The organism is Arthrobacter sp. NtRootA1, assembly GCF_019976975.1.
GTDB classification, from domain to species: domain Bacteria; phylum Actinomycetota; class Actinomycetes; order Actinomycetales; family Micrococcaceae; genus Arthrobacter; species Arthrobacter aromaticivorans.
This window is the reverse complement of the sequence record NZ_AP024630.1, coordinates 4,931,302-5,043,665: the sequence shown is the minus strand read 5'-3', so window position 1 is coordinate 5,043,665 and position 112,364 is coordinate 4,931,302. Positions and strand designations below refer to the sequence as shown.

The window sequence follows — 112,364 nt, the reverse complement described above, 5'->3', positions numbered from 1 at the left end:
TCCAGATGGTGCCGTCTGGAGCCTGGAGGACTCCGCCGTACCCCCACAGGGATTTGGCGGCAGGCTTAATGACCGTCGCGCCGGCGTCGCGTGCCTTGTCCATAAGGCCGTTGACACTCGACGGCTGGGAGACGACAAGCGACATCGTAAATGCGCGAAAGCCCGTGGACGGCGTCTCGGATGGACGTACCTGGACCCTGCCGCCCATGTTGAAAACGTCAGTGTAGAAGGCCTCCGCCACCTGCGTGGTGGGAACGACCTCGATGATTACGGATTCGATGGCTGCCATGTCAGTCATCCTAGTGAACAAACAGTGGGGGCGGCTGAACACCACGTAGGCTGCTGGCATGGAGAAGTCATTCGATGTAGAACTCGTAAATCAGGATGAATACTTGGTGCGCTGGGCATCCGAAGGACAGGCCGGGGAATCCGTCTTCCGGATCACCCCTGAATTCCTGGCCGAGGCTGGGCTGGACGGCCAGGATGGGCAGTTCATTACTGAAGAGACGGCCAACTTTCTGGCGGAGCACCAGCCCGTGATCGACTTTCCCCAAACAGTGGATCTGGAAGAGATTGCCGCAGCCTACCCCGACTTCGCACAGCAACTGCGGAGCCGGCTTGAGGCCCGCTAGCCCAACTCCGCTGACCTAACCCACTGACTCGTCCACAGGCAGGTCGTACTGCAGATGCGCCCCGTGCACCCTCACCCCGGCCGTAGGAACGTGGGGGACGAGCTTGGCTCCCGGCATGAGATGGCTGACCGGCTGTAAGTCCAGCAGGACGCAATGATCTGCGATGAGGCGGCGGTGGCAACGCCACCAGAGCGTTTCGCTGCACATGATTGCGGTCTTTTGGGCACTCGCGTCCGCCAAAAGCTGGCTCAGGGCTGCCGTGAACCCAGTTGTGCGCATGTACGCCGCGTAGGCCCTGAAAGAATCGCTGCGCAGGGATGTGTCGGGGGAGTCGGGTGGCAGCTTCCGGAAACCACCGAGCCGCTGTTCCCATCGATAAGCGATTCCGGCAGCGGGCAGCCACTCCTCCATGTGGTTTCTTCCGAAGTGAGGATATTTCCGGCTTCCCGGGGCAATCCGAACATCCACCAAGGACTTCACGCCGGCCGTGCGCAAAAGCTCTTCAAAGTCGGCCTGGGGCGTGGCGCCATGCCCAACCGTCAACAGGTTTTGTTCGTTCGATATCGGTGTGCTCAGCATTGGAACTGGACGTCAAAATCTTCCGGCTTCCGCCCGCTTGAGGCAGTTGCGGCGTCGAGCACAGTTTGTGCCGCCTGTTCAAGCCGGGAAACGTGGAGCACTAGCCCCGGTATTTGAACGACGCGAAGTTCAAACCAGCCGTCGGTGGCCAGAGTTACCCTTGCCGTCAGTGTGATGGCGTTGGCCCGGCAGGTTTCGGTGGTCACGAGTCGGGAGCCAACAAGTGTGAGGGCCAAGCTGACCTCCAGTGAACCGGAGCGAATGGCGCCAACTGCTTGACTCTCTTGAGCATACAGAAACTGGCATGCGCAATGTCAATAAGATGCGCTGAGTTTCGCGGTTGTGTCAGCTGTCCACGTCGGCCGTTAGAAGCTCACCGTTGAAGTACTCCAGCTTCCAGCCATCGGAGGCGTGGTGATGGGCGAGGTTCAGCACGGCATTGTGGACACTGTCCAGTGTGCGGCCGATCGCGCGGCTCAGCGCCAGGCGGATCAACGTGCCGTGGGTTACCACCAGGACGCGCTGTCCTGAAAATTCCTGCGCCAACTGTTCCAGGGCATCCATGCCGCGGCTGGCTGCGTCCTCATCGCTCTCGCCGCCGCGGAAACCGCCCGGGACGCGAAGTGCTTCGAGCTCCGGGCCGGCTTGCAGACCTTCGGCCGGACCGAAGCTTCGCTCAATGAGCTCGGGAATCCGCCGGGCGACGGTAAGGCCCAGGCCCTCTGCGATCAGGTCCGCTGTTTCTGCTGCACGGCTCAAGGGTGAGGAAACGATTGCGTCCCACTGGTAATTCGCCAAGGTGGCAACGGCTTCACGCGCCTGTTCGCGGCCGACGTCGTTCAGTGGAATGTCGGTGGCCCCCTGCAACCGGCGCTCCGCGTTCCAGTCGGTCTGGCCATGGCGGACGAGGGCGAAGGTAGTAAGGGTCATGCCTTCCATTGTGCCTTCCGGCCGCCCGGGCCGCAGTTCCGTGCGTCACGTAAGGAAAACGTCCGACGGCGGGAGGTCGCCGTCGGACGCTTGTTGCGGTTGGTGTCAGGCGGCGTCGTGGATGGTGATCCGGTAGCCGTCCGGATCTGCGAAGGTGAACGTGCGCCCGAAGGGCCCGTCGATGGGTGCTGCCGTGATCTGCGTGCCATGGGCGGAGAGAGCGTCGTGAAGTTCCTGGGCGTCGGTTGCCCGCAGCCACAAGGCAATTCCTTCGCCGGGTTGCGGGAGCGAATCCAACTCGGTTTCCGGCAGTGGCTCCCGGACGGCGAAAGGGACCGGGTTGGTATCAAAAACGACAGCATGTGGCGGACCGGCCATGGAGCGCCTCAGGCCGAGTTGGTGCTCGTAAAACAGTGCCGAACGTTCAAGGTCGCGGACCTGCAGGGAAATGAAATCTGGACCGATTGTAGCCATGCTTGTTCTCCTCAATATGTCAGTATGTTGACATTCGTAAGGTATGTCAGAATATTGACATGAGTCAAGACGGCAGCGGCGTGGATCTGGACACCTCCCTGGGCTATCTCCTGAAGCAAGTGCATACTGCGTTGCGGAGCGCAATGGACGCAGCCCTGCGACCCCTCGGAATGACAGTGCCGCAGTACGCGTGCCTTGAGCTCCTGGCGCAGCGTCCCGGCCTCTCCAATTCCGAGCTCGCCCGCGGAGTCTTCGTGTCCCGGCAGTCAATGAACGTGCTTCTGCAGGCGCTGGAGCGGGACGGGCTGGTTTCCCGGCCGGAGCGGCCTGTTGCCGGGCGGGCGCTCCCCGTGAAGTTAACCCCGCTTGGCAGTAAACGATTGAAGGCAGCCAGTGAGGCCGCCAATGCAGTGGAAGGGCGATTACGGCGGGGCCTGGCCATGGATGAGGAGCAGCACTTGCGGGCCTTGCTGGGCTCGCGGCTGGCGGAACTCCGAGGAGAGTAAGACGACCCGTGGGTGGCCCGTTTCCCTTCCGGGCCAATACTAAGTATCCTGATGACTTATCTGGTGAATCCGGATGATGCTGTTTGACGCAGGACTGCTCAAGCCGTAGCGGTTTCGCCGAACAGGGCGGCCGCACGGCTCTCGTGAAATTTTGATCGGCGGCGTTGCCTGGTAGTAACGGACACTGTTAAGGTCCGGAGCACACAGGCGGGCCTGAAGGGCGTGACAATTCGTGGGCAACAATGACGAGGCCGTGGAGTTCCACGTGACCGATTCCAGTGTGGCTGCTATCGATGGCCGCTATGAGCTGGGACCTGTTTTGGGCCGAGGAGCCATGTCCACGGTGTACCGGGCCACGGACTTGCTCCTTGGCCGGGACGTGGCAATCAAGATCTTCCTGCCTGGTTCTGGCGACGACTCGTTCAGGAGCCGCCAGGAAACCGAGATGCGGCTGCTCGCAAGCTTTGACCATCCAGGCCTGGTGGCAGCCTTCGATGCCGGTGTTGATACGCGCAATGACGAAGAACGCGCGTACCTTGTCATGGAGCTTGCCGAGGGACGTGACCTGAAAGCCGTATTGTCCGATGGGCCTCTGACGCATTCCGAAACCACCCGCATCGGCGTGCGACTGGCCGGCGCCCTTGCGCAGGTGCATGCCCAGGGCGTCATCCACCGCGACATTAAGCCGGCGAATATCGTCGTCTCGGAGGGGACAGATGGCGCCGACTCCGTGAAGCTGGCAGACTTCGGCGTCGCCTTGGTCATGGACGATCACCGCCTCACCGCAACGGGCTTCACCGTCGGTACAGCCCAATACCTCAGCCCGGAGCAGGCACAAGGGCTGCATCTGACGCCTGCCAGCGACATCTACTCCTTGGGTTTGGTGCTCCTGGAGTGCCTCACTGGCAAGCCCGAATACCCTGGAACCCCGGTGGAGACGGCCTCGGCGCGCCTTCACCGGGCACCCGAGATCCCGGAAGACCTACCCAATGGACTGCGCGGACTCCTCCAGGCAATGACCGACATGGATCCAGAACGACGCCCGACCGCGGGCGACGTTGAAGAAGTCCTGGCGGGCCGGCGTCGAAAGCTGCCACCCATGGCAACGGCAATCCTGCCGTCAGTTCCAGCGGCGCCTGCAGTCCCATCGAAGCCGGCTTTGCCGTCGCGGCCGCCGCAGGTGGCGACCTCAAGCCCCGGGCCAGCTGCTTCAGCTGCGGGAAGACGTGCCTCCGCTACGGGTCCAAGGGTTTTTGGAAAGAAGTCCAAGGTGCTCGCCGGGCTGGTTGCGGCTGCCCTCGCGGTTCCCGTCGCTTTGGCGTTGCTCACCAATGGCGTCTTTGCCCCGGAATCTTCAGCCGAACCGACGCGGCAGGTCGATCCGCGTGTCACCGTCATCGAATCACAACCCAGCGGGCTGGCGACTCCCGTGGAAACGGCGCCGCCAGCGGTGGAGCCCGCAACCGAAGTTGTGGATGTTCAAGATCAGCAGCCCGTTCCGGCGCCAGCGGTACAAACCAACGTGTCTGCCCAGGATGGTGCAGGCGCCGGCTCCCAAGATCCCGCGGACGCCAAGAGCGGCGGCAAGAATGACACGAAGCCCGACAAAGGGAAGGGGAACGGCCGCGGGTAACGCCTGAGGGGCAAAACGCACGACGGCGGTAGGTCGGCGTCGCGCGTTTCTTGTGTTGCGCGCCGCTAAAGATCGGCCGGAAAGCTCACTGCCACCGTGGTTCCACCGCCAGCAGTCTCCGAGAGGGTGAGTTCGCCGCCGTGGGCCTTGGCGATGCTGCTGCAGGTGGCAAGCCCCAAGCCGGAGCCGGGCCCGTCGCCTTGGCGGCGCAGGCGCACCAACGGTTCCAGGACCCTGGCCCGGTCCTCCGCGTTGATGCCCTTTCCATTATCGGCCACGAAGATGGTGGCGCCGTGGTAATTGGAGACACCGCTGATCCGGACCTGCAGATCCCTTACGGGGCTGCGGTAGTTCATGGCGTTGGACAACAGGTTCTGCAGCAAAGTGCGCAGTTGGCCTTTGTCCGCCTGGAGGTTCAGGTCCTGCACTTCAAGGATGTCGTCCTCGATGCCGAGGTCCCGGGCCACCTCGCCCGCTGCCTCCTTGAGTGAGACCTGTTGTGGCTGTATGCCGCCGCCCACCCTCGAGTAGCTCAGGACGTCTTCCAGCATCCCCAGCATCCGGCGGCCACTCGCCCCGATGCGGCTGAGGTATTCGGCTGCCGCGCTGTCCGCTTGGACGTCTGGATCGTCCTCCACCAACTCTACGTAGCCCAGGATGGTGGTGAGCGGAATCCGGAGATCGTGGCTGACGCGGCCCGCGAAACCAGCCAGCTTGGCGTTGCTCTCCTTCAACTCTGCATACGTGCGGTCCAGTTGGATTGTGCGGTGCTGCAACTCCAACAGCTCCACCACCTGCTTGGCCAGCACTTCCAGCATGCTGACTTGCTCGGGCCGGATCTCTTTGGGTTTGTCGGAAAAGACGCACAAGGTGCCGGGAACGAATCCTGATTCTGTTTGCAGCGGAACCGAAGCGTAGAACCGAACCCGGCCCAATTCACCGGTGACGAACGGGTTGTCAGCTGACCGCGGATCCAGCGAAGCGTCAGGGATAACCGTGATCTCGCGGGAGAGGAACACCTTGGCACACATGGAATCTTCGCGCGAGCACATGCCCGGTTCCACACCCCATGCGCCAATTTGGTATTGGTATTCGGCGCTGATGATATTGACCACCCCAAAAGGGGCCTCGCAAAGCTCAGTGGCAAGGCGCACGAGGTTCTGCAGCGCACTCATGACGGCGGCGTTGGGAAGCAGGGTGGAATCCTCTGCGGGGTCCAGGCCGTACTCCCGCAACTCCAGATCCCGGCTAACGTCATCGGTGAAGGCGAGCTGGCCCTTTGCACCTTTCATCAAGAATTTCCCCCAGGCTTCTTTAGGATTCCTTGCCGATCCTACCGGGAGGTTGGCGGGGTTTGATTGTCATAAGGACCGGGTTGTCGCTGGGCCTTATCTGCGGCAATTGGTGTCAGTACACTGGAACGCATGACCGAGCAGGAACCGGCTGGGGTAACTGACGTTATCGACCTCTCCCTGCGCACTCCGGCAGAGCGATCCCGCACATTTATGGGGATCCTGGTGAACACTGCCCTCGCAAACATCACCACAAGCTATCTCTGGTTCGCCCTGACATTCTGGGTTTATCTGGAAACGCGCAACGTTATTGCCACGGGAGTGGTCGGGGGCGCTTACATGCTGCTGATTGCACTCTCCAGCATCAGTTTCGGCACCTTCGTGGACAGGTATCGGAAGCTTGCCGTGATGCGCTTCGCTGCTGGGTTCACCCTGGTGATGTTCGTGCTATCAGGAGTGCTGTTTCTCCTGATCCCTACTAGGCAGCTGTTGGACCTCACGCAGCCGTGGTTCTGGCTTTTCACTCTGATCATCCTCGTGGGTGCAGTGGTGGAAAATCTGCGCAATATTGCCCTCTCCACCACCGTCACCATCCTCATCGAGCCTGATCGCCGGGCCAATGCCAACGGAATGGTGGGGATGGTGCAGGGACTGATGTTCGTTGTTACCTCGGTCCTCTCCGGGCTCTCAGTAGGCCTGCTGGGCATGGGCTGGACCATTGTGGCCGCCCTGATTCTTAGCGCGTTGGCGTTCGCCCATCTACTTACCTTGCGAATGCCCGAAGAGGTGCAGGCCGCCGCTACTGACGCGCATGGCGGCTTCGACTTCCGGGGCTCGCTTGCCGCTGTCCTGGCAATTTCCGGGCTGTTTGCGCTGATCGTGTTTTCCACGTTCAACAACTTCGTGGGCGGTGTGTACATGGCCTTGATGGATCCTTATGGATTGGAAATGTTCTCCGTTGAGATGTGGGGAACGTTCTTCGCCCTGGGCTGCACTGGAATACTGGTGGGCGGTGCCCTGGTGGGAAAGTTCGGGCTCGGCTCCAATCCGTTGCGGACCATGCTCATCGTTGTCGCCGTGATGGGGCTGCTTGGTGCAGTGTTCACCCTGCGTGAATGGGCATGGCTGTATGTAGCCGGTATCTGGCTCTATCTGACCTTGGTTCCCATCGTGGAAGCTGCCGAGCAAACAGTCATCCAGCAGGTGGTTCCCCTGAACCGGCAGGGCAGGGTGTTCGGATTCGCCATGGCTTTCGAGTCCGCAGCAGCGCCCATTACAGCGTTCCTCATCGCCCCGATCGCCCAGTTCTGGATCATCCCCTACGCCCGCTCCGCCGAGGGCGCCGCCCAACTCGAACCGCTGTTGGGTCAGGGCGCGTCCCGCGGGATCGCCCTGGTGTTCCTGATTGCCGGATTCATTCTCATTGCCGCGGCACTGATTGCCTTCCTGACACCCGTTTACCGGAGCGTCTCGGCGTCGTATATGCAGAAGGCAGCGGGCAGAGGCGATGGTGGGGGTGCGGGCGCTGACGGGAGCCTGGCTACCGGGGGTGCTGAGGCAGCATCTTCCGGGTGAGCGCCGTGGTCATCTGTCGGCAAACTCGGGAACAGCATCCCAGTCGATGTGATGGCCGTACAGCCAATCGAAGTTGTCCGCGGCCTTCCGGGCAAGTCCCCTGAAAATGGCACGCATGGCCAGATCCTGGAGTACCCGGGTGAACTGGTTCCTGACCTTGGGTTCAGAATTCCGGCGACCCCAGGCAACCACCGTCTCTGCACGGGGGCGGCGCTCCGCTTCGTAGGCCGCAAACCGGGCAGCGAGGCTAGCTTCTTTGTCGTCGCTTGTGGCTCCCCGAAGGGCACGGCCCAGCGTGACGGCGTCCTCGATTGCCATCGATGCGCCCTGCCCGGACGATGGAGAGGCAGCATGGGCGGCATCGCCCACCAGGACCATCTTGCCGCTGTGCCAGCGGGGGACGCTCGGGAAATCGAACGTGGAATACGGCTTGATGATGTCTTCCGTGGCGCGAATCAGGGCCGCCATTGGTGTTCGGTCTCCAGCCACCAGCCCGGTCAGCCAAGACTTGAGTTCCTCCTGGCCAAGCAAAGCCGGATCAGCACTGGAGCGCTGCAAAGGATTTGCGAACCACCAGATCCTGCTGTCGGGGCTGGGCATGTAGCAGTAGAAGCAGCGCTTGCCGAACACCATCTTCATGCGCCCCGGGGACACGCCGAGATCTACGTCTTTTAGCGCCAAGGCGGCGGTGTTGGCAGGAATGATGCCGCCCGTGTTGAGCAGTGGGATGGTGCGCGGTGCGGGGGAGGCGGGGTCGATCAGCGGCCGCACCGCCGAGCGCAGCCCGTCGGCCCCAACCAGCAGGTCACCGCGGGCGGATGTGCCGTCGTCGAAAACGGCCGTGACGCCGTCGGGCAGTTCCTCGACCTTTATCAAACGCCTGCCATGCTCGATCCTGATCCCACGGCGGAGTGCTTCCTCCCGCAAGAGGGTGTAAAGCTCCGAGCGGGTCATGGTCCGGGCCGTGGTGCCATCAGGGAGGGTGCCGCCGAAATCGAAATCGATCAGGTGGCGACCCGTGCTGCCCAGGTACATGGACATAAGGGGAGTGCTGAAGCCCAGCTGCGCGGCTTGCTCCTTGAGTCCCAGCGTGTCCAGGGCATCGAAACCGTTGACCGCGAGGGTGAGGAAGGCGCCGACTCCGTCAGAAGGCCCATTGTGGGCCTCAAAAACAGTGGCGGAGTGGCCGGCTTTCTGAAGTGAGAGAGCCGTGGAAAGGCCGGCTACGCCGGATCCGATGACAAGACAGTTCAGCATGGGAGCTCCTCGGGAATTTATTTCGTTCGGTTAAAAGAAATATAATCCTGAGCTCAGCCCTGGTCAATCGTTTCGGGCAAGCGAAAGACTTTGCTAGCCTCGGAGCATGACGAATCAGGGGCAACGCGAGGCTCTGCTGGAAGCTGTTTATGCGTCGGGCCGGGAGCTGTCCACTGCCGCGATCATGTTCCACACCGCACTATCGGAACTCCGGGGCCTTTCGGCGACGGAGGGCAAGGCCATCGACATCCTGCTGCGGCACGGCCCCATGACGGCGGGTGAGTTCGGGGAACATTCGGGGCTGGCCCCCGCATCCGTCACCGGACTCATGCAGCGACTCGAAAGCAAAGGCGTGGCCCGGCGGGTCAAGCATGGCGAGGACAAGCGGAAGGTCCTGATCGAGCTCGTCGGTGACCAGGTTGCCGCAGCGGCACCCTACTTCACCGATTTCATGGGCGGCATGGCCGCGCTGCTGGAGGGCTACAGCGACGACGAACTCCGGATCATCGCGGACTACTCAAGCAAGGCCGCGCGCGTCCAGCAGGAGGCGGCCGTTCGGCTGAGTCAGGGAGCAACCTAGGCGCCGCTACCCCGCCAAGGCGTCAGCCGCGGCCACCACCCCGGAACGTTGCGCCGGTACTCGAGGTACTGCTCGCCGTACGTGTCGGTGAGGGTGGGCTCCTCGTAACCCTTCACGAAAGTGACCACGGCGATGAGGGCTATCGCAGCGTAGATCACGAGCCACCAGCTGCCGCAGAGCAGCGCTTGGCCGAGGATGATCGTGAGCACCGCAATGTACATGGGATTGCGCACGAATCGATAAACCCCGGTGACAACCAGCGACTGGGTCGGCGCAACCGGCGCCGGGGTTCCCCGGTGAAGGGCGAACAGCGCAAATGCGTGGAGCAGGAAAGCTACCCCTAGGGCGATCGCGATCCAGGCGACGGGCGCCACGATCCACGTCGCGCCGTCCCAGTCGTAGAGCCGCCATCCGGAGATGAGCCATGGGATGAGACCCGCCACGATGCCAGGCGCGAGGAAGAGGAAAACAATGGTCCCGATCCACGCGCGCGCTGACTGAGTCATGTCAGTCAGGTTAGTCCTCGGTTTGAGGGCTGGCGCAACTCACGCCGCCAGCCCAGCCCCTGCCAACGCTGGGGCAGGATCTACCCGAACCGGCAATTCGTGCAGCATCGCGTAGCCCTGCAGTTGTTCAAGAGCATCCGGTTCGATCAAGGCGCCCGTAAGGTCCATCTCGACGTCCCTGCCGTCGGCCAGGCTGTTGGTGCGTTGAACGATTGGATATAGCGCGTGGAGATTGGAGGTGGTCACGTGACCGGTTGCTGCGATCTGGATCTGTGCTCCGTCGAGGTCGACTCGAACAACTACAGAGAGCTTCTCGCTGGTCAATATGCTGCCTTTCATCCGTTCGCTGCCACGCTGCAGCCACCCCAGCGTAGGCATCAGATGTGATCTGCGCAACATTGCGACGGCGCGAGTTCGCTACGCGTTCCCCTCACCGGTCATTGTCAGCAGCTTGTGACGTCGCCCCGACAGGGTGGCTGGTACGGGTCCATCCACCCTGTCGGGAGGCGTTAGCTAATGCGCGCGACCAGGCGGGAGGCCAGGTCTTGCATGGCGGCGTAGGTAGCCGGGTCGAGGTTCTGCTGCGAGCTGGCAATCCGGGCTTTGAAGGCATCGAGGTATTCTTGGCTTTCCCGGCTTTTCCTGTCGGCGTGGGCGAGTTTCTTCAGCCATTTGTCGAGGTCATCGTAGAGCGGTTTGGTGAGTTTGCCGGCGTCGTAATCGCGTAAGAGCCGTTCCCTCACGATGGTGGGGGACAGCACGTATTTGATGCGGGCGGATCGGCTGCTGCCTGCGGCGTTGGCAACGTCTACGGAGATGCGTGTTGCGCTTCCGTTTTTGGTGATGGTGACGCCGTCGTCGGCCGATACCGTTTCTGCCCCGGTGATGTCCAGATCGAGGACGACGGTGCTGGCCAGCTGGGTTGGGTCGCTGACGGAAAGGCGCAATTCCGTGTCCGTTTCTTCAACGATGACCGCGCACGGCTGCTGCGCGGTGATGAATGACGTGGTGCCCGCGGTGAAGAAGGCTACTCCGAGCTTTCCAAAGGTTTCATGGCGTGCGGCGTGCACGGTCGCGGACCGCTCAACCACCCGGATGGGCAATTTTTGGGCGTAGGCACGGGTTTGTTCGGCCGTTGCCTTGGGCAGGAGGACGTAGCCATAGTGGTCTGCTCCTGCCGTTCCGTGTTCGAGCCAGAAGGTGGCGAACGTGTTGGTGAATGATGCGGAGGTTCGGTTGGGGCTGATATCGGAGAGTTTGCCGGTTCGTTCTTCCCGCAGGACGTTTAGCGTGGTGGGCTCGGTGAGGACGTAGCCCGCTGCATTGCCCAGGTGCGCCCACGTGGCGCTCGTCTGTTTGATGGGACCGTTGGTGGTGAGTGCTTGCCCGTCGATGGTGATGGTTGCGCTGGAGCCGGTTCGACGGTTTTCGATGATTGTCTCGAGTGTCCGGCCTGGGTCCCCGGTGATACCGTCGCCCAGGCAAAGGATCTCGTCGCCGAAGAAGAACCAGGATTTCCGGCATTGCAGTGTGGAGGGGGATTCTGCCTTCAGCCGTAAACCGGCGAGGCCCCAGTTTGAGTCTGCAACGCCTCCGGCCCAGTAATCAGGGTTGTGATATTCGGCGCGCCACGGAACCGTGACCCGTGTGCGGGTTACGGTGTCGATCGTGGTTCCGGGGATCCGGTAGGGGTCCACCGTGAACCAGTATCCGTTGCCGAATTGAGTGGGGTCGTCAGTGTAAAGGTAGAGGGCGCCGTCGGCGGTGTACCAGCCGGCCAGATTTTCATTGTTGCCGGTTTCGTAGTTGGAGATGCGAGGGGAGTTCATGGCTACGGCGGCTGCGAACGTTTCGTTGCGGTGCAGGACCCTGTCCATGGATCCGAAAACATGGGTGGTGACCAGTGGTCCGCGGGGTGCCACGGCCGCGTCGTTGACGAGTGCCCGTGCCATGCTGAAGGCCGCCAGGGTGAAGCCAGCCATTGGGTCATCGCCCTTGTCGCCGGTGAGTTCCTGCTTGAGCACGGCAGCGAGCCGACTGCGTTGGTCTCCTGTAGTCGTGTCCAGCAGCGGCAGTGCAGCGGCCAGGACGCCGTGTCCGGCACCGTGGTCGCCGTCGGGAGAGAAAGCGACGTTCCGGCCCCGGACGGTGTCCATCATGAGTCCGTTCCACATGAAGGGTTCAAAGGAATCGTGGATCCAGTCATAAATGATGTTCGTATCAATGGAGGCACCCAAGGGAACGGTTCTGAGGATGGTGGCCACCATGGACGTCAGAAGGCTCGCCCCGTAGCCTCCGACGTAGGGGAACTGGCCGTGTTGGATGAATGAACCGTCCGGATAGAAGCCGTCATAGCTGAAGAAGGCTGCTTCATCCTTGTTGCCGTCGATCGTGCCCACCGCGACGCCCGCTGGCTTTGCGTAGGTCATGAGTGAAGACAGGCTGTGCAGCGCTGCCGTGACCGTGGGCATGTCACCGGATAGTACGCCACGGCCGCTGAATCCATCTGCGACCAAGGCCAGGTTGGCGGCGGCGGCCTCTGTGCCGGTAGTCGGCATTTGGGGTACGTAGTGCGCCTCTGCGGCCACGTAGGAGCTGATCTGTTCGGGCGAGAGTTGATCGAAGAGCAGGACCACGGCGTCATTGATGGCTTGGGGCGTGGCGATCTTCCACTCGTACCAGTTGTCGTATGCGGTTCCGCTGGTGGTGTAGGCATTGGTGCACAGCCAATCAAGACCGTTCACGATTGTCGCGGCCAGCCCGGTGTCGTGATACGTAGAGGATCCGGTTGCTGCCCAGGCCATGGCCATATCGCGGAGTCGGCGGGCGGTGTTGGTGACGTTCGAGGATTTGATACCCAGAGGCAGGTCCGCCCACAAGGATGTGCGGCCCGATGCGGTATTCATGGAGGTCTGCCATTTCCGGCCGGTGGTAGCTATAGCCGTCAGCCGGGATGCGAAGGCTGGATCGGCGGGGTCGTAGCCACCGCCCATCAGGGCCTTTTGCCAGGCTTGGCGGGCGGCAATGAAGAGGTCATCCGCCGCGGATGCGCGTGGTGCTGTCAGTGGGAGAGTTCCGAGCACAGCCGCAGCGACGGCGCCGAACTGCAGCAAGGTCCTACGGTTCAGGACTATCGGGGTTGCCCGGCGGGTGTTCTTAGGGGCGGTTGAATTCGTGGTGTGTTCCATTGATTCGCCTTCGATGTAATGGGGAATGACACATGTCACGGACTTGGTATGTGGTGAGGCGGCCTACGCCGTGATTGCGAGATCTTCGGCTTTCAGTTGGTAGGCGAGGGGCACGCCGCGGGATAGCCGGAGTGCTTCCTGCACGGCGCTCGCTGCCATGCGTTCGAGCTCGGTGCCCAGCGACCCCGCCACGTGTGGGGTGAGCAGCACGTTGGGGTGTGAGTAAAACCGGGACTCTGCCGGTAACACCCAGGGCGTGGTGACGTCCAGGATGGCATAAAGGTCACCCTTTTCCACTCGCGCAAGAAGTGCTTCCTGGTCCACCAGCTCACCTCGCGAGGTGTTGATGAACGTGGCTCCCGGCCGCATCCGTTCGATCAGTCCTGCATCAATGAGGTTCTTCGTGGAGGGGAGCGACGGCGCGTGGAGGCTCACGACGTCGCTACTCGCCACGAGCTCGTCCAGGCTGAGGAGCCCGACGCCGAGTGCAGAGGCCTCCGAGGCGCTGAGGTATGGGTCGGCGACCACCACTTCCAGCTCGTAGCCAGCCAAGAGGCGAATGACGTGCCGGCCAATCTTTGAGGCTCCAATGATGCCGACCCGCTTGCGGTAGTTGCCCATGTCTGGAAAGAGCTGCTCCGCAGGTACTGCCGTCCGGGTGGAGTGCAGGGCCTGGGCGATTTGGAGCACTTTCTTGTTGGCCAGGACGATCATTGCAACTGTGTACTCGGCAACGGGGATGGCGTTGGCATCAGCGGCGGAGCTGATCTGGATGCCGCGTTCCCAGCAGGCGTCTCCAATGTGGTGTTTCACGGTGCCTGCAGCGTGAAGGACATAGCGGAGGCGGGGTGCGGCATCCAGGACCGCGTCGTCGATCATCGGACATCCCCAGCCAGTAATGAGGACGTCCGCTTCCACCAGGACAGCCCGGCCTTCCGGTGAGTGGAAGTCCTCAATCGGGTCATGACTGAGAAGGTTCAACGAACGCTCCAACGGATCAAGGCTGGTCGGCGGAAAGACAGTGCGTGCTGTGCTGGCGGGCATCGCCAGGGCCACGTTCAGGGAGTTGGTGCTCATTTGACGCTTCCCGCGCTGAGTCCTGACTTCCAGAACCGCTGCAACATAACGAAGGCAAGCAGGAGCGGGACAATCGAGAGCAGCGACCCCGTGATGACCATGGGCGTAAATTCCGGCTGTGGCACGGAGTAGCCCTGCCAGATCGAGATACCGACACTGACGGGCAGCAATTTCTGGTCTTGGAGCATCACCAAGGGGAGCATGAAGTTGTTCCACACTCCCACGAACTGGAACAGGGCAATGGTTACGTAGCCGGGCATCATCATCGGCAGCCCGAGGGAGAAGAATGAACGGATCGGACCCGCGCCGTCCACACGGGCGGCTTCCAGGGTCTCGCCAGGGACGTAGGCGGCCGAGTACACCCGGGCCAGATACACCCCGAACGGGTTGCAGAGCACCGGGATGAGGATGGCCCAAACGGTGTTGGTGATGCCGAACACCGAAGCCAACAAATACATGGGCAAAACGGTGGCGGTGTTGGGGATAAGGACGCCTACCAGGACCACTCCGAAGAAGGAATCCTTGCCGCGGAACTGGAACTTGTCGAACGCGTAGCCTGCCATGACGGAGATGAGCCCGCCGAAGACCGCCCCGAACGCGGCGTAGAACATCGAGTTCGCCATCCAGCGCAGGAACACGCCGCCGTCCTGCCCCAGAACGGCAGCTACGTTGTCAAGGAAGGCGGGTTGGCCGAACGCGTACGCTCCGGTGCCATACAGGTCAGCGGTGTTCTTGGTTGAGGCGATGAAGAGCCACAGGACGGGCAGGACCATGTACGCGCAGCCAATGACCAGCAGTGCGTTGACGGTGAAGGTGCCGGTGAACCTGCGGCTGCGTTTGGCGTTCCGGCGTTCTGATGCCGTTGTCTGCGGTGGCGTGGCGTGTTGTCTGGGCATGGTACTGGTGCTCATGCTTTGTTCATCCTTGAGCTGAAGCGGGTCACGGCCCAGGACAGCACGGCGGCCAGGAGCGCGATAATGATGGACGCTGCCGCGGCCTGGTTGAGGTTATGCCTGTTGAATGCGGCGTCGTAGGCCCACATGTTCGGAACCCAGGTGCTGGTGACGGAGGCGGTGGCTTTGCCGATAATGGATGGTTCGGTGAAGAGCTGAAGTGTGCCGATAACCGTGAAGAGCATGATGACGCTCAGGGCCGGAAGTATCAGCGGCAGCTTGATGCTGATGGCGGCACGGATTTCGCCGGCGCCGTCTACCCGTGCTGCTTCCAAAACCTCGCGGGACACAGCCTGCAGCGCCGTGAAGAGAATGATGACGTTGTAGCCGGTCCACTCCCACACGGAGATGTTGACGATGGAGGGAAGGATCATGTGGTTGTCCAGGAAATTCAGCGAGATCCCGCCTGATTCCAGGACCGACACGATCGGGCTAACCCCCGGCGTGTAGAGGTAGGCCCAGATCAGGGCCGCGATGACACCGGGCACTGCGTGGGGGAGAAAGACAAGGAGCTGGAAGAGCTTCCTGGCACGAGCGACGCCGGCGTCCAGCAAGAGCGCGAACGCCAAGGCGCCGCCCATCATGCAAGGTATATAAATCAGACAGTAGAGGGCGAGTCTGCCGATGCCGCCCACGAAGCTTTCGGATTGCAGGACCTGCAGGTAGTTCTCCAGACCGACGAACGAGGTCTTGGCCTCGCCGAAGCCAAGACCGGACTTCTGCTGGGCGAAGAAGCTCAGCACAATTGAGTAAACGACGGGCGCCACCATTGCGAGGGTGAAGACTGCGAAGAAGGGCGTGAGGAACAGCGCCGCCGTGCGGCCGCCCGTTCCGGACATTGAGCGTTGCTTGCGGGCACTTTGGCGGGCCCCGGCGTTTGCGGTGGTTTCTTGGGTGACCATGATTCATCTCCTCGGGCGGGGTGGCTCCGGGATCCCCGAAACCACCCCGTCGTAGGGCCCTACTCCTTGACGGAGAGGCCGTTCTGCTTGAGTCCGGCCACTGTTGCGGTTTGTGCTGTGTCAACGGCCTCCGTGATCTTGCCGCCGGTGGTCAGCTTGCCGTATGCGTCCTTGAGGGCCGTGTTGGTAATGTCCCAGTTCGGTCCCCACTGCCAACCGGGCGTGATGGTGGAGTAGGCCTTATCAAAGACCGAGTAGATGTCGTTACCGAAGTAGCTCGCGTCGTAGGCCTGCTGGGCTACAGGTGTGAGCCCGGGGAAGGCCAGGAACGCGGACCCGGTGTTGCCGCGTGCCTTGATGGCATCGGAATTGGTGGCGAGGTATTCGATGAACTTGGCCGCCGCGGCGGGGTTCTTGCTGCTCTTGGTGATATTGAACGTGGAACCGCCGTAGAAAGCGTCCGAAGGCGTTCCCCAGTTGGGAACCTCAGCCGCGATCCACTGGCCCTTTTGCCCGCTGGCTTCGGTACGCTTCTGAATTCCTGTTGCGCTCCAGTTCGCGCCCAGGACACCGACGACGGCGCCACTGGCCAAATCTGCGCTCCATTCGTCGCTGAAGGATTGCTGGACCTTGACGATCTTCTGGTCAATCAGCTTCTGCCAGTAGCTGGCGACCTTCTGGGTTGGGTCGTCGTTCACTCCGATCTTCCAGCTCTCCCCGTCGGTGCCGAACCACTTGGCCCCTGCCTGCCACGCCAAGGCGCCGGTCAGCGAAGCTTCGTTAGGGTTGAAGCTGGTCAGGAAGGAATCCGGAGCGATCGCCTTGAACTTCTTGCCCGCCTGTTCGAACTCATCCCATGTCTTCGGAACGCCTACACCGGCCTTGTCCAGCATGTCCTTGCGGTACCACATGATCATCGGGGCAGCATCGTAAGGCAGGGCGAAGGTCTTATCGCCGAACTGCACCAGGGACTTGGTTTCGTCCTTGAGCTTGTCCACTGTGGCGGACTTGTTGATCAAACCATCAAGTGGCTGGAGCTGGCCGTTGCTGACAAATTGCGGCAATTGCGGATATTCAATCGTTGCGACATCCGGTCCATTGCCTGCCGTGACGGCGGTGGAGAGCTTGGCGTAACCGCCTCCGGAACCGTTGGGCACCGTCTCGAAGTTGACCTTGATCTTGCTCTGGCTGGCATTGAACGCGGCAGCAACCTTGTCCATCCCGGCCAACGGGGACCAGAACGTGATGGTCCCTGAAGGGTCTTCAGTCGGCGTTGGCGTGGCTGCCGTCGTGCTGCCACAGCCGGTAACGAGGGCAGCGCTGGCCATCAGGCTTACCGCTCCAAGCAGAAGCTTGCGACGCTTCATTCTGTTCTCCTTTGAAGTTCACGATGCGAAGTCGGGGTGTGCTCTACGGCACATTTGACTAATCACCATTGAAATCGCCACATATGAACAAATTCAACGAAGTGAACAGGAGTGAACATTCAGGTTTGGGTCGAGTCCCGGACCATCAGCGTCGGAGACAAGTTCACGCGCTGCAGCGCAGAGGTGCTCCCGCGTCTTGCGCCAATCCGATTCAGGCACATCACCATCGCCTGATGCCCGACGTCGTACTTCGGAGGCGCCACGGCCGTCAACGGAACGGCCCCCAGGGCGGCGATTTCGTCGTCGTACGCAATGATCGCAAAGTCCTCAGGGACGCGAAGCTGCCGCTCTTGGCAAGCGCTGGCAAACTGGAGGGCGTCCTCATCGCTGTGGACTATCGCGGCCGTGATCCGGGTTTCGGTGCACCAGTCCAGGATTCCGTCAACCACCAGCCGGTGGGCCTTCGGATCGTTCTGCGCCCGGGACATCGTGCGAACCATGGAGTCCCGGTTAGGATCCGAGGCGCCGTGAGTATGCGCGGCCCGCTCCATGGCTCGACGGTAGCCGTCAATCAGCTGCGACGCCGTCGGGCTGTTCTCGCGCAGGCACAACGCGATCTTCCGGTGGCCGAGACCCAGCAGATGCTTAACGGCGATCTCTGCCCCGCGCGCATGATCACTCCGCACGGCTTCGAGCGTTCCGTGATCCAGGGCGTTATCAATGGAGCGCTCGACGACGATCACCGGCACCTCAGCTGCGGCCAGCAGGTCCAGCGTTTCTGTGCCAGCCAACGACTCCTCGCTCGGCGTGACCAGGATCCCGTCCACCCCATGTTCATAAAGGCGGCGGAGCTGACGGCGTTCCTCCTCGCCCGAGTAGTTGGATACACCAAGTACCAATCGCACACCCGCTTCTTGGGCGGCGGCCTCGGCGCCGCGGATCACTCCCGGGAAGTAGTACGACGCCGACGGAACGATCATCCCGATCGTCGCCCAAGGCCGCCTCCCGCCCGGTTGCCAGGAGGCGGAATGCTGTACAGTCGCGCCGCTTCCGGTTGTTCGGCCCCCGGCAGGAACGGCTCCCCCATGCACCCGTTCGAGCAACCCCCGCTCAGCAAGTATCGCGAGATCCCGCCGTACTGTCATGCCGGAGGCTCCAAGCTTGGCCGCAAATTCGGCAGCATTCAGGGAACCGTGAAGGGCTAATTCCCTCAGGATGAGCTGTTGACGATCCTCGGACAGCATGTAGGTCCCCGCCTATCAAGTTCATTTGTGTTCAGTTTGTTCATTATGAACTATAGGCACTGGAACATTTCGGCGGAGTTCCTTCAGGGGGCCATGGATGACATCTTGGCGCGCTTTCAGGCCGCACGGCCCAAGCTCTGCTCGACGTCGTGCGCGGAGTAGCTGGCCGTACCGCGCCGCTCAACGGGCGGCGCTTCTGACCGTCCTTCGTACCGTCAACACAAGCGTTAGGGGTTGTTCGGCCCGGTGCTCACATCGCCGTCGGCCTGTTCGGGCGGTTCTCGTGGGCCGCCTGGGCGGCTTCGTAGCTGCTGTCGAACGGGAGCGTATCCATCTCCAGCAGCGGGTTGTGATCCTGCGTCTTTACCAGCTCGCGGGCGGCTGCCTCGGAGTCCACGCTGGGCATTGAGCCGGGAAGGTGCCGTTTGGCGGACTCCGGCAGGAAGTAGATAGCAACGGCCGCGATGACCGACGTCGCCATGAGGTAGAACGCCGGCATCAGGTCGTTGCCTGTCGCCTGGATGAGCGAGGCAATGATGAACGGTGCGGTGCCGCCGAAAATCGCCACGGCGAAGTTGTAGGCGATGCCCATGGCAGAGTAGCGGTGCGCAGTGGGGAACAGTGCCGGCAGCGCCGACGCGAGGATGGAAACGAAGAACGCCACCGGAAACGCGACCATGGCCAGGCCCGCGAGCGTGGCAGGAACGGTTCCGATCGATATGAGCAGGAAAGCGGGAAGCGCCAGGACAACGGTGCTGATGGCCCCGATCCAGAGCACTGGGCGGCGGCCAATCCTGTCCGAGAGGCGTCCCGTAAGCGGGATGCACAGCGACATGACCACCAACACAGGAACGGTCAGCAGCGTTCCGTGGATCTCGTCGTACCCCTTGTTGGTGGTCAGGTAGGTGGGCATGTAGGACGTGAGCGCATAACCCACAGTGTTGCCCGCGGCCACGAGGATCATGGCCAGCACGATGTGGCGCCAGTGATCGCGGAAGATCCCCACCGGTCCGACGGGGCGGAGCTCGTCGCCGGTCTCGTGATGCTGGGCAGCCACGGCCTCTGCCTCCTGTGTGGCCTTGAAAGCGGGCGACTCCTCGATCTTCATGCGGAAGTAGATGGCCACGATGCCCAGCGGCCCTGCGATCAGGAACGGGATGCGCCAGCCCCATGCCTCCATCTGTCCCTGACCCAGGATCAGCTGGAGCGCGGACACCAGTGCGGCGCCCAGTGCGAATCCCAGGTAGCTGCCCATGTCCAGGAAGCTGACGAAGAAGCCGCGGCGGCGGTCCGGTGCGTGCTCGCATACGAACGTGGTGGCGCCGGAATACTCGCCCCCCGTGGAGAAGCCCTGGACCAGCTTCGTGACCACGAGCAGGACCGCGGCCCAGATGCCCAGCACCGCGTACCCAGGAAGCAGGCCGACGACGAACGTCGCGCCGGCCATCATCATCAGGGTCATGGCCAGGACCTTCTGCCGGCCGATCTTGTCGCCCAGCCAGCCGAAGAAGATCCCGCCCAGCGGCCGGGCGATAAACGTAGCACCGAAGGTTCCCAGCAGGAACAGGTTCTGCACAGCCCTGTCCGCCTCCGGCAGGAACACCGGCCCCATTGTGGTGATCAAATAGCCGAACACGCCAACGTCGTACCACTCCATCGTGTTACCCACGATGGTGCCCCCAAGCGCCTTCCGCAGAGTGCGGTGATCGACGACGTTGACGTCGGACACCCGCAACCTCCGCTGCAGATTGTGCTCTGTCATGGCTCGGTCACCGCCTGTTTTGGGTGGGCACGCGCCGCCAGTTCGCCGGCATCCCCGTGTGGTGGAGGCCCAACTCTTCGATCATCTTCCCACTGGCCAACTGGTACAACAACGAAAATCGCAGCCGACTCAAACGCCACGGGCTGCTGTTGCCCAGCCTGCGTTCAGTTTTGTTCGCCTTGCCCCACGGCGGTATTCAATGGCTTACGGTTAGGGCTCTTGGAGACAGCACACCCGCAGGAGACCCATGGCCACCGGCTTCACCATGCCCGCCCCGGATTACGAGCTCAGCCCCATCACCGGATGGACGCGGGATCACTGGGTCGCTTTCGCGGATCAGCAGCTTCTCGCGGTGCGCCCCTACTTCTCCGCGCAGAAGGCGCTGATCCGGCTGAGCGGCCGCCCGTCGTCGTCGGGTGTTTTGTCCGACGGCATGGAGGGGTTCGCGCGCACCTTCATGCTGGCCGCCTTCCGTGTGGCGGGGGAGCAGGGCAACGATCCGCACGGCCATCTTGACCTGTACAGGACGGGCCTCCTTGAGGGTACGCGGCCGGGTAGTCCTGAAGCGTGGCTGCCCATTCGCGACCGCTCCCAGCCCATGGTGGAAGCCGCATCCATTGCGCTGGGCCTGCAGCTGACCAAACCTTGGCTGTGGGACACACTGTCCGGGGACGAGCGGGCCCAGGTGGCCGAGTGGCTGCAGGGTTCCTCGCGGAGCACCTGCGTGGACAACAATTGGGTGCTCTTCCAGGTCCTGATCGCCGAGTTCCTGGCTGGCGCCGGGTTCGAGCACAACGCAGCCCAGATCGAACATGGACTGAAGCGGCTTGACGACTGGTACGTCGGCGATGGGTGGTACCGGGACGGGGACAATGACGGCACGGGCGATTTCTTCGACTACTACTGCGGCTGGGCGCTTCATCTTTATCCCGTGTTGTGGTGTGGGTTCGCGGCCAACCGGCACCCTGAAGCCCAAGCCAGGTCCAAGGTCTACCGGGCCCGTCTCGCCGCGTTCATGGACGATCATGTGCGTTTCTTCGGCGGGAACGGCGCCCCGGTTTTCCAGGGCCGCTCGCTGATTTACCGCTACGCCGCTGTGGCTCCGGTGTTCCTAGGGGAGGCAATCGGAGCGACGCCCCTCAGCCCCGGACAGAGCCGCCGGATCGCCAGCGGTGCCGCAAAGTACTTCCTCGACGGCGGCGCTTACGACGACGGCCTGCCGTCACTTGGGTGGCTTAGCGCTTTTGAGCCGATGACCCAGGGATACTCCGGCCCGGCGTCGCCGTACTGGACCTCCAAGGCGTTCGTGGGACTTCTCCTCCCCGCCGACCATCCGGTGTGGACCGCCGTCGAACAGCCTTCGCCCCGGGAGTGCATGGACGCCGTGCAACACGCAGAAGGCCCGAACTACCTGCTCCACTCCACCTCTGTGGACGGTATCGCCCGCGTGCTCAACCACGGCAGTGACAAGTACTACGCGCCTGGACCGGACGACCCCCATTACCGCCGCCTGGCCTATTCGAGCCACACCGCGCCGCTCTTCACCGAGGACCCCGTGGACAACCACTTCGCCGTCGTGGATGCGCAGGGAACGCCCAGCCGTCGCGCGAGGATTCACCGGCTCGAGTCCGGGCAGCTTAAAGCCGGGCAACACCAGGCAGCTAGCTGGCATGCGCCGGTCTGGAACGACGTGGAGGATCCCGCCGATTCACGCTGGCGGGTGGCAACAGCGACAGCTGCTGCCAGTGGATATGAGCTCAGGGTCCACGTGGTTGAGACGCCTAACATGGGCGAGGCCGACCCAGGGCTGGTACCGTCCAGGCTGCGCGTCCGCGACGGCGGATATGCGCTCGCAGATACCCGGCCGCCTGAGCTGCATGACGATGTTCTTGGAGTCGGCGGACTTCACACAGGCATCTGGCCGTTGTACGGCTACTCCGGAAGCGGGACTTTCCGCGCCGAGGGTGTATCGCCCTTCGGCCAGCACGCTGCTTGTGGATGCTTGGAAGGCCGTTTGGCAGGAGGGCGCAGCATCTTCGCCTCCTTGGTGTACCTGGGAGGCGAGGCGCCCGCAGCGGTTCCTACCGCCGTCGTGATTGACGACGACGGGGCCCGTGTAAGGGGGCACGTTACCCTGTCGACGGGCCAACAACTGGAGGTCATTTTCGACTTCTGAACCTGCCTTCCCAGCCGCGTGGATTCTTGAGCGAATCTTGAGATGACCCGGCGTCCTTCTTGAGGGCCCCGTCCCATGGTTGAACTATCAGCCAATGGAGTTGATGGGAACTCTCCGGAAGGACCACCGAAATGCCTGACCAGATCGCAGCTACGTCACTGAATACCGGAGCGGCCCACGTGAAGTCCGAGCCCCTTGCGGGTACCGGGGAGGCTGGCGGCCATGGGGGCGAAATCCCCGGCCAGGCCCATGCCGTCACCACCGTCCGCGAGCACTTCAACCCTTTGGGTGTGGGGCTTCGGAGTATCTGGCCGCAGTCGGTGTGTGGTTTCTAGCAAGCCACCTGCGCCCCGTGGTCTTGTACTCGTTCGAGTGGCACCATGGTGACAAGTCACAAAACAATAAGGAGGCTTGTCATCAAAGAGGAGATGAAGAAGGCCGCTGATGCGGCCGAGGAAGCCTCAAACTCACCCGCCCTGGCTGTTTTTGCGAGGGCTGGATACGCCGTCAGCGGGCTCCTGCACATACTCATCGGGGTCATTGCGTTTCAGCTCGCCTTTGGGCGCGGTGGTGAAGCCGACGTCAGTGGCGCTGTTGCCCAACTGGCCGCACAACCGGTGGGTCCCATCCTGCTCTGGGCGTGCTTCGGCGCATGCGCTGCCTTGGCCTTGTGGCAATTGGGCAACGCAACCTTCGGCTACCGCAAGGCCTCAGACAACAAGCTTTCCAAGCGGCTTTCCGCCGTGGGCCAGGCAATAGTGTTTGCCGGGCTGGCTGCCACCATCCTGTCCTTCACCATGGGTCGGGGGAAAAACAGTCGGGAATCTGCCAGCGATGTAACTGTGACGCTCATGAAAGCGCCGTTCGGGATAGTCCTGCTTGTTGCACTTGGCGCAGGCATCATGATCACCGGCGTGGTGTTCGTCGTCCGGGGCGTGATGCGGACCTTCGAAAAGGACCTCGCGCTGTCCTACAAGGAACCAACACGGAAGTTCCAATCGGGTGTTGGCGTCGTGGGCTATATCACCAAGGGCATAGCACTGTTGCTCGTAGGCCTGTTGGTGGTCATCGCGGCGGTTCGCGTTCAGCCCGAGCAATCCACAGGTCTTGATGGAAGCCTGCGTGCTTTGCGGGAGCAACCGTATGGTCCGTACCTTCTAGCGGCCGTTGCCGTGGGCCTGATCGCCTACGGACTGTTCCTCATGGTGAAGGCCAAAACGCTCCGGACCTAGCCCGTGCGTTTAGAGTCCAATGTGCCTGGGTACAGCCAACGGTAGCGTCGCAAGCCGGGAATCAGACATCTGAGAAAGGCCAGAACCATGACTCAATCCGACCCAAACCACAATGGCCAGCAAGCAAACGGCGATCATCGCCTCACCTCGGCCCCCAAGGATCCCCGCAGCGGATATCACTCCGACGAATTTCCCCAGCAGGAACAAGAACAGCCCGGCCTGACCAAACCGTTGAACCCCCAGCCCGATCATGGCGAATCCAGCTATGTGGGGCACGGCCGCCTGCAGGGCAAGAAAGCCTTGATCACCGGCGGTGATTCGGGCATCGGTGCCGCTGTAGCGATCGCGTATGCCCGCGAAGGTGCGGATGTGGCCATTAGCTATCTTCCGGAGGAAGAAGAAGACGCGAAGTCGACGGCGGAATGGATCCGTGAGTGCGGGGCCCAGGCACTGTTGCTGCCCGGCGACGCGCGCGACGAAAAGTTTGCGGCTGAGATTGTGGAGCGAACCGTGCAGGAGCTCGGCGGCCTCAACGTGGTGGTCCTGAACGCCGCGTATCAAAAGAATCGCGAGGGTTTGGAGACCATTCCTACAGAGGAATTCGATCGGGTCTTCAAGACCAACCTGTACTCGTTGATCTGGACAGCACAAGCTGCGATTCCGCACCTTCGCCCGGGGGCGTCGATCATCGTCACGGCATCTATCCAGGCCTTTAATCCTTCCGCCCAACTTGTGGACTATGCCATGACCAAGGCCGCGCAAGTGGCGTTCACCAAAGCCATGGCAGAGGAACTGGGGCCCAAAGGAATCCGTGTCAACGCCGTGGCCCCCGGCCCGATCTGGACGCCGTTGATCCCGGCCACCGAGTGGCCGGACAAGCTTCCCACATTCGGCCAGGACACTCCGCTGGGCCGTGCCGGACAACCTGCTGAGCTGGCACCGGCGTATGTGCTCCTCGCATCTGACGAAGGCTCCTATATCTCGGGCGCTGTACTTCCGGTGACCGGCGGCAAGGGTCTCTGAGCCAGGACAGGAAAGGGGATGCGCGCATGATTGCTGTGCTGGTAATCGACATGCAGAACGCCTTTTTTGAGGAACCGGCCCTGAAGCGGCGTCAGGAAGAAGTTGTTGCTGCCTGCAATTCATTGACCAGCGCGGCGCGGGAGGCAGGGGCAAACGTGCTCCTGGTTGGTACCCAGCATGAGCGGGATAAGTCCACGTGGAGCCTGAACATGCTGGACGATGACCAAGGCTTCATCTTCAGGGGAAGCGAACAGGCCAACTTCGTTCCTGGCCTGGTGACCGCCGACTTCCCGCAGATGGTCAAAACCCGCGACAGCGCGTTCTTTGGCACGGACTTGGGGATGCGCCTCAGGAACTGGGATGTGGAAACTGTCATTCTGGCCGGAGTCTCGGCCCACAACTGCGTTGCCCAGACTGCTGCTGATGCTTTCGCCCATAACATCCGGGTCATTTATGCAGCTGAAGCCCTGGCAACGGAGAACCCGGAGTCTGCCGAGGCAGTCCTCCGGGTTCTTACCCGTGAATATCGTCAGAGGGTCTTGCCGCTTGACGAGGTGCTGAAACTCTTGAAGGGCCCCTGACTGGACTCAATGGGGATCCAGAGTTGCCCGCTCCCGTGGGTGCCATCCGCGTCCGGCCTGACGCTAAGGAGTTCGGGGCCGCGTGCCCAAAAGTAAGGGTTGGCCGGGAACCATTCAGTAGCCGCGTCCGCCCACATGCGCTGCAGGGCATCCGGGAATTTTCCTTCGGTTTCGAACACCACCCATTGGCCGGCGGGAATGTCCAGGCTCTCGAAACCTTCTGGAGCGGGCTGGGTTGAGGCCACCGCGTGCCAATAGTCCAGTTCACTGCCCTCCCTGCGCTCTTCGTCGATCTTGTCCGTTACGGACAGGAGCCCGGATGGCTCGGTGTCCACCAGCGCCATCAGCCGCTTCGTGGCATCCGGGTCAATGCTGCGATGAAACTCGATGATTGCAGGGTTCGGACCTTCGTGAACCAGCGGAACGCGGACTTTGAGGCCAATCAGGCGGAAAGCCTCCTTGTTGACTATTCGGTGCTTCATGACGGTATTCCCTTCAATGCGGAGGTGGAACCTCAACTGAGGCTGGGAATGGAGGACTGCGCCAGGTTGCCGAGCTTCTGAGGGGGTCAGCCCATGCATCGCCTTAAAAGCACGCGCGAACGCCTCTGGGGATCCATATCCGTAGCGGAGGGCAACATCCAGCACCGTTGCGCCGGCGATGATTTCCGCGGTGGCGGACGTAAGGCGGCGTCGACGGATGTACTCCGAAATCGGAATGCCGGCCAAGGAGGCAAACATCCTCCTGAAGTGGTATTCCGACGTCAATGCCGTTCGAGCCAACGTGCTGACCTCGACCGCTTCAGTAAGGTCTTGTTCGATGAGCTCAAGCGCCCGCGTCCATTCCTGCACTGTTCCTCCCTTCATTCCCGACCATCACGCTACGGTGACGGCTCAGCCGCTGCCCCGACTATCCATGCCTGAAAATATCAGCCCCGTGAATTCCCGCCCCGCGCCAATGCATTTCGCAACCCCAAGAGTGGGGCAAAGCAAGAACCCGGAGGCTGCAACTGCAGTCTCCGGGTTCTTGTGTGTTCAGGACCCTGCGGATACCTGACTGTTAAGGGTGTCCTGAGCCGGAAGCTTCGTCATCCGGCTCGGACGAGAACGGCCTGTCCGCGGGCGTGTCCTCCGTATTGTGCTCGTCGAGCTCCGCGTCCGCAGAGGGGACCGTCTTCTCGGCGTAGTCGCCTGCGGTGTAATCCCCGCCGGCGTCTTCTTTCAAGGCCTCGGGCGATGCCCCGGCAGCGCCGTAATCACCTTCTGCGTACTGACCCTCAAGGTCGTCCTGGTTGGTGTTGGGTGTGGTTTCGTTAGCCATGGTGGGCCCGGCGTCCTCCTGTGGCCAGGCCGTAAATCAGCAGAACGATGATGGATCCGCCGATGGCCAGGAGCCACGTTCGAATGGCGAAGAATTCTGTCAGGCCCTCGCCGAAGATCAGGCCGCCGATCCAGCCACCCAACAGGGCGCCAACGACGCCCAGCAGCAAGGTAACAAACCAGCCGCCTCCCTGGCGTCCCGGAAGAATAAGCTTTGCGATAGCCCCAGCCAAAAGGCCGAGCAAAAGAAAACCAAAGAAACCCATTTTTGCTCCTACTTTCTTGTTGATGGAAATTCCATGAACTCGGTGAAGCGGTTCCGTTCATCGGTTGTCAGTTCCAGCGGCTAAGCGCTGTAACGGGGCCGTTCGAGGCCCAGTGGAATATGGGTCGGGATGTTTATTTTGCAAACGCCGACGAATTATTAAATGCAGCCAAAAGCACTCCTGTCCAAGGGGCCGGACCGTAGTACTACAACAGCAACGCTAGCTGGTCCCGGGAACAACAGCAAGTAACCTTGCTATTTTTGCCGGTCGGGGCCCTTGCCCCTCGGGCGGGGTCGTATGGCCTGAAATCCGGCTACTTGTCGCCGAAAGCGTCCTTCGCAGCGTCCTTGACCTTCTCGCCAGCCTGCTTCACATTGGCCGCAGCTTGCTCGCCCGCGCCCTCGGCTTGGAGGTCCCGATCACCAGTGGCTTCGCCGGTCTTTTCCTTGATCTTGCCCGTTGCTTCTTCCGTGGCATTCTTGATCTTGTCATCCAGTCCCATGGTTTTCACTCCTCGGGTTGCCTGTGGTTGTAGCCTGCGGGTTTTCCGCTGGTTGGCATTAAAGTTTAGTCCTGTTTCTCAATTCAGCAAATGTCCGTTAACCATCCGCCCTTGAAAGCACGCGTGACAGTGGGTGAAGGCCGGACTAGTGTCGTAGGAATAGCACCTCGAAAGGAGTGGGTCCTGTGAAAGGGAAAGCATTGTTCGCCGCCGGCATCGCTGTTGGCTATGTGTGGGGGTCCAAGTCTTGGCCGGAGGTGTATCGGCGCGTTCGCGGAGGCGCCGAAAAGGTCTGGAAGAATCCGGAGGTCCAGGAGAACGTCCATCAGGCCACTGAGACCGTCCAGGAATCAGTCCCGGACATCCTGGACAATCTGTACGCCGCGGGCAAGAAGCTCCTGGAGAAGGCGGAGACCATGTTTCCGGGCATCCTGGACGCGAAGTCCGGGCACCATGACAACTCCAGCACCGGTTCCTCTGCTTCGGCTTCTACCTCAACGCCTCCAGTCAGGTCGGACGTAGTATCCGATCCTGCGCTCGATGATCAGACGGGAAGCGATTGGACGGACGAAGGCGGCGCAGCGCCGGAAGGGCCCGCGACCAACACCCCGGCCAAGCCCTGACTTGCAGGGGCGAGCCTTCACGTAGATCGTCCGACGGGATGTCCCCGTTCGTCAGGTTCCCGTGCGGGCTATGGCGCGTACCGCCGTCGAGCGTTAGTTGGTGCGCTCGACGGCGGCCAGTATGGCTTCTCCCAGTTCACGTGGCTTGGTGAATTGTGGCCAGTGTCCGGTGGGTAGGTCGATGAAATCGACTTCGCGGACGCGTGCGAGTTCTTCTGTGAAGGGGTGCCCTGCGTCCATCATTTCGTTGAGCATGGACGAGGGGAACTCGCAGGCGATGATCGTGGCTGGTACGTCGTAGCGCCGGACGTCATGCAGGTGCTGTTGGTCGTAGGCTACGCCCTTGGGTTCGGGAATGGCGCGTGCGCGGAAGGCTTCCTTGAGCTCATCGGTCAGATCGACGAGGTCCGCGTCCTCAAAGCCTTCCCAAGGGGGCAGCGGAACTTCGTCGCCATCATCGGGCAGTTCATCATTGATCACGCCGCCTTCACCGAGTGGCCCGCTATCCACATAGACGGCCCGGTCCACTCGATCCGGACGGGCGTCAACAACGCCGTGGATGATTGCGCCACCGCCTGAATGGCCCACCAAGACCACATTGCCGCCAAAAGAATCCACCTTGTCCACCACGGCGTCGATGTGTGTGCGAAGGCCAATCCCGGCGCGTGGCGCGTCAACGGACTCCAGCCCGGGAAGTGTGAGTGGGTGAACCGAGTGCCCAGCTGCCACAAGCGGCGGCGTCACCTCCTCCCACGACGAAGCGTCCAACCAGAAACCGGGTACCAGGATGATGTCCATGCGGGTACCCTACGGGAGTCCGCAGGGGGTATGCACTCATTTTTGCTGGATCATTTGGCAGACCACCTCGTCATGTGGGCTGAAAAAAGGGGGTTGACGACTGGCGCTTCAAGAGTGATAGTTATCGTATACGATTTCGTACTCGATAGATGTTGAATCAGGAGGAGGCGCCGTGACATTGGAGTTTCGGACCGAGGAAGTCAGCCAAGACATGCTGGCCCGTACGCGCAAAGTCATTGCCGTCCACATCAATTACCCTAGCCGCGCGGCCCAGCGTGGGCGCACCCCGGGGCAACCGTCGTACTTCTTGAAGCCGCCGTCTTCCCTGGCGCTCGGTTCCGCCGACGCTCCTGGCATCGTTGAGCGCCCTGCCGGCTGCGAACTGCTCGGCTACGAGGGCGAGATCGCGTTGGTGATTGGCAAGTCGGCCCGCCGCGTTGGCCTCGAGGACGCCTGGAGCCACGTCGAGTGGGTGACCGCTTCCAACGATCTGGGTGTCTACGATCTTCGCTACGCAGACAAGGGCTCCAATGTTCGCTCCAAGGGCGGCGATGGCTTCACACCTGTGGGCCCTTTATTGATTCCAGGCGACGCCGTTGATCCAGCCCAGCTGCGGATCCGCACCTGGCACAACGGCGACCTCGTCCAGGACGACACCACCGAGGACCTGCTCTTTCCGTTCACGCAACTGGTGGCGGACCTGTCCCAGCTGCTCACGCTCGAAGAGGGCGACATTATCCTGACCGGCACCCCAGCGGGTGCGTCGGTCGCCAAACCAGGTGACGTCGTCGAGGTTGAGGTCACCGGGGCTAGATTCAGCAGCGGCCGCCTGACCACCAAAGTAGCGGAAGGTACGACGCCGTTCGCGGACTTTGGTGCCAAGCCCAAGGCTGATGACACACAGCGGGAAGAGGCGTACGGATCGCGTGAAGCGGCGGGCCTGCCTGCTGATGTCTCCGTCCTGACGCCCGAGCTGAAGGCCAAGCTGGAAAGCGTCGCAACCGCCACGCTTTCTTCGCAGCTCCGCAAGCGCGGACTGAACAACGTCAGCATCGACGGCTTGCAGGCCACGCGGCCGGACCGCAAGGTAGTCGGCCTTGCCCGGACCCTGCGGTACGTACCCAACCGCGAGGACCTGTTCAAGACCCACGGCGGGGGATTCAATGCACAGAAGCGCGCTATCGATTCCGTGAATGAAGGCGAAATCCTCGTGATGGAAGCCCGCGGCGAGAAGGGCACGGGCACTGTTGGAGACATCCTTGCCCTGCGCGCCCAGATCCGTGGAGCCGCTGCGATCATTACCGATGGTGGCGTCCGCGATTACTCCGCAGTGGCCGATCTGGAGATGCCAACCTACTTCGCGAACCCGCACCCGGCAGTCCTGGGGCGCCGGCACATTCCGTGGGATACGGACATCACCATCGCGTGCGGTGGCGCAACAGTCCAGCCGGGAGACATCATTGTTGCCGACTCGGATGGCATCCTGGTGATCCCGCCGGCCCTCGCTGAGGAATTGGCGGACGACTGCATTCAGCAGGAGAAGGAAGAGACGTTCATCTTCCAGATGGTCAAGGAAGGCAACAGCGTGGACGGGCTTTACCCGATGAACAAGGAATGGCAGGCCAGGTTTGCGGACTGGCAGAGCCGGCAAGGGAGCCAAAAGTGACTGAAACCGCCGTCGAAAGCGCCGCTGCCCAAAGCAAGTCCCAACAGGCTTATACCGCCGTCAAGGCCAGGATCGTGGAAGGCATCTACACGCCGGGTTACCGGCTGGTACTCGCAAAGATTGCCGAGGACCTGGGCTTCAGCGTGGTCCCCGTGCGGGAAGCGATCCGCCGCTTGGAAGCCGAAGGTCTGGTGAAGTTCGAGCGGAACGTCGGCGCCACGGTCTCCGGGATTGACCCCACCGAATACCTGTACACCATGCAGACCCTGAGCATCGTGGAAGGTGCCGCCACCGCGTTGTCCGCACCGTTGATTGATTCAGTTGCGATTGCCCGGGCCCGCGCCGTGAACGAGGAAATGCGGGAATGCCTGGAGCACTTCGACCCGGTTCGTTTCACTGCATTGAACCAGGACTTCCACAGTGTCTTGTTTGAGCACTGCCCCAATCCGCACATTCTGGACCTGGTCCATCGTGGATGGAACCGGCTGGCATCGCTCCGATCGTCTACGTTCCGCTTCGTTCCCGGCCGTGCGCAGGAATCGGTGCAAGAACACGAAGCGTTGCTGCAGCTCATCGAGTCTGGAGCGGACGCCGACACGATCGAACACGCCGCCCGCCGCCACCGCGCCGCAACACTGGACGCGTACCTCGCCACCACCAACTAAAAGCAACCCGGGGTCACTTACGGCCCATAAACGCACCCAACATGGGCCGTAACTGACCCCGCGTTGGATGAAAAAGGAAGACAACGATGACGACCCCTGTAGAAACATCAGCAAAGCATCACGTGCCAGAGAACCTGCCCACGCACATCCAGCACTTCATCAACGGTGAGTTCGTAGACTCCGTTTCCGGGAAGACCTTTGATGTCCTGGATCCGGTATCCAACGGAAATTACGCAACGGCAGCGGCCGGCCAGAAGGAAGACATCGACCTCGCTGTGGCCGCAGCCCGTGAAGCGTTCGTCAATGGCCCGTGGCCGAAGATGAAGCCGCGCGAACGTGCCCGTGTGCTGAACAAGATCGCCGACGCCGTGGAGGCCCAGGAAGAGCGCCTCGCCGAGCTGGAGACCTTTGATACCGGCCTGCCGATCACGCAGTCCAAGGGCCAGGCGTTGCGCTCAGCCGAGAACTTCCGGTTCTTCGCTGACCTGATCGTGGCACAGTTCGATGACGCCATGAAGGTCCCCGGCTCACAGATCAACTACGTGAACCGCAAGCCGATCGGCGTCGCCGGCTTGATCACGCCGTGGAACACCCCGTTCATGCTTGAGTCCTGGAAACTCGCTCCGGCGCTGGCTACCGGCAACACCGTGGTCCTCAAGCCCGCCGAGTTCACGCCGCTCTCGGCCTCGCTCTGGGCTCAGATCTTCAAGGATGCCGGACTGCCCGACGGCGTGTTCAACCTGGTCAACGGCTTGGGCGAAGAGGCCGGCGACGCCCTGGTGAAGCACCCGGACGTACCGTTGATCTCCTTCACCGGTGAGACCACTACCGGCCAGACGATTTTCCGCAACGCAGCAGCCAACCTCAAGGGCCTGTCCATGGAGCTGGGCGGAAAGTCCCCGTGCGTTGTCTTTGCCGACGCTGATCTTGATGCCGCTATCGACTCGGCCTTGTTCGGGGTGTTCTCGTTGAACGGCGAGCGCTGCACCGCCGGTTCCCGCATCCTGGTGGAACGGGCCATTTACGACGAATTCTGCGAAAAGTACGCCGCCCGCGCCAAGAACATCGTGGTGGGCGATCCCCACGATCCCAAGACCCAGGTAGGTGCGCTGGTCCACCCGGAGCATTACGAAAAAGTGGCGTCCTACGTGGAGATCGGCAAGTCCGAAGGCAGGCTCCTGGCTGGCGGCGGCCGACCCGACCACCTGCCCGAAGGCAACTACATCGCACCGACCGTGTTTGCCGACGTCGCGCCTGATGCGCGGATCTTCCAGGAAGAAATCTTCGGTCCGGTTGTGGCCATCACGCCGTTCGAGAACGACGACGAAGCCCTCGCCTTGGCGAACAACACCAAGTACGGCCTGGCGGCCTACATCTGGACCCAGAACCTGACCCGGGCGCACAACTTCTCCCAGAACGTCGAAGCCGGCATGGTGTGGCTTAACAGCCACAACGTCCGCGACCTCCGCACCCCGTTCGGGGGCGTCAAAGCTTCCGGCCTGGGCCACGAGGGCGGCTACCGGTCCATCGATTTCTACACCGATCAGCAGGCCGTGCACATCACCCTCGGCTCCGTGCACACCCCCAAGTTCGGCGCCTAAACCCAACTAGGTCGCAATAGTGCGCGTTTTGAGCCCCCAAAACGGCATCTACTGCTACTCAGTTGGGTTCCCACAACCACCCTTTCAACGAAGAGAGACCATCATGAGCAACCCCTTCACCGGCCCCATCCCGACGCCCACGGTTCCGGCCCCGGATATCGTCCGCTGCGCTTACTTGGAACTCGTGGTCACGGACCTCGCCAAGTCCCGCGCCTTCTACGTGGACCTGCTGGGCCTGCACGTCACCGAGGAAGACGAGAACACCATCTACCTGCGCTCCTTCGAGGAGTTCATCCACCACAACCTGGTCCTCCGGAAGGGCCCGGTAGCCGCAGCCGCCGCCTTCGCGTACCGGGTGAAGTCCCCGGCCGAAGTAGACGCCGCCGAGGCCTACTACCGTGAACTGGGCTGCAGGGTGGAGCGCCGCAAGGAAGGCTTCACCAAGGGCGTGGGCGACTCCGTCCGCGTCGAGGACCCGCTGGGTTTCCCGTACGAATTCTTCTACGACGTGGAGCACGTGGAACGCCTCACCCAGCGCTATGACCTCTACTCCGCCGGCGAGCTCGTCCGTCTGGACCACTTCAACCAGGTCACCCCGGATGTCCCGCGTGGCCGCAAGTACCTCGAAGACCTCGGCTTCCGCGTCTCCGAAGACATCAAGGACTCCGACGGCGTCACTTACGCCGCGTGGATGCATCGCAAGCAGACCGTGCACGACACCGCCTTGACAGGCGGGAACGGACCCCGCCTGCACCACATCGCGTTCTCCACGCACGAGAAGCACAACATCATCCAGATCTGCGACAAGATGGGCGCCCTGCGCATCTCCGACCGCATCGAACGAGGCCCCGGACGCCACGGCGTGTCCAACGCGTTCTACCTCTACATCCTGGACCCGGACGGCCACCGAGTGGAGATCTACACCCAGGACTACTACACCGGCGACCCGGACAACCCCACCGTCACCTGGGACGTCCACGACAACCAGCGCCGCGACTGGTGGGGCAACCCCGTAGTCCCGTCCTGGTACACCGAAGCCTCCCTGGTCCTGGACTTGGACGGTAACCCCCAGCCCGTCATCGAACGCGAAGAGAAATCCGAAATGGCCGTCACCGTAGGTGCCGACGGCTTCTCCTACACCCGTCCCGAAGGCGCCTCCGGTGGGGCTACTGAAGGATTCAAACTGGGGGCGCAGGTCTAAACCATGATGGACGCGAAGACGATCGAAGCAATTGCCGACGAACTGCTCGACGCCGGCCGGAACCGCAAGCCGGTCCCGCGCCTCACCGCCCGCTACCCTGACATGACGGTGGAGGATTCCTATGCCGTCCAGCAGTTGTGGCGGCGACGGAACGAGGAAGCCGGGCGCACGTTGGTGGGGCGCAAGATCGGCCTCACGTCCAAGGCCATGCAGGCCGCAACCGGCATCACCGAACCGGACTACGGGGCGATCTTCGATGACATGGTCCTGGAAACCGGCTGCTCCGTGCAATGGGACCAGTACACGCACCCGCGCGTTGAAGTGGAGCTCGCGTTCGTGCTGAAGGACGCACTCAAAGGGCCTGGCTGTACCATTTTCGATGTCCTCAACGCCACCGATTACGTGGTTCCGGCCCTCGAAATCCTGGACTCCAGGATCGAAATGGAGGGCCGGACCATCGTGGACACTATCTCGGACAATGCCGCGATGGGGGCCATGGTGATAGGCGGCCGGCCAGTACGTCCCGACGCCGTCGACCTCCGCTGGGTCTCCGCGATCCTGTACAAAAACCAGACCGTGGAAGAGACCGGAGTGGCAGCCGGAGTGCTTGATCACCCGGCCAACGGCGTGCACTGGCTGGCCAATAAAATCGCCGCGCACGGGGACTCGATGAAAGCCGGAGATATTATTCTTGCGGGCTCGTTTACCCGGCCCTTGTGGGTGTACAAAGGTGATACCGTGCACGCGGACTACGGACCGTTGGGAGTCGTGACATGCAACTTCGACTGAGCCCCACCTTCTATTCGGCCCTCTCAGAGGCTGGCCGTCCGTTGGCTGGAATGTGGGTTTGTTCCGGTAGCCCCTTGGTGGCTGAGGTGTGTGCGGGATCCGGGCTGGACTGGCTGTTGATCGACGCCGAGCACAGTCCCAATGGCCTCGAATCGATCCTTGCACAGCTCCACGCCGTGAGTGGCTACCCCATTCAGGCCATGGTCCGGCCGCCGGTCAACGACACCGTGGTCATCAAGCAATACCTTGACCTCGGAGTACAGAATCTCCTGATTCCCATGGTGAATTCTGCGTTCGACGCCGCGTCTGCGGTGGCCGCCGTCCGGTACCCTCCCCTGGGCGTACGTGGTGTGGGTTCTGCTTTGGCCAGGGCTTCGCGCTGGAACCGAGTTCCTAACTACCTTGCTGCTGCTTCGGAATCGATCAGCCTCACAGTTCAGATTGAATCCGAGGCAGCGGCTTCGGCTGTGGAGGAAATCCTGGCAGTCGATGGCGTGGACGGCATCTTCCTTGGCCCCTCGGACCTCGCAGCTTCCATGGGTTTGCTGGGACAGCAGGAAAATCCCTTGGTGAGGGCCGTCGTCGAGCATTGCCTTGAAGCTGCCAAAGCGGCCGGCAAGCCAGCCGGCGTGAACGCCTTCAATGAGTCCACCGCGCGCGCCTATCTCGACGCCGGTGCCTCCTTTGTGCTGGTAGGCGCCGATGTTGCGGTGCTCGCCCGGGCCTCGGAAGGGTTCGCCTCGACGTTCATTCCTGTGTCGGAATCGGCGGAGCGCGACAGCTACTGAGCCATTTCCTCGGTTGTAGTGTCGGGCGTGGATTCCTTCCTGGCCATGTACCACTCGGTGAATTCGCGCGCACGGCCGTCCTCGGCAAAGCGGATGACCCAAAGGTTGTCGTAGGTGGGCTCGCCGTTGAGGTATGTAGTCACGGCCTGGACGAAAGCCGTGTCACCATCCTGGCCAAGGAGCGTCCACTCGAAGGTCCAATCATCAGGCTTGTCGCCAGCGTCCGACCATGATTTGACGATTTCTTCATGGCCGTTCCATGGTGATTCAGTGTTCGGCCTGTCGTGGTAGATGGCGTCCTCAGTGAACAAGGCCCGGATGTCATCGGGCTCATTCGAGGTCCACGCACGTATGTATTGGCTCATCCAGGAGTTCACGTCGGTCATGCCTCCGTTCTACCCTCCAGGACCCTGGGGTTCAACGGTATAAACGCCCGACGGCGCGTGGTTCAGTCCTCGTGCAGGGTTTCAGTCAGGTGATGGGTTGGGATGCGGTCCCGGTCGTACGTGATTTCCGTGTAGCCGTGGGGCTGCGGGCGGCCATCAGCGCCCAAGTTCACGAACACGATTTCCTCGATGGTCAGGATGCTCTCCCGGGTGATCATGTTCCGGACCTCGGCGCGCATGGTCAAGGACGTGCGGCCGAAGCGTTTGGCCGTCAGCCCCATTTCGATGAGGTCGCCCTGAACGGCTGAGCTCACGAAGTTGATTTCGGAGATGTACTTGGTGACCGCGCGGCCATTGCCCAACTGGAGGATGGCGTAGATCGCGGCCTCTTCATCGATCCACTTCAGCAGGCTTCCACCGAAGAGTGTGCCGTTGGCATTGAGGTCCTCGGGCCGCACCCATTTGCGCGTGCGGAAGGTGATGTCTGCTTTTTCCATTTTCCGAGATTATCTGACTACCGAAGCGCGTGCTTGATGTTGCGCGACGCTGGTTGCTGCCGGAGCACAGGTGTTTAGGCCATCGCAGTGTGGGAGGCGCTATGGGAGTTGATTCGCTTGGAGTAGCAGTAAGACCCATTTACGCCGACGTACGGCGCAAAATTAGGAACTTCGGCGAATCCGGCGCTTACATAGAAGCTCCGTCCATCAGACTGCGCTGATCCTGCCTCAGCTGCGATGATGCTGAAGCCGTGTGAGTGGGCCTGCGCTTCGAGTGCCGCCAGGATGGAGCTTGCAACTCCTGATCCCCGCGCGTAGGGAACCACGTACAGTCGCTTGATTTCAGCTGTGTTCTCGTCCAACATCCTCAGGCCGCCGCATCCGAGCGGCTGTCCGGAGCATTTCTCGTAAGCCACAACAAAAACCGCCGTGTCAGCTTCCGAGGGCGGGGGACCGGGCTCATGATCCGTGGTTCCGAAACGGGCGTCCAGTTCAGCCTGTTGCGCGGCGCGGAGGTCAGCGCCTACCGGGTTCGCCCAGGTGACCTGCCGGATGTTGAGCCGGGGGTTGGTCTGCATCGATGCCTCATTTCGCTTGGTTTCGCTGAGGTGTTTATGCGTCTTAAGCCTAGGAAGCCGTGGTTACCGCCGTGTTTCCTGCGCGTAAGCTTCGGGAGAATTGCTGATTTTTCTCGCGTTGCGGGGCCTGCTCTGCGCCTTCGCGCGGGATTTTGGCGCGCAGAGCAGGCCTCACAACGCCTCGCCTGTTGGGTCCTCTGCCGTCTGGTCCGCCAAGGCGAGTCCACCCACGGGAATCTGGTCCCAATGAAGCACGCGCCACCCTGATTCCGGATCACCTTCGAGTGCCACAATTCCGGTATTGGGCAATTGATGGGTCTCAGCGAAGAGTGTGTCGATATCCTCTGCCCTGCGGCCTGCCCAGCAGCGGATTGCTGCACCGTGGCTGACGATGGCCGCCGTCGAATGTCCTGCCGCCGCAACCTTCTCCACAGAGGCATCGAAGCGGGCAAAGAAGTCATGGCCGTTGAAGGCGCCCGGCATGCGGACGTCGAGGTCGCCGTCAGACCAGGCGAACACCGTGCTCATGTAGCGCATATGCGACTCATGATCGGTCTTCTTCTCCAGAGCACCCGCCTCGATCTCGTGGACGCCGTCCAGGATTTCCGGTTCCAGTCCTGTGGCAGCGGCGAGCGGTATCACCGTCCGCTGGGTCCGGAGAAGCGTGGAAGTGTAGAGCGCCTGAATGGACTCGTCTGCAAGAGCCTCCGGGAGCGCCTCCGCTTGCCGCTCGCCGAGTTCCGTCAGCCCCGGGCCAGGAAAAGCAGTATCCAGTTGGCCCGCCACATTGCCGGGGGTCTGTCCGTGCCTGATCAGTAGGAGCTTCATGGGTGCTCCGCTCCTTACTTCGTAGCTGTCTGGTTGCGCTGGTGGGTTCCATCAGCTTAAAGGCAGCGTTGAATGGCTGTGCTGATTTAGTAAAACGTCGGCGGGTTAACGAGGACAGCGGGTAGGGCAGTGGGCTACTCGACGACAGCGCCTTAAGGCCTTAAACGCGAACGGCGGGCCGAGGCATCCAGCCCTGGTCCGCCGTCGTCAAGCGTTTGTTGCTACTTCAGGTGGTCCACCAATTTGTCGGCGATGCCGGTGTACTTGCCCGGGGTGAGGGCGAGCAGACGGGCTTCGGCGTCGGCGGACAGGCCGAGCCCCTGCACGAATTCCTGCATCCGGGCGCCATCCACGCGCTGGCCGCGGGTGAGATCCTTCAGGCGCTCGTAGGGGTTCTCCATGCCTTCCACACCGGCAATGGCCTCAGCACGCATGACCATTTGGATCGCTTCGCCCAGGACCTCCCAGTTGGTGTCGAGGTCGCCCGCAAGCACTTCCTCGGCGACGTCAAGCGCCTTGAGGCCCTTGGCTACATTGGAGATCGCCAGCAGGGAGTGGCCAAAGGCTACGCCGATGTTGCGCTGTGAGGAGGAGTCCGTGAGGTCACGCTGCCAGCGGGAAGTAACCAGCGTTGCGCCCAGGGTGTCCAGCAGGCCGTTCGAGATCTCCAGGTTGGCCTCGGCGTTTTCGAAGCGGATTGGGTTGACCTTGTGCGGCATAGTGGAGGATCCGGTGGCACCGGCAACGGGAATCTGCCGGAAGTATCCGATGGAGATGTAGCTCCAGATGTCCGTGCAGACGTTGTGCAAGATGCGGTTGAAGCGGGCAATATCGGCGTAGAGCTCTGCCTGCCAATCATGGCTTTCGATCTGCGTGGTGAGCGGGTTCCAGGTGAGGCCCAGTCCCTCTACGAAGGTCTTGGCAACAGCTTCCCAGTCGGCGCTAGGGACGGAAGCAACGTGTGCCGCGTATGTGCCCGTGGCACCGTTGATCTTGCCGAGGTATTCGGTCTTGGAGATCCGTGCCAGCTGGCGGCTCAGGCGGTGCGCGATGACCGCCAGTTCCTTGCCGAGCGTGGTGGGCGTGGCGGGCTGGCCATGTGTGCGGGACAGCATGGGCACGGAGCGGTTCGCTTCGGCCATGGCCTCGATCTGCTGGACCAGTGCGGTGGCGTTGGGCAGCCAAACATCCTCGACGGCGCCCTTGATACCAACAGCGTAAGAGAGGTTGTTGATGTCCTCTGACGTGCAGCCGAAGTGGACCATGGCTGTCAGGTTTTCGATGCCAATCGCGGGCAGGCGGCGGCCGATGTAGTACTCCACTGCCTTGACGTCGTGGACAGTGACGGCCTCGATCTCGGCGAGTTCGTTGACCGAGGCGGCGTTGAATTCGGTGACGATGGCACGGAGCTGTGAAACCTGCTCGTCCGTCAGGGGACCCGCGCCGGGCAGCACCGACTGGCTGGTCAGGTGGATCAGCCACTCAACCTCAACGTGAACGCGATCGCGGTTCAATGCGGCCTCGGACAAGTAGTCGACGAGGGGCGCGACGGCGGCACGGTACCGGCCATCGAGGGCGCCAAGAGCGAGGGGTTCAGAAGCGAGGGACACGCGAGGGGATTCAGCCATGGTGCCTATTCTTTCATGATCCGTGGAGGCGCCCGAGTTGGTGACTGCGCTATGTGGACAGCCGCCCGCGTTATCCACATAGCCGACGGCGGCGCTTCCGCCCGGTTCCGCGGCTCCGTAGCGTCATACCAACCGATCAGCAGAACAATCAATGGAGTACACGGACATGAGCGTCGGCTTGATGCCTGCAGCCACCCCACCCACCTTCGATCCCTTGGAGTGTGCCTCGCGCAGTCACGAGGTCCAACGGCTCGCTTGGCGAATTAAGTCGTGCGTGGATCAGACGGATGCCGTGCTGGCATCCTTGCGGCGGACCCAGTTGGAAGAGTGGCAGTCTCCCGCCGGAAGTGCATACAGGACAACCATTGCGCTTCACGCTTCGGCGCTAATGCGTGCACGGGCATCATTGGAAGACGCTGCTGCCTCAGTACTCCGTCATTCCCAGAACGTCGCCGTCTCCGGCGGGAGGGGCTACTGATGGCTGATGTTGCTCCTGTTGGCGCGGGTTCAGCCCCTCAACCTACGGCCCCCGCCCCCGATGGGATCCTCAGCATTCGTGGCGGAGTGGGCGGAATATCCTGCCAGTTGGAAGAGCTCCTGCGTGGAGCGGCGCTGCTTGACGAGTTGATCCAACAATTAATTGGTGTGGAAGCAGAAACCCGCAGGGTGAAGGCTGATTTGGGGCCTTACCTCTTCGACTCGTACGCCTCGGGGTGCGCCGCGATCGATGCGGTGGCTGAAAGCGGTCAGGAGGTAGGCAGGGTGCGTCAGGAATTGGTTGGTGTCACCGCGAGTGTGCGGTCCAGCCATCACGATTACGTGCAAACAGAGGTCCGGAACCTGTACCCGCGGATATTGAGGCTTGATGAGATGAAGATGTCAGGTGCACCGTGGCTACCTGGCCGGGACATCATGCACAACGTGGCCACAAGCATCATTCCCCCGGGGATGGAGGCTCGGAGCATCATGCGTGGACTTCTGCAATCACCCCTCGTTCCCGGACTGAGGCCGCGCCCGGTGAGCATCGAGAAGATCGACGAGTCGATCGAGCAAGTGGATCCGTCCATGGCGGAAAGCCTCCGGCGACTCGAGCAACTTCATGCCCGGGGCGATGGAGAAATTGAGATCATCCAGCTCGACCAGAATGGCTCGTCCTCTTGGATGGTGTTGATTCCGGGAACACAACCTAAAGCACCAGATACCAATCCTTTCGACATACCGGGCGTTGGTGAAGCCCTCGGTTACAACTCTGAAGAAGTGGTGCCGGCTATTGGTCAGGCATTGCGGGAAGCGGGCGCTGAAGCCGGCGAGCAGGTGGTGGCAGTCGGTCATAGCCAAGGAGGCGCTCACGCCATGAACCTCAGCCAGAACAAGGCATTCCTCAGCGAATTCGATCTCCGGTACGTCCTAACGGCTGGAGCCCCCGTTGGCGGTATTAGCCCGGAACCAGGAATTGCTGCGTTGCATCTGGAGCATGTCCAGGATTGGGTCCCGAGTTCGGATGGCCGGTTAAACCCGGATACCAAGGACAGGGTCACTGTCACGCTGAACAATGACGTCAAAACGCCCGAGGGGGAAGGCCATGGCTTGGGACCCGGTCACAGCCTGGATAACTACGCAGCAGGCGCCGAACTGGTCACGGCGAGTCAGGATGCCTCGCTTGCGGCTTCTACCGCGGCGTTCGCGGGTGTTGTTGGTGTAGGCGGGGCGGCAAAGGTGACGCATTTCAAACTGCAACGGGCACCCGTGCCGGACAAAAAGCCGGGCCTGCGGAACCCCAATCTTCCAGAGACGCGATCCGTGGCCGGGGCGCGGTAAGTACGGGGCGCGGTAAGTACGGGGCGCGGTAAGTACAGGGCGCCGTCAGTACAGCGCCGTTAGTACAGGGCACCGCAAATGCGCGGCACGGTAAGTACGTTACGCGGTAATACAGCCCGATGGTGGGTGCAGCCCAAGCGGTACGTGGGTCGCCAGCTGCGGGAACTGCATCTAGCGTTTGCGGGCCCCTGGGATGAGGCCGGCAACCAAGCTGATGATGCTGATGATGACCGAGGCGAGGATGGCTGTCCAGAAGAATGAGTCAATGGTGAGGTGCACAGGCGTAAAGCTGCTCAGCCACGCTGTCAGGTACAGCATGGCTGCGTTGATGATGATCGTAAACAGCCCCAGGGTCAGGATCGTCACGGGGAGGGACAGGATCTTCACCAGCGGGCGCACGAACGCGTTGACCACCCCAAAAATCAGGCCGATAAAGAGGTAAGCCAAGACGATGCCTGCTGCGTCCGCGCCCTCTGTGATCCCCGCGTTGGCTGCCGCCTTCTCAGTGGCAGAGGAGGAGATCTCCAGTCCCTCCAACAGCCAGCTGGCGATCCACAGAGCTAGACCATTGATCAGGACGCGAACGATGAATGAACCCATGCGCCCATGCTTTCACACTCGTCTGTGGCTCGGCTGGGACATCACTAAAGGAGAGGTAGCTTGATGAGGATGAACGTTGGCGGCCGAACACCCCAAACGCCGCAGGCGTGCAAGTAGGCTTGAATCCATGACTACTACTGACAACGCACCGGAGGGCGTACTCCCTCGACCGGTCGTGGACAGGCTCCCCAAGTACGCGGCTGGTAAACCCCCCGCTGCGATCGAGGGCCTCACCAGCTACAAATTGTCGTCCAATGAGAACCCGCTGCCTCCGATCCCTGCAGTGTTGCAGGCCATCGCAGATCAGACCGACATCAACCGCTACCCAGACCCCCTTGCAACCAAATTGCGCAATGCTTTGGCTCACTTCCTTGATGTCCCAGCTGACGACGTCGTCACCGGTGCAGGAAGCCTCGGCGCACTCAACCAGATTCTTGCCACCTTTGCGGGGCAGAATGACGACGGCAAGTCGGATGAGGTGATCTACGCCTGGCGCTCCTTCGAGGCCTATCCCATTTGTGTGGGCCTTGCCGGAGCGGCCAGCGTGCAGATTCCGTTGCTTCCGGATGGCCGTCACGATCTCGAAACCATGGCTGCAGCGGTTACTGTGCGCACCAAGGTGATCCTGCTCTGCACCCCGAACAACCCCACCGGGCCCATCCTTACGGCTGAGGAAACGGAGCGGTTCATCCAGTCGGTGCCGCCCAACGTGGTGGTGGTGATTGATGAGGCCTACCAGGAATTCGTCCGCGACCAAGCTGCTGTAGACGGGATCAAGCTCTACCGGAAATACCCCAATGTTGTGGTGCTGAGGACTTTCTCCAAAGCCCACGGGTTGGCAGGACTGCGCGTTGGATACAGTGTTTCCGGCCCACAGCTCACCCAGCACCTTCGCGTCACGGCTACACCCTTCGCCGTTTCGCAAATTGCAGAACGCGCCGCGATTACATCCCTCGAGAATTTCGACCAGGTTGTCGAAAGGGTACAAAGCCTGGTGGACGAGAGAGACCGCGTCACCTCGGGTCTCCGCGATCTCGGATGGTTCGTGCCGGAAGCCCAAGGGAACTTCGTTTGGTTGAACCTAGGCGCGAACAGCGGCGAGTTTGCGGCGTTGGCAGCCGAGCAGGCCTTGTCTGTCCGGGCCTTCGGCAATGAGGGAGTGCGGGTCAGCATTGGTGAAGTGGAAGCCAATACACGGTTCCTGAAACTCTGTGCAGGTTATACAAAGGCTCCGCACAGTTCCTAGCGGTTAACAAATGCGCCTACGCTACTTACTGCCGATAAAGTAAGGACGAAAGTCAAAATATATGCCCATTCCGGAATGCATTCCGGAATGGGCATATATCCCAGCGACAGACATTGCCCGGCACTAGCTGCGGCAAGCAAGGAGACGGAATGGGCTCGACACAACTGCCCCCCGGGACCGACGAAACTCTGGCGGCAACCTCAGCGGCTGTAGCTGCCTCGGGTGAACCCGTAGAGATGGTCCAGTTGCTCGGCCCTGACGGAAAGCTAGGCACCGATCCCGTCTTCTCTGACTATGCCAAGCGCATAGATCCTGAAAAGCTCCGCGTCTTTTATGCCGACATGGCCAGGATCCGCCGTTTTGACCAGGAAGCCACCGCTCTGCAGCGTCAAGGCGAGCTCGCATTGTGGGTGCCCCTGACCGGTCAAGAGGCCGCCCAGATCGGCTCGGCACACGCCAGCCAGCCCCAGGACTACATTTTCCCCACTTACCGTGAACACGGTGTCGCCCTGGTGCGAAACGTGGACCTTGCTGAATTGTTGAAACAGTTCCGCGGAGTCTCCAACGGAGGCTGGGACCCGCGCGGGAACAACTTCCACCTCTACACCTTGGTCCTGGCCGCCCAAACGCTTCACGCCGTGGGCTACGCCATGGGCATCCAGCGGGACCAGAAGCTCGCGGTTGCCGGTGAGTCCAATGATCCCAAGGCTGCCGTGATTGCCTACTTCGGTGACGGCGCCAGCTCCGAAGGCGACGTCCACGAATCAATGGTTTTCGCTGCCTCGTACGATGCCCCGGTTGTTTTCTTCTGCCAGAACAACCACTGGGCCATCTCCGTGCCCACCGAAGTCCAGACCAAGGTCCCGTTGGCCAACCGTGCCAAGGGCTACGGTTTCCCGGGAATCCGCGTGGACGGCAACGACGTCATTGCCGTCCATGCCGTCACTGAATGGGCCCTTGAGCATGCCCGTGAAGGCCGGGGCCCTGTGCTCATCGAGGCTTACACCTACCGGGTTGGCGCACACACTACAGCTGACGACCCCACCAAGTACCGCGAACTGGCTGAAGAAGCCGCGTGGCGTGAGAAGGATCCGCTGGAGCGTTTGGAGAAATACCTGAGGACTGAAGGGCTCGCCGATGAAGCCTTCTTCGATCAGGTGCAGGCCGACGGCGATGAGCTGGCCAAGTATGTCCGCAGCACCACGCATGGCCTTGAGGTGCCGGACATCCGCGATTCTTTCGCCAACGTCTACGCCGAAGCACACCCGCTGATTGCGGAGGAACAGGCGTGGTTCGAAGAATACTCGGCAGGCTTCGAAACCGAACAGGAGGCAGCTAACTGATGGCAACAATGACCATTGCAAAGGCCATCAACGAAGGTCTCCGCGCATCGCTGAAGAGCAACCCGAAGTCCCTCTTGATGGGCGAGGACATCGGGCACCTCGGTGGCGTTTACCGGGTGACGGACGGCCTGATCAAGGAATTCGGTGCGGACCGTATCGTCGATAGCCCTCTGGCCGAGTCCGGCATCGTTGGTACTGCGATTGGGCTCGCTTTGCGTGGATACTCGCCTGTGTGCGAAATCCAGTTCGATGGCTTCGTCTATCCGGCCTTCAACCAGATCACCACGCAGTTGGCCAAGATCCATGCCCGCAGCCATGGCCGGCTGACTGTTCCTGTGGTTATTCGGATCCCGTACGGTGGCGGCATCGGTTCGATCGAGCACCACTCCGAATCCCCGGAAGCGTTGTTCGCGCACACCGCTGGCCTCCGTATCATTTCGCCGTCCAACGCGCACGATGCTTACTGGATGATCCAGAAGGCCATTGAGTGCCAGGACCCCGTGATCTTCTTCGAGCCCAAGCGCCGCTACTGGCTCAAAGGCGAAGTGGATGTTGAGAATGCAGGCCTGTCAGAAGACCCCTTCAAAGCACACGTGGTCCGTGAAGGTACGGACGCCACGATTGTGGCCTACGGCCCGTTGGTTCCGGTTGCCCTGGCTGCAGCAAACGCCGCAATCGAGGATGGACGCAGCATCGAGGTCATTGATCTCCGCTCCATCTCGCCTTTGGACTTCGACACCGTTGAGGCGTCGGTCAAGAAGACCGGCCGCCTGATCGTCGCCCACGAAGCACCCACGTTCGGGGGCATCGGCGGCGAAATTGCCGCCCGGATCAGCGAACGGGCGTTCCTGCACCTTGAAGCACCTGTGATCCGCGTTGGCGGTTTCCACATGCCGTATCCCGTGGCCAAGGTTGAAGAGGACTACTTGCCGGACATCGACAAGATCCTCGAAGCGCTCGACCGCTCTCTGGCTTACTAAACCGCCCTGATCCAGTCCGGCTTCATAGCCGGGCAGACGGAAATCGAGGACCACCGTGACTGTAAAGAAATTCAACCTGCCGGACGTCGGCGAAGGCCTTACCGAGGCCGAGGTAGTGGCTTGGAAGGTCAAGCCCGGCGACACCGTTGCCATCAACGATGTCCTGTGCGAGATCGAGACAGCGAAGTCGCTCGTTGAGCTCCCGTCGCCCTTCGCCGGAACGGTCACCGAGTTGTTGGTCGAGGAAGGCATCACGGTTGAGGTCGGTACGGCAATAATCGCCGTTTCAGACAACCAGCCCGGGGATGCAGCGCCTGTGACGCAGGCTCCGGCGGCGGCTCCCGCCGTCGAGGCCCCTCTCTACGGCAAGCTTCCCGCTGATACTGACAGTGGCGAAAACGGCCCGGCAGGCGGCCCGTTGGTGGGTTCCGGCCCCAAGGCCGACGCCGTGAAGCGCCGTGCGCGCAAGCGTCCAGCCAGCGCTGGCGAGGCAACTACGGTCGCCGAAAACGCCGAAGGTACAGTCCAGGACCACCAAGCGGTTCTCGCTGCCCAAGCAGCACAGACGCCGGTGCCTCAACGCCCGACGGCGGCACGCGCCGTCGTCGGGCCGGTCAACCAAGCGCCCGTAAAGCAAGCGCCCGTTACCCAAGCGCCAGAAGTCACGACGCCAGAAGTAGCAGCGACGGGAGCGTCAACGGCCCAGACCGCCGCATCACGCGGTGCCGCCATCAGCGGCACCATCAGCGGGCTCGTCAACAAGGTCTTGGCGAAGCCGCCGGTGCGCAAGTTCGCCCGCGATCTCGGCATTGACCTTGCCGACGTCGTAGCGACGGGACAGCGGGGAGAGGTGACCCGCGAGGACCTGGTCAGCTATCAGGCGCAGCGTGACGCTGAGCTTGATCAGGCGGAGTCGTTCTGGGGTGCTTCCAAGAAGCCGCAGGACCAGAGGATCGAGCGCGTACCTGTTAAGGGTGTGCGTAAGGCGACCGCCAAGGCCATGGTGGAGTCCGCGTTCACGGCACCGCACGTCAGCATCTTTGTTGACGTCGACGCGAGCCGGACCATGGAGTTCGTCAAGCGGCTCAAGGTTTCGCGGGACTTCGAGGGCATCAAGGTATCTCCGCTGCTTATTTTGGCAAAGGCAGTCATTTGGGCCGCCGCGCGGAACCCCAGTGTCAACGCCACGTGGGTGGAGAATGCCGATGGCAATGGTGGTGCGGAGATCCAGATCAAGCACTTCATGAACCTGGGTATTGCTGCTGCGACACCGCGTGGCTTGATGGTGCCCAATATCAAGGACGCCCAGGACCTCTCCCTGAAGGAGCTGGCCCTCGCCCTCAACGATCTCGCCACCAAGGCCCGTGCGGGCAAGACGCAGCCTGCCGAGATGCAGGGTGGCAGCCTGACCATCACCAACATCGGTGCGCTTGGCATTGATACGGGTACGCCCATCATCAATCCCGGTGAGGTTGCCATCATTGCGTTTGGAACCATCAAGCAGAAGCCGTGGGTCTTGGACGGGGAAGTGATTCCGCGGTGGATCACCACGCTGGGTGGGTCCTTTGACCACCGCGTTGTGGACGGCGATCTCTCGGCCCGCTTTATGGCCGACGTAGCTGCCATTCTTGAAGAACCGGCGCTGTTGCTTGACTGATCCGGGTTGCTTAACTGATCGCCCATCCGCCACCAATGCGGCTGCAGAGCCGGACTCCGCTGCGGCCGCTGGCAAGTCTGGTCATGTGCCTGCCCAGTTGCTGTCAGGACCTTGGCGCACTGTCGCCCGCGTTCTGACGGAGGCCTTCCAGCCGCCCATTGTAGTGACGGCGCTACTGCTGATCAGTCCGGCTATCGAACCCGGGTTTCCCGGCACCATGGGCTTTGGGTTGCTGGGAGCCCTCTTCGTCTGTGTTCTGCCGTTGGCGTACGTGCTGGTGATGATCAGGCTGGGCAGAATCACCGATCATCATGTCAGCGACCGCCGGCAGCGGCCCCCGTTGCTGTGGCTTGCCTTGATTTCCGTGCTTGCGGGCGTTGGGGTGCTTCAGCTGATCGGGGGTCCGATGAGCGTTTCAGTGATGATCATCGCCCTGCTCGGAGGCATCGCCGTTCTGGCGGTGGTGAGTGCTTTTTGGAAGATGAGTGGACACGCTTCGGCCATCGCCGCCGCTGCCGTCATTACAGTTTTGATGTTTGGGCCCGCTTGGCTGCCCCTGTTGGTCATTGTTCCGGCCGTGGGGTGGTCGCGGGTGGTGCTTCGCGCCCATACGCTCGGCCAAGTCGTCGCCGGTTCTTTGTTCGGCGGCACCGTCATCGCAGGTTTGTGGTGGCTGCTACGGGAGTGGATGCTCTGAGGGCAGCCCTCCGGACACCTGCTGTTAGGGACCCGCTTTAGAACGCGGGGTAGTTGACCAGCAACGCCTGAAGTTCGGTGGTGGACATGTGGTTTGCCATCTCCACGCTGATGCCCATAGCGATGGCTGCGACGGTGATCATTGCGGCGCATGCGAGGGAGAGGAATCGCCAGTCCCTGCGCATGATGGTGCCGAAAGTTTCCGGCATGTTCAGGCTGGGTGAAATCATGTTGGGGGCGCTGTCCCAGGAGCCGTCGTCGAGCATCGCGATGATGCGGTCATTCGCGCGGTCAAAACGCATCGTGCTGATGCTGTTGCCGTGGCGGGCAAGCAGGATGTCGTGTCCAACGCGCTGGCGCGGCTGCAAAGTAAGCAAGTGAAGTCCCCTGAAGTCAGTTGATGGAGGATGGCTCACGCCATTGGGGGCATCTCAATTTTATAACGATGACTTCGGGGGGCAGGCCAAAATCAGGCCAAAAGCCGGGTGAGGCTCCCCACCCGGCGGCGTGATTCAGCTCGCTTTACGGCTGGTCCGTCTTGGCGATGTAGACATCGCAAGGAGCATTGTGGGCAACCGTGTTGGCCACGCTGCCGAGGACGCGACCCAGGCCTTGCATGCGCCGGTTACCCACCACGATCAACTGCGCTTCGAGCATTTCTGCTTCTTTGACCAAGGCTTCACCGGGCTTGCCGCGGGCAGCCGAGTACGTTACCTCGAGACGTTCGTCAGCCAGGCGCTCCGCCACGGTGCGGGCGACGGCTTCGGCTTCGGCAGCGTCTGACACGATCCATTTGTCGGTCCCGATCTCAACTACCTCGGTCTTGTTGCTGTCAAAAGCGCTCACGACGCGAAGACTGGCGCCAAGCCCGATGGCCAGTTGCTGGGCAGCCTTGGCCGCCCTCATCGCCGTCTCGCTACCGTCTACTCCTACAATGACAACCCCGGTCATAGTGCTGCTCCTTCAGTGGTGGCTTTGATGGCCTCTGCGAGAACAGGGGCCAGACGACGTACGCCTTCGGCAATCGTATCCGGCGGCACAGCACTGAACGCCAGACGGAGTTTGTTGGAGGGGCCATCTGCCGGTGAGAAAGCTGCGCCGGGAATGAAAACAACCCCCGCGTCGATGGCCTTCTTCAACAAAGGGTAGGTGTCCACGGCTTCAGGCAACGTGACCCAGACGAAGAATCCACCGTCAGGGCGTGTCCACGAGACTCCGGCTGGCATGTATTCATCCAAGGCGCTGAGAAGAGCATTGCAGCGTTCCGCGTACAGGCCCCGGTAGGTTTCGACTTGCCCCTGCCAGTCGTAGTCACGCAAATATGCGGATACAAGCATTTGGTTCAGGGGCGGCGGGCAAAGCGTGACTGCTTCGGAGGCGAGGTAGAAGCGACGCTGCAGGTGGGCGGGCACCAAGGCCCAACCAATGCGAAGACCCGGTGCGAAGATCTTGGAGAAGGACCCCAGGTAAATGACGTCGTCTGGATTTGCAGCCCGCATCGGTGCGATGGGGTGACCGTCAAAGCGCAGCAGGCCGTAGGGGTTGTCCTCCAGGACGATAATATTCGCTTTACGGCATATATCGACGATCTGCTGCCTGCGCGCTTCCGCCAAGGTGATGCCCGAGGGGTTGTTGAAGTTGGGGATTGTATAGAGGAACTTGATGCTCTTGCCCTCTGACTGGAGCGCGGCGATCCTGGCCTCAAGCAGTTCAGGTACCAACCCGTCGTCGTCCATTTCTATTGGCTCCACCTGCACTTGGTAAGCCTCGAAAGTATTCAGGGCCCCAACGTAGGTGGGGTTCTCGACGAGGACCACGTCTCCGGGATTGCAGAAGACCTTGGTAGCCACATCCTGCGCTGACTGGGAACCTGCAGTAATCACGATGTTCTCAGGCTGCGCGTCCACGATGCCTTCTGCTGCCATGATCGCGCAGACTTGTTCGCGCAATTCCGCGGTTCCTTGGCCTCCGCCGTATTGCAGGGCGGTCATCCCGTCTTCGGCGATGATCCTGGCAGCGGTCTGGCCGAGCTTTTCCAGGGGCAGCGATTGGAGGTATGGGTTCCCGCCTGCGAGCGAGACAAGGCCGGGCCGCATGGAGATATCGAAGACGTCGCGGACAGCGGACTGCTTGATGTTGGCGGCCCGCGCGGAGAACAGCTGCTCGTGCGGGTGGGCGGCGGCCGTGGCGGCGCGCTCGATGGCGTCGATGGCTTCAGCGGGCAGCTTGGTGCCGGCGTCCAATGTTTCGTGGGTCACAGTGACAGGATACCCCTGAAGGTTGCTAATTAGACAACATATGTTTTCAAGAACGCGCCGGTTTACAGGGTTTCCTTTACGCCGGGAACGCTAGGGGCTGGAATGTAGCTATGACACTGCACCGGGGATCCGTAACCAAGGCCGAACTCTTCCACAAGCTTCACGACGCCGGACCCACGCCGCTGGTTCTGGTGAATGTTTGGGATGCGGCTTCGGCCCGCGTGGTGCAGGAGGCTGGTGCGACGGCGATAGCCACCTCAAGTTCGGCGGTTTCCTGGAGCCTGGGTTTCCGGGACGGTGACCACGTGCCGTGGGGATTGGCCATGGCGGCGCTGGGGCGGGTGGTAGGGGCAACCAAACTGCCGGTTACTGCCGACATCGAAACTGGATACGGGCGAACAGATGACGAACTGCGTGCCACCGTGCACGGCGTGCTGGATGCAGGCGCGATTGGCATCAACATCGAGGACTCGGCCGCGGAGCCACTGACGGACATCAAGGAACAATCGTGGCGTATCGCTTTGATCCGTGCCGTAGCGGACGAGCGCGGAATCCCGTTGTTCATCAATGCCCGAACGGACACATACCTCTCCGGAGAGTATCCGGATAACGCCTACGAAGAGACCTTGCGCCGTGCTGAGTCCTACCTCACGGCGGGGGCGGACGGCATCTTCGTTCCCGGAGTGGTGGACCTTCACGTCCTCCATGAACTCTCCAGCAAGATCCCCGCGCCACTCAATGCATTGGCTGGAGTAGGCGCGCCATCGCCGCTGGAACTTCACGACGCCGGCATACGGCGGGTCAGCATCGGCGGAAATACGGCTAAAGCTGCCTACGCAAAAGTCGCGCGGGTGGCCAAGGAGATTCTGGGCGACGGTAACTGGGCAGGCTTGGCGGGCACCCGCAGCCACGACGAGATGGATGCGCTCTTTGCCCAGGGGCCCAAGTACCGGCCCTAAGCAGCGCGGTTTGCGGCAGAGGAAAGCGCACGACGGCGGAACCCGGCTTTAATGTCTTACCCCGCCATTAGCTTGGAATCAGTAGCAAAGACCGCGGGCCGGGGAGGGCGGATGGCAAGACGCAGTGTGCAGTTCTGGCGCATTGACCAACTGAATGGCGAGGATCTGCGCGCTCCGTTTCCGGCGCGCCGCGTGGCCGAGGTACTCAAGAAGGCACAAGAGGCTGGGACGGACAGGCATTTCATCGGCATGGACGGCACGGTGCTGGTCGCTCAGACTGCATCCTTCTCACCGCATCCGGTGATCCTCCTGGATCGGGTCCGCAGCAGCAACCTGCCCAGCGTTGGAGATGCGCTCGGACGCCGCAAGCCCCTCCCCTTGGCGCCGGGCGACCATCTTCTGGAAACCACCTACTTTGCCTTCCTCAAACGCAACGTCATCGCCGTGCTCACCAGCGGCAATGGCCCGCGGGCTTCCAGGATGGGGGAGTACCTCGAAGGCATGTTGGGGCTCGAGCCTGGGTTGGTTCCGGTGGTCTGCGAGGATATCGAGGAGATCCTCACCAGGCTTGAGGTGAGTCGCTTCGAGTTCGCTCTTCCTGCTGAACGCCTCTCGGGAAAGTTGATGGAGGGAGAATGGGCTGACGTTCTGGAGAGTGCCTCGCGCCTGGTGACCGAGGGAACCTTCCGGATTTCCCTGAGCGTGGGCCGTTCGGGAAGGGCCGAGGACAAGCAGCGGATCCGGGACCGCATCCAGCAACTGATTGACCTGTTCCGGAGGGCAGGCTCGGTAGAGCACTTCGACTACGTGGTAGCCGAGGGCAAAGACTCCCTGACCGGCGACCGCGAGGTGGTCGATCTCCTGAAGGAGCGTTTCATCTCCCACATCGAAGTGGATCCCGACGTTTTCAACGACCCCCGGAAGTCCGCTGCTGAGGCAGTCGCAATTCTCAACAGACAGGCCAGGGATAACGAAGCATTCTTCGCCCTCACACTGCCGGAAATCAGAGGCTCTGCAGATTCGGTCCCTGTGCCGGACATCGTCGCAGGTGGGATGGCCGCAGTGCGGGAAGCCCTGGCTGCGGTCACAAAGGAGGAACCCGCCGAGGCGAAACCTGGGGACGCGAAACCAGCGGAGGGATCAGAAGGCGGCGCGGACCATGAGCTTGTACGACGTTGACGTAGAGCACGCCGGGCGCCGCCGGACGGTCTGGAGGTGGTTTCTGCTCCATCCGCCAGCAGACTATGCATGGGCGGTTCTGGCTGTGCTGATGTGGCTGGGCTTGGCATGGCTGTTGAAGCAGCCGTTGATGCTGGAGGGCGTCGATCCCGGTGCGCGTCGAACCCTGTTCCAGACCCTCGCTACGTTGGCTGGAGCTACCGCTGGCCTCACGCTTACCAGCGTCTCCATGCTCATCAACGTGCTCGGCAAAAAGGCGGCGCCCGGGCAGCGCGAGCTTCCCCTGGAGAAACTCACCGCCTTGCATCGCCGCCAAATCGGAGAAGTGTTCCTGTTCGCCATACCGGGCCTTGGCCTGCTGGTGGTGGCTGCCCTTGTCGCCGTGGTACTGGAGGGAGATGGTCCCAGGGGACTCTGGATTCCGGAGTCAGTTGTCTTCGTCCTCACCTTCGCGTCCGTATTGGCGCTGCTCCGTGTGGCGTGGGCACTACGGCGCGTGCTGGCTATCGCAACAGCTTGAGAGCTTGCGGCCAGAAGCCCTCAACAAATCCGGAGGGTCCCCGTGCTAGCGCAGGCTCAGCGCCTCAGACAAAGTCTTGCCATTGACATAGATTTCGGCTCGGGATGCCCCGCTGGCGGAGACTATGGTGTGGGTCAACTGGGCTTCAATGCGCGGGATGTCGCAGACCCCACCGGGTCGCAGCGTTCCACTCAGATTCACCACAACTGTTGCCCCGCTGATGTAGCCGGACACGAAGTGCAACGAGGAATTAGCCAACGAATCATAGAGGCCCGCGCCGGTGTCCATGGGCATGCCAGCTTCCAGCAGGCGGCTCAGCGCCAGCGTCAAGGGGTCACCGGGCACCAGGGCGCCGCGGACAGGCACCAGGCTGTCGTTGCATCCGAACCGAACACCTCTTGCGCCCCCGTCGTCAACGGCAACGTAGTACACCGCCGGCCCCAAATTCAGGTCTTGGGGTACGGTCGCAGCCCGGGCAACGGGTGCAACAGCCGTCGGTGAAGGGCTTGGCGTAGCGACGGGTAAAGGCGCGACGGCGGCACTCGGCCCAGGCGTTGGGTCCACCCCAGAGCCAGAGCCAGAGCCAGAGCCAGACCCCGAGCCGGAACCAGAACCAGAGCCAGCACCACTGGAGCCCGAAGGGGTTGAGGGAGTGGCGAGTGCATCCGGACGAGTCCCAGTGCCGCTTCCCGTTGCGGTGGATGTTGCAGACGGGGCGTCGGAAGCCTCATCCACCGCAGCATCTCGCGAGGAACCCGATGGCCCCACCACAGGAGCAGATGAAGTATCATCGGCGGAGGGCGCGGTCCTTGGGTCCGAAGTACAGCCAGCCAGCCACAGACTCAACACAAGGCAGGCAGCCGCGATCGCCGTCGTGCTTTTTGGTCTCCGCCCGGCACCCATGACAGCCCCACGCTCCTGTCCGTCCGCCTGTAGTTCAACGTTAAGCCGGTGGGACCCGGAGCAAAATGCCGCTACGGTGACGGTTCGGACAAGAGTTGATCACGCTGCATCCTGTAGACACCCGGAAACGCACCTGCCCCCGCCCCACACTGCGAAGTGGCAGGCGCGGGAGCAGGGGCAGGGAGAGCGAAGAAACTAGGCTGCGGCTTCTTCTTCCTGAACGGCGGTCAGGGGCTCGAAGATACCCTTGATCTGCTCAACAACCTCGGCGTCGTCCTTCGGGTGGAGCTCAGCGAAGCGGATCATGGAACCCGGGACGGCGAGCTTGACGTCCTCGAGGACCTTGGCGCCGGCAATGCCTGCGGCCTTGCGGGCTTCGTCCTGCGCCCATACGCCACCGAACTGACCGAAAGCGGTTCCGACGACGGCGGTCGGCTTGCCACTGAGTGCGCCGGCGCCGTAGGGGCGGGACAGCCAGTCGATGGCGTTCTTCAGCGATGCAGGCATGGTGCCGTTGTGCTCGGGGGTGACGAGGAGAAGGGCGTCGGCGTTTGCTGCCGCAGCGCGAAGGGCCGCAGCTTCGGCGGGAACCTGGCCTTCGACGTCGATGTCTTCGTTGTAGAACGGGATGGTGCCGAGGGAATCGTGGATCTGGACTTCGACGTTTTCCGGTGCGTTCAGCTGGATGGCTTCGGCGAGCTTCTTGTTGTGGGAATCAGCGCGGAGGCTGCCGACGAGGGTAAGAACGGTGCTCTTTGACATGGTGTCTCCTTAGTAAGTGTTTGGACCTTCACTGATACTAAACGGACCGCGGTCCGTTTTCTATTCCCGGGTCTAGAATGTTTCTTGTGAGCTCGATCCCAATCCAGCCGGACGTGCCCTTCGGTCCGCCGCATGAGCGCAGCGATGCCGCCCGGAATCGCGAGCGACTCCTTTGCGCTGCCCGCGAGTTGGTTGACGAGTTCGGCGTGGAAGCACTCACCATGGACGCGCTCGCCTGCAAGGCCCAGGTTGGCAAGGGAACCGTGTTCCGTCGCTTCGGTAGCAGGGCCGGCCTGATGATGACCCTTCTGAGTGACTCTGAATCTGAATTCCAGCGCGGCTTCATGTTTGGTCCACCACCCTTGGGTCCGGGCGGGACCCCCAGCGAACGGCTGATGGCCTTCGGCGAGGGCCGCATCTACTTCGTCCTGGAAAATGGTGAGCTCCTGAAAGCGGCCGCAACCAATGCCCGGAATCGCTTTGATGTCCCGGCTACGGTCCTTGCCCACCGGCACATCGAGGTCCTGCTGCGGGAGGCGGATATCGCGGATCCGTGGGTCATGGCGATGTCGCTGCTTTCCGCGCTGGACCCGGAACGAATCGTCAACGACGTGAGGGTTCACGGCATCTCGCCGAAGAGGCTCACGGAATCCTGGCGCGAACTCGTCGCGCGCCTCATGCGATCTTCCTAGCTCAAGTTCGTCTTCGTTAGCGCCCGCTGAGGCCTCACAACGCGAGTGGGGCAGTACGCGCCATAGTGTCGCCGACGTCCAAATCGTGACGCGGGCCCAGATAACAATCTGGCTGCAGGCACGAAACGGGCCCTCATTGAACGAAACGTGAAGCAGTTATTGTGGTAGTTTCCTCTTGAATGTGACCCATGCCATACATGGCTCGGTGATCACGGAAGGGGCGCTGGGGGACCCAAACTGCCCGCTGCGCCAATTCGTAGCTGACGCCGGCCACAGCCGGGAACCGCGGAAGGACGAGCATTGAGCTTTGCCACGATCCAGGGCAGCCGCCCGACATGCTGAAATATCTGACAAAGCGGTCGGGCATCTACCTGATCATGATCTTCCTGACCACGAGCGCGGGCTATTTCCTGGCAGTATCAACGCTCAAACCGGCGGTCCTGGAACAGGAGAAGATCCCCCGGCCAACCCCGGAACAAGTAGCCGCCTCTTTCCGTGGACTCGGCCTGGACCCTGACGCCACTCCTTGGGAACGCTACATTGGTTGGCTCGGCGGCATCATCACCCGCTGGGATTGGGGCCGCAGCCCAAACGGGGCATTCGTCAACGCCGAATTCGCTGACCGGGTACTTGTTTCAACCAGGCTGTTTATCGCCTCCATCATCCTGACGCTGATCATCGGCGTCGCGCTCGGCGTTTATTCAGCGGCGCGGCAATACAAGTACCAGGACCGCGTCATCACGTCCTACAGCTACCTGGTGCACATCCTTCCAGCGCCGATCGCCTACTTCCTGGTCCAGTTGGGCGCCATCAGCGTCAACGAAACCGTAGGCCAGCGCATCTTTTTCGTCACGGGCATCTCGACGCCGGGGATCGAGCCGGGCTGGCCGGCTTTCGTTGACCTCGTTGCCCACTACGCCGTGCCCACCTTCGCAATGACCATCTTCGGTTGGGCCGGTTACCAGATCGCCCAGAGGCAGTATCTCCTGGACAACGTGAATGCCGACTTCGTCCGCACCGCCAGGGCAAAAGGACTTACCCGCAACCAAGCCATCCGCAGGCATGCCCTGCGGGTGTCCTTCATTCCCGTGGCACAGAGCATCGCCTTCACCATCCCCGCGATCTTCACCGGCGGCTTCTTTGCCGAGGCGATCTTCGCCTGGCCCGGCATTGGCCTGTGGAGTATCCAGTCAATCGGGCTTCAAGACGTCAACGTCGCCACGGCCACACTGGCCTACGGGTCGGTGATCTTCGCGATCGGCGCCATCCTTGCCGACTTCGCGACGACGCTGGTGGATCCACGAGTGAGGGTCCAGTAATGACGAACATCATTGATCCCATTGCGGAAATCGACGAGTCAAGGGCTGCCGACCAGGACGTCGTGATTGGGAAGTCCCGCATCATCTTCCGCCGTTTCATGCGGAACCGTACCGCCGTCGCCGGTTTGTTCATCTTCCTGGCGCTGTTCCTCTTCTCCCTGTTCGGCGGGTTCCTGACACCCTGGGACAAGGACACGATTGATCCCCTCAACATCGGAATGGGACCGTCACCCGATCACTTCCTAGGCACGTCCCAAGCGGGTATCGACCTCATGGCGCTCATCGTTGAAGGCACGCGGATCTCGATCTTCATCGGCCTGATCGTGGGCGGCGTATCTGTCCTCATTTCCGCCGTCTACGGCTGCACCATGGCGTTCTTCGGCGGCAAAGTGGACGCCGTGATGTTGTTCATCCTTGAAGCCCTCATCATGATGCCGGCCATTCTGGTGGTCGCAGTGGCCACCAGTGGGGGCGGCGGACTGAAGAACCTTCCCAGTTGGCTCCTGCTGATCATTGTTTTGCTGTTCTTCAGCTGGATGGGCACCGCCCGACTGGTGCGTTCTTTGTCGATGTCACTCATGCAGCGGGACTACGTCAAAGCCGCCAAGTATATGGGTGTTCCCTCCCGAAAAATCGTGTGGCGTCACCTCGTTCCGAACATCGGCTCACTCCTGGTCCTCGATTTCACCCGCGGTATCACCGGGGCAGTGCTGGCCGAAGTGGCGTTCTCCTTCATCGGCATCGGCATCAAGCTCCCCGACGTCAGCCTGGGAGTCCTCATCGGCCAAGCCACCGGCCAGGTGTCCTCGTTCCCATGGATGTTCTGGGTTCCGCTGACCGTCATGTTCCTCCTGACCGGTTCGCTGGCCATGATGAACGACGGCCTCCGCGACGCCTTCGATCCCAGTTCAAGTTCCATCGGCCGCGCGAAGACCAAGACCGCAAAGAAGACCATCAAATGAGCACCAACATCTCCCACACTCCCGCGGAGCGTCTTCGTGACGCCGGCCTCTACGCCCCCGGCGACGCCGTCCTGAGCGTCCGGGACCTCAACGTCCGCTTCAATTCTGAAAACGGCGTTGTCCACGCCGTGCGCGGTGTGGACTTCGACCTCATGCCCGGAAAAACCCTGGGCATCGTGGGCGAATCGGGCTCGGGAAAGTCTGTGACGTCCATGGCCATCATGGGACTCCTCCCCGAGACCGCGGACATCTCCGGCTCCGTGCGTTACAAGGGCAAGGAACTCCTCGGCCTCAGCGACAAAGCGATGTGCAAGCACCGTGGCAGCGATATCGCCATGGTGTTCCAGGACCCGCTGTCGTCGCTGACCCCCGTCTACACCGTGGGGAACCAGATCATCGAGGCCCTCACCGTCCACAACCCCACCATGAGCAAACAGGCTAAAGAAGCCCGCGCCGTCGAACTTCTGCGGATGGTGGGCATCCCGAGCCCCAAGGACCGGCTGAAGGCATTCCCGCACGAATTCTCCGGGGGCATGCGCCAGCGCGTGATGATCGCCATTGCGATTGCCAACGATCCGCGGGTCCTCATCGCGGATGAACCGACGACGGCGCTGGACGTCACCATCCAGGCGCAGGTGTTGGAAGTCCTTCACACCGCGCAAGAGGAGACCGGGGCCGCCGTCGTCATGATTACGCACGACCTCGGCGTCGTAGCGGGCATGGCGGACGACATCATGGTCATGTACGCAGGCAAGCCGGTGGAAACCGGGACCGTGGAGGACATCTATTACAACCCCCGCATGCCGTACAGCATGGGTCTCCTCGGCGCCGTGCCACGCGTCGACACTGCCAATAAACAGTCACTGGTTCCGATCGAAGGCACGCCGCCCAACCTGGCACTGCCCGTAACCGGCTGCTCCTTCGCACCGCGCTGCCCGCTCGCCAGCGATGCCTGCCTGCACGGTGAGCCCGAACCCGTTTCGGTGCCAGGCTCCGAAGGCCACAGGGCTGCCTGCATCAAAACGGACGAACTCTCCGGCGAAGCTAATGCCCACGCGATTTTCCAGGCGCCGGCCAAGCCCGTTTCAAAGTTCGACGGCGTTGCCCGGCTTGAGCGCGAGAAGGTCCTTGAGCTCAAGGACGTCAAGAAACACTTCCCACTGCTCAAGGGCGCGCTCATCAAGCGCCGCATCGGCACAGTGAAAGCCGTTGACGGGCTCAGCTTCGACATCCGTGAAGGTGAATGCCTCTCAATCGTGGGCGAGTCCGGCTGCGGCAAGACCACCACACTGCTGGAGATCATGGAGTTCCACCCGGACCAAGTGGGCGAAGTGGTCATTGGCGGCGTCAGCAATAAGGTGGCCACCGACTCCAAGACCAAAATGGCCATGCGCAAGGAAATGCAGATGGTGTTCCAGGACCCCACGGGTGCGCTGGATCCGCGCTTCACGGTGTACGAGGTCCTGGCTGAGCCGCTGGAAAACCTCGGCATGCCAAGGGCCGCCGTCCGGAAGCGCATCATGGAACTCATGCGGCTCGTGGGCCTGCAGGCGGACCACGTGAACCGTTTCCCCAACCAGTTCTCCGGGGGGCAGCGCCAGCGCATCGGCATTGCGCGGGCGCTCGCAGTGAATCCGAAACTGGTGGTGCTGGATGAGCCAGTCTCCGCTTTGGATGTTTCGGTCCAGGCTGGTGTCATCAACCTGCTTGACCAACTTCGCGCCGAGCTGGGCCTGAGCTACCTCATGGTTGCCCATGATCTCTCCGTGGTCCGCCACATCTCGGACCGCGTGGCTGTGATGTACCTAGGCAAGATCGTGGAGACCGGCGATGTGGACGAAGTGTTCGACAATCCGCGGCATCCCTACACCAGGGCCCTGCTCTCTGCGATCCCGGTACCCGATCCCAATCTGGAACGCACGCGTGAACGGATCATTCTGCAGGGCGACCTGCCCAGCCCGCTTGACGCGCCGAAGGGTTGCAATTTCGCAACGCGTTGCCCCGTATTCGCCGCACTACCTGCCGCCAAGCAGGAGAAGTGCCTTACTCTGGAGCCGCCACTTGCTTCAGAAGGTCAACAGGAGTTTGCATGCTTCTTCCCGGACGGGGAAATAGATGCCGACATGCTGGTGGTGCATGCCTGACGACAAATGACTCATTGATTGAACCCTGTATTCAATTCGTAAAGAATTCCAGTCGTAAAACATGAAGGGCAAACCATGAAGAAGTACACGACGATCGGCGGCGTGGCAGTTGCAGCGGCACTGCTGCTGACCGCTTGCGGCGGGGGAACGCCGTCGGGTCCGGCCTCCCAGAAGGCCGAAGAAGCTGGCGGTGACATCAGCAAGCTCATTAGCGTTAATGCCAAGGAAACCAAGGACCTGGAGCAGGGCGGCACTGTCACCCTTGCCATAGGCAGCATTGGCCCGGACTTTAACGGCTTCTCCAATGTGGGCAACAGCGCAGACAACTCTGCGCTGATGACTCCGGTTAATACGGCCTCCATCAACAGCGGCGGCATCGGCGGCTGCTGGAAGCTGGACTTCGACGGCAAAGCAGAGCCCAACAAGGACTTCTGCGAAGACGTCAAGAGCGAAGTCAAGGATGGGAAGCAGACCATCACCATCAAGGTCAATGACAAGGCGACCTGGAACGACGGAACGCCGATCGACGTCAAGACCTTCGAAAACACGTGGAAGATGCTGAAGGGCGACGATAAGTCCATCGACATCGTTTCCGCCGGCGCTTACGCTTTCGTGGACTCGGTAAAGGCCGGCGCCAACGACAAAGAAGTCATTGTTACCACCACCCAGCCGGTCTTCCCCCTGGAGGGCCTTTTCTTCGGCCTGATCCACCCGGCAATCAACACGCCTGAAATTTTCAACACGGGCTTCGCAGGCAACATGCACCCCGAGTGGATGGCCGGCCCGTTCAAGATTGAAAACTACGACACCACCGCAAAAACGGTGACCATGGTGCCCAACGACAAGTGGTGGGGACAGAAGCCGGTCCTTGACAAGGTGGTTTGGCGCCAGATGGAGCCGAGCGCCACGATTGCCGCCTTCAAGAATGGTGAAATCGACGCAGCCAACGGCCGTACCCTTGGCCGGTACAAGCAGCTCGAAGGTACCAAGGATTCCGATATCCGCCGCGGCCAGCGCCTGTTCGCAGGTGGCCTCAACCTGAACGCCAAGCGCCCGGCCCTTACCGATGTGGCCGTACGCAAGGCAATCTTCACCGCAGTGGACCGCAAGGCCATCCGCGATGTCCGCTTCAACGGCTTGAACTGGTCCGAAGAGAGCTCGGGTTCCATGATGCTCATGCCGTTCTCCGAGTACTACCAGGACAACTACCCCGTGAAGGACACCGGCGCTGAGGCTGCCAAGAAGGTCCTGACCGATGCCGGCTACGCCCCGAACGACAAGGGCATCATGGCGAAGGACGGTGTTCCTGTTTCCTTCAAGATCACCAACTTCGGCGACGACCCCACCACGGCCGCAACCTCGCAGACGCTGCAGAAGCAGCTCCAGGCTGCGGGAATGGATGTTGCCATCGATCAGCGCGGAGACGCCGACTTCGGCAAGGTCATTGGTGGCCGCGAGTTCGACGTAACCATCTCCGGTTACACCGTGGGCGCAGACGCTACCGACGCCGTAAAGCAGTTCTACGACTCCACCACCAACGAGAACGGCCTGGGCGACGCTGAGCTGGATGCCGAGATCAAGCGCCTGGCAACCATCGCAGATGACAAGGAGCGCAACAAGGCGGCCATGGACGTAGAGAAGAAGCACATGGAGAAGTACTTCTCCATGGGCACCGTCCTCAACGGCCCGGAGATCCAGTTCGTCCGCACGGGCCTGGCCAATTACGGCCCGTCACTGTTCAAGAGCCTGTCCAATGTTCCGGACTGGACCACTCTCGGCTGGGAAAAGGGCGCCAAGAAGTAACGCTCCGCAGTAAAGCTTGAAACACACGAAGGCCGGGATCTTCCTCTGAACCTGTAAATGGTTTGGGAGGTCCCGGCCTTTGCCGTGCCATCCTCTCTCACATCCTGAGGTCTTTTCCCGAACGTTCTCTCACATCCTGCGGCCTTTTCGCGAACGTTCTCTCACATCCTGATCCTGGGAACAGCGCACCGGCGGGACACTTACTGAATTAGCCTTGGGGCATGACTTCCAGGCCGATCCGTACCGCCATCGCAGGTTTTGGGTTGTCGGGCAGCGTGTTCCATGCGCCCTTCATTGCAAGCAACCCTTCGTATGACCTTGCCGTCATTGCTACATCCGACGCTCAAAGGCAGAAAAACGCGGCTGAGCGATACCCGCAGGCAAAGATAGTCGACAGGCCGGAGGACATCCTGGCGCTGGCCAACGAACTGGACCTCGTGGTCCTTGGTACACCGCCAGCGACCCACTATCCGCTGGCGAAAGCCGCGCTGGAAGCCGGGCTCGACGTCGTCGTCGATAAGCCGTTTGTTGTGCACAGTGCGCAAGGTGAGGAACTGATTCAACTCGCCGCGCGAGCGGGCCGCGTCCTCACTGTCTACCAAAACCGCCGCTGGGACGGGGACGCGCTCACCCTCAAGAAACTGCTCGACGCCGGGACGCTGGGTACCGTGACCAGGTTTGAAGCGGGGATGGAGCGCTGGGCGCCGGAGATCGCCAAAGCGTGGAAGGCAAGCGCTACTGCCGAGGACGGCGGTGGGGTGCTGTTCGACCTTGGTGCACACGTACTGGACTTGGCCGTCCAGTTCTTCGGCCCCGCGTACGTCACCTATGCGGAGATCATTGCACGACGTCCGCAGGAGAAGGCCGACGATGACGTCTTCATCGTGCTCCAGCACCAATCCGGCGTCGTCAGCCACCTGACCCTGAACCTCAACAGCCACCTCCACGGACCACGTTTCCGTGTGCTGGGAACGAAGGGTGGATTTGTAAAGTTCGGCACCGATCCGCAGGAGCCCTTTGTTCTGGGCGGTGGATTGCCGACGGACGCGGAGTACGGCGTCGAACCTGCCGAAAATTACGGGACCCTTGAGTCGGACGGCCAGCGCCGAACCATCACCACCGAGCGCGGAGCCTACCCGGAGTTCTATCGCCTCCTCGCCGAAAAGATCGACGACGGCGGTGCGGCATCCGCACGTCCCGCACCAGTGGATCCGGCTGACTCGGTGGAAGTGCTGAAGCTGATCGAACAGGCGCGTGCCCTGAGTTCCTAAACCGGACCTGCTCAGGCAGGCCCGGCAGTCACGTCCGCACTCGCCACCAAGGAATAGATTGCTTTCAGGTCCTGGTCTCCCTCAAGCGGCTGGCAGCTACCGGTCAACTGCACGACGTCGGCGGCTACTTCGTGGTGGAACACCGTCACCGCCGTGAATTGTGCCAGGGAGCCGGCTTGCGGGTGCGTATAACGGGCCTCCCGGACATGCCATGGGCGGCCATTGATGGCCACCGGCTCGGTCCCCAGAAGTACGGCGTCAGGCAAGTCAGCCAGGAAGGCGTCCACGGAAGCAGCGATGTCCTGCAGTTGGTAGCCAGGCAGGCGGCGGGATACGGAAATCACCACATTCGGCGTGTAGCCGCCCTCGGAGGCGGGTCCCATCAGCGCACCCACGGCGTCGGGGACCACCTGCTCCGTCCAACCTGCCGGCGGGTTGACGCGGATAGTGGGGTAGGCGGGGAATGCCTTTGACGGGAAAACTTGCTGTGCGGTCATCGTGAGAGCCCTTCCGGCGCTGTTTTAGGGAAGTTCAGGGAACGGGAATGCTTATTTGTTGAGAAAATCGACAAAGCCGGTGACGGAATCCACAAATGCGGACGGACTGAGCGTGACCTGCACGCCAGCGCCAAGTCCCAACTCCGCCGTGATCTTGGCACCAACGCCCAAGGTGAGTCCGTCCTCGTCCAGGGAAGCGTTGAAGAAGTGTCCCTCGCCCGCACCGGCGGCAACTGTTTCCGACGTCGCGAGTTTTTGGCCGAGGACTTCCACGTACTGGGATGCGGTCAGTTCGGCGCCGACACCTGCACTGGCGCCTGCACCCGTCACATCACCGGTTTTGTTGACGTTGATTTCGCTTTCTCCAGCGCTTGCCCAGGCGCCGCCACGGATTTCCGTGCCCTGCCCGAATCCGAACAGGCCGCCGGCGATTTCTGTCTCGTTGCCGACGGTCATTTTCTGGCCCGCAAAAGCTTCGCCGCCGGGGGAGAAGAGGAACGGGCTTTGTCCGGTGATGTGGGCGCTTGCTTCCGCACCAGTCATGACCCTGGTAGTGACGGTGTTGTTGATCCAGCCATCGAAGAAGTCGCTCTTCGCAGTGGTGATGTTCTCCACGCCCACGAACGCTTCACCGTTTGCTTCAAGGTGTGCCGGGCCGAAGCCAATGGGAATTTTTCCGTCAAACTTGCCGTCGGCGCGCCACCCGGCGAACGTCTCGTTGGTTACGGTGGTTTTGGCAGGTCCCCGTTCCCCCTCGGCGGTGAACGTTACTCGAGCGCCGGATGAGACCTTCCCCGAGGCGTCAATGCTGATTCCATCAGGACCAACCGATACGTGGGCCTCTGACGTGCCCTCAGTGCCGACGGTTCCGCTGCCCTGGACAGTGATGGGCCCATAGGTCCGGGGGCTCATGGTGAAACCGGGCAGGCCAGACGGGTCCTTGCCCTCTGAAGCACCTGAAATACCTGAACCACCCCCGCCCCCGGGGAGACCAAGGGACGCCTGTTCCTGCTGCTCCGCGTTGAGGCGAAGGGTGCGCGCGTTGGTCTTCAAGCACAGTGCTGCTGCTGCGAGCCTTCCATGGAGGTCGCTGTTCCATTGGCTACGGAATTGCTCGGCATCGTTTCCCCGCCAGTAATGGCCGTTCTGGATCATCGTGCTGAGCTGCCGCTGAAGATTGCTGATCTTCTCTGCTTCGGAATCCATGACGGCCGATAGTCGCCGCAGGTCTTCGACGTCGGCGCCAACCAGTCCCTGTCCCATAACGCTCCCCCTGTACGCCGTGGCGTGTCGATCGCCGACGGGCATGAAGTGCTGCGCCGGGCATCCCATGAGCATAATCGCCTGCCCGATGAAGCTGCCATGGGGAGAACTATCGGATGTGGAAAACCAGCACCTCCATTGCGGCGCCGAAAAAATTCTTGAGGAAGGCGTAACCTCAACCGCTTCCGGAACGATGTAGAGGGTGTGCGGGCCACGTCCGCACGATGATCATCCGGCAGCGACCCAAACGCTGCCGGGGCAATCCCCACATCGTTTGTCGGAGGCTTTTATGTCCTTGTTCACTGTCCTTGCCACTAGCAAAGTCGCCGCCGGCGTCCTGGCTGCCGGAGCTGTAGCTGCTGGCGGAACCGGTGTCGCTGCCTTCAATGGCGCGCTTCCCACCGAAATCCAGCAGAGCGCCCACGACCTCGTCGGTGCTCCTGCGCCCCTCGCCACGAAGGCAGCAGACGCAGCCGAAGCCGGGCAGACCAAGGCGACTGACGCCGTCGAGACCGCACAGGCCAAGGCAACTGACGCTGCCAAGGCTGGCGAAGACAAGGCAACGGACGCTGTTGACGCTGCGAAGTCCAAGGCCGAAGACGCCGTCGCTGCAACGCCTGAAGCTTTCGGTCTCTGCACTGCCTTCATCAATGGCGGACTCAAGGCTGACACCAAGGTCCCCGGTTTCAAGTCCCTGGTTGTGGCCGCAGGCGGCGAAGCCAACGTTGAATCGCACTGCCAGGCCGTAGTCGACGCCGGCAAGGCTGCCGGTCTCAAGGCTGACGGTTCCGCTGACGCTGACGCTTCCGTTGCAGCCAAGGTGCCGGCCGTTCCTGCTGTCCCGGCCGTACCGGGAACGGACGGTGCCCCTGCTGTCCCCGCTGTCCCGGCTGTCCCTGCAGCACCGACCGCCCCCGCGCTGCCGGCGCAGGTGCCCACCGATGTTCCTGCCGCTCCCGGTGCAGGCCTCGATTCGGTCCGCTAAGCACTCAGCGGTTACGGTTTAAGGGTGGGGCTCCTTCGTTTAGTACGGGGAGCCCCACCACTTTACGGACGGTGGCGTACGTAACAGACGGCAGTGGCAACGGATGTCCTGAGCCCGGGAAACAACCGGGGAGGGTGCTCCAGAGAGGCCGCTGCGCTGCGCGGGATGGAGGCATCCACGGGTGCTAAACCCATTAGCTGATGAATATGTGCAGACGGACGATGACGATCCCGCTCTGCTCTTCACTGATGCCTACAACCAGTTCTCTGGACCCGTCTTCGGCTACCTCCGCGCCCGCGGCGTGGATGATCCCGAAGCCGTGACGCAGGACGTCTTCCTTGCCCTGTATCCGAAGCTGGCGAACCTGCAGGGCGGTCTCCAGGGCGCCAGGACCCTGCTTTTCTCGATCGCCCACGCGCGCATGGTGGACCATTATCGCAAGCGTGAACGGACCCCGGATTCAGCTCCGTATGAGGCTGAGCTGGATGCGCGGAGGGCGCCCTCGGCGGAGGAGCAGGCCTTTGGCCGCGGCAGCCTGGGTGTCACGGAACTTCTGGAGGACCTCGCTGCAGATCATCGCGAAGTCCTGGCATTGAGGGTGGTGGCTGACCTCTCCGTGGAAGAAACGGCGGCCATCATGGGCAAGTCCCAAGGGGCAATAAAACAACTGCAGCGCAGGGCATTGAGTGCACTAAGGAAAAGTGCACTACGAAGGAATGGCACACCATGAGTGAAGACAGCACCCCGGCCGGACGGCGGACGGCTCGCACCGAGGGTTATACGGGCGAGCAGGCAATTGACCGCCTGTTGGCCGATTCCGGACTCGACGATGCCCGCGACATCCGTGCCGAACTTCTTGAACTGCGCTCCCTCGCCAGCACCGCTCCGCCGCCCTCTGCGGCCGTCCGTGCGCTGATGATCACTGACCTGGCTGCCGGCAGCAGAAGCACGACGGCGGAGCTCGCCTCCACCGTGGCAGGTGCACCGACGGCGGTACTTACCTCGGTCCAAGGATCCACTGACCTGACCTCTAGTGACGAACTCGCGGCCCGCCGTCGTCGTAAGCGCCGCACCGCGATCGCCGGGCTCGCTGTGGCAGTGTCATTGGCAGGCGGTGCTACAGCCGCGGCCGCCTCCGAGGGTGGCATCCCTGGCGCTTTCCAACATCTGGGCTCGACAATCGGTTCAGTAGTTTCGCAGCTCACGCCGGGATCAGGCAATGGATCGCGGCAGAATCCTGGTTCCCCCTCCGATCAGGAGCGAGGCCGCACTGTGACTCCGGCCACCCCATACCCGTCCGGCCGCAATCCTGCCGGCAGTGGCACTTCGGGAAATGGCGCCTACCCAAGCCAGGAGCCACAAGGCGGCACCAATGGCGCGTCCGGACACTCCAATTCGCCCAAGGCTCCCAACGGGGGAACGCCCGAAACACCCAAGATCCCCGGGAATGGCCAGCCCGGAAACATCAGCATCCCGACTCCCGCAGCACCCATCACGCCGCCGGGCATCGAGGCGCCTAATTTAACCCCGCCGACCCTTCGGCAATCGGATATCCCCGTGCCGGTACCCACCCACGTTGTCCCTGAGGAACCAGTTACCCCCGGCAACGGCTAGGCACGGGTCTGCCCGCCCCAGCACGGGTTTGCCGCCCCAACACGTGCAAAGCCCGCTATCCCGTTGCTGGGCAGCAACGGGATAGCGGGCCAGCGACTTGTCACCGCCGCAAGGGCAAAGCCTACGCGGTAACCACGCTGTGCCAGTCGGCGACGAGGGGCAGGTTGTGCGCCTCCGACACCGAGTGGTGTGCCACGTGGCCTGCAGCGATATTGAGGCCTGCGGCGAGGGCGGGGTCGCGGTCGAATGCGGCCTTGACGCCCAGGTTGGCCAGTGCCACGGCGTAGCGCAGGGTGACGTTGGTCAGTGCGTACGTGGACGTGTTCGGAACAGCGCCAGGCATGTTGGCAACGCAGTAGAAGATCGAGTTGTGGACCTTGTACGTCGGTTCCTGGTGGGTGGTGGGGTGTGTGTCCTCGAAGCAGCCACCCTGGTCCACGGCGATGTCCACCAGAACCGAACCCGGCTTCATTCGGGACACGAGTTCGTTGGTGACCAGCTTGGGAGCCTTGGCGCCCGGGATCAGGACGGAGCCGATCACGAGATCTGCGTCGACAACTGACTTCTCGATCTCGTAGGCGTTGGATGCCACGGTCTTCAAGCGGCCCTGGTAAAGAGCGTCGAGTTCCCGCAGGCGGTTGATGTTGATGTCCATGATGGTGACATCAGCACCGAGGCCCAGCGCCATGGCGGCAGCGTTGGTTCCGGCAACACCGGCACCGAGGACAACAACTTTGGCGGGACGGACACCCGGCACACCGCCGAGGAGGATGCCCTTGCCGCCAGCCGGAGCCATCAGCGAGGAAGCGCCGACCACCACGGACAGGCGGCCCGCGACCTCGGACATCGGGGCGAGCAGCGGGAGGGTGCGTCCTTCCTGGACCGTCTCGTAGGCGATGGCCGTGACGCCGGAGTTGATGAGCTCGGCGGTGAGTTCGGGCTCTGCGGCGAGGTGCAGGTATGTGAAGAGGATGAGGCCCTTGCGGAAGCGGTGGTACTCGGCCTTGATGGGTTCCTTGACCTTCATGACCATGTCGGCCCGGCCCCAGACGTCGTCCGCGTCGGCAACGATTTCGGCGCCCGCGATCGAGTATTCCTCGTCCGTGATTCCCGAGCCCAGGCCCGCGCCCCGCTCAACCAGAACGGTGTGTCCGTGAGTGCGGAACTCGTGGACACCTGCGGCCGTGATGGCTACGCGGAACTCGTTGTTCTTGATTTCTTTGGGGACGCCGATGATCATTTGCTGGCTCCATCGTTAGCGGCTTTTCGGCCGGATATTTGCTGCGGGCTGTGATTCCAGAATAAATCCGGCTGTGAGGCAGGCGACATGGACCTCCCAGCTCGGCGCAAGTGAAAACCCCGTAAAGTCAAGGAGCAGCTCAAATCAAGCTCGACATTTGTCGAGGACTGGGGCGTCAGGTGTCGCCTTGTGTTGGTACGCTTTCTGGATGCAGCAGGACGTCGAGGAGATCGTTGAACGCGTGGCGCTCAAGCTTGGCAGGGGGTTGTCCCTGGAGGACCTCGACGGCGTCCTCCTCGCCTACAGTTCCAACCAATCCCACGCCGACCGCGTCCGCGTGAACTTCCTGTTGAGCAAACGCGTGCCGAGCGATGTCAGTGCTTGGCAGCTCTCCCACGGCATCGCGACGGCGGTGCGCCCGGTTGTTGTTCCGGCGAACGACGAGCTGGGCATGCTCGGCCGCGTTTGCGTCCCGTTGCTGGTGCGCGGTTTTCGGGTTGGCTACTTATGGGTGCAGCAGGACCTTGAGGAGCAAACCGCGACGGCGATACTCGCCGAATTGCCCGGCGTGCGTGACGAACTGGACCTGTTGGCTGGTTTGCTGCTCGATTCCAACACGGCCGAGTCAGAGTTTCGCAGGAGGCGGGAGCAGGAGTTTCTGACGGCCTGCACTGGCGAGTCGAACGCAGTGGCAGCGGTGGCCGGCTGGAAGGAGATCCAAGGCCGCGGTCCGTGGCAACTGGTGACCATCCTGGACGCGGACGGCGGCGGAACCGACGTCGACCCCATCGCCGCGACGCTAACGCACCGAACAGCTGCGCTGCAGTCCACCATCGGTGTCAACGCCGCGCTGTTCAGCGCCGGGACGGAGACGCATTCCGTTGTCCTGTTCCGCGAATCCGGTGGCAGGGCGGATCACGCCCAGGTCCTGGTGCACTATCAATTGGAGCTCGCAAAGCGGGCGGGCCGCAAAGTGGACCGGGTGATCCTGGGCATCAGTGAGCCGTTCCAGGTTATCCGGCAACTGGCAGGCGCCTACAGGCAATCGAAAGTGGCAGCACAGGCCGCCGCCGTGGATCCGCCCCTCGGGGAACTGGTGGAGAGTCGGGCGGTGGGCGTTTATCAACTCTTCGATCGTCTTCAGGCGCCGGGTGGCTGGGATGATACGGGCTCCGTTCATTTCAGGACTTTGGAGGACCAGGATAAGAACGGCGAACTCCTGCCCGTGTTGGAACTGCTCTATGACAACGACAGCTCAGTGCAGGACGTTGCCGCGAAACTTCACCTGCACAGGAGCAGCATCTACAATCGCCTCGGCCGGATCCGCCAACTCATTGGAGCTGATCCGTTGAGCGGTGGGATCAGGCTCGAGTTGCACGCCGCACTGAAGGCCCAGAGGTGGGCCTCGCGGCCCCGGATCTAGGGCCCCGGATCAGGTGCGTAAGGGAGCACAAGGGGCAGGCACCCTGGTAGGTGCCTGCCCCATCTTGTCGCTGCTATTCCTATTGCGATGATTCCTGGTGCCGTGAGTCCTTAGGCTCGGCGCAACCGCTGGCAGCTCCAGCGGCCCATCCGACTGCGGAACGTGGCAGTGCGGCTGCTGCTGCAGTACCTGCCGTGCCATCCGACGTGCGCGCTGGTCCTGGGAAGCCGCGTGCTCATTTCAAAATCCCTGTGGCGCCGTCAAGTACGGAGTCCAGATCCAAGGGTGAATCAGTGGACGGTGTGGTGGTGCTGGGGCTGCCGGTCGGCTTTGGCTTTGGCGCCGGAGTCTGTGTTGGAGTGGGCGCCGGAGTCCCCGTTGGAGTCGGGGTGGTCGCGGCCGGTGGGGTGGTAACCGTGTCCGACGGGACCGGGCTCGGGGCCGGCTGGGTTGGGACAGGAGTGGTCACGCCCGGCACAGGAACAACAGCCGACGGGACTGCCGAAGGAACCCAAACAGGATCCGCAAGTGAAACCTGCGGAGTCGGAAGGGACGACGGCGACTGAGCGGGTGCCTCTTCTGACGACTGCGTTGCAACAGTCGCCGGCAGTCCGGCCTCGCTGGTGGCCGACGAAGCGGACGCGGTGGAGGTGGACGAGGTGGGTGCAGGGGCGGCCGAAGTTGACTGCCTGCTGTCGCCACCCGTCTTTGCGTCACTGGCTTCCTTCGTCGGCGTTTCCTGCCCGAAGAAGGGAAGCTCGAAGGCCTGGCTCATGGTGCCAACAGTCAACACCAAGCCCAAGGCTCCAGCCACAACTGCCATGCGCTGGCCCATCGTTTTGACCGAGGCCGCCTTGGTGAGCACGGAGTGTGGTTCGTGGCTGAAGGACGACCCACCCCGAGATGACCCGCCCAAGGATGAAGCTCCGAAGGTAGGGGCGCCTGCTGGGGTTTCGGCAGCAGGTGCCGCCTTACGGGCAGTACTGCTCTCGGTTTCCTGGGCGCGAAGGGCCTTCCGGCTTGCGAGACCAGCAGCGGCGGTCGCGGCCGCGGCGAGCTGGGCAGAGCTCTTTACCTGCACGATCGGGATGGCAGCGGTGGCGGGTTCCGGTTCGTGCGCGCCCGGGGTGGGTGCAGCAGCGGACGTGGCCGCCTGCACGATCGGGATGGCAGCGGTGGCGGGTTCCGGTTCCGGCGCAGCGGGGGTGGGTGCAGCAGCGGGCGTGGGCGCTTGAACGATCGGGATCGCAGCGGTGGCCGGCTCGGGATTCGCAGGCGGTTCGGACGCGACCGGTTCGGGCGCCTGAACAGTTGAAATCGCAGCAGTTGACGGCTCAAAGAGGGCAGAATCCGTGGGAGCAGAGTCCGCCGGTGCTGTTTCTGCTGGAGCAGTTTCAGCGGGAGCTGTCTCAGCAGAAATAACTGCCTGGGCTGCCCGTGCACGCTCTGCCGCGCGAGCGGCCGCGCGCGTGGTGGGTGCCGCAGGGGTGGGAGTGGAAGCAGTGGCGGGTTCCGGCGTCGTGCCTTCTAAACCTTCTGCTGGCGCGCTGGTGGAGGATCCGCTGGGTTGGGCCCGACGGCGTCCGGTTGGCTGGGTGCGCTCGCGCGCTATTTGGGCGCGGCGCGGCTGATCCATGGTTGGGGACATGGTGGTTGCCTCTCAACGCCTGCGAGGTTAGCTGTCGGGTTCGGACGAGGCCGTCCGGCCGCACATGGCGGCTTCACCCCAAGGGCCTATGGAAAATCAGGCCCGGGAACTCTGGGTCCCCCGTCTCTGCCGCGAGTCTGGCGGATCCCGGTTTGCGGCAGAGCTCGGCGTCAACCCGGAAGCGGCCCAGCGGAGATACGGGTCGCTCTTAGACCGTACATGAGCGCCATACTAAAGTCACATTAATGTAACGGGCGGGACGCCTTCCAGTGAGAAGGTCCCTTAGGACTTAGGCTCCGGTGCCGGAGCAGGGGCTGGCAGCTCGTGCTGGATCCTTTGGACCTGGTGTGCGTAATGAGTCTCGGGTCGGAAAATTTCGTCCGCCACACCCAGCATCCCACCCGTGGCGCCGCGCCGGACTTTCCCCTTGCTGTTCTGGCGCGAGACCCAGAACCAAAGGCCAGCAACGAGGGCAGGTGCTGCCAGCACTGCCACGAGAACGGCCAACATATCCATGGCCCAAGACTAGCTTCAGCCGCGGGCGGCAGGTAGAACATAGTCGTATGGACCTCCCAGTGATGCCGCCCATTTCGCCCATGCTTGCCAAGTCCGTGCCTTCGATCCCTGATGTGGGCCATTTTGAGCCAAAGTGGGACGGGTTCAGGACCATCGTTTTCAAAGACGGGGATGAGATCATCCTGGGCAGCCGCAACGAACGTCCAATGACACGGTATTTCCCTGAGCTCGTGGAAGCCCTCCAGAAGAATCTTCCGGACAAATGCGTGATCGACGGCGAGATCGTCCTCATAGCTGGGAACAGGCTCGACTTCGAAGGCCTTCAGCAGCGAATCCACCCCGCAGATAGCCGTGTACGGATGCTTGCCGGGAGCACCCCGTCCTCCTTCATCGGATTCGACATCCTCGCGCTGGGAGACGAGAACCTCATGGACAAGCCGTTTTCCGAGCGTCGGGCCGCCTTGGAGAAGGCGCTGGCCAAGGCTGAGGCCCCCGTGTACGTAACGCCGGCGGTGACGGAACTCGACCAAGCACAGGAGTGGTTCGTGCAGCTGGAAGGTGCTGGGCTCGACGGCATACTTTCCAAGCCGCTCGAGGGGACGTACCAGCCGAATAAGCGTGTCATGTTCAAAACCAAGCATGAACGCACCGCGGACTGCGTGGTGGCTGGATTCCGCTGGCACAAAACGGGAAAGGTTGTCGGGTCGATGCTGCTTGGGCTCTATAACGACGCCGGTCAGCTGCAGCACGTGGGGGTGGTGGCTTCATTTCCTATGGCCAAGCGCGAAAGCCTGGTGGCCGAACTTGAGCCATACCAGACGGAGTTCAGCGAACATCCTTGGGGTCAGTGGGCCGATCAAGGAGATGCCGCAGCTACAGGTTCCCGAATGCCGGGCGCGCAGAGCAGGTGGAGCGCCGGTAAGGACTTCTCCTTTGTTCCCCTCCGGCCCGAGCTCGTCATCGAGGTTGCCTATGACTACATGGAAGGCGACCGGTTCCGGCACACCACCCAATTTCGACGATGGCGGCCGGACCGGACTCCGGAGAGCTGCACCTACTCCCAACTGGAGGAGCCTGCTGACTATGACCTCGGGGAGATTCTGAGGCTGCCATAGGCCGGGGCGTCCGTCGGTTATCACGTTGTTGAGCCGCTATCCCGTTGTTGAGCAACGACGGGATAGCGGCTTGGCGACGAGCTACTCTTCGTGCCCTTGGTCGCTGCTCATACTGCCCTCGGCCGGTGGGGTTTCGCCCGGGGGAACTCCACCGCCGGGCTCAAGTCCCGTGACGTTGCCATCCAAGGGATCGGGATTGGCGGAGGCAGCGGGGTCGTCGTCTTCGTCCTGGTGCATATCCGGATCGGTGTGCACATCGCCTGTCGTGTCGGCTGGCTCGGGGGCGTCGGAAACTCCGAAGGTCCGGGGATCGTCCTCAGGGTCATAGCTGGTCATGGTCACCCTTCCTAAGCAAACTTACTATTGTGCCTGCCCGGCCAGCCTAGTCTCCGGATCGCAAACCCAACAAGGGGCATCCAGGCTGGCGCCGCCGTCGTACGAATACGCCTAGTTGGAGCGGGACGTTGCCGAAACGAAGCTCATGATGGCATCCGCCACGGCCTTCGGCCGCATGTGCTGGGCGACGTGCCCTACTCCGGGGATTTCAACGAGGCGCCCCTGGGGTACCGCCCGGGAGAGCCTAAGCGACCACTCCGGCCCTGCCACATGATCGCGGCTGCCGCGGAGCACCAGCACGGGAATCCGGACTTTGGCCAGCTGCTTCTCCGTTGGGTAGCTCATCATCACGGGCAGCTCCGTCATGTACCAGCGCGGACCGCATTGAAGGTAGTCCGTGATCACGATCCAGTTGGACGATGGGCTTTCGCGGAGTACTCCGTCCAGGAACAATGCGAGCGACTGCTGTGCCACGTTCTTGTGGCGTGAGTCCACCACGGGACCCATGAGGACAAGGTGCAAGGCGCGTTCGGGCGTGTGGAGGGCCGCTTCAATGGCGAACTGCACGCCCATCGAGTGGCCTACCAGGATGTACGACTCGATGCCGCAGGCCTTCAGTGCTTCTGCGATGAACGCGCCGTAGTCTTCCACAGACAGTTGTCGCCCGGGCTTGGGAGTACCCGCAAAGCCTGGGAGGTCCAGCGAGTAGGTGGGCGCGCCCGCTGCCAGGGCGCCGTGAAGGCGCGCAAGGTAGCGATGCGAGACGCCGATTCCGTGGATAAGGATGTAGGCCGGCTGCGTGCTCCCGCGCGTCCCCGGAGGAGGTGTTCCCTCCGTCCAGAGAATCCGACCCCCTAGGCCGCAAGCCTCGACGTCGGCAGACAGTAGCGTGGTCCGCGTCCCTCGGCGCCCCGTCAAGGCCGGGCCTGTTCCAGGAACACCGGAGCTCCGGGACCGGTTAGCTCGTCCTCAGACACTGGCCGTCCTGAAACAGCGAGAAGCAGGGAAATGGCTGGTCCTTGAACCTCCGGGCCGTCGCCGTGCTGGAAATCGGTGTCCGTGGCAACCAGTCGCCAGCCTGCGGCTATCTCCTTGCCGCCGCCCATCCTTGTTGTTGTCTTGACCTGGTAGCCAAGGGCCAACGCGACCTGCTCCGCCGGGTAGTTGCGCGTCATGCCCAGGGGGCGCCGGATGTCTTCGCCATGGACGAATGCTTCCACCAATCGCGTGGCATTCCCCGCCGGCGGCCCAGATGTCCGGGACACTACAGCGCGTAGCGCGGTCAGCGTCCGGCCGGGATCCTTGGCCTTTTCGCGTTCCACCCCCACGGCGTTGTCGCGGTCGAAGTCGAAGCGGGCTTCAATCATTCGCTTGATGAAGCCCAAGCGGGTGGTCTTTGCGCTGTCCACAACGTGCGCCAGGACGTCATGGATGTCCCAGCCCGGGCAGAGTGAAGGCGTCTCCCAGAGTGGCTCGGGAAGGGGTTCCAGATCGTGGATCAGTGCACGACGCTCATCGTGCACAACGGGCCAAATGACGGAGCGGGGACTCGAAGCCATACCGCTATTGAAACAGCCCTGGGTCGGATTTGGGGCTGTTCGACCCGCCCGCGCGCTAATCCCGGGTGGCGTCGTCCGATTCGGCGGGGTCGCTTGTGGGACGTGAAACGTCAGGGGTGCCTGTAGCATCGGCCGCTTCCCGGCGTCGGGCGATTTTGGATTCTGTCCACATGGCGACGGCCACGAACACTACACACGCAAACATGAACGTGGCAACGAAGTTCAATCCCATGGCCGATCCCAAGGGTGCGGCAAGGGCCATTGCGGCCACCCCGGCCACGATATGCCACCCTTTGAAATTGCCCACCAAACAAGCGTAACCCCGGGCTAATCAGGTGCTGGCCCGTTGGCTGGGATCGTTGCTTGATCCTTATCACTCCGACGCTTTTAGCCGCCGGGCGCGTCATTTCCGGGGCCATCCCGGCTGTCATCTTCGATGGTGGCTTCGGCCTGCTTGCGCTTCTGGGTTTCCAGCCACGCGATGATCGCAGCCTGACGGATCCGCCGATGCGTGCCGCGGTATTCCACGGGGATCTCTCCGCGGTCGGTCATATTGCGCAGGTAGGTGTGGGAAATGCCTGCGAGCTCCGCGGCCTGGGACGTCGTGAGCATTTCCTCCACGCTGCTGACCGTGACGGTTTCGCCGCGGCTCAGCCTTGCAAGAAGATCGACGACGGCGTCCCTCGCCTGATTGGGGAGGCGGTGGACCGTGCCATCGACGAACACGGTGATGTCGTCGCTGTCTTGGAGGGAGCGTGCGAGATTCCGGGCGTCGTCGGCGGGGAGGCCAGCTGTAACGCGGGGAGCTATCAATGCCATGGCAGAAGCCTAGCGCGGTGCTGGCTGGTGGCTGCGCTGGGCAGGGCTGGTGGCTGCGCCGGCCGAGGGAGATTGCCCGATTCGATGCTTCGCTGCGTGCAAGACGGGAGGAGCCGTCTTGTGCACAGCGCGTCGTCGAGTCGGGCGGGGGTGGGTCAAAAGAAGACGTTGACAGGAAACAGGTAACGCGCGTAACCTGAATCACACGTTCCAAGTAACGCGCGTTATCAAATTCCGTTCTAACAATAAGCATCACCAACCCGAACCAACACCGGAGCATTCAATGGCGAAAAGCACCACCCCCAACAAAGCCGCGGCTGTGCGGCAGCGGGGAGTCACCATGAATGACGTCGCCAAGCACGCCGGCGTCTCCCGGACCGCAGTCTCGTTCGTGCTGAGCAACCGCGAAAACGCCAGCATCTCCGAGGAAACCCGGACCCGTATCAACGACGCCGTGCAGGCACTGGGCTACCGCCCGAACGCCGGAGCACGTGCGCTGGCATCCCAGCGCAGTGATTGGTACGGGCTTGTCACCGAGATCGTGACGGCACCGTTCGCCGTCGACATCATCAAAGGTGCCCAGGACCAAGCCTGGCTTGATCGTCGGTTCCTGCTCATCGCGCCCTCCGACCAGGCCGATGCCGTAGGACCCAACAAAGGCTTGGAAGATGCCGCCATTGAAAAGCTGCTGGAACAACGCGTGGAAGGACTGCTCTACGCAGCCACCTTTCACCGGGGCGTGCACGTTCCGCAGAGTGCCAACGAAGTACCAACCGTCTTGATCAACTGCTTCGACGCGGACGGAAAGCTGCCCTCGATCGTCCCTGACGAGCGTGCGGGTGGCAGGGTCGCCGTCGAGCGCTTGCTTCAAGCCGGCCACACCCGGATCGGAATCATCAACCTTGACCCGGTCATTCCCGCAGCAGTCGGGCGATTGGAGGGTGCCCGCGAAGCACTGGCCGTCGCAGGACTTGAGCTGGATCCGGAACTGGTGGTGTCCGGATACGCAACGGCCGACGGCGGCTACGAAGCCGCATGCCGGATTCTGGACCGCTATCCCCAACAGGACAGGCCAACCGCGCTGTTCTGCCTCAACGACCGCATGGCGATGGGCGCCTACGACGCCATCAAAGAACGGGGCCTGACCATCCCCGGAGACATCGCAGTGATCGGCTTCGATAACCAGGAGCTGATTGCGGCCTACCTGAGGCCAAAGCTGACCACCGTTGCGTTGCCGTTCCAAAAAATGGGAGCCCTGGGAGTCCAGACGCTCGCCGCTCTTACAGCAGGACAGCCGATCATTGCCGACCAGCAATTGGTCGACTGTCCGCTGCTAGAACGCTCTTCGGTCTGACCGCGAAATCAACCTCGAAGAGCAAACCCCTTACCCACCCCTTCACCTTGGACGATGAAGATAGGAAAGAGATAACCATCATGACACAACCCCGATTCCTGAGGTCTGCCCGCATCACGGCGGCCGGACTGGCGGTGGGCGCTATGCTGCTGACCGGCTGTGCCGCCACCGTCAACAAGACCGCCGGCACGGACGCCGCAGCAAACGCGAGCGCGTTCCTCACCATCCCGCGTGAGGACATGGGCACGTTCGTGCAGAACTTCAACCCGTTCGCACCCACCGTCAACCCGATGGTCCAGCAGTCCATCTACGAGTCCTTGCTGATCTTCAACCCGGCAAAGGGAGACACGGTGCCGTGGCTCGCAACTGAGTGGAAGGCGGCCGACGACGGCAAATCGATCACCTTCACGTTGCGGGACGGCGTGAAGTGGTCCGACGGCCAGCCCTTCGTCGCTGACGACGTGGCTTACACGTTTGAGCTGCAGAAGAAGATCAAGGGCGGCTACGAGTACCTGGACAGCGTAACGGCTGATGGCACTAACAAGGTCACGTTCAACTTCAATAAGCCGTGGTCGCCGGCGCTTTACGACGTCGGTCAGCTCAGCATCCTGCCCAAGCACATCTGGTCCGCGCTGGCCGACCCGGAGAAGGATGCCAACGCCAAGCCTGTGGGCACCGGCCCCTACACGGAAGTGGACAGCTTCCAGGCCCAGTCCTTCGTACTGAAGAAGAACCCCAATTACTGGCAGCCGGAAAAGCAGAAGATCGCCGGCATCAAGATGCTCGCCTTCGCAGGGAACGACGGCGCCAACCTCGCCGCTGCGAACGGGGACGTCGACTGGGCCCCGCAATATATCCCGAACATCGAAAAGACGTTCGTCTCCAAGGACAAGGAGCACCGCCAGTACTGGTTCCCGGCCACGGGCGCCATGATCAACTGGCAGCTCAACACCACCAAGGCTCCCTTCAACGACGTTGATGTTCGCAAGGCACTGAGCATGGCTGTTGACCGTGACCAAGTCACCAAGATCGGCATGAGCGGCTACGCCAAGCCCGCGGACTGCACTGGCCTTTCCGGGAACTACGAGAAGTGGAAGAACTCCGAGGTCAAGGACAACTGCACCTGGACCAAGCTGGATGTGCAGAAGGCCAACGAGCTGCTGGACAAGGCTGGCTACGCCAAGGGTGCTGATGGCAAGCGCAAACTGAAGGATGGCTCGCCGTTCGAGTTCAAGATCTCCGTGGGCGCTTCGTCTTCTGACTGGCTTTCAGTAGCCAACGTGATTTCGCAGAACCTCGCCGAGGTTGGCGTCACGGCAAAGGTTGACTCCCCGGACTGGGCAGCCGTGGTTGCGGGTTACGAGACGGGCGACTTCGATTCCGGCATCGTATGGAGCGCCAACGACCCCAGCCCTTACAAGTACTTCAACACCTCCATGGGCACGGCAACCGTGAAGCCGGTGGGAACCAAGACGTTCGACAACTACCACCGCTTCGGTGACACCAAGGCTGATGCCCTGCTGGCCGACTTCGCAGCAGAGGCCGACGAGTCCAAGCAGAAGGACATCGCGAACAAGCTCCAGGAAGAGTACAACGACGCCGCACCGCTGGTGCCGCTGTTCTCCGGCCCGGAGTGGGGTGCCTTCAATGACACCCGCTTCACCGGCTGGCCCACCGAAGGCAACCCGTACGCAACCCTCTCGGTACGGTCTCCCACCACAGTCCTGGTGCTGACCACGCTGGAACCGCGTAAGTAATCCTTCACACTGCACGCCCGGCGGCGAGCCGCCACCTGATAGCCCCCGCCGGGCGTGCCCCAAACTTTCCGCAATTCCCGAATGGAGGGAAACCGTGCGCTTTATCCTGCGCCGCCTGGGTTTCTACCTGATCGCCTTCTGGGCATCCATCACCCTGAATTTCCTGCTCCCGCGCTTCATGCCCGGCGACCCCGTCTCCCGCATGTTTGCCCGCTCCCAGGACAGAATGCAGCCCGAACAGATCGAGGCCCTGCGCAAGCTTCTTGGCGTGGACGATCGGCCCATTTGGGAGCAATACGTCGACTACATGCACAACATCTTCACCGGCCAGATGGGCGTCTCCATCTCCCGTTTTCCAACACCGGTCACGGAGGTTATCTCTGCCCAGATCGGGTGGACCCTCCTGCTGGGCGGAACCGCACTGGTGATCGCCGCCGTCGTGGGTAACCTGCTTGGCATCCTGGCCGCTTGGCGGCGGGGTGGCGCGATCGACTCGGCACTGCCGCCGGTGCTCGTTTTCATCGGCTCGTTCCCCTACTTCTGGCTCGCGATGGGTGCCCTGTACCTGTTCGGTGTGGTTCTGGGTTGGTTCCCGATCCGCCACGCGTTCACGGACGGTTTGGAACCCGGGTTTACGTGGGAGTTCATCGGCGACGTCGGTGCGCACCTCGTGCTGCCGGCGCTGACGATCGTGCTGGTTTCCATTGGTGGCTGGATGTTGGGCATGCGCAACACCATGATCGCCACGAACTCCGAGGACTACATCACCATGGCCGAGGCCAAGGGTCTTAGGCCGGGCCGCATCATGCTCCGTTATGCAGCCCGAAATGCGATGCTGCCGTCCGTCACGAGCTTCGGCATGGGACTGGGTTTCGTGGTGGGAGGTGCGCTGCTCACCGAGGTGGTGTTCGCATATCCCGGCGTGGGCTACCAACTCCTCAACGCCGTCCAAGGCCTGGACTACCCCCTCATGCAGGGCCTCTTCCTGACCATCACCGCCGCCGTGCTGCTGGCGAACTTCCTGGTGGACATCCTCTACGTCCGCCTCGATCCGCGCGTGCGCAGCAACTAGAGGACTGATCATGACAACCGCACTTCTGAAGCAGCCAACTCCAACCGCTGTCCGCAAGCCCAACCGCAGCTTCGTCCACGGGCTCCTCACCAATAAGAAGGCCATGCTGGGCATGTCCGTGATGCTCGTGTTCATCGCACTTGCGTTGCTGGCACCCGTGCTCTTCCCTGGCGACCCGTCGCGGATCACCGGGATGGCCTCGCTGGAACCCTCCCCCGAGCACTGGCTGGGCACCACCGCCAAGGGACAGGACGTGCTCGCCCTGACCGTCCACGGCTCACGAAGTTCACTGTTCGTCGGGCTGACCGTAGGCTTCGCGTCCACGTTCATCGGCATCCTGGTGGGCCTTGCTTCCGCCTACTTCGGCAAGTTCATCGACGAAGCACTCTCATTGGTGACCAACGTCTTCCTGCTCCTTCCCGGCCTGCCGTTGCTGGTCATTCTGGCCGCATTCCTGCCACCGGGCCTTGGCACCGTGATCCTGGTCCTCGTGGTCACAGGATGGGCCGGTTCGGCACGTGTGCTGCGCTCGCAGGCATTGTCCATCCGTTCAAAGGACTTCGTGGCAGCGGCGGTGGTGTCCGGCGAGCGGGCGGGCCGGATCATGTTCCGCGAGATCCTGCCGAACATGGCCTCGATCGTCATGGGTACGCTGCTGGCTTGCGTCATTTACGGCATCGGTGCGCAGGCTGGTCTCGAGTTCCTGGGCCTGGGAGATGTCAGCACCGTCTCGTGGGGCAACAACCTCTTCTGGGCCGGAAATGAAGGCGCCCTGCTGACAGGTAGCTGGTGGGTCTTTGTTCCCTCCGGCGTTTGCATCGCCTTGGTCGCCTTCGCCCTGGCACTTATCAACTACGCCGTGGACGAGGTTACCAATCCGCGGCTGCGGAAGATCAAGACACCCAAGACCCCTGCAACCACAGAAAGGAGGGCCGCCAAGTGACTGTCTCCCAAGTCTCCTTCGGCTCCCATGAGCCCGTCCTGGACGTCAAGGACCTCACCGTGAAGTACGTGGGCGATACCCGCTCAACCACCGCCGTCGATCGCGTTTCCTTCAGCATCGGCACCGGTGAGGTGTTCGGGCTGGCTGGTGAATCGGGTTGTGGGAAATCGACCATTGCCAACTCGATCATGCGGCTCCTGAAGGACCCGGCCAAGATCGCCCGGGGCAGCATCTCCTTTGGCGGCAAGGATGTCCTGGCCATGAGCCCTGAGGAACTGCGGCGTTTCCGGTGGCAGGACGTGGCCATGGTGTTCCAGTCGGCCATGAATTCGCTCAACCCGGTGCTGACCATCGGCGAACAGATCGTGGACATCTTCACCACGCACGCCGGTTACTCGCGCAAGGAATCCCTCCGCCGGGCGGCCGATCTGCTGGAGCTCGTCAGGATCGACCCCTCGCGCCTGAAGTCCTACCCCCACCAGCTCTCAGGTGGCATGAGGCAACGGGCAGTGATTGCCATGGCCGTTGCCCTCAAGCCGTCGCTGCTGATCCTGGACGAACCAACTACCGCACTGGATGTGGTGGTGCAGCAGGAAATCATGGCCCAAATCAAGGAACTCCAGCGCGAACTCGGGTTCTCCGTCCTCTTCATTACCCACGACATGTCCCTCATGGTGGAGCTCTCGCACCGCATGGCCGTCATGTACGGCGGCCGAATCGTGGAGACGGCCAAGGCCCAGGACGTCTACGCCAACCCGCGCCACCCCTATACACAGGCGCTCATGGGTGCGTTCCCGCCGCTCACCGGTCCTCGCGTTCCGCTCACGGGACTGCCCGACGGCGTGAAGTTCCGGAACATCCCCGATCTCACCGAGGTGGCGCCAGGCCATCTGGTGGCCCCCTTTGGTGCCGACGCTGAAGCACTTGTTCTGGAAGGAGCAGCACGATGAGCCACTCTGCACTATCTCCTACACGGCCGGACGTTTCCACCCAGACCCCAGCTCTCGAAGTCCGCGGCCTGGGCAAATCGTTCCCCATCGGCGGCCTGTTCTCCCGGCAATCCGTCCGGGCCCTGCACTGCGTGGACCTCACCATTGGCCGCGGTGAAATCGTGGCGCTCGTTGGGGAGTCCGGTTCCGGCAAGAGCACCCTGGCCCGCTGTGTTGCCCGGCTCGAAAAGCCAAGCGCCGGCGCGATCCTGGTTGACGGCGTCGACGTCCTCAAGCGCGACCGATTCCAAGCGTCCCGTGCCTTCCGGTCACGGCTGCAGATGGTCTTCCAGGATCCATTCGGCTCGCTGAATCCGGCGCACAGGATTGAGCACTTCCTGCGGAGGTCGCTGACCATCCATGGGAAGGGCGGTCCTGAGTCCGAAACCCAGCGTCGTCTTGAGGAACTCATGACAACCGTCGGCCTGCAGGCCGACATGCTGAACTCCTACCCGCACGAACTCTCCGGCGGTCAGCGCCAACGCGTAGCGATCGCCCGGGCGCTCGCCGTGGAGCCGCAGGTCATCCTTGCCGACGAACCGACGTCCATGCTGGACGTGTCAGTGCGGATCGGCGTGCTGAATCTCATGCGGAAACTCCGCGATGAGCAAGGCATTTCCATGCTCTACATCACCCACGACCTCGCCTCGGCACGCTACCTGGCCGACCGGACTGCGGTGATGTTTGCCGGCGAACTCGTGGAAGAAGGGGAGTCCCTGGACCTGCTGGCCAACCCGGCCCACCCCTACACACAACTGTTGGTGTCAGCCGTTCCGGACCCGGCGCGCGCAGGTTCCTACGATCCTGTCCGTCGCGCTGAACTGCGGCAGGCTGTCATGGCTTCCACGGGCTGCGCTTTCGACGGCGATCCCAATCAAGCCTGCTCCGCCTCCGAGCCTGTACGCCATCAGGTGGGCGATGCTGCAAACCGCCACTGGGTGCGCTGCCATCTGTACCGGCCGCGGGCTGGAGCGGGCGGACACGCGCTGGCTACTGAACCCGTGGCTACTGAACCCGTGGCGACTGAACATACAGACAAGAAGGCTTCCGCATGACTGAACTGACCCACCCGCTCGCCACCGTTCCGCGTGACGAGCTGGTTGCCCGCGCTGAAGCCGATCCTCTCCGGCCGCGATTCCACTTTGTTTCCCCGGCTGGCTGGCTCAACGATCCCAATGGCGTCAGCCAGTGGAACGGCGTCTACCACCTCTTCTACCAGTACAACCCGGAGGGCGCGTTCCACCACCGTATCCAGTGGGGCCACGCCACGAGCACCGACCTCATCACCTGGACGGACCAGCCAATTGCCCTGGAGCCGTCGGCGGGTCCGGACGCGGACGGGTGCTGGTCCGGTGTGTTGGTGAACGACGGCGGCACGCCCACCTTGGTGTACTCGGGACGACTCGACGAGCGTGAGCTGCCCTGCGTTGCCACAGGATCTGCTGACCTCATGACCTGGACCAAAGTGCCCGAAAACCCCGTGATCGCGGCCCCTCCGGCGGGCGTCGACATCACCGCATACCGGGACCACTGCGTGTGGCGGGAGGGCACGGTGTGGCGGCAGTTGGTTGGCTCGGGAATTCGGGGGCGCGGTGGGACGGCGTTCCTGTACGAGTCCGCGGACCTACGGACCTGGACGTACATCGGCCCCCTCTTCATCGGCGACGCTTCGCAGGGCGACCCTGCAGATACCGACTGGACCGGGACCATGTGGGAATGCGTGGACCTGTTCAGGGCGGGGGAGGGTGCTTTGGGTGCTGCCTCGCTCGGTTCTGTTCAGCCGGACGAGGATCCTGATGTGCTGGTTTTCTCTGCCTGGGACGACGGCGATACCCGCCACCCGTTGTATTGGACCGGACGCTACTCCGGGGACACGTTCGAGCCCGCTGCGCTGCACCGGCTCGACTACGGCGGACGCTTCTTTTACGCCCCGCAGTCGTTTCAGGATGAATCAGGCCGGCGCATCATGTTCGGTTGGATGCAGGAAGGCCGCAGTGATGCCGCCATGGTGGAGGCAGGATGGTCTGGCGTCATGAGCCTGCCACGGGTCACCACCTTGGCCGATGACGGAACCCTGGACTTTGCGCCGGTTCCTGAGGTTGAGAAGCTCCGGCGGAACCACGTGAGCGTACCGGGCAAGAGGCTTGTCGGGGGCGGTACGCCTGTGGAGACCGGTGTGTCCGGGAACCAGCTGGACCTTGAGTTGGACGTTCAGCTGGCACCGGGTTCTGTGCTGCAACTGGGCGTCCTCGGATCAGGAGACGGTGCTGAGGAGACGGTCATCGAACTCAGCTGCTCCCTTGAGGGCGACAACGGCATCCTCCGGCTCGACCGCACCCGGAGCAGCCTTGATCCTGGCGTGGATGTGGAGGACCAGTCCGGCCCCGTCCCGATGCCTGACGGACGTGTACGCCTCCGCGTCCTGGTGGACCGGTCCGCCGTCGAGATTTTCGCGAATGGCAAGCCACTCACTGCCCGGGTATATCCGACTCTCGGCGGCGAGCGCGTGACCCTGACAGTGGAAGAGGGCACCGTCACCTTGGCGAGCTTTGATGCCTGGACCATGGCCGACTCCTGGGGAGGCCCGCGTCCCCTCTTCCCCTAGCACCACCCGCCCAAACCATCCTTCTCTCACATCCCGAGCGCTTTTCGCCGATCTTCTCTCACATCAGGGGAGGTTTTGGCGAACGCTCTCTCACCCCTGAGATCAAAGGCGATCTGAATGCATAAGAGAATAGTTGCCGGCCTCACGGCCGCGGTCCTTGGTGTTGGCTTGGCGGGGACGGGGGTCACTGCTCCGGCGGTGGCCCTCGACCCCGCGCCTGTCACCCTCAACAGCACCACGAGCCCCATTCCGGATGTCGTCGGAGTCAGCGGTTCGTGGACCCGGACAGCGCACGGCGGGTACACCGCCGTCGCGCCTTCCGGCCAGAATGCGGCGGCCACCAGCGAGCAAGTGGTTGCAGGAACCGCCCGATATACCGCCTCGGTGACGGTCGACGCCGGGAGTCCCTACGGTGTGGGGGCGCTCCTCTTCCGGGCAACTCCCGACGCCGGTGCCGGTTACGCCGTGACGATCGACCCCAACCTGGACCGCGTGAGGTTGTTCGACCTCGCCACCGGAGACGATGTTGTAAGCCCCGTGTCCCTCCCGCTGAATTCGGGGCAGGCCTACACCGTGGATGTCCATGTGGATGGACCTCGCATTTACGTCGCCGTGGATGGCATCAAGAGGATTGACGCCACGGACTACCGTTACGAGTCGGGGAGGGTGGGCCTGCACGCGTTCAACGGGAGCGTGGCTTTCGGAACTCCCGGTGTACGGACCATAGATACCAACCTGAGCGGATGGGCTGTCACCGCCAACGGCTGGCAGGCCTCGGCCACCGGTTTCCGCGGTGATGCGCCGTCGAACAGCAACATCCGGGCCATCGCGACAGGACAGTCACCCACTGACGTCGACTTCTCTGCCGACATTCAGGTCGGCTCGCAATACGGCGTGGGCACATTGTTGTTCCGCACCAACGCCGCGGGCACAGCGGGTTACGCCGCGGAGGTGGACCCGAACGCCGGACGTTTGCGCCTTTACCGGGTCTCGGACAATGCCACACTGGGGACCTTCACCACTGCCATAACCCTCAACCAGGTCTATCGCCTGCGGGTCACGGCACTGGGCAACCAGTTGGCCGTCTACTGGCAGACCGACTTCCTGGACCCGAACGGCGCCACACCCGCTATCACCGCCACGGATTCCGCCCAGGCGTCGGGTCACGTCGGGCTGGGTTCCTTCAACGGCACCGCTGTGTTCCAGAGCATGATCCTTCGAGGACTTGAGACTTCGTTGCAGGGTTGGCGTCCGGCCGCCGGCTCCTGGGAGCCCGATGCCAAGGGGCTCCGAGCGGACGCGGCGGGTGCCACCGCGGCGCGGTTCATCCCGGCGGTGGCTTCCGACGTCGTTGCCTCCTTGGACCTGACCGTCACCTCGCCGGCCACCGCCTCAGTCGTGGTCCGCAGCGCTACCGACGGCACCGGCGGCCTGGAACTGAGGATCGACCCCGGGGCGGGCACGGCGACGCTGTGCAACCGGGCCACCTCGGCGTTGCTGCACTCCGGATCGTTACCCCCAACCAGCTTCAAAGCCGGCCAACTCAACCGCGTCCAGCTCACTGTCCAAGGCAGCGAAGCGTCCGTATTGATTAATGGCACGCCTGTGCTAAATGGGGCGGTTCCGACCTTATCCGGGCAAGGTTTCGCCCTGCTGACCACCGGAACGGCCCGGTTCCAGAACGTCCGTGCAGACGATGTGGATCAGTACATGAACGGCCTCTACCAGCCCGGCTACCACTACAGCCAGAACTCGGGTACCAGTTCTGATCCCAACGGACTGGTCTATTTCGACGGTGAGTACCACCTCTTCCATCAGGACCGCGGGCGCTGGGCACACGCCGTCAGTGCAGACCTGATGCACTGGAAGCAACTGCCCATCGCCCTCCCGCACATGGCAGCGGGGGAGTCTTGGTCCGGTTCGGCGGTGGTGGACGCCTCCGACTCCAGTGGCCTCTTCGACGGCGGGTCCGGGCTTATCGCCTACTACACCAGCTTCAACCACGATGCCTGGAACGGAAACCAGTCCATCCGCGCCGCCTACAGCAAGGACAAGGGGCGAACCTGGCAAACAATCCAGGCCGATCCTGTAGTAGAGAACCCGGGAGGCCCCGACGGCGGGTGGGACTTCCGCGACCCCAAGGTCACGTGGGACGCGGCTTCCAGTAAATGGGTCATGGTGGTGGCCGCCGGCGACCACATCCGCTTCTACTCCTCCACAGATCTCTTCCACTGGACCTTCTCCAGCAGCTTCGGCTACGGCGACTGGGTACGTGGTGGCGTCTGGGAATGCCCGGACTTCTTCGAGATGCCTGTGGAGGGACAGCCGGGCGTGAAGCGGTGGGTCCTGTGGTGGAGTACTGGGGCGGTCCGGGCCACGAACGGTTCCGCAGCCCAATATGTGACGGGTACATGGAACGGCGCAGCGTTTACCCCGGACACCGCCGCTTCGCAGGTCCTTCAAGCCGATCACGGCCGGGACTACTACGCAGCCATGAGCTTTTTCGGCGCGCCCGACGGCAGGCGCATCATGATCGGTTGGATGAGCAACTGGGACTACGCGTTCAGCCCGCCCACAGGCCGCTGGAATGGCCAATTGTCCATCCCCCGCGAGCTCAAACTCGCTGACGTTCCCGGCGCCGGGCTCCGACTGACGCAGACTCCCGTTGTGGAGGAAGAGTCCCTGCGGACGTCCACCTGGCAGGCCTCTGATGTGACCATCACGCCAACGTCAGCCAATGCGCTCGCCGGTGCGGCTGGGAGATCTTTCGAACTCGAGGCGGAGGTAGGGATTCCTTCTTCCAGAGGGGCAACCTCCTTCGCGTTCGGGCTAAGGAAGGGCAATGGCGACTCGGGCGCCCAGGAGGCAACGGTGAAGTACGACGCCGGTGCTGCCGCACTCACCGTGGACCGCGGCACTGCCGGGCGGGAGGACTTCACCCGGTACTTCGCGGGTTCGACGGCCGACAATTCCTCGGCCCCCTGGAGCTCCACCGTGGTGGGATCCGAGCGCCGCGTGAAACTTCGAATCCTGGTGGACGCGTCCTCCGTGGAAGTCTTCGGTGGGGATGGCACCGCGGCCATCACGTCGCTGATCTTCCCTGACCCTTCCTCCGCAGGCTTGTCCTTCACAGCCACCGGAGGGAATGCGCGGCTGGTGTCCGTCAAAGTACACCAACTCAGCGACACGGCCCGCCTGACTGCCGCCCCGCCGTCGAGCATTTTGCCTAGTGCAGGTGGGACGGCCCGGCATAACCTCGGCGCCTATTCAGTGGTCCCCGGCGGAAAATGGGAGAGCACAGGCGCGGGCTTGGCAGGTACGTTCGACAAGGATTCGACGGCCATGAGCGCAGCCGCGTTCGCCAACGTGAGAGTGCAGGCAACAGTGCGGTTCGGCGGCGAACCGTTCAACGGCGAGCTCCTCAACCGGGACCTGGCTCCGGAGAAAGGGTACGGCGGTGCAGGCTCGGTGTTGCTGAGATCCTCCGCCGACGGATCTAGCGCCTATTACGTGAACCTGGACCCCAACCTGCGCGAGGTACGTGTGTTCAAGCTGGTCGACGGCGTATTCACCGTCATTGCGAGCACGCCCGCAGCCTTGGGCCATGGAGTGAGCTATGGCCTGGACACGTTTGCTGTCGGCAACAGGATCACGGTCTCCGTGGACGGCGCGCAGGTAATCGACGTGACGGACTCCGCGTTGGCTTCAGGCAAGGTTGGCGTCAACGTGTTTGATGGACGGGCCGCGTATCAGGATGTGGTGGTGACAGCGCTCCCTTAGGCCCGGCATTCAAGCTGGTGAGCCCGATTCGATGACTCCCTGCAGGCCAGACGACTCCTACCGTCTAGTGCGCAGCGGACCATCGAATCGGGCAGCCAAGCCCACAGGCCAAAGCTACACCGCGTCCAAATCCGTCTCCAGCAACGCCACCAGTGCGTCCAAGGCAGCGTCGGCCCCGTCGCCCTCCGCCCGCAGCACCACGACGTCGCCCTTGGCGGCACCGAGCGTCATGAGCGAGAGGATGCTGGCGGCGTCGAGGGCTTCATCGGCGGGTTCGCCTTGCATGGCAATGGTGACCTCCACCGGCTGCTCACCTGCGGCTTCGGCGAACAGTGCGGCGGGCCGGGCGTGCAGGCCGGAGCGGCTGGCGATGGTGGCTGTGCGTTCAGGCATGGGTTTCTCCTTTGATGGAAATTGGCAGGGTTTAGAGGCCGAGTTCTTCGAGCACGGGGAGCTTGGCCCGGACCCACTCGCGCGCCTCGGTAGCGCTGGGCGCGGTGAGGGCCAGCCGGGCGAGTTCCTGCGCCTGCTCCAGTGTGACGGTCTTCAGCACAGTCCCGACGGCGGCCAATGAGCGCGCGGTCATGGACAGTGTGCTGACGCCGAGTCCGGTAAGTACGACGGCGAGGGCAGGGTCCGCGGCTGCCTCGCCACAGACTCCCACGGGTTTGCTGCCGCCTTCCCGGCCGGATGCTTCCTGCTCTGCACCCTCCACTGTGAGCTGCACCAGCCTCAGGACGGCGGGCTGCCATGGAGTGTTCAGCTCCGCGAGGGGCCCGAGTTGGCGGTCGGCGGCCATGGCGTACTGGGTGAGGTCGTTGGTGCCCAGTGAAGCGAAGCCAACTTCGCGGAGCACGGAGGCGGCAGTCAAGGCAGCCGAGGGGACTTCCACCATGACACCAGGGGTTTGGATGCCGGCAGCAGCGCACAATGAGGCGAACCGTCCGGCTTCGGCGGCCGTGGAGATCATCGGGGCCATGACCCAGACGTCGGCCTCGGATTGAGAAGCTGCCCGGGCAATGGCTTCCAGCTGACGTTCCAAAACGCCGGGCGTGGTGAAGTCTGTCCGGTAGCCGCGAACACCAAGGGCGGGGTTGGGCTCGGTGGCGTCGGTGAGGAAGGGGAGGGGCTTGTCTGCGCCGGCGTCGAGGGTTCGCAGCACTACTTTCTTGCCGGGGAACGCGTCAAACACAGCCTTGTACGCTGCGGCTTGTTCGTCGACGGAGGGCTCGGTATCGCGCTCGAGGAAGCAGAACTCGGTGCGGAACAGGCCAACCCCCTGGGCGCCGAGGCCGGCTGCTGCCACGGCATCCTTGGCCCCACCCACGTTGGCGAGGAGCGGGACCAAGTGGCCGTCCGCCGTCGTGCCGTTTCCGTCGAAGGCGGCCAGCGTTGCCGAGGTTTCCGCCCAGGCGGTCGCTGCAGCGCGCTGCTCGTCCGAGGGGGAAACTGCCACAAACCCTGCAGCTCCGTCCACGAAGACTTCGGAGCCGTCAGGAATCAGGTCAACGCCGTGGGCGGCAACCACCGCTGGCAGGCCGAGCGAGCGCGCGATGATCGCCGTGTGCGATTGCGGCCCGCCGCCCGAGGTCACCAGGGCAAGCACCTTCTCGGCGTCAAGAGTGGCGGTGTCCGCGGGAGCGAGGTCCTCGGCCATCAAAATGAAAGGAGTCTCCGAAGCCGGGATGCCGGGGGCGGGGACGCCCCGCAGCTCAGCCACAATGCGGGCGCGCACGTCCAGCACGTCCGTTGCGCGTTCGGCCATGTAGCCGCCCAGGTTGTGCAGCATTTCGGAAACGGAGGCGCCGGCTTCCCAGATGGCGCGTTCCGCGGATGAACCTGCGTTGATGAGCTTGGCCGCGGATTTCAGGAGCATGGTGTCCTTCGCCATGAGCGCCGTGGCTTCCAGGACGGCCTTGCCATCGCCGGAGGCAGAATCGGCCCGGCCCTTGAGCTCGTCATGGACAGCTTGGGCTGCGGTTTTCAAGCCCGCGACGGCGTCCTCCGGACTCACGTCTGCGGCCAACCGTTCACCCGACGGCGGTTCACTCACCGGTTTGGGCATCTGGCGGACGGTGCCAATGATGCGGCCAGGGCTTACCCCTACTCCTTGGAAATTCTGCACTGAATCCTCTGTTCCTTGGTGTTGGTTCAGACCCACCGGCGACGGCACCACGAGCCTGTGAAATTAGCCTACAAAATTCTGTTGTGAGCCACTTCATATAGCAACGCTATAGGTGCTAGGGTAGCGGTTATGAGTTTCGATGACCAGCTTCCGCCAAAAATTCGGTTGCTCCGTGCAGCTGCTGAATTGCTGGCAAGTTCGGAGGGGTCAGCGGTCTCTACACGCCAGATCACAGCCTTGGCCGGGGTTACGGCCCCAACGCTCTACCACCACTTTGGAGACAAAGAAGGACTGTTCGACGCCGTCGTTTCCGCTGGCTTTGAAGAGTACGTGGCAGGGGAGCGGGACTTTGCACCGTCCGGGGAGCCTTTGGAAGATGTCCGACGGATGTGGGACAACCACGTCCAGTTCGGGCTGAGCCAGCCCCACCTGTATTTGGTGATGTTCGGCAATATCAGGCCGGAAAGCCGCCCAGCCATCGTGGCCGATGCTGAAGCGCTTCTGGAAGAAATGCTGAACAAGGCCGCCATCGCCGGTCAGATCAATGTGCCGCCCCGCGAAGCGGCACGAAGCATCCTCGCGGCCAACGTGGGTGTAACGCTCATGCTCATCGCCGAACCGGTGGAAGAAAGGAACCTCGAGCTCTCAACGATGACCCGGGATTCCATGATTTTCGCCGTCTCCACGGATACCGCCCGTGGCGCCGCAGCGGAGGACTCCGGTAAGTCCTCCGTGGTTGTTGCGGCAATCGCCCTGAATGCGGCACTGCAGGCCTCGCATTCAGACCAACTTTCCAGCTCTGAATTGAAGCTCTTCCTTGAGTGGCTTCACCGCATTTCCAGCAGCTCCTAAGGCTGTTCTCTCTCGATCTATATCGACTGACCCCGCGCCGCTGCGGGACACACGTTAGGAATTCACATGGCAACAGAGACCGTTGCGAAGCCCCGCACCAGCCTGCGCGTTGGCGTCCAAAAGTTCGGAACATTCCTCTCCGGCATGATCATGCCCAACATTGGCGCCTTCATCGCCTGGGGCCTCATCACGGCCCTGTTCATCAAAGAAGGGTGGATTCCAGTCGCGGAACTTGGCGGTTTCGGGACCAACGCTGAGGGAGTAACCAACCCCGGCCTCGTTGGCCCCATGGTCAAGTACCTGCTGCCACTGCTGATTGCCTATACCGGCGGCCGGATGGTCTACGACGTCCGCGGCGGCGTGGTGGGTGCTATTGCCACCATGGGTGTCATCGCCGGTACAAGTTCCCCGATGTTCATCGGCGCCATGATCATGGGTCCGCTGGGTGGCTGGACCATCAAGCAACTCGACCGCCTTTGGGATGGCAAGATCCGTCCCGGCTTCGAGATGCTGGTGAACAACTTCTCCGCAGGCATCTGGGGCGCAGCCTTGGCCTTGGGTGGCTTCTACGGACTTTCGTGGCTCGTCAAGATTTTCACCGATGGCGCTGGACAGGTTGTCCAGTTCCTGGTCAACAATGGCCTGCTCCCGCTGACCAGCATCTTCATTGAGCCGGCAAAGGTCCTCTTCCTCAACAACGCCATCAACCACGGCGTGCTGACTCCCCTGGGAATCCAGCAGTCCCTGGACCACGGCAAGTCCATCCTGTTCCTCCTTGAGGCCAACCCCGGCCCGGGCATGGGTATCCTGCTGGCCTACATGTTCTTCGGCCGCGGCGCAGCAAAAGCTTCGGCACCGGGCGCAGCGATCATCCACTTCTTCGGCGGCATCCACGAGATCTACTTCCCGTACGTGCTCATGAAGCCGATCCTGATCCTCGCTGCCATCGGTGGCGGCATGACGGGTATCGCAACACTGGCCATCACCAACTCCGGCCTAGTGGCTCCGGCAGCGCCAGGTTCCATCCTTGCAGTTATCGCCCAGACGTCGCGTGACAGCTACGTCGGCGTGATTCTGGCTGTACTCCTGGCGACTACCGTTTCCTTCCTGATAGCTTCAGTGATCCTGCGCACCTCCAAGAACAAGGGCGAGGACGATCTTTCCGAAGCCACATCCCGCATGGAAGCCATGAAGGGCAAGAAGAGCTCTGTCTCCTCGGCCCTGGTGGGTGACCGTGGTGGCCGCAGCGACGTTGCCGTGCTGACCCGGCCGGTGCAGAACATCGTGTTCGCTTGCGACGCCGGGATGGGCTCCAGTGCCATGGGCGCCTCGGTGCTGCGCAACAAGATCAAGGCAGCCGGCTTCCCGGACGTCAAGGTCACCAACTCGGCTATCGCCAACCTGAGTGACACCTACGATGTTGTGGTCACCCATCAGGACCTTACGGAACGTGCCCAGCCGCGAACTTCCAGCGCGGTGCACTATTCCGTGGACAACTTCATGAACAGCCCCAAGTACGACGAAATCGTGGACTTGGTCAAGACGAGCAACACGGAAGGCCCTGCGGCAGCCCACGCCGACGGAGCGGTCGAAGCTGAAGCAGCCGCGACGCACGGTGCGCACGCAGCTGAGCCAGCCGCCGTCGTCGGGGGTAAAGCAGTCCTGCTCCCCGAAAGCGTTGTGCTGAATGGAACGGCACGCGACCGCGATACCGCGATCGACGAAGCGGGGCAGCTCCTGCTTGACCGCGGTGCCGTGGATGTCAGCTACGTGCACGCCATGCACGAACGCGAGGAATCCGTATCCACGTACATGGGCAGCTTTCTGGCAATCCCGCACGGCACCAACGATGCCAAAGAACACATCATGCACTCGGCAGTTTCCATCATTCGGTACCCCGAGGGCATCGACTGGGGTGGCAAACAAGTGAAGTTCGTGGTCGGCGTCGCTGGCCTCAACAATGAGCACCTCCACATCCTGTCCTCGATCGCCAAAATCTTCACCAACAAAGCCCAGGTAGCCCAGTTGGAGGAAGCAACCACGGTTGAGGAAGTGCTGGAGCTGTTCGGAAAGGTCAACGCATAGTGAAGGCAGTCCATTTTGGGGCAGGCAACATCGGACGCGGCTTTGTGGGGTTGCTGCTCCACGAGGCCGGCTATGAGGTGGTGTTCGCGGATGTTGCGGACGCCCTGATCAGCCAGCTCGCTTCCGCGAGCAGCTACGACGTCCATGAGGTGGGGGAGAACCCGGCGGTTAAAACCGTTGACCGGTTCCGTGCACTGAACTCGAGCACGCAGGAAGCCGCCGTTGTTGAGGAAATCTCGACGGCGGACCTGGTCACCACCGCGGTGGGCCCACACATCCTGAAGTTCGTGGCACCCGTGATCGCTCGAGGGCTCGCTGCGCGGGAGCCCTCACTCCCGCCCCTGCAGATAATGGCCTGCGAGAACGCCATCAACGCGACGCACCTCCTTCAAGTGGAAGTCCGGGCGGCTTGGGACGATTCCGCGGCTGATTTGGATTCAGTCGCTGTCTTTGCCAACACCGCCGTGGACCGAATTGTCCCGAATCAGGAGCCGGGCCAGGGCCTGGATGTCACTGTGGAGACGTTCTACGAATGGGTCATCGACCGCACACCGTTTGGTGACCACGTCCCCGACATTCCTGGTGCTACCTTTGTGGATGATCTTGGCCCGTACATCGAGCGGAAGCTGTTCACCGTGAACACCGGGCATGCATCTGCTGCGTATTTCGGCTATGCGGCGGGCCTGGAGAAGATCTCCGAGGCCATGGCTGATCCGTCCGTGGCGGCGAAGGTTCGGGCGGTGCTGGAGGAGACCAAGGAACTCTTGGTGGCCAAGCACGGATTCGTGGAGGCCGAGCAGGAAGCGTACGTGCAGAAGATCCTGTCCCGCTTCACCAACCCGTACCTGCCCGATACCGTGGTTCGCGTCGGCCGGGCACCGCTGCGGAAGCTTGGCCGGCACGAGCGGTTTGTGGGCCCCGCGGCTGAGCTCGCCGAGCGTGGTGTCACGCCGGTAGCACTGTTGGAGGCGATGTCGGCCGCCCTTCGTTTCGATGACGGATCTGACGACGAAGCCGTGGAACTCGCAAACATGCTCTCTGAGCTGGACGCTGCTGCCGCCGTCGAGCGCATTACCGAACTTCCGCCGTCGCACCCGCTGTTCCCGGCGATCCAGAAGCTCATAGAGGACCGCAAAGCCGAAGCCTAGTTCTTCTCTCACATCCTGCGGCTTCTCGGGCGATCTTCTCTCACATCCTGTGGGCGATCTTCTCTCACATAAGAAACGTTCGACGTCGGCACCCAGCCTTGGGTGCCGACGTCGACGGCTATACCGCTCTACCGAGAAGATCAGCAGCCGTATCTTCTTCTCTGAACCAGTTCAGTGGGATGTGAAAAAGCGTCTATGGGGCTGCGGCGTGGTGGGCATCGCGAAGCGGGCACAGCCCCATAGACGTTCGGCTACTTTCTCACTGCCGCCGTTTCGGCTTCCGCCATCGCCTTCCACTCGGCCACGCGCGCCTGATGCAGCGGGGATTTGCGGACCACGGCGTAGGCGATGCCAAGGATCGCGAACCAGATGGGCGTCACCAGCAGGGCCGTGAGCGTGTCCGGCTGTGTGGTGAGAGCCCAGACCAGGAAGGCGAAGAATGCGAAAACAACCCACACCATCGGAATGCCGCCGGGCATCTTGAACGGGGAAGCCGCGTGTTGCTCGGGGCGGCGCTTGCGGTACACGAGGTAGCTGGCAAGGATGATGGACCAGACGAACATGAAGCAGACCGCGGACACCGTGGTGACCATGTCGAACGCCGCGCCGACGTCCTTGCCCGCGTAGAGGAGTACGACGCCGGCCAGCAGCAGGACGCAGGACAGGAACAGCGCGTTCTGGGGTACTTTGCGGCTGGAGAGCCGGCCGAAGACCTTGGGTGCGTCGCCGTCGTTGGCCAGGCCGAACACCATGCGCGATGTCGAGTAGATGCCCGAGTTGGCCGAAGACATGGCAGAGGTGAGCACCACGAGATTGACCACGGTTGCCGCCATGCCCAGGCCTGCCAGGGAAAACATGGCGATGAACGGACTGTGTCCTGCCTTGAACTCGGTCCACGGGGTGACGGACATCAGGATGATGAGGGCGCCTACGTAGAAGAGCATGACGCGCAGGGGGATGGCGTTGATGGCGCGGGGAAGGTTGTGCTCGGGGTTCTTGGTTTCGGCTGCGGCGGTGCCCACCAGCTCGATGCCCACGAATGCGAAGACGGCGATCTGGAAGCCGGCAACGAAGCCCATGAATTCCTTGGGGAAGAACCCGCCATGGCTCCACAGGTTGGTGAAGCTGGCTGTGCCGGCGTTGGACTGGAAGCCGGTGAAGATCATGACCAGGCCAACGACGATCAACGCGACGATTGCAACGATCTTGATGAGTGCGAACCAGAACTCGGTCTCGCCGAATGCCTTCACGGTGGGGAGGTTCAGGAGCAGCAGGATGACGATGGTCGCAATTCCCGGGACCCACAGTTGAACACCTGGCCACAGCTCATTGGCATAGCCGGCAATGGCGATAACATCCGCAACACCCGTGACTACCCAGCAGAACCAGTAGGTCCAGCCCGTGAAAAAGCCTGCCCACGGGCCAAGGAGGTCGCCCGCGAAGGCGCTGAAGGACTTGTAGTTCAGGTTGGACAACAGGAGTTGACCCATGGCCCGCATGACGAAGAACAGCATGAAGCCGATGATCATGTAAACAAAGATCACGGAGGGCCCGGCAACCGAGATGGTTTTGCCGGAGCCCATAAAGAGGCCTGTGCCGATGGCTCCGCCAATGGCGAGGAGCTGGATGTGCCGGTTGCTGAGCGAGCGTGATAGGTGGGGCTCGCTGTCCCGGCTGGAGGCGTGGAGTTGCGCCTTTGTCGTCTGGTCGGACATTAGTTCAAGAACCCTTCGAAGAGCCCACCAAAATGGTGACGGCCGTTACAAATCTGCTTCGATAAAGCTATAGCTAATGTCTGACAAATGGCCAATCGGTCTGCATGCGCTGGATCCACCCATCATCCATGTGAGGAGGTCGGGCGCAATGAACCACCACGCCGGGGGTGTCCAGAGGTCCGGGGTCATCTGAGCAAAGGCCTGCAAGCGTGTCCCACCGGCATAGCGGACCGGTGGGACACACATGCACGAGCGTCAAGGTAGACCCACAAGCGACGAGTACCCTTATAGCGATAAAACTTATCAGCTTTCATTTAGAAGTAGATTAAAAATAACTACCGCCTGCAGGTGCACGGGAATTAATCACCCAACAGAGAATCGGCTAATTTGCATTGGTTAGCATCCGCCAATGTAATACGCAAAGTTGAGGCCACCCAAGTTCGGGTTCGCATAGAGGCGGGTCTCTCCGGGGGTCACGCACAGGTCGCGTTCGGCGTAGTAGTACTGGACTCTGATCTTGACGTTACCTGGACCGCAGTGGTTATAGATCGCTTCTTCCCATGGGGCTACGTTGCCGCCGATGTTCGGAGTGACAACACCCTGAAAACCGCACACAGCTGCAGATGCCGGCGCGGCGGTGACTACCAGCCCGGTGAGTACAAGCGCTGCCCCAGTCGTTATCGCGGCGCAAATGCGCTTGAAACCGTTGACCTTGATCATGGGAGCTGTCCTTTAGCAGAGGCCGACGTAGTAGGCGCCAGTGATCCTGTCACCCTGGTTCACGAATCCCAGCCAGCTGTCACCCGGGGGCACGCACACGTAGCGGTTGCCGTTGGGTGATTCGGTGACGATCTTTACGTTTGTGGGACCGCAATGACCGTAGACAGACACGACCTTTTGGCCGCCAAACGGGTCCAGGGTCTGACCGAGCAGGCTCAGGCTGAGGATGGAATTGTAGGAGCGGACCTCTTGTGAGTAACCACACACCGACGCCTTCGCTTCTTCCGGCGCCACTAGTGAGGCCCCGGCGATACCACCGGCAACAAGAAGCCCCGCCGACAGGATTCCAGTAATTTTTCGAGCTTTCATACAATTTCCCCCATGTTGTTTACAAACCTGTCAATTTAGGTTTGATCGACACGATAGAATATATCCATGGCTACTTCAAATAGATCGCCGATGACTCGCGAGGATCGCAGGCAGAAAGTACTGGGCCTGGCGTTTTGCGTGTCGATGGCGGGCCTATTGGCATCAATCTTCCTTACCGGCGGGAACCCGCTTTTTCCCGGGATGTCAGGTCCGCTTCTGGTGCTGTTCTTCTTCTTGGCCGCAGCGGGCAGCGTCCTCGGACTGGCTGTTATCAGATTGCGGCGAACGGCGAAGGAAATCTCGGGCAAAGGATAAGTGAGCAGTCTTCGCCCCTGTGGACGTGACGTACGGCTACAGGACGTCCCGTCAGGACGGAGAAGAACTCTCGTAGCCGAGCTTAGGCCCTGCATGGCGAAAGCTCCCTTGCGGAAAGGGAGCTTAAGCCGGTGATGTGGGAAGGCGCGACTAGGCGATCTTCCGCCGGTATGCGGTCATGGCGAAGGCGAACGCCAGGACCAAGATGCCGAAGCACCAGGCCAGCGCAATCCAAATGTCGCTGCCCACCGGCTGCTGCGCGAACAGCGCGCGGATGGAGTTCACGATCGAGGTCACTGGCTGGTTCTCGGCGAACCAGGCCACCGGGCCCGGCATCGTCGCGGTCGGCACGAAGGCCGAACTGATGAACGGCAGGAAGATCAGCGGGTAGCTGAACGCGCTGGCGCCGTCGACGGTTTTCGCGGAGAGCCCGGCGATCACGGCCAGCCAGGTCAGGGCGAGCGTGAACAGGACCAGGATGCCGGCGATTGCAAGCCAGGTGCCCACGGATGCTCCGGTGCGGAACCCCATAAGGAGGGCCACTCCGACGACGATCGCGACCGAGACGAGGTTGGCCACGAGCGAGGTGAGCACGTGCGCCCATAGCACGCTCGACCGCGCGATCGGCATGGACTGGAAGCGCTCGAAGATGCCGCCCTGCATATCCAGGAACAGGCGGTAGGCGGTGTAGGCGATGCCGGAGGCAATCGTGATCAGCAGGATGCCGGGGAGCATGTAGTTGATGTATGACTCGTCGGATCCGGTATTGATCGCGCCGCCAAGCACGTACACGAACAGCAGCATCAGCGCGATCGGCGTGACCGCGGTGGTGATGATCGTATCGGGGCTGCGAAGGATGTGGCGCAGCGAGCGGCCGGTGAGGACGCGGGTATCGCCGAGGACGTGGGTGCTCATCGGGATGCCTCCTGTTCTTTCTGCTCTTCAGCCGTTTCGCCGACTAGCGCCAGGAAGACATCTTCGAGTGAGGGCTGCTTCTCGACGTACTCGATCTCGGCTGGCGGCAGCAGCCGCTTGAGCTCGTCGAGCGTGCCGTTCTGGATGATCGTGCCCTTGTGCAGGATCGCGATGCGGTCGGCGAGATGTTCGGCCTCGTCGAGGTATTGGGTGGTGAGCAGCACTGTTGTGCCGTTCCGGGCGAGATCCTTGATGGTCTGCCAGACGTCGATGCGCGCCTGTGGGTCCAGGCCGGTGGTCGGTTCGTCCAGGAAGATCACCTTCGGGTTGCCGACCAGGCTCATGGCGATATCCAGGCGGCGACGCATGCCGCCGGAGTAGGTGGCTACCTTACGGGACCCGGCATCGCTGAGGTTGAACTGCGCCAGCAGCTCATCTGCGATCCCGCCAGGGTTCTCCAGATGGCGCAGTTTGGCCACAAGGACCAAGTTCTCCTTGCCGGACAGCACCTCGTCCACTGCCGCAAACTGCCCGGTTAGGCTGATGGACTGTCTTACCTGGAGCGACTCGATGGCAACATCAAAACCCTCGACGGCGGCAGTGCCGGCGTCCGCTTTCAGCAGGGAGGACAGGATCTTCACCATGGTGGTCTTGCCAGCTCCATTGGAACCGAGGAGGGCGAAAATGCTGCCCGACGCTACTTCAAAGTCGACGCCCCGGAGCACGTGGAGGTCCTTGTAGGACTTTTCGATGCCCTGGACGCGGATGGCTGTTGCAGTCATGATTCCGCCTCCTTTGCCTTATCTACTGCCTTGGTGAGGCGTTCCCTTTCCTTGTCGATCCAGCGCTTTCCGCCGTAGGCCTGGGCAAAAGCCTCGGCGAACTCGATCGGATCTTCGCCCACGATCCCGCTCACGGGCGTTCCGTCGATGGCGGCCCGTTCCCAAAGATCTGCGAGATCCGTGAACATCTGCACCATGGTGTCCCCTTCGGTAACCCCGCCGTAGTACATGAGGTACCGGTTGAAGGCCGTGGCCACGGTGAGATAGGGCTCGGGCAGGGCATCCAGCCGTGCCTTGGCCTGCTTGTACTGCTTCTTCTGCTCGAGTGATCCGGTGACCATTTCGATCCATTTTGCTGCCATGTCAGTTTCCTTCCTTGCGGAGCTGTTCAAGCCGTTCCGACAAGAAGCTCCAGGTGTTCCAGAATTCGTCCAGTTCGTTTTTGCCCTGCACGTTGAGCGTGTACACCTTCCGGGGTGGTCCTTTTTCCGATGGGCGCTTTTCGACGTCCACCAGCCCCTTTTGTTCGATCCTGACGAGCAGTGCGTACACAGTGCCCTCGGCGATCTCGGTAAATCCCTGCGCCCGGAGCAGCGTGGTGATCTCATACCCGTAGGCCGCTTTTCCGGTGAGGAGGGCCAGTACGATGCCCTCCAATGTGCCTTTGAGCATCTCCGTCATTTGCTTGCCCATCGAACACCTCCTTCACTACTCAGTATCACTAGCTACCACTACATAGTAGAACTAGGTACCGGTACTTAGCAATACTGAGTTCCAGTCCAAGTGGCATGCTGGGGTGGTGACCACAGACCCTGCCGCCGCGCCCGCTTTGATGACTGCCGCCGTCGACTCTGGAACCTTCAGTCTTCGGCGCGCTACCAAGGCTGATTTGCCGCGAATCCTTGCGCTGCTGATGGATGACCAGTTGGGCGCTACCCGCGAAAATCTGGACGACCTTGCGCCGTACGAGCGTGCTTTTGAAATGATCGACGGCGACCCCGCCCACCTTTTGGTGGTGGGCGAACTCGACGGGGAGGTTGTTGCCACTTTCCAGCTCAGCTATCTCCCGGGCCTGTCGCGCAGGGGATCCTTGCGCGCCCAGATCGAAGCCGTCCGCGTGGACGATGCGCTCCGCGGGCAGGGGGTGGGTGCGCTCATGATCCAGTGGGCCATCGACCAGGCGCGTGGGCGGGGATGCTCCCTGGTGCAGTTGACCACCGACAAGTCCCGCGCGGCCGCCCATCGCTTCTATGAGCGATTGGGCTTTGTTGCAAGCCATGAGGGTATGAAGCTCACGCTTTAACCCAACTGAGTCGCATTTGTGCGCGTTTTCAGGGCTCTAAACGCGCTCACATGCGACTTACTTGGGTGCTGCATCGCTTGACACTTAGGTACCCTAACTATTAGGCTACCTAAATATGAATCGTGCATCCGATCCCAACCTCACCGAGCTCGCGCAGCAATTCCGCGAGTCATTGCGCTTGGGCGTATACATGTTCCGCCGCCTGGACCCGGAAGGTGAACTCACCGCAGCGCAGCTCAGCCTGCTCTCCATGATTTCCGACGGCGGACTCCGCGTGGGTGACATCGCCAAGAACCTGGGGATCAAGGTGCCGAGCGCCACCGAGCAAATCATCAAGCTCGAGCGCGCCGGCCTGGTCACCCGGCAGGCTGACCCCGACGATTCGCGCGCAGTCCAGGTGGTCATCACCAAAGCCGGGACCGCCGCCGTCGAATCTGCCAACCAGCGGCGCAACGCCATGGTGGCCGGGATGCTCCAAGAGCTGAGCACCGCCGAAATCGAGCAACTCGCCGCGGCTCTCCCCATCATCAGCAAGATCAACAGCTCATTCCAGAACTAACCAAAACCAAACGCACCGACAAGGAGCCCTTGAATGTCACGCCAGCTGGCTGACGCTTCAGAAAGCGCCGAAACAAGCATCGAAACCACCCTCGAAGCCGAGAAGGCTTCATTCCTCAAGCAGCCGAAGGCCGTGTGGGCCACGGCGCTCGCAGCCGTGTTCGCGTTCATGGGCATCGGGCTCGTGGATCCCATTCTTCCTGCGATCGCCAAGAACCTGGACGCGTCCACCAGCGAAGTTTCCCTGCTCTTCACCAGCTACTTCCTGGTGACGGCGATCGCCATGCTGATCAGCGGCTTCGTGTCCTCGCGCATCGGTGGCAAGAAGACGCTGCTGATCGGGCTGGCCGTAATCGTGGTGTTCGCATCCTTGTCCGGCCTGTCCGGCAGCGTTGAGCAGTTGGTTGGTTTCCGTGCTGGTTGGGGATTGGGTAACGCCCTGTTTGTCGCCACCGCGCTTGCCGTGATCGTTGGTGTGGCCAGTGGTGGTACCGGAACGGCCATCATTCTCTACGAAGCGGCGCTCGGCCTGGGTATCTCGCTGGGCCCGCTCCTTGGGGCATTGTTGGGTGGGTGGCAGTGGCGCGCACCGTTCTTTGGGACCGCGGTCCTCATGGCTGCCGCTTTTATCGCCCTGCTGGCCCTGCTTCCCAAAACACCCGCCCCGGCAAAGAAGTCCCGCCTGCGGGATCCGCTTCTCGCGCTGGGACACAAGGGCCTCAGCACAACCGCAGCAAGCGCCCTTTTCTACAACTACGGCTTCTTCACCATCCTCGCCTTCACGCCGTTCATCCTCGGCATGGACGCATACGGTATCGGGGGAGTGTTCTTCGGTTGGGGCGTTGCCGTGGCCGTGTTCTCGGTGTTCGTAGCTCCCGTGCTGCAGAAGCGTTTCGGCGCTGTAAAGGTCCTGACCGGAACGCTGCTCGTGCTCATGTTGGATCTGGTTGGACTGGGACTTGCCGCGGGGCACTCGGTGACTGCCGTCGTCGTGCTTGTGATCGTGGCCGGTGCCCTGCTGGGCATCAACAACACGATTTACACCGAACTGGCCATGGGCGTCTCCGATTCACCGCGACCCGTCGCATCCGCAGGCTATAACTTTGTGCGGTGGATGGGTGGTGCGCTGGCCCCGTTCGCCGCCGCGCAGCTGGGTGAGCACTTTGGGCCGCAGGTGCCTTTCTTTGCCGGTGCTGTTGCCATGGTGATCGCGATTCTCGTTGCCTTCGGTGGCCGTGGGTACCTGAAGTCGCACGAACCGCACCTGGTGTAGGCACCCAACTACGTAGCAGCAGTGCGCGTTTTGAGCGTTCAAAACGCGCACTAATGCGACTTACTTGGGCTGAGGTGACAGCGGTGCCACCGGCGCGCCCTTGGGAACGAAGAGTGTCTCAGCCTGCTCCAGCGACATGCCGTTCGTCTCGGGAACCTTGAACATCACAAAGAAGAACGACGCCGCAGCAAACGCCGCGTACAAGGCGTACGTCAGGGGCAGCGAACCCGCCGCCATGATGGGGAAGCTGAGCGTGATGGCAAAGTTGGCGATCCACTGCGCAGCTGCCGCCAGTCCGAGCGCGCGGGCCCGGATGCGGGATGGGAAGATCTCGCCAAGCAGCACCCAGACGAGTGGACCCCAAGAAGCACCGAAGCTGATCACGAAGACGTTGGCCGCAACCAAGGCAACTGGCCCCCAAGCGCCCGGGAGACTGATCTCGGAGCCCGCGCCAACAGCGGAAGAGAAGGCCAAAGCCATGACGCCGAGCGAAACGGCCATGCCGATGGAGCCGGTCAGCAGGATGGGGCGGCGGCCAATGCGGTCCACCAGCGCGATGGCTACCAGAGTCACCAAAATGTTGGTCACCGAGGTGGCAACCGAGATGGCCAGGGAGTCCTTCTCCTGGAATCCAACCGCTTTCCACAGCGTGGTGGAGTAGTAGAAGATCACGTTGATGCCAACGAATTGCTGCAGCACCGACAGGATGATGCCGATCCACACCACTGCCTGGAGGCCGAAGGTCTTGCCGCGCAGCGAACCCTTCTTGGTGGACAGCTGATCCTGCTGGATGGACTCGCGGATGTCGCGGATGTGCCGCTCGGTATCGTCGTTGGGGATGAGGGTATCGAAGATGTTTCTGGCCTGGTCTTCCTTGCCGTTGAGCACCAGGAAGTGTGGCGACTCCGGCAAGCGGAACGCGATCCAGCCGTACACGGCAGCCGGCACGGCGCAAGCGATGAACATCCAGCGCCAAGCTTCCATCCCGAGCCAGAACGTGCTGCCGGCGCTGCCGGCGGAATTGGCCAGGACGGCGTCGGACAACAGTGCCGCGAAGATACCGGTAGTGATGGCGAGCTGCTGAAGTGACGCCAAGCGACCACGCACGTGCCGAGGGGAAATCTCGGATATGTAGGCCGGGGCGATGACCGAAGCAAGGCCGATGCCCAAGCCTCCAACCAAGCGCCAGAAGATCAGGTCCCACACACCAAAAGCCAGTCCTGTACCTACGGAGCTCACCAGGAAAAGGAGGGCACCGATCTTCATTGCCGGAATGCGGCCGTAACGGTCTGCGACTTTGCCGGCCAGGTACGCACCCAGCGCGCACCCCAGCAACGCGACGGCGACAGCAAATCCCGTGACCGCTTCGCTCATCAGGAATTCGTCCTTCATGGCATCCACGGCACCGTTGACCACCGAAGAATCGAAGCCGAACAGGAAGCCGCCCACCGCCCCAGCGACGGCCAGGCCGATCACTTTCCTGGACACTGGGGGCACGCCTTCGGTGCTGGGATTGGACATGGGTCTCCCTTGGGAATGGTGGTGTGGGATTCACGGTGCGGGACGTCGTCGGCTGTTCCGACGGGGACGCCGGTGCACACGCGCTACACAGTGTGGCACGCCCCATCCGCCAAGTTCCAGTCAAGGAGATTCAGATGACGTGGATTCACTAAATTAACGAATGTGCCCTGATTGGAGGCTGGGATTCAGCTGAGTGCCTGTTTAGGGCGGGAAAGGGGGCCTTTGGAGCCACTACTTGAACGCAAAGCACGACGGCGGCAGGTGCGTCGCGACTCAAACTCGCGTGCCGTCGTCAGTCCCTTAGGGAGTGGGCGTAAGACGTTAGGAGAGCTCTTTCAGTGCCTCCGTCAGAAGGCTGCCCGGCCTGCCGAGCCGCGTGTGAGCGCCGTGGGAGGCCACCAGTTCTCCGGCGATGATGACTTCGGTGACGTCGCTGGAAGTTGCGCTGAATGCCATCTGCAAAGGTCGGGACCCGGCGGTGCGGGTGGATGCCGGATCAATAACCATGAGATCGCACACTGCGCCGACCTCAAGGCCTGATGCGGCAATGGGCGTAGCCATGGACCGGGCAGCCCCTTCGGTTGCGGCCCGCAGGAGTTCCTGAGGTGAGAACCTGCCCCGCTGTCCTGTGCCCAACCGCTCGCCGTGTTCCAACGTACGCATTTCAGTCCATGGGTCGATCACCGCATGCTGGTCCGTGCCCAGAGCAATGGCTGCCCCGGCGCCGGCAAGTTCACGCGCGGGACCGATCCCGTCTGCGAGGTCGGCTTCCGTACTGGGGCACATGACCACAGTGGTGCCTGCGTTTCCGAGCAGGGCGATGTCTTCCTGCGTCAGGTGCGTGGAATGGACGGCGGACAGCCTGCTGGAGAGGAGTCCGTGGCGTTCCAATAGACCCGCTGGCGTGGTGCCGTAGGCCTCCAGGCATGCCTGGTTCTCGGCAGGTTGTTCACTGAGGTGGATGTGAAGGGGGATGTCTTCGGGCAGCTGCCTGGCCACAACTTTCAGGTCCTCCTCGGGGACAGCCCGGACGGAGTGAAGTGCAGCTCCGACGCTGACGAGTTCCTTAGGAAATTGCTCGGCAACAACCGCCCGGAGGGAGTTTAACCGATCGAGCCAGGCGTGCACATCCGGGTCCCCGAACCTTGCCTGTTCGGGATTGAGGGGCGTACCGATTCCTCCGGCCAGATACAAGGTGTCCAAGAGCGTGAGGCGGATCCCGCTGGACATGGCCGCACGGGCCAGCGCCAGCTCCATGGCATGGGGTTCCGCGTAGGGCGTGCCGTCTGGTTGATGGTGGACGTAGTGGAATTCGGCCACGCTGCTGAAGCCCGTGACCACCATTTCAGCAAAGACAGCAGTGGCGAGTTTCTCGTATTTCTCCGGAGTCAGCTCGGATGCGCTCCGGTACATCTGCTCCCGCCACACCCAGAAATCTCCGCGGCCTTCATGGGTTCGGCCGCGCAGGACTCTGTGGAAGGCGTGGGAGTGGGCGTTGGCAGCGGCCGGGAAGGTGATCCCGCTCAGTCTCATGTCATTGGGTTGCGCTTCAGTATCAGTCGTAATGCTGGAGATCCGACCGTTGTGCGTTTCGATCCGCACGCCTGAGGCAGCGGCCAAGGCCGGATAGCCTTCTTCCGGGTGGTCTGCCCTGACGATGGCGGTTTCGCACCAGAACGCGTTCATAGGAGTCCTTCCAGTACATCCGCGAGGGCAACGGTTCCTGCCGAAGCATCTTCGTCGGCCACGTATTCTTCGGGTGAATGCGAGATTCCGCTGGGATTGCGGACGAAGAGCATGGCCGAGGGAACGTATCCGGCCAACACCCCGGCGTCGTGCCCTGCGCCGGTTGCCAGCACGGGGGCTCCGGGCAGGAGCCCGCCGATGCGTCGGCTCAGCCCCGGGTCAAAGTGCACGGTGTCGCTGTAGGACTCTTCGGTGAGAGTTGCCGTGCATCCTTCAGCTGCGGCGACTTCCTGTGCCGCGCCGTAGATGGCTTCGATCAGGCGGGCTGTAACGGCGTCGTCGGGATGGCGGGCATCAAGCCAAAGATCGACGCGCGAGGCGATCACGTTGGTGCCGCCGGGAACGGGCGACAAGCGGCCGACCGTGGCCCGGGCATCCGGTTGCTTGGCGGCGGTGTCGCGGACAGCCAGAACGATCTGGGCGGCAGCGACCATGGGATCGGCGCGGTCTGCCATGAGGGTGGTGCCGGCGTGGTTTCCTTGGCCGCTGACGCTGATCTTCCAGCGCCCGTGACCCAGGATCGAACTTCCAACCGCAATAGCCGGGCCGCCTTGCCCCAGTCCCTTGCCTTGCTCCACATGTAACTCAACGAAATCGCCGATCCGGGCCAAGGCCTCAGAGTCGGGGCCAATGTGCCGGGGGTCCAAGTCGTTGGCTCTGGCAACGTCGCCGAAGGTGTTTCCGTCCGCGTCGCGCAGGTTCAATGCCTTGTCGACGTCGATGGCGCCGGTGAGGAGTCGGGAACCCAAACAGGCCACGCCAAAGCGGGACCCTTCTTCTTCCGGGAAGACCGTTATGGCCAGTGAACGCGGCGGCTGAACTCCGCGGGATTTGAGGATGTCGACGGCGGCCAGCGCGGAAGCGACGCCAAGGGGTCCATCGAAGGCACCTCCGCCGGGGACGGAGTCGAGGTGGCTACCGGTGACTAGGGCGCCATTCTGGGGCTTGCCCCACCAGGCCCAGAGGATCCCGTTGCGATCTGTCTCAACGTCCAGGCCGCGTTGTTTGGCTTGCTCCATGAACCACTGCCTGAGATCCAGTTCGGGCGTTGAGTAAACGGCCCTGGAGTAGCCTCCGCGCACCGCATCGCGGCCCACATCCTGTATTGAGGCAAGGAGCTGATTGACGGTTTCCACGTGTTCCTCCGATTGATGAAGACTGCCACCAAGTAAAAACCAGATGCCACCACATGGCAAGGGTTTGGGCGACTATTAACAGGCCGGAAGCATGCGGAGGCCCCATTGGGGCAAATGACGTCTCATTTCCCGGATTGTCAAGTAATCTCCCGTGAAGTCTTGCCATTTGATGAAAATTGATTTTTACTAAGTGGCAAGACATGGTGATTTAGACCACTTGAAAGCAGGTCGTGCAGTGGCAGCAGATTCCTCCACCCGGACAGTCGAAAGGGCGTTGGCTCTCCTTAGCGCAGTCTGCACTGATGGCTCCATCAGCCTGAGTGACGCCGCGCGGGTGGTTGACCTTTCTGCCAGCACCGCGCTCCGCCTCCTTCGCACACTGGAAGGCAGCGGCTTCGTGACGCGGGATCCGGGCGGTAATTTCCGTCCGGGAGCCAGCGTCATCCAGTTGGGAGCCCTCGCCTTAGGGCAGGAATCCTTGGTGTCACTTTGCACGCCGCACATGAAGCGGCTCGTCGCCGAAACCGGCGAGTCCTGCTATTTGAGTATTCCCGGTCCTGGGGAAACCGGGATCTACATTGCCATCGTCGAAGGTACGCGCTCTGTCCGGCACACCAGTTGGGTCGGCCGGAGCATCCCCTTGGAAGGGTCCGCTGCCGGCAAGGTACTGACTGGCGGACAGAATGGCCGCGGTTACGCCATCGTGCGCAGCGGCGTTGAAGACGACATTACGGCTGTTGCCGCGCCCATCGTGATCGGTGGCCGAACAGTGGCGGCCCTCAGCATCGTCGTTCCCAGCTACCGCCTGGATGAGGCTAAAGCCCAGACATTTGGCGAGGAACTGGTGAAGGTAGCGGACAACATCCTCGTGGAACCCGACGGAAACCATGAAGTGCCCCAGGAAAGCATGGAAGAGAAATGATCAAATTTGAAAATGTCACCAAGGCGTACCCTGACGGTACTGTCGCCGTCGATGGCCTCAACCTGGAGGCTCCGACCGGAAAGCTGACCATTCTGGTGGGCCCGTCCGGCTGCGGCAAGACCACCTCGCTGAGGATGATCAACCGCCTCATCGAACCCACCAGCGGCACCATCTACCTTGATGACGAGCCCACTTCCGGCATGGACGCAGCGTTGCTCCGACGCAGGATCGGATACGTAATCCAGCACGCAGGGCTCTTCCCGCATAAGACCATCGTGGACAACGTCTCCACCATGCCGGTCCTCTTGGGCGAGAGCCGCCAGAAGGCGCGCACCAAGGCCCTGGAACTCATGGAGCGAGTGGGTTTGCCCGCGAGCTTCGCCAAGCGCTATCCGTGGCAGCTTTCCGGCGGCCAGCAGCAACGTGTGGGCGTGGCCCGAGCACTGGCATCGGACCCGGCGTTCATGCTCATGGACGAGCCGTTCAGTGCCGTGGATCCTGTGGTGCGCGGGCAGCTGCAGGAGGAGTTCCTCCGGCTCCAGCGTGAGATCGGCAAGACCATCATCATGGTCACACACGACATCGATGAAGCCCTCAAGCTCGGCGACCAGGTTGCCGTGATGCGGGTCGGCGGCAAGCTCGCACAGATGGCAACGCCGTCAGAGCTACTCACCTCGCCGGCGGATGACTTCGTTGCGGACTTCGTGGGCAGGGACCGTGGTTATCGCTCCCTGGGCTTTACGAAGACCGCGGGCAGCGTTGCGATCGGTGAAGAAGCTGTGGTTCAGCTCGGCGCTTCCGGAGAGGAGGCCCGCGCCAAGGCTTCGGGTGCTTGGGTGTTGGTAGTCGACGGCGGCCGGAAACCACTCGGGTGGGCCCAACCCGAGCTTCTTAACGGTGAGCTCAAGCGCGAAAACCTGAATCTCAGCGGCATCCCGGCAGCTGCCTCGGGAACGATGCGCCAACTGCTGGACGCCGCACTTTCCTCGCCCAGCCGCCGCGGTGTGGTTGTCAACGAGCATGGTGAGCTGATCGGAACCGTGACGGCCACAGACGTCGTAAAGGCCATCGAGGCCGAACCACACCTGGAGACGGCCCGATGAACTTTGAGTGGCTGGGCCGCCAGTTCGACAACATCGTTTTCCTGCTCGGCTGGCACGTCCTGCTGGCCGTCATCCCCTTGGTCCTTGGTCTACTGATCGCCTTGCCCCTGGGCTGGTGGGCGCACCGGAGCCGTCGGATCTATCCGCTGCTGGTGGGAGTTGCAGGACTTCTTTACACCGTCCCGTCCCTGGCACTCTTCGTCCTGCTGCCACTTGTCCTTGGCACCAAGATCCTGGACCCGCTGAACATCGTGGCGGCGTTGACCATCTACACGGTGGCGCTGCTGGTGCGAGTGGTGGCAGATGCCCTGGACTCCGTGCCTGAAGACACCGTCCAAGCTGCCAAGGCGATGGGCTACCGCGGTTATCAGAGCCTCATGAAGGTGGAACTGCCAGTGGGCGTTCCGGTCATATCGGCAGGCCTTCGCGTGGCCGCTGTATCCAACGTCAGCCTGGTCTCCGTTGCCGCGCTGTTGGGTATCCCGCAGCTCGGGTCCCTGTTCACGCAGGGCTTCCAACTCCGCTTCTTTACTCCGATCATCGTGGGCATCGTCCTCTGCGTGATTCTGGCCATGATCCTGGACGGGCTGATCATCCTTCTCAACCGGTGGCTGACACCGTGGACCCCCAAGGTGGTGGCATCGTGAACTACTTGTTCGACCCCGCGCACTGGAGCGGCGCAGACGGCATCCCGACCTTGATTGGTGAGCACCTCCTGTATTCCCTGATCGCACTGGCCATCGCTGCGGTTATCGCAGTGCCGCTGGGCATCTACATCGGAGTAACGGGCAAAGGCGTGTTCATGATTGCTGGCTTGGCCAACGCCCTGCGCGCCCTGCCGAGCGTCGGCCTGCTGATCCTTTTGGTCCTGCTGATCTCACCGGCCTTCCCATCGAGAATGGGCTACATCCTGCCAAGCCTTATCGTGCTGGTACTCCTTGCAGTGCCGCCTATCCTGACCAACACTTATGCCGGTGTGCGCGCAGTGGATGCTGCCGCCGTCGACGCCGCCCGGGGCATGGGCTTCCGCACCATGAAGATCCTTACGGATGTCCAGCTGCCCTGCGCACTTCCGCTGGTTTTATCTGGTGTCCGAAGCGCACTGCTGCAGATCATCTCGACTGCGACCATCGCAGCATACATTTCGCTCGGCGGCCTGGGCCGGCTCCTGATCGACGGCAAGGCCCAAAATGATTACAGCCAAATGGTCGCCGGCGCCGTCCTCGTTGCTTTGCTGGCACTGTTCTTCGACCAGCTCCTCGCCTTCATCACCCGCCGGGTCGTCTCACCAGGACTGACACGGCGAACCATCAAATCGGCTCCTGTAGCCGAACCCGTGAAGACCCCCGTCACGGTCTAACCAACACCCGGCGCTGGATTCGGCGCGTAAGTTTCACCTCCATCCACCCCACCTGGCTGCTGCATGCCTTGTAAGCGCCATCTCAGGAGAGCTGACATGAAGAAGTACTTGACCGGTTTCACCCTTGCCGCCGTTGCGGCCATCACCTTGAGTGCCTGCGGCGGCGGGGACCCTATGAGCACGTCCAACACTGCGGCAGCAGGAGCCTCCGGCGACAGCATCATTGTCGGTTCGGCTGACTTCCCCGAAAGTCAGCTGATCGCCAAGATCTACGCCGAGGCCCTGAAGGCCAAGGGCGTCAACGTCACGGAAAAGCCAAGTATTGGCAGCCGCGAGGTCACTATCCCCGCACTAAAGGACGGCTCCATCGACCTCATGCCGGAGTACGGCGGTGCGCTCCTCCAGTACCTGGATTCCGCCACCAAGGCAGTCTCCTCCGAGGAAGTCACCAAAGAACTGGCCACCAAGATCCCCTCTGGGCTGACTGTTCTGACGGCTTCTGAAGCGCAGGATAAGGACGTCCTCACCGTAAAGAAGGACATCGCGGACCAATACAAGCTCAAGACCATCGAGGACCTCCAGCCGGTTGCCAAGGAACTCGTCCTGGGCGGGCCGCCGGAGTGGAAGACGCGCCTCAACGGCGTTGCCGGACTGAAGTCCGTGTACAACCTTGAGTTCAAGGAATTTTCAGCGCTCGACGCCGGTGGGCCGCTGACGCTGAACGCCCTCCTTTCTGGCCAGATACAGGTCGCGGACCTCTTCAGCACCGATCCGGCCCTGGCGGAGAACAACCTGGTGGCGCTCGAGGACAACAAGAACCTCTTCCTCTCAGAGAACATCCTGCCGGTCATCAACCAGAAGAAGTCCACGGATACAGTGAAGGCAACCCTGGATAAGGTCTCGGCTGCGCTCACCACAGAGGACCTCATCAAGATGAACGGCCGCGTGGCGAAGTTCGAGGACATCGGCGAGATCGCCAAGGAATGGCTTAAGAACAAGAACCTGGGCTAATCCCACTGACTTTGCGCTGATTTTCCAGGATTCATAGGAGTAAAGAATGACTGCCGATTTCACTACTGGTGCCCGTCCGGTTAAGGCCGCGCGGGGTACTGAGCTTACTGCCAAGTCGTGGCAGACCGAGGCGCCGTTGCGCATGTTGATGAACAACCTGGATCCCGAGGTTGCTGAGCGCCCGGATGACCTGGTGGTTTACGGCGGCACCGGCCGTGCCGTGCGTTCCTGGGCTGCGTTTGATGCGATCACCCGCACCCTGGAGACCATGGAGAAGGACGAGACGCTGCTGGTGCAGTCGGGTAAGCCGGTGGGTGTGTTCCGCACCCACGAGTGGGCTCCGCGTGTGTTGTTGGCGAACTCGAACCTGGTGGGGGACTGGGCGACGTGGCCTGAGTTCCGCCGTCTCGAGGCCGAGGGCCTGATGATGTACGGGCAGATGACCGCGGGGTCCTGGATCTACATCGGCACACAGGGCATCCTGCAGGGCACCTACGAAACGTTCGCCGCGGTCGGGAACAAGCTCGCTGCGGAGGGCAGGCATCCGGCACCGGCCGCGGAAGGCTCGGCGGCTGCTGGTTCGGTCGAGGGCCCGCTGGCCGGGACGCTGACGTTGACCGGTGGTTGTGGTGGCATGGGCGGTGCCCAGCCGCTGGCCGTGACGTTGAACGACGGTGCCTGCCTGATCGTGGACGTGGACGAGACCCGTCTGCGCCGGCGTGCCGGCAAACGCTACCTCGATGAGGTCGAAACGGATCTGGATGCTGCGATCGCGAAGGTCCAGAAGGCCAAGGACGAGCGCCGCGGCTGGTCCGTCGGGTACGTGGGCAACGCCGCTGAGGTGTTCCCGGAACTGCTCCGCCGCCACAAGGCCGGCGAATTGACGATCGACGTCGTCACCGACCAGACCAGCGCGCATGACCCGCTGTCCTACCTGCCCGAGGGCATCACCGTGGCCGAGTGGCACACGGAAGCCGAAGCGGATCCGGAAGGGTTCACCAAGAAGGCCCAGGCGTCCATGGCCCGCCACGTCCAGGCGATGGTGGAGTTCCAGGACGCCGGTGCCGAGGTGTTCGATTACGGCAACTCCATCCGTGATGAGGCACGCAAGGGCGGGTACGAGCGGGCGTTCGAGTTCCCCGGTTTCGTCCCGGCCTATATCCGTCCGCTGTTC

At 62.2% G+C, this 112,364-nt stretch carries 113 protein-coding genes and 1 riboswitch (2 of these 114 only partly in view); of the genes, 59 read left to right on the top strand and 54 right to left on the bottom strand.

The window, feature by feature from the left end; all coding sequences use genetic code 11:
- On the bottom strand, positions 1-289 hold the 5' end (the start) of the coding sequence (locus tag LDN90_RS23040; protein ID WP_223947273.1) for a glyoxalase. 320 nt of this gene lie to the left of the window's left edge; only the first 289 of its 609 coding nucleotides appear in the window; it begins with the start codon at positions 287-289; the stop codon falls past the left edge of the window.
- 58 nt (positions 290-347) lie between these two features.
- Here LDN90_RS23040 and LDN90_RS23035 point away from each other — a divergent pair, with 58 nt between their 5' ends.
- Positions 348-632 carry a hypothetical protein gene (locus LDN90_RS23035; RefSeq protein WP_223947272.1) on the top strand — a complete coding sequence of 95 codons (285 nt, stop codon included), beginning with the start codon at positions 348-350 and terminating at the stop codon, positions 630-632.
- 15 nt (positions 633-647) lie between these two features.
- Here LDN90_RS23035 and LDN90_RS23030 read toward each other — a convergent pair whose 3' ends face one another.
- The 4 genes from LDN90_RS23030 to LDN90_RS23015 all read right to left on the bottom strand — a co-directional run bounded on the left by LDN90_RS23030 (position 648) and on the right by LDN90_RS23015 (position 2,615).
- Entirely contained in the window at positions 648-1,211 is a 564-nt protein-coding gene (locus LDN90_RS23030; RefSeq protein ID WP_223947271.1) for a DUF488 domain-containing protein, read from the bottom strand.
- Complete coding sequence (locus LDN90_RS23025; protein ID WP_216926201.1) at positions 1,205-1,447, bottom strand: hypothetical protein; 243 nt, start codon at positions 1,445-1,447, stop codon at positions 1,205-1,207. Before LDN90_RS23025 ends, LDN90_RS23030 begins: the two co-directional genes overlap by 7 nt.
- 109 nt (positions 1,448-1,556) lie before the next feature.
- The gene (locus tag LDN90_RS23020) at positions 1,557-2,150 is read right to left on the bottom strand and encodes a histidine phosphatase family protein (protein WP_223947270.1); all 594 of its coding nucleotides are present in this window, start codon (positions 2,148-2,150) and stop codon (positions 1,557-1,559) included.
- Positions 2,151-2,246: 96 nt separating this feature from the next.
- Complete coding sequence (locus LDN90_RS23015; protein WP_216926203.1) at positions 2,247-2,615, bottom strand: VOC family protein; 369 nt, start codon at positions 2,613-2,615, stop codon at positions 2,247-2,249.
- A 59-nt stretch (positions 2,616-2,674) separates the two neighbouring features.
- On the opposite strand from LDN90_RS23015, the gene LDN90_RS23010 reads away from it, so the two are divergent.
- Both LDN90_RS23010 and LDN90_RS23005 read left to right on the top strand, forming a co-directional pair.
- A complete protein-coding gene (locus tag LDN90_RS23010; protein ID WP_223947269.1) occupies positions 2,675-3,121 on the top strand; it encodes a MarR family transcriptional regulator in 447 nt (148 codons plus the stop codon).
- A gap of 265 nt (positions 3,122-3,386) precedes the next feature.
- Positions 3,387-4,754 (top strand): serine/threonine-protein kinase, encoded by a 1,368-nt coding sequence (locus tag LDN90_RS23005; protein WP_223947268.1) that lies wholly within the window; start codon positions 3,387-3,389, stop codon positions 4,752-4,754.
- A gap of 65 nt (positions 4,755-4,819) precedes the next feature.
- Here the strand turns inward: LDN90_RS23005 and LDN90_RS23000 are convergent, their stop codons facing one another.
- Positions 4,820-6,046 carry a GAF domain-containing sensor histidine kinase gene (locus tag LDN90_RS23000; protein WP_223947267.1) on the bottom strand — a complete coding sequence of 409 codons (1,227 nt, stop codon included), beginning with the start codon at positions 6,044-6,046 and terminating at the stop codon, positions 4,820-4,822.
- A 132-nt stretch (positions 6,047-6,178) separates the two neighbouring features.
- Between LDN90_RS23000 and LDN90_RS22995 the strand changes: the two genes are divergently transcribed.
- The gene (locus LDN90_RS22995; protein WP_223947266.1) at positions 6,179-7,621 is read left to right on the top strand and encodes an MFS transporter; all 1,443 of its coding nucleotides are present in this window, start codon (positions 6,179-6,181) and stop codon (positions 7,619-7,621) included.
- Positions 7,622-7,630: 9 nt separating this feature from the next.
- Here the strand turns inward: LDN90_RS22995 and LDN90_RS22990 are convergent, their stop codons facing one another.
- Positions 7,631-8,878: an NAD(P)/FAD-dependent oxidoreductase gene (locus LDN90_RS22990; RefSeq protein WP_223947265.1), complete on the bottom strand. Its 1,248-nt coding sequence runs from the start codon at positions 8,876-8,878 to the stop codon at positions 7,631-7,633.
- A gap of 106 nt (positions 8,879-8,984) precedes the next feature.
- Between LDN90_RS22990 and LDN90_RS22985 the strand changes: the two genes are divergently transcribed.
- On the top strand, positions 8,985-9,458 hold the full coding sequence (locus LDN90_RS22985) for a MarR family transcriptional regulator (protein WP_223947264.1): 474 nt from the start codon (positions 8,985-8,987) through the stop codon (positions 9,456-9,458).
- Here LDN90_RS22985 and LDN90_RS22980 read toward each other — a convergent pair.
- The 9 genes from LDN90_RS22980 to LDN90_RS22940 form a co-directional block, all read right to left on the bottom strand.
- Positions 9,455-9,964 (bottom strand): isoprenylcysteine carboxylmethyltransferase family protein, encoded by a 510-nt coding sequence (locus tag LDN90_RS22980; RefSeq protein ID WP_223947263.1) that lies wholly within the window; start codon positions 9,962-9,964, stop codon positions 9,455-9,457. The genes LDN90_RS22985 and LDN90_RS22980 overlap by 4 nt on opposite strands.
- A gap of 39 nt (positions 9,965-10,003) precedes the next feature.
- Positions 10,004-10,288, bottom strand: coding sequence for a hypothetical protein (locus tag LDN90_RS22975; protein ID WP_223947262.1), 285 nt, complete (start codon positions 10,286-10,288; stop codon positions 10,004-10,006).
- 185 nt (positions 10,289-10,473) lie between these two features.
- On the bottom strand, positions 10,474-13,152 hold the full coding sequence (locus LDN90_RS22970; protein WP_223947261.1) for a polysaccharide lyase 8 family protein: 2,679 nt from the start codon (positions 13,150-13,152) through the stop codon (positions 10,474-10,476).
- A gap of 63 nt (positions 13,153-13,215) precedes the next feature.
- Positions 13,216-14,229, bottom strand: a complete 1,014-nt coding sequence (locus tag LDN90_RS22965; RefSeq protein WP_216926214.1) for a hydroxyacid dehydrogenase — start codon at positions 14,227-14,229, stop codon at positions 13,216-13,218.
- Positions 14,226-15,140 carry a carbohydrate ABC transporter permease gene (locus LDN90_RS22960; RefSeq protein WP_216926215.1) on the bottom strand — a complete coding sequence of 305 codons (915 nt, stop codon included), beginning with the start codon at positions 15,138-15,140 and terminating at the stop codon, positions 14,226-14,228. The genes LDN90_RS22965 and LDN90_RS22960 overlap by 4 nt, the downstream gene beginning before the upstream one ends.
- Positions 15,137-16,084: a sugar ABC transporter permease gene (locus LDN90_RS22955; RefSeq protein ID WP_223947260.1), complete on the bottom strand. Its 948-nt coding sequence runs from the start codon at positions 16,082-16,084 to the stop codon at positions 15,137-15,139. The genes LDN90_RS22960 and LDN90_RS22955 overlap by 4 nt, the downstream gene beginning before the upstream one ends.
- A 59-nt stretch (positions 16,085-16,143) precedes the next feature.
- Complete coding sequence (locus LDN90_RS22950) at positions 16,144-17,451, bottom strand: sugar ABC transporter substrate-binding protein (RefSeq protein WP_223947259.1); 1,308 nt, start codon at positions 17,449-17,451, stop codon at positions 16,144-16,146.
- A 119-nt stretch (positions 17,452-17,570) separates the two neighbouring features.
- A complete protein-coding gene (locus tag LDN90_RS22945) occupies positions 17,571-18,695 on the bottom strand; it encodes a substrate-binding domain-containing protein (protein WP_216926218.1) in 1,125 nt (374 codons plus the stop codon).
- 250 nt (positions 18,696-18,945) lie between these two features.
- On the bottom strand, positions 18,946-20,457 hold the full coding sequence (locus LDN90_RS22940) for an MFS transporter (RefSeq protein ID WP_223947258.1): 1,512 nt from the start codon (positions 20,455-20,457) through the stop codon (positions 18,946-18,948).
- A 247-nt stretch (positions 20,458-20,704) separates the two neighbouring features.
- On the opposite strand from LDN90_RS22940, the gene LDN90_RS22935 reads away from it, so the two are divergent.
- The 5 genes from LDN90_RS22935 to LDN90_RS22915 all read left to right on the top strand — a co-directional run bounded on the left by LDN90_RS22935 (position 20,705) and on the right by LDN90_RS22915 (position 25,469).
- Positions 20,705-22,633: a DUF2264 domain-containing protein gene (locus LDN90_RS22935; RefSeq protein ID WP_216926220.1), complete on the top strand. Its 1,929-nt coding sequence runs from the start codon at positions 20,705-20,707 to the stop codon at positions 22,631-22,633.
- 131 nt (positions 22,634-22,764) lie between these two features.
- Entirely contained in the window at positions 22,765-22,968 is a 204-nt protein-coding gene (locus tag LDN90_RS22930; RefSeq protein WP_216926221.1) for a hypothetical protein, read from the top strand.
- 93 nt (positions 22,969-23,061) lie between these two features.
- Positions 23,062-23,865, top strand: a complete 804-nt coding sequence (locus LDN90_RS22925; RefSeq protein ID WP_216926222.1) for a DUF1206 domain-containing protein — start codon at positions 23,062-23,064, stop codon at positions 23,863-23,865.
- Between the two features lie 87 nt (positions 23,866-23,952).
- On the top strand, positions 23,953-24,888 hold the full coding sequence (locus tag LDN90_RS22920; protein WP_216926223.1) for an SDR family oxidoreductase: 936 nt from the start codon (positions 23,953-23,955) through the stop codon (positions 24,886-24,888).
- Positions 24,889-24,914: 26 nt separating this feature from the next.
- Positions 24,915-25,469 (top strand): isochorismatase family cysteine hydrolase, encoded by a 555-nt coding sequence (locus LDN90_RS22915; RefSeq protein WP_216926224.1) that lies wholly within the window; start codon positions 24,915-24,917, stop codon positions 25,467-25,469.
- Here the strand turns inward: LDN90_RS22915 and LDN90_RS22910 are convergent.
- The 4 genes from LDN90_RS22910 to LDN90_RS22895 form a co-directional block, all read right to left on the bottom strand.
- A complete protein-coding gene (locus tag LDN90_RS22910) occupies positions 25,418-26,320 on the bottom strand; it encodes an AraC family transcriptional regulator (RefSeq protein WP_223947257.1) in 903 nt (300 codons plus the stop codon). The two genes, LDN90_RS22915 and LDN90_RS22910, sit on opposite strands and share 52 nt — an antisense overlap.
- Positions 26,321-26,528: 208 nt before the next feature.
- Positions 26,529-26,789 carry a hypothetical protein gene (locus LDN90_RS22905; RefSeq protein ID WP_223947256.1) on the bottom strand — a complete coding sequence of 87 codons (261 nt, stop codon included), beginning with the start codon at positions 26,787-26,789 and terminating at the stop codon, positions 26,529-26,531.
- Complete coding sequence (locus LDN90_RS22900) at positions 26,782-27,054, bottom strand: GlsB/YeaQ/YmgE family stress response membrane protein (RefSeq protein ID WP_216926227.1); 273 nt, start codon at positions 27,052-27,054, stop codon at positions 26,782-26,784. Before LDN90_RS22900 ends, LDN90_RS22905 begins: the two co-directional genes overlap by 8 nt.
- Before the next feature lie 313 nt (positions 27,055-27,367).
- On the bottom strand, positions 27,368-27,556 hold the full coding sequence (locus LDN90_RS22895; protein WP_216926228.1) for a CsbD family protein: 189 nt from the start codon (positions 27,554-27,556) through the stop codon (positions 27,368-27,370).
- A 185-nt stretch (positions 27,557-27,741) separates the two neighbouring features.
- On the opposite strand from LDN90_RS22895, the gene LDN90_RS22890 reads away from it, so the two are divergent.
- On the top strand, positions 27,742-28,179 hold the full coding sequence (locus tag LDN90_RS22890; protein ID WP_216926229.1) for a hypothetical protein: 438 nt from the start codon (positions 27,742-27,744) through the stop codon (positions 28,177-28,179).
- A 93-nt stretch (positions 28,180-28,272) separates the two neighbouring features.
- Here the strand turns inward: LDN90_RS22890 and LDN90_RS22885 are convergent, their stop codons facing one another.
- Positions 28,273-28,977: an alpha/beta hydrolase gene (locus tag LDN90_RS22885; protein WP_216926230.1), complete on the bottom strand. Its 705-nt coding sequence runs from the start codon at positions 28,975-28,977 to the stop codon at positions 28,273-28,275.
- A 211-nt stretch (positions 28,978-29,188) separates the two neighbouring features.
- On the opposite strand from LDN90_RS22885, the gene LDN90_RS22880 reads away from it, so the two are divergent.
- The 6 genes from LDN90_RS22880 (at position 29,189) to LDN90_RS22855 (ending at position 35,687) form a co-directional block, all read left to right on the top strand.
- Positions 29,189-30,643 carry a fumarylacetoacetate hydrolase family protein gene (locus tag LDN90_RS22880; RefSeq protein ID WP_263426303.1) on the top strand — a complete coding sequence of 485 codons (1,455 nt, stop codon included), beginning with the start codon at positions 29,189-29,191 and terminating at the stop codon, positions 30,641-30,643.
- The gene (locus LDN90_RS22875; RefSeq protein ID WP_223947254.1) at positions 30,640-31,308 is read left to right on the top strand and encodes a GntR family transcriptional regulator; all 669 of its coding nucleotides are present in this window, start codon (positions 30,640-30,642) and stop codon (positions 31,306-31,308) included. Before LDN90_RS22880 ends, LDN90_RS22875 begins: the two co-directional genes overlap by 4 nt.
- Before the next feature lie 86 nt (positions 31,309-31,394).
- Entirely contained in the window at positions 31,395-32,909 is a 1,515-nt protein-coding gene (gene hpaE / locus LDN90_RS22870; protein ID WP_223947253.1) for a 5-carboxymethyl-2-hydroxymuconate semialdehyde dehydrogenase, read from the top strand.
- 103 nt (positions 32,910-33,012) lie between these two features.
- Complete coding sequence (hpaD, locus tag LDN90_RS22865; RefSeq protein ID WP_216926234.1) at positions 33,013-34,110, top strand: 3,4-dihydroxyphenylacetate 2,3-dioxygenase; 1,098 nt, start codon at positions 33,013-33,015, stop codon at positions 34,108-34,110.
- A gap of 3 nt (positions 34,111-34,113) precedes the next feature.
- Positions 34,114-34,899 (top strand): 2-oxo-hept-4-ene-1,7-dioate hydratase, encoded by a 786-nt coding sequence (gene hpaH / locus LDN90_RS22860; RefSeq protein WP_216926235.1) that lies wholly within the window; start codon positions 34,114-34,116, stop codon positions 34,897-34,899.
- Positions 34,884-35,687: an HpcH/HpaI aldolase/citrate lyase family protein gene (locus LDN90_RS22855; protein WP_216926236.1), complete on the top strand. Its 804-nt coding sequence runs from the start codon at positions 34,884-34,886 to the stop codon at positions 35,685-35,687. Before hpaH ends, LDN90_RS22855 begins: the two co-directional genes overlap by 16 nt.
- Here LDN90_RS22855 and LDN90_RS22850 read toward each other — a convergent pair.
- The 5 genes from LDN90_RS22850 to purB form a co-directional block, all read right to left on the bottom strand.
- Positions 35,681-36,073 carry a nuclear transport factor 2 family protein gene (locus LDN90_RS22850; RefSeq protein WP_216926237.1) on the bottom strand — a complete coding sequence of 131 codons (393 nt, stop codon included), beginning with the start codon at positions 36,071-36,073 and terminating at the stop codon, positions 35,681-35,683. The two genes, LDN90_RS22855 and LDN90_RS22850, sit on opposite strands and share 7 nt — an antisense overlap.
- A gap of 62 nt (positions 36,074-36,135) precedes the next feature.
- A complete protein-coding gene (locus tag LDN90_RS22845; RefSeq protein WP_223947252.1) occupies positions 36,136-36,570 on the bottom strand; it encodes a hotdog domain-containing protein in 435 nt (144 codons plus the stop codon).
- A gap of 74 nt (positions 36,571-36,644) precedes the next feature.
- Positions 36,645-37,148 (bottom strand): GNAT family N-acetyltransferase, encoded by a 504-nt coding sequence (locus tag LDN90_RS22840; protein ID WP_223947251.1) that lies wholly within the window; start codon positions 37,146-37,148, stop codon positions 36,645-36,647.
- Between the two features lie 171 nt (positions 37,149-37,319).
- Positions 37,320-37,976 (bottom strand): histidine phosphatase family protein, encoded by a 657-nt coding sequence (locus LDN90_RS22835; protein WP_216926240.1) that lies wholly within the window; start codon positions 37,974-37,976, stop codon positions 37,320-37,322.
- A 221-nt stretch (positions 37,977-38,197) separates the two neighbouring features.
- On the bottom strand, positions 38,198-39,604 hold the full coding sequence (gene purB / locus LDN90_RS22830) for an adenylosuccinate lyase (protein WP_223947250.1): 1,407 nt from the start codon (positions 39,602-39,604) through the stop codon (positions 38,198-38,200).
- 166 nt (positions 39,605-39,770) lie between these two features.
- Here purB and LDN90_RS22825 point away from each other — a divergent pair, with 166 nt between their 5' ends.
- Together LDN90_RS22825 and LDN90_RS22820 are read left to right on the top strand one after the other, a co-directional pair.
- A complete protein-coding gene (locus LDN90_RS22825; protein ID WP_223947249.1) occupies positions 39,771-40,082 on the top strand; it encodes a hypothetical protein in 312 nt (103 codons plus the stop codon).
- Entirely contained in the window at positions 40,082-41,422 is a 1,341-nt protein-coding gene (locus tag LDN90_RS22820) for a hypothetical protein (protein ID WP_223947248.1), read from the top strand. Before LDN90_RS22825 ends, LDN90_RS22820 begins: the two co-directional genes overlap by 1 nt.
- Before the next feature lie 171 nt (positions 41,423-41,593).
- On the opposite strand, the gene LDN90_RS22815 is transcribed toward LDN90_RS22820, so the two are convergent.
- A complete protein-coding gene (locus tag LDN90_RS22815; protein WP_223947247.1) occupies positions 41,594-42,022 on the bottom strand; it encodes a phage holin family protein in 429 nt (142 codons plus the stop codon).
- A gap of 127 nt (positions 42,023-42,149) precedes the next feature.
- On the opposite strand from LDN90_RS22815, the gene LDN90_RS22810 reads away from it, so the two are divergent.
- The 5 genes from LDN90_RS22810 (at position 42,150) to LDN90_RS22790 (ending at position 47,945) form a co-directional block, all read left to right on the top strand.
- A complete protein-coding gene (locus tag LDN90_RS22810) occupies positions 42,150-43,268 on the top strand; it encodes a histidinol-phosphate transaminase (RefSeq protein ID WP_216926245.1) in 1,119 nt (372 codons plus the stop codon).
- A gap of 149 nt (positions 43,269-43,417) precedes the next feature.
- Positions 43,418-44,611 carry a pyruvate dehydrogenase (acetyl-transferring) E1 component subunit alpha gene (pdhA, locus tag LDN90_RS22805; RefSeq protein ID WP_223947246.1) on the top strand — a complete coding sequence of 398 codons (1,194 nt, stop codon included), beginning with the start codon at positions 43,418-43,420 and terminating at the stop codon, positions 44,609-44,611.
- A complete protein-coding gene (locus LDN90_RS22800) occupies positions 44,611-45,591 on the top strand; it encodes an alpha-ketoacid dehydrogenase subunit beta (RefSeq protein WP_216926246.1) in 981 nt (326 codons plus the stop codon). The genes pdhA and LDN90_RS22800 overlap by 1 nt, the downstream gene beginning before the upstream one ends.
- A gap of 55 nt (positions 45,592-45,646) precedes the next feature.
- Complete coding sequence (locus tag LDN90_RS22795) at positions 45,647-47,248, top strand: dihydrolipoamide acetyltransferase family protein (RefSeq protein ID WP_223947245.1); 1,602 nt, start codon at positions 45,647-45,649, stop codon at positions 47,246-47,248.
- Between the two features lie 100 nt (positions 47,249-47,348).
- Positions 47,349-47,945 carry a phosphatase PAP2 family protein gene (locus LDN90_RS22790; protein WP_223949364.1) on the top strand — a complete coding sequence of 199 codons (597 nt, stop codon included), beginning with the start codon at positions 47,349-47,351 and terminating at the stop codon, positions 47,943-47,945.
- A gap of 37 nt (positions 47,946-47,982) precedes the next feature.
- Here the strand turns inward: LDN90_RS22790 and LDN90_RS22785 are convergent, their stop codons facing one another.
- The 3 genes from LDN90_RS22785 to LDN90_RS22775 all read right to left on the bottom strand — a co-directional run bounded on the left by LDN90_RS22785 (position 47,983) and on the right by LDN90_RS22775 (position 50,202).
- A complete protein-coding gene (locus tag LDN90_RS22785) occupies positions 47,983-48,321 on the bottom strand; it encodes a hypothetical protein (protein WP_223947244.1) in 339 nt (112 codons plus the stop codon).
- Positions 48,322-48,466: 145 nt separating this feature from the next.
- On the bottom strand, positions 48,467-48,895 hold the full coding sequence (locus tag LDN90_RS22780) for a universal stress protein (protein ID WP_216926248.1): 429 nt from the start codon (positions 48,893-48,895) through the stop codon (positions 48,467-48,469).
- Positions 48,892-50,202, bottom strand: a complete 1,311-nt coding sequence (locus tag LDN90_RS22775) for a PLP-dependent aminotransferase family protein (protein WP_223947243.1) — start codon at positions 50,200-50,202, stop codon at positions 48,892-48,894. The genes LDN90_RS22780 and LDN90_RS22775 overlap by 4 nt, the downstream gene beginning before the upstream one ends.
- Positions 50,203-50,312: 110 nt before the next feature.
- Here LDN90_RS22775 and LDN90_RS22770 point away from each other — a divergent pair, with 110 nt between their 5' ends.
- From LDN90_RS22770 to LDN90_RS22760, 3 genes are all read left to right on the top strand, one after another.
- Positions 50,313-51,161, top strand: coding sequence for an isocitrate lyase/phosphoenolpyruvate mutase family protein (locus LDN90_RS22770; RefSeq protein ID WP_223947242.1), 849 nt, complete (start codon positions 50,313-50,315; stop codon positions 51,159-51,161).
- 111 nt (positions 51,162-51,272) lie between these two features.
- The gene (locus tag LDN90_RS22765) at positions 51,273-52,340 is read left to right on the top strand and encodes a hypothetical protein (protein WP_223947241.1); all 1,068 of its coding nucleotides are present in this window, start codon (positions 51,273-51,275) and stop codon (positions 52,338-52,340) included.
- Positions 52,321-52,860, top strand: coding sequence for a hypothetical protein (locus tag LDN90_RS22760; protein ID WP_216926252.1), 540 nt, complete (start codon positions 52,321-52,323; stop codon positions 52,858-52,860). The genes LDN90_RS22765 and LDN90_RS22760 overlap by 20 nt, the downstream gene beginning before the upstream one ends.
- A 45-nt stretch (positions 52,861-52,905) precedes the next feature.
- On the opposite strand, the gene LDN90_RS22755 is transcribed toward LDN90_RS22760, so the two are convergent.
- A complete protein-coding gene (locus LDN90_RS22755; RefSeq protein WP_223947240.1) occupies positions 52,906-53,424 on the bottom strand; it encodes a GerMN domain-containing protein in 519 nt (172 codons plus the stop codon).
- Between the two features lie 534 nt (positions 53,425-53,958).
- Positions 53,959-54,525: an NADPH-dependent FMN reductase gene (locus LDN90_RS22750; protein WP_216926254.1), complete on the bottom strand. Its 567-nt coding sequence runs from the start codon at positions 54,523-54,525 to the stop codon at positions 53,959-53,961.
- A gap of 86 nt (positions 54,526-54,611) precedes the next feature.
- Between LDN90_RS22750 and LDN90_RS22745 the strand changes: the two genes are divergently transcribed.
- The 6 genes from LDN90_RS22745 to LDN90_RS22720 all read left to right on the top strand — a co-directional run bounded on the left by LDN90_RS22745 (position 54,612) and on the right by LDN90_RS22720 (position 62,716).
- The gene (locus LDN90_RS22745) at positions 54,612-55,217 is read left to right on the top strand and encodes a TetR/AcrR family transcriptional regulator (RefSeq protein WP_223947239.1); all 606 of its coding nucleotides are present in this window, start codon (positions 54,612-54,614) and stop codon (positions 55,215-55,217) included.
- Positions 55,218-55,552: 335 nt separating this feature from the next.
- A complete protein-coding gene (locus LDN90_RS22740) occupies positions 55,553-56,536 on the top strand; it encodes an ABC transporter permease (RefSeq protein ID WP_216926256.1) in 984 nt (327 codons plus the stop codon).
- Positions 56,536-57,498 carry an ABC transporter permease gene (locus tag LDN90_RS22735; protein WP_216926257.1) on the top strand — a complete coding sequence of 321 codons (963 nt, stop codon included), beginning with the start codon at positions 56,536-56,538 and terminating at the stop codon, positions 57,496-57,498. The genes LDN90_RS22740 and LDN90_RS22735 overlap by 1 nt, the downstream gene beginning before the upstream one ends.
- Positions 57,495-59,642 (top strand): ABC transporter ATP-binding protein, encoded by a 2,148-nt coding sequence (locus LDN90_RS22730; RefSeq protein ID WP_223947238.1) that lies wholly within the window; start codon positions 57,495-57,497, stop codon positions 59,640-59,642. The genes LDN90_RS22735 and LDN90_RS22730 overlap by 4 nt, the downstream gene beginning before the upstream one ends.
- Before the next feature lie 75 nt (positions 59,643-59,717).
- Positions 59,718-61,445: an ABC transporter family substrate-binding protein gene (locus LDN90_RS22725; protein WP_223947237.1), complete on the top strand. Its 1,728-nt coding sequence runs from the start codon at positions 59,718-59,720 to the stop codon at positions 61,443-61,445.
- A gap of 221 nt (positions 61,446-61,666) precedes the next feature.
- A complete protein-coding gene (locus LDN90_RS22720; protein ID WP_223947236.1) occupies positions 61,667-62,716 on the top strand; it encodes a Gfo/Idh/MocA family oxidoreductase in 1,050 nt (349 codons plus the stop codon).
- Between the two features lie 11 nt (positions 62,717-62,727).
- Here the strand turns inward: LDN90_RS22720 and LDN90_RS22715 are convergent, their stop codons facing one another.
- Both LDN90_RS22715 and LDN90_RS22710 read right to left on the bottom strand, forming a co-directional pair.
- Positions 62,728-63,213: a hypothetical protein gene (locus LDN90_RS22715; RefSeq protein ID WP_223947235.1), complete on the bottom strand. Its 486-nt coding sequence runs from the start codon at positions 63,211-63,213 to the stop codon at positions 62,728-62,730.
- A 51-nt stretch (positions 63,214-63,264) separates the two neighbouring features.
- A complete protein-coding gene (locus tag LDN90_RS22710; protein ID WP_223947234.1) occupies positions 63,265-64,476 on the bottom strand; it encodes a hypothetical protein in 1,212 nt (403 codons plus the stop codon).
- A gap of 289 nt (positions 64,477-64,765) precedes the next feature.
- Between LDN90_RS22710 and LDN90_RS22705 the strand changes: the two genes are divergently transcribed.
- From LDN90_RS22705 to LDN90_RS22695, 3 genes are all read left to right on the top strand, one after another.
- On the top strand, positions 64,766-65,461 hold the full coding sequence (locus LDN90_RS22705; RefSeq protein ID WP_223947233.1) for a hypothetical protein: 696 nt from the start codon (positions 64,766-64,768) through the stop codon (positions 65,459-65,461).
- 181 nt (positions 65,462-65,642) lie between these two features.
- Positions 65,643-66,191: a sigma-70 family RNA polymerase sigma factor gene (locus LDN90_RS22700; protein WP_223947232.1), complete on the top strand. Its 549-nt coding sequence runs from the start codon at positions 65,643-65,645 to the stop codon at positions 66,189-66,191.
- Positions 66,188-67,075 (top strand): hypothetical protein, encoded by an 888-nt coding sequence (locus LDN90_RS22695; RefSeq protein ID WP_223947231.1) that lies wholly within the window; start codon positions 66,188-66,190, stop codon positions 67,073-67,075. Before LDN90_RS22700 ends, LDN90_RS22695 begins: the two co-directional genes overlap by 4 nt.
- A gap of 121 nt (positions 67,076-67,196) precedes the next feature.
- Here the strand turns inward: LDN90_RS22695 and ald are convergent, their stop codons facing one another.
- Positions 67,197-68,315 carry an alanine dehydrogenase gene (ald, locus tag LDN90_RS22690; RefSeq protein WP_216926266.1) on the bottom strand — a complete coding sequence of 373 codons (1,119 nt, stop codon included), beginning with the start codon at positions 68,313-68,315 and terminating at the stop codon, positions 67,197-67,199.
- A 208-nt stretch (positions 68,316-68,523) separates the two neighbouring features.
- On the opposite strand from ald, the gene LDN90_RS22685 reads away from it, so the two are divergent.
- On the top strand, positions 68,524-69,738 hold the full coding sequence (locus LDN90_RS22685) for a helix-turn-helix domain-containing protein (RefSeq protein ID WP_223947230.1): 1,215 nt from the start codon (positions 68,524-68,526) through the stop codon (positions 69,736-69,738).
- Positions 69,739-69,973: 235 nt separating this feature from the next.
- Here LDN90_RS22685 and LDN90_RS22680 read toward each other — a convergent pair whose 3' ends face one another.
- Together LDN90_RS22680 and LDN90_RS22675 are read right to left on the bottom strand one after the other, a co-directional pair.
- Complete coding sequence (locus LDN90_RS22680; RefSeq protein WP_223947229.1) at positions 69,974-71,386, bottom strand: hypothetical protein; 1,413 nt, start codon at positions 71,384-71,386, stop codon at positions 69,974-69,976.
- Between the two features lie 2 nt (positions 71,387-71,388).
- A riboswitch (cyclic di-AMP (ydaO/yuaA leader) is annotated at positions 71,389-71,539 on the bottom strand.
- 129 nt (positions 71,540-71,668) lie between these two features.
- The gene (locus LDN90_RS22675; protein ID WP_223947228.1) at positions 71,669-71,902 is read right to left on the bottom strand and encodes a hypothetical protein; all 234 of its coding nucleotides are present in this window, start codon (positions 71,900-71,902) and stop codon (positions 71,669-71,671) included.
- Positions 71,903-71,949: 47 nt separating this feature from the next.
- Here LDN90_RS22675 and LDN90_RS22670 point away from each other — a divergent pair, with 47 nt between their 5' ends.
- Positions 71,950-73,017, top strand: coding sequence for an ATP-dependent DNA ligase (locus LDN90_RS22670; protein ID WP_223947227.1), 1,068 nt, complete (start codon positions 71,950-71,952; stop codon positions 73,015-73,017).
- Positions 73,018-73,098: 81 nt separating this feature from the next.
- Here LDN90_RS22670 and LDN90_RS22665 read toward each other — a convergent pair whose 3' ends face one another.
- The 5 genes from LDN90_RS22665 to LDN90_RS22645 all read right to left on the bottom strand — a co-directional run bounded on the left by LDN90_RS22665 (position 73,099) and on the right by LDN90_RS22645 (position 75,731).
- Positions 73,099-73,353: a DUF6480 family protein gene (locus LDN90_RS22665; protein WP_223947226.1), complete on the bottom strand. Its 255-nt coding sequence runs from the start codon at positions 73,351-73,353 to the stop codon at positions 73,099-73,101.
- Positions 73,354-73,464: 111 nt separating this feature from the next.
- Positions 73,465-74,271, bottom strand: coding sequence for an alpha/beta hydrolase (locus LDN90_RS22660; RefSeq protein ID WP_223947225.1), 807 nt, complete (start codon positions 74,269-74,271; stop codon positions 73,465-73,467).
- Entirely contained in the window at positions 74,268-74,912 is a 645-nt protein-coding gene (locus tag LDN90_RS22655) for a maleylpyruvate isomerase family mycothiol-dependent enzyme (RefSeq protein ID WP_223947224.1), read from the bottom strand. Before LDN90_RS22655 ends, LDN90_RS22660 begins: the two co-directional genes overlap by 4 nt.
- A gap of 55 nt (positions 74,913-74,967) precedes the next feature.
- Positions 74,968-75,219, bottom strand: coding sequence for a hypothetical protein (locus tag LDN90_RS22650; protein ID WP_223947223.1), 252 nt, complete (start codon positions 75,217-75,219; stop codon positions 74,968-74,970).
- Positions 75,220-75,299: 80 nt separating this feature from the next.
- Positions 75,300-75,731, bottom strand: coding sequence for a helix-turn-helix domain-containing protein (locus LDN90_RS22645; RefSeq protein ID WP_223947222.1), 432 nt, complete (start codon positions 75,729-75,731; stop codon positions 75,300-75,302).
- Between the two features lie 283 nt (positions 75,732-76,014).
- Between LDN90_RS22645 and LDN90_RS22640 the strand changes: the two genes are divergently transcribed.
- The 8 genes from LDN90_RS22640 to LDN90_RS22605 all read left to right on the top strand — a co-directional run bounded on the left by LDN90_RS22640 (position 76,015) and on the right by LDN90_RS22605 (position 88,231).
- Positions 76,015-77,085 carry a LacI family DNA-binding transcriptional regulator gene (locus LDN90_RS22640; protein WP_216926275.1) on the top strand — a complete coding sequence of 357 codons (1,071 nt, stop codon included), beginning with the start codon at positions 76,015-76,017 and terminating at the stop codon, positions 77,083-77,085.
- An 80-nt stretch (positions 77,086-77,165) separates the two neighbouring features.
- Positions 77,166-78,842, top strand: coding sequence for an ABC transporter substrate-binding protein (locus LDN90_RS22635; protein WP_223947221.1), 1,677 nt, complete (start codon positions 77,166-77,168; stop codon positions 78,840-78,842).
- A 94-nt stretch (positions 78,843-78,936) separates the two neighbouring features.
- Positions 78,937-79,914: an ABC transporter permease gene (locus LDN90_RS22630; protein ID WP_056080554.1), complete on the top strand. Its 978-nt coding sequence runs from the start codon at positions 78,937-78,939 to the stop codon at positions 79,912-79,914.
- Positions 79,915-79,924: 10 nt separating this feature from the next.
- The gene (locus tag LDN90_RS22625) at positions 79,925-80,857 is read left to right on the top strand and encodes an ABC transporter permease (RefSeq protein ID WP_223947220.1); all 933 of its coding nucleotides are present in this window, start codon (positions 79,925-79,927) and stop codon (positions 80,855-80,857) included.
- Entirely contained in the window at positions 80,854-81,807 is a 954-nt protein-coding gene (locus tag LDN90_RS22620; protein ID WP_223947219.1) for an ABC transporter ATP-binding protein, read from the top strand. Before LDN90_RS22625 ends, LDN90_RS22620 begins: the two co-directional genes overlap by 4 nt.
- On the top strand, positions 81,804-82,901 hold the full coding sequence (locus tag LDN90_RS22615) for an ABC transporter ATP-binding protein (protein ID WP_223947218.1): 1,098 nt from the start codon (positions 81,804-81,806) through the stop codon (positions 82,899-82,901). Before LDN90_RS22620 ends, LDN90_RS22615 begins: the two co-directional genes overlap by 4 nt.
- A complete protein-coding gene (locus LDN90_RS22610) occupies positions 82,898-84,451 on the top strand; it encodes a glycoside hydrolase family 32 protein (RefSeq protein WP_223947217.1) in 1,554 nt (517 codons plus the stop codon). The genes LDN90_RS22615 and LDN90_RS22610 overlap by 4 nt, the downstream gene beginning before the upstream one ends.
- 117 nt (positions 84,452-84,568) lie before the next feature.
- Entirely contained in the window at positions 84,569-88,231 is a 3,663-nt protein-coding gene (locus LDN90_RS22605) for a GH32 C-terminal domain-containing protein (RefSeq protein WP_223947216.1), read from the top strand.
- Positions 88,232-88,345: 114 nt separating this feature from the next.
- Here LDN90_RS22605 and LDN90_RS22600 read toward each other — a convergent pair whose 3' ends face one another.
- Both LDN90_RS22600 and ptsP read right to left on the bottom strand, forming a co-directional pair.
- A complete protein-coding gene (locus LDN90_RS22600) occupies positions 88,346-88,624 on the bottom strand; it encodes an HPr family phosphocarrier protein (protein WP_216926282.1) in 279 nt (92 codons plus the stop codon).
- A gap of 31 nt (positions 88,625-88,655) precedes the next feature.
- A complete protein-coding gene (gene ptsP, locus LDN90_RS22595) occupies positions 88,656-90,356 on the bottom strand; it encodes a phosphoenolpyruvate--protein phosphotransferase (protein ID WP_216926283.1) in 1,701 nt (566 codons plus the stop codon).
- A gap of 129 nt (positions 90,357-90,485) precedes the next feature.
- Between ptsP and LDN90_RS22590 the strand changes: the two genes are divergently transcribed.
- The 3 genes from LDN90_RS22590 (at position 90,486) to LDN90_RS22580 (ending at position 94,441) form a co-directional block, all read left to right on the top strand.
- The gene (locus LDN90_RS22590) at positions 90,486-91,208 is read left to right on the top strand and encodes a TetR/AcrR family transcriptional regulator (RefSeq protein ID WP_216926284.1); all 723 of its coding nucleotides are present in this window, start codon (positions 90,486-90,488) and stop codon (positions 91,206-91,208) included.
- A 66-nt stretch (positions 91,209-91,274) separates the two neighbouring features.
- Positions 91,275-93,293: a PTS mannitol transporter subunit IICBA gene (locus LDN90_RS22585; protein ID WP_223947215.1), complete on the top strand. Its 2,019-nt coding sequence runs from the start codon at positions 91,275-91,277 to the stop codon at positions 93,291-93,293.
- Complete coding sequence (locus tag LDN90_RS22580) at positions 93,293-94,441, top strand: mannitol-1-phosphate 5-dehydrogenase (RefSeq protein WP_223947214.1); 1,149 nt, start codon at positions 93,293-93,295, stop codon at positions 94,439-94,441. Before LDN90_RS22585 ends, LDN90_RS22580 begins: the two co-directional genes overlap by 1 nt.
- 251 nt (positions 94,442-94,692) lie before the next feature.
- Here the strand turns inward: LDN90_RS22580 and cycA are convergent, their stop codons facing one another.
- The 3 genes from cycA to LDN90_RS22565 form a co-directional block, all read right to left on the bottom strand.
- On the bottom strand, positions 94,693-96,156 hold the full coding sequence (cycA, locus tag LDN90_RS22575; RefSeq protein WP_223947213.1) for a D-serine/D-alanine/glycine transporter: 1,464 nt from the start codon (positions 96,154-96,156) through the stop codon (positions 94,693-94,695).
- A 396-nt stretch (positions 96,157-96,552) separates the two neighbouring features.
- On the bottom strand, positions 96,553-96,876 hold the full coding sequence (locus tag LDN90_RS22570; protein ID WP_223947212.1) for a DUF6355 family natural product biosynthesis protein: 324 nt from the start codon (positions 96,874-96,876) through the stop codon (positions 96,553-96,555).
- Positions 96,877-96,888: 12 nt separating this feature from the next.
- Entirely contained in the window at positions 96,889-97,245 is a 357-nt protein-coding gene (locus LDN90_RS22565; RefSeq protein ID WP_223947211.1) for a DUF6355 family natural product biosynthesis protein, read from the bottom strand.
- A gap of 66 nt (positions 97,246-97,311) precedes the next feature.
- On the opposite strand from LDN90_RS22565, the gene LDN90_RS22560 reads away from it, so the two are divergent.
- The gene (locus LDN90_RS22560) at positions 97,312-97,560 is read left to right on the top strand and encodes a hypothetical protein (protein WP_223947210.1); all 249 of its coding nucleotides are present in this window, start codon (positions 97,312-97,314) and stop codon (positions 97,558-97,560) included.
- Between the two features lie 150 nt (positions 97,561-97,710).
- Here the strand turns inward: LDN90_RS22560 and LDN90_RS22555 are convergent, their stop codons facing one another.
- From LDN90_RS22555 to LDN90_RS22540, 4 genes are read right to left on the bottom strand one after another with little or no spacing between them, the layout of a single operon-like run.
- Complete coding sequence (locus LDN90_RS22555; RefSeq protein WP_216926288.1) at positions 97,711-98,475, bottom strand: ABC transporter permease; 765 nt, start codon at positions 98,473-98,475, stop codon at positions 97,711-97,713.
- On the bottom strand, positions 98,472-99,257 hold the full coding sequence (locus LDN90_RS22550) for an ATP-binding cassette domain-containing protein (protein ID WP_223947209.1): 786 nt from the start codon (positions 99,255-99,257) through the stop codon (positions 98,472-98,474). The genes LDN90_RS22555 and LDN90_RS22550 overlap by 4 nt, the downstream gene beginning before the upstream one ends.
- Positions 99,254-99,619, bottom strand: a complete 366-nt coding sequence (locus LDN90_RS22545; protein WP_223947208.1) for a DUF1048 domain-containing protein — start codon at positions 99,617-99,619, stop codon at positions 99,254-99,256. The genes LDN90_RS22550 and LDN90_RS22545 overlap by 4 nt, the downstream gene beginning before the upstream one ends.
- A 1-nt stretch (position 99,620) precedes the next feature.
- On the bottom strand, positions 99,621-99,950 hold the full coding sequence (locus LDN90_RS22540; protein ID WP_223947207.1) for a PadR family transcriptional regulator: 330 nt from the start codon (positions 99,948-99,950) through the stop codon (positions 99,621-99,623).
- 139 nt (positions 99,951-100,089) lie between these two features.
- On the opposite strand from LDN90_RS22540, the gene LDN90_RS22535 reads away from it, so the two are divergent.
- The 3 genes from LDN90_RS22535 (at position 100,090) to LDN90_RS22525 (ending at position 102,391) form a co-directional block, all read left to right on the top strand.
- Positions 100,090-100,560 (top strand): GNAT family N-acetyltransferase, encoded by a 471-nt coding sequence (locus tag LDN90_RS22535; RefSeq protein ID WP_223949363.1) that lies wholly within the window; start codon positions 100,090-100,092, stop codon positions 100,558-100,560.
- 115 nt (positions 100,561-100,675) lie between these two features.
- A complete protein-coding gene (locus tag LDN90_RS22530; protein ID WP_223947206.1) occupies positions 100,676-101,119 on the top strand; it encodes a MarR family transcriptional regulator in 444 nt (147 codons plus the stop codon).
- Positions 101,120-101,152: 33 nt separating this feature from the next.
- Positions 101,153-102,391 (top strand): MFS transporter, encoded by a 1,239-nt coding sequence (locus LDN90_RS22525; protein ID WP_216926293.1) that lies wholly within the window; start codon positions 101,153-101,155, stop codon positions 102,389-102,391.
- Between the two features lie 60 nt (positions 102,392-102,451).
- Here the strand turns inward: LDN90_RS22525 and LDN90_RS22520 are convergent, their stop codons facing one another.
- The 3 genes from LDN90_RS22520 to LDN90_RS22510 all read right to left on the bottom strand — a co-directional run bounded on the left by LDN90_RS22520 (position 102,452) and on the right by LDN90_RS22510 (position 106,794).
- A complete protein-coding gene (locus tag LDN90_RS22520; protein ID WP_223947205.1) occupies positions 102,452-103,912 on the bottom strand; it encodes a sugar porter family MFS transporter in 1,461 nt (486 codons plus the stop codon).
- Between the two features lie 321 nt (positions 103,913-104,233).
- A complete protein-coding gene (locus LDN90_RS22515) occupies positions 104,234-105,598 on the bottom strand; it encodes a formimidoylglutamate deiminase (protein ID WP_223947204.1) in 1,365 nt (454 codons plus the stop codon).
- Positions 105,595-106,794 (bottom strand): allantoate amidohydrolase, encoded by a 1,200-nt coding sequence (locus LDN90_RS22510; RefSeq protein WP_223947203.1) that lies wholly within the window; start codon positions 106,792-106,794, stop codon positions 105,595-105,597. The genes LDN90_RS22515 and LDN90_RS22510 overlap by 4 nt, the downstream gene beginning before the upstream one ends.
- 235 nt (positions 106,795-107,029) lie before the next feature.
- On the opposite strand from LDN90_RS22510, the gene LDN90_RS22505 reads away from it, so the two are divergent.
- The 6 genes from LDN90_RS22505 to LDN90_RS22480 all read left to right on the top strand — a co-directional run.
- Positions 107,030-107,716, top strand: a complete 687-nt coding sequence (locus LDN90_RS22505) for an IclR family transcriptional regulator (RefSeq protein ID WP_223947202.1) — start codon at positions 107,030-107,032, stop codon at positions 107,714-107,716.
- Entirely contained in the window at positions 107,713-108,819 is a 1,107-nt protein-coding gene (locus LDN90_RS22500) for an ATP-binding cassette domain-containing protein (protein WP_223947201.1), read from the top strand. The genes LDN90_RS22505 and LDN90_RS22500 overlap by 4 nt, the downstream gene beginning before the upstream one ends.
- Positions 108,816-109,466 (top strand): ABC transporter permease, encoded by a 651-nt coding sequence (locus LDN90_RS22495; RefSeq protein WP_216926299.1) that lies wholly within the window; start codon positions 108,816-108,818, stop codon positions 109,464-109,466. The genes LDN90_RS22500 and LDN90_RS22495 overlap by 4 nt, the downstream gene beginning before the upstream one ends.
- On the top strand, positions 109,427-110,179 hold the full coding sequence (locus LDN90_RS22490; protein WP_223947200.1) for an ABC transporter permease subunit: 753 nt from the start codon (positions 109,427-109,429) through the stop codon (positions 110,177-110,179). The genes LDN90_RS22495 and LDN90_RS22490 overlap by 40 nt, the downstream gene beginning before the upstream one ends.
- Before the next feature lie 96 nt (positions 110,180-110,275).
- Complete coding sequence (locus LDN90_RS22485; protein WP_223947199.1) at positions 110,276-111,190, top strand: ABC transporter substrate-binding protein; 915 nt, start codon at positions 110,276-110,278, stop codon at positions 111,188-111,190.
- 46 nt (positions 111,191-111,236) lie between these two features.
- Positions 111,237-112,364, top strand: the 5' portion of a protein-coding gene (locus tag LDN90_RS22480) for a urocanate hydratase (protein ID WP_223947198.1). 612 nt of this gene lie beyond the right edge of the window; only the first 1,128 of its 1,740 coding nucleotides appear in the window; it begins with the start codon at positions 111,237-111,239; its stop codon lies off the right edge, out of view.

Coding starts and splice junctions, on each gene's coding strand:
- LDN90_RS22750 (WP_216926254.1), bottom strand. CDS start 54,525: ATGTCAAAGAGCACCGTTCTTACCCTCGTCGGCAGCCTCCGCGCTGAT.
- hpaE (WP_223947253.1), top strand. CDS start 31,395: ATGACGACCCCTGTAGAAACATCAGCAAAGCATCACGTGCCAGAGAAC.
- LDN90_RS23015 (WP_216926203.1), bottom strand. CDS start 2,615: ATGGCTACAATCGGTCCAGATTTCATTTCCCTGCAGGTCCGCGACCTT.
- LDN90_RS22780 (WP_216926248.1), bottom strand. CDS start 48,895: ATGACCGGGGTTGTCATTGTAGGAGTAGACGGTAGCGAGACGGCGATG.
- LDN90_RS22710 (WP_223947234.1), bottom strand. CDS start 64,476: ATGGGACAGGGACTGGTTGGCGCCGACGTCGAAGACCTGCGGCGACTA.
- LDN90_RS22695 (WP_223947231.1), top strand. CDS start 66,188: ATGAGTGAAGACAGCACCCCGGCCGGACGGCGGACGGCTCGCACCGAG.
- LDN90_RS22845 (WP_223947252.1), bottom strand. CDS start 36,570: ATGGAAAAAGCAGACATCACCTTCCGCACGCGCAAATGGGTGCGGCCC.
- LDN90_RS22555 (WP_216926288.1), bottom strand. CDS start 98,475: ATGAGCACCCACGTCCTCGGCGATACCCGCGTCCTCACCGGCCGCTCG.
- LDN90_RS22530 (WP_223947206.1), top strand. CDS start 100,676: ATGAATCGTGCATCCGATCCCAACCTCACCGAGCTCGCGCAGCAATTC.
- LDN90_RS22905 (WP_223947256.1), bottom strand. CDS start 26,789: ATGGCTAACGAAACCACACCCAACACCAACCAGGACGACCTTGAGGGT.
- LDN90_RS22730 (WP_223947238.1), top strand. CDS start 57,495: ATGAGCACCAACATCTCCCACACTCCCGCGGAGCGTCTTCGTGACGCC.
- LDN90_RS22740 (WP_216926256.1), top strand. CDS start 55,553: ATGCTGAAATATCTGACAAAGCGGTCGGGCATCTACCTGATCATGATC.
- LDN90_RS22770 (WP_223947242.1), top strand. CDS start 50,313: ATGACACTGCACCGGGGATCCGTAACCAAGGCCGAACTCTTCCACAAG.
- LDN90_RS22850 (WP_216926237.1), bottom strand. CDS start 36,073: ATGACCGACGTGAACTCCTGGATGAGCCAATACATACGTGCGTGGACC.
- LDN90_RS22515 (WP_223947204.1), bottom strand. CDS start 105,598: ATGAACGCGTTCTGGTGCGAAACCGCCATCGTCAGGGCAGACCACCCG.
- LDN90_RS22705 (WP_223947233.1), top strand. CDS start 64,766: ATGTCCTTGTTCACTGTCCTTGCCACTAGCAAAGTCGCCGCCGGCGTC.
- LDN90_RS22665 (WP_223947226.1), bottom strand. CDS start 73,353: ATGACCAGCTATGACCCTGAGGACGATCCCCGGACCTTCGGAGTTTCC.
- LDN90_RS22945 (WP_216926218.1), bottom strand. CDS start 18,695: ATGCTGTCCGAGGATCGTCAACAGCTCATCCTGAGGGAATTAGCCCTT.
- LDN90_RS22605 (WP_223947216.1), top strand. CDS start 84,569: ATGCATAAGAGAATAGTTGCCGGCCTCACGGCCGCGGTCCTTGGTGTT.
- LDN90_RS22600 (WP_216926282.1), bottom strand. CDS start 88,624: ATGCCTGAACGCACAGCCACCATCGCCAGCCGCTCCGGCCTGCACGCC.
- LDN90_RS22880 (WP_263426303.1), top strand. CDS start 29,189: ATGCTGGCCCGTACGCGCAAAGTCATTGCCGTCCACATCAATTACCCT.
- LDN90_RS22950 (WP_223947259.1), bottom strand. CDS start 17,451: ATGAAGCGTCGCAAGCTTCTGCTTGGAGCGGTAAGCCTGATGGCCAGC.
- LDN90_RS23010 (WP_223947269.1), top strand. CDS start 2,675: ATGAGTCAAGACGGCAGCGGCGTGGATCTGGACACCTCCCTGGGCTAT.
- LDN90_RS22855 (WP_216926236.1), top strand. CDS start 34,884: ATGCAACTTCGACTGAGCCCCACCTTCTATTCGGCCCTCTCAGAGGCT.
- LDN90_RS22560 (WP_223947210.1), top strand. CDS start 97,312: ATGGCTACTTCAAATAGATCGCCGATGACTCGCGAGGATCGCAGGCAG.
- LDN90_RS22545 (WP_223947208.1), bottom strand. CDS start 99,619: ATGGCAGCAAAATGGATCGAAATGGTCACCGGATCACTCGAGCAGAAG.
- LDN90_RS22980 (WP_223947263.1), bottom strand. CDS start 9,964: ATGACTCAGTCAGCGCGCGCGTGGATCGGGACCATTGTTTTCCTCTTC.
- LDN90_RS22815 (WP_223947247.1), bottom strand. CDS start 42,022: ATGGGTTCATTCATCGTTCGCGTCCTGATCAATGGTCTAGCTCTGTGG.
- LDN90_RS22735 (WP_216926257.1), top strand. CDS start 56,536: ATGACGAACATCATTGATCCCATTGCGGAAATCGACGAGTCAAGGGCT.
- LDN90_RS22500 (WP_223947201.1), top strand. CDS start 107,713: ATGATCAAATTTGAAAATGTCACCAAGGCGTACCCTGACGGTACTGTC.
- LDN90_RS22965 (WP_216926214.1), bottom strand. CDS start 14,229: ATGAGCACCAACTCCCTGAACGTGGCCCTGGCGATGCCCGCCAGCACA.
- LDN90_RS22985 (WP_223947264.1), top strand. CDS start 8,985: ATGACGAATCAGGGGCAACGCGAGGCTCTGCTGGAAGCTGTTTATGCG.
- LDN90_RS22670 (WP_223947227.1), top strand. CDS start 71,950: ATGGACCTCCCAGTGATGCCGCCCATTTCGCCCATGCTTGCCAAGTCC.
- LDN90_RS23030 (WP_223947271.1), bottom strand. CDS start 1,211: ATGCTGAGCACACCGATATCGAACGAACAAAACCTGTTGACGGTTGGG.
- LDN90_RS22615 (WP_223947218.1), top strand. CDS start 81,804: ATGAGCCACTCTGCACTATCTCCTACACGGCCGGACGTTTCCACCCAG.
- LDN90_RS22590 (WP_216926284.1), top strand. CDS start 90,486: ATGAGTTTCGATGACCAGCTTCCGCCAAAAATTCGGTTGCTCCGTGCA.
- LDN90_RS22525 (WP_216926293.1), top strand. CDS start 101,153: ATGTCACGCCAGCTGGCTGACGCTTCAGAAAGCGCCGAAACAAGCATC.
- LDN90_RS22925 (WP_216926222.1), top strand. CDS start 23,062: ATGAAGAAGGCCGCTGATGCGGCCGAGGAAGCCTCAAACTCACCCGCC.
- hpaD (WP_216926234.1), top strand. CDS start 33,013: ATGAGCAACCCCTTCACCGGCCCCATCCCGACGCCCACGGTTCCGGCC.
- LDN90_RS22570 (WP_223947212.1), bottom strand. CDS start 96,876: ATGATCAAGGTCAACGGTTTCAAGCGCATTTGCGCCGCGATAACGACT.
- LDN90_RS22835 (WP_216926240.1), bottom strand. CDS start 37,976: ATGAAGCTCCTACTGATCAGGCACGGACAGACCCCCGGCAATGTGGCG.
- LDN90_RS22920 (WP_216926223.1), top strand. CDS start 23,953: ATGACTCAATCCGACCCAAACCACAATGGCCAGCAAGCAAACGGCGAT.
- LDN90_RS22725 (WP_223947237.1), top strand. CDS start 59,718: ATGAAGAAGTACACGACGATCGGCGGCGTGGCAGTTGCAGCGGCACTG.
- LDN90_RS22765 (WP_223947241.1), top strand. CDS start 51,273: ATGGCAAGACGCAGTGTGCAGTTCTGGCGCATTGACCAACTGAATGGC.
- LDN90_RS22820 (WP_223947248.1), top strand. CDS start 40,082: ATGGCTGATGTTGCTCCTGTTGGCGCGGGTTCAGCCCCTCAACCTACG.
- LDN90_RS22680 (WP_223947229.1), bottom strand. CDS start 71,386: ATGTCCCCAACCATGGATCAGCCGCGCCGCGCCCAAATAGCGCGCGAG.
- LDN90_RS22935 (WP_216926220.1), top strand. CDS start 20,705: ATGGCCACCGGCTTCACCATGCCCGCCCCGGATTACGAGCTCAGCCCC.
- LDN90_RS22585 (WP_223947215.1), top strand. CDS start 91,275: ATGGCAACAGAGACCGTTGCGAAGCCCCGCACCAGCCTGCGCGTTGGC.
- LDN90_RS22840 (WP_223947251.1), bottom strand. CDS start 37,148: ATGCAGACCAACCCCCGGCTCAACATCCGGCAGGTCACCTGGGCGAAC.
- purB (WP_223947250.1), bottom strand. CDS start 39,604: ATGGCTGAATCCCCTCGCGTGTCCCTCGCTTCTGAACCCCTCGCTCTT.
- LDN90_RS22485 (WP_223947199.1), top strand. CDS start 110,276: ATGAAGAAGTACTTGACCGGTTTCACCCTTGCCGCCGTTGCGGCCATC.
- LDN90_RS22610 (WP_223947217.1), top strand. CDS start 82,898: ATGACTGAACTGACCCACCCGCTCGCCACCGTTCCGCGTGACGAGCTG.
- LDN90_RS22640 (WP_216926275.1), top strand. CDS start 76,015: ATGGCGAAAAGCACCACCCCCAACAAAGCCGCGGCTGTGCGGCAGCGG.
- LDN90_RS22565 (WP_223947211.1), bottom strand. CDS start 97,245: ATGAAAGCTCGAAAAATTACTGGAATCCTGTCGGCGGGGCTTCTTGTT.
- LDN90_RS22970 (WP_223947261.1), bottom strand. CDS start 13,152: ATGGAACACACCACGAATTCAACCGCCCCTAAGAACACCCGCCGGGCA.
- LDN90_RS22760 (WP_216926252.1), top strand. CDS start 52,321: ATGAGCTTGTACGACGTTGACGTAGAGCACGCCGGGCGCCGCCGGACG.
- LDN90_RS22675 (WP_223947228.1), bottom strand. CDS start 71,902: ATGGATATGTTGGCCGTTCTCGTGGCAGTGCTGGCAGCACCTGCCCTC.
- LDN90_RS22960 (WP_216926215.1), bottom strand. CDS start 15,140: ATGAGCACCAGTACCATGCCCAGACAACACGCCACGCCACCGCAGACA.
- LDN90_RS23000 (WP_223947267.1), bottom strand. CDS start 6,046: ATGAAAGGTGCAAAGGGCCAGCTCGCCTTCACCGATGACGTTAGCCGG.
- LDN90_RS22635 (WP_223947221.1), top strand. CDS start 77,166: ATGACACAACCCCGATTCCTGAGGTCTGCCCGCATCACGGCGGCCGGA.
- LDN90_RS22625 (WP_223947220.1), top strand. CDS start 79,925: ATGACAACCGCACTTCTGAAGCAGCCAACTCCAACCGCTGTCCGCAAG.
- LDN90_RS22715 (WP_223947235.1), bottom strand. CDS start 63,213: ATGACCGCACAGCAAGTTTTCCCGTCAAAGGCATTCCCCGCCTACCCC.
- LDN90_RS22885 (WP_216926230.1), bottom strand. CDS start 28,977: ATGGACATCATCCTGGTACCCGGTTTCTGGTTGGACGCTTCGTCGTGG.
- LDN90_RS22645 (WP_223947222.1), bottom strand. CDS start 75,731: ATGGCATTGATAGCTCCCCGCGTTACAGCTGGCCTCCCCGCCGACGAC.
- LDN90_RS22800 (WP_216926246.1), top strand. CDS start 44,611: ATGGCAACAATGACCATTGCAAAGGCCATCAACGAAGGTCTCCGCGCA.
- LDN90_RS22930 (WP_216926221.1), top strand. CDS start 22,765: ATGCCTGACCAGATCGCAGCTACGTCACTGAATACCGGAGCGGCCCAC.
- LDN90_RS22520 (WP_223947205.1), bottom strand. CDS start 103,912: ATGTCCAATCCCAGCACCGAAGGCGTGCCCCCAGTGTCCAGGAAAGTG.
- LDN90_RS22810 (WP_216926245.1), top strand. CDS start 42,150: ATGACTACTACTGACAACGCACCGGAGGGCGTACTCCCTCGACCGGTC.
- LDN90_RS22685 (WP_223947230.1), top strand. CDS start 68,524: ATGCAGCAGGACGTCGAGGAGATCGTTGAACGCGTGGCGCTCAAGCTT.
- pdhA (WP_223947246.1), top strand. CDS start 43,418: ATGGGCTCGACACAACTGCCCCCCGGGACCGACGAAACTCTGGCGGCA.
- LDN90_RS22915 (WP_216926224.1), top strand. CDS start 24,915: ATGATTGCTGTGCTGGTAATCGACATGCAGAACGCCTTTTTTGAGGAA.
- hpaH (WP_216926235.1), top strand. CDS start 34,114: ATGATGGACGCGAAGACGATCGAAGCAATTGCCGACGAACTGCTCGAC.
- LDN90_RS22495 (WP_216926299.1), top strand. CDS start 108,816: ATGAACTTTGAGTGGCTGGGCCGCCAGTTCGACAACATCGTTTTCCTG.
- LDN90_RS22940 (WP_223947258.1), bottom strand. CDS start 20,457: ATGACAGAGCACAATCTGCAGCGGAGGTTGCGGGTGTCCGACGTCAAC.
- LDN90_RS22535 (WP_223949363.1), top strand. CDS start 100,090: ATGACTGCCGCCGTCGACTCTGGAACCTTCAGTCTTCGGCGCGCTACC.
- cycA (WP_223947213.1), bottom strand. CDS start 96,156: ATGTCCGACCAGACGACAAAGGCGCAACTCCACGCCTCCAGCCGGGAC.
- LDN90_RS22990 (WP_223947265.1), bottom strand. CDS start 8,878: ATGCTGAACTGTCTTGTCATCGGATCCGGCGTAGCCGGCCTTTCCACG.
- LDN90_RS22825 (WP_223947249.1), top strand. CDS start 39,771: ATGAGCGTCGGCTTGATGCCTGCAGCCACCCCACCCACCTTCGATCCC.
- LDN90_RS22895 (WP_216926228.1), bottom strand. CDS start 27,556: ATGGGACTGGATGACAAGATCAAGAATGCCACGGAAGAAGCAACGGGC.
- LDN90_RS22655 (WP_223947224.1), bottom strand. CDS start 74,912: ATGGCTTCGAGTCCCCGCTCCGTCATTTGGCCCGTTGTGCACGATGAG.
- ald (WP_216926266.1), bottom strand. CDS start 68,315: ATGATCATCGGCGTCCCCAAAGAAATCAAGAACAACGAGTTCCGCGTA.
- LDN90_RS22900 (WP_216926227.1), bottom strand. CDS start 27,054: ATGGGTTTCTTTGGTTTTCTTTTGCTCGGCCTTTTGGCTGGGGCTATC.
- LDN90_RS22720 (WP_223947236.1), top strand. CDS start 61,667: ATGACTTCCAGGCCGATCCGTACCGCCATCGCAGGTTTTGGGTTGTCG.
- LDN90_RS22995 (WP_223947266.1), top strand. CDS start 6,179: ATGACCGAGCAGGAACCGGCTGGGGTAACTGACGTTATCGACCTCTCC.
- LDN90_RS23035 (WP_223947272.1), top strand. CDS start 348: ATGGAGAAGTCATTCGATGTAGAACTCGTAAATCAGGATGAATACTTG.
- LDN90_RS22955 (WP_223947260.1), bottom strand. CDS start 16,084: ATGGTCACCCAAGAAACCACCGCAAACGCCGGGGCCCGCCAAAGTGCC.
- LDN90_RS22540 (WP_223947207.1), bottom strand. CDS start 99,950: ATGGGCAAGCAAATGACGGAGATGCTCAAAGGCACATTGGAGGGCATC.
- LDN90_RS22550 (WP_223947209.1), bottom strand. CDS start 99,257: ATGACTGCAACAGCCATCCGCGTCCAGGGCATCGAAAAGTCCTACAAG.
- LDN90_RS23020 (WP_223947270.1), bottom strand. CDS start 2,150: ATGGAAGGCATGACCCTTACTACCTTCGCCCTCGTCCGCCATGGCCAG.